This is a genomic window from Erythrobacter sp. QSSC1-22B (genome assembly GCF_001678665.1).
Classification (GTDB): domain Bacteria; phylum Pseudomonadota; class Alphaproteobacteria; order Sphingomonadales; family Sphingomonadaceae; genus Qipengyuania.
The window spans coordinates 1-111,323 of sequence record NZ_LZRP01000003.1 but is presented as its reverse complement, the minus strand read 5'-3'; the positions used below and the strand labels follow the sequence as shown (position 1 = coordinate 111,323).

114 protein-coding genes and 3 tRNA genes (1 of these 117 running past the window's edge) are annotated in these 111,323 nt (G+C 65.8%); 54 read left to right on the top strand and 63 right to left on the bottom strand.

What is annotated here, in order from left to right:
- From A9995_RS06535 to A9995_RS06505, 7 genes are all read right to left on the bottom strand, one after another.
- Positions 1 to 67, bottom strand: the 5' end (the start) of a protein-coding gene (locus tag A9995_RS06535) for a DUF2474 domain-containing protein (protein ID WP_067611008.1). It extends 68 nt beyond the left edge of the window; only the first 67 of its 135 coding nucleotides appear in the window; the start codon lies at positions 65 to 67; its stop codon lies off the left edge, out of view.
- A complete protein-coding gene (gene cydB / locus A9995_RS06530; protein ID WP_067610586.1) occupies positions 67 to 1,074 on the bottom strand; it encodes a cytochrome d ubiquinol oxidase subunit II in 1,008 nt (335 codons plus the stop codon). Before cydB ends, A9995_RS06535 begins: the two co-directional genes overlap by 1 nt.
- Positions 1,074 to 2,519, bottom strand: a complete 1,446-nt coding sequence (locus tag A9995_RS06525) for a cytochrome ubiquinol oxidase subunit I (protein ID WP_067611006.1) — start codon at positions 2,517 to 2,519, stop codon at positions 1,074 to 1,076. The genes cydB and A9995_RS06525 overlap by 1 nt, the downstream gene beginning before the upstream one ends.
- A gap of 155 nt (positions 2,520 to 2,674) precedes the next feature.
- A tRNA-Lys gene (locus tag A9995_RS06520) sits at positions 2,675 to 2,750 on the bottom strand.
- 41 nt (positions 2,751 to 2,791) lie between these two features.
- A complete protein-coding gene (gene folK / locus A9995_RS06515) occupies positions 2,792 to 3,286 on the bottom strand; it encodes a 2-amino-4-hydroxy-6-hydroxymethyldihydropteridine diphosphokinase (RefSeq protein WP_082992531.1) in 495 nt (164 codons plus the stop codon).
- A gap of 14 nt (positions 3,287 to 3,300) precedes the next feature.
- A complete protein-coding gene (aguB, locus tag A9995_RS06510) occupies positions 3,301 to 4,176 on the bottom strand; it encodes an N-carbamoylputrescine amidase (RefSeq protein ID WP_067610584.1) in 876 nt (291 codons plus the stop codon).
- Between the two features lie 48 nt (positions 4,177 to 4,224).
- Positions 4,225 to 5,082: a class I SAM-dependent methyltransferase gene (locus tag A9995_RS06505; protein ID WP_067610582.1), complete on the bottom strand. Its 858-nt coding sequence runs from the start codon at positions 5,080 to 5,082 to the stop codon at positions 4,225 to 4,227.
- 127 nt (positions 5,083 to 5,209) lie between these two features.
- Between A9995_RS06505 and msrA the strand changes: the two genes are divergently transcribed.
- A complete protein-coding gene (gene msrA, locus A9995_RS06500; protein WP_067610580.1) occupies positions 5,210 to 5,749 on the top strand; it encodes a peptide-methionine (S)-S-oxide reductase MsrA in 540 nt (179 codons plus the stop codon).
- Here the strand turns inward: msrA and A9995_RS06495 are convergent.
- The gene (locus A9995_RS06495; protein ID WP_067610578.1) at positions 5,746 to 6,999 is read right to left on the bottom strand and encodes an RsmB/NOP family class I SAM-dependent RNA methyltransferase; all 1,254 of its coding nucleotides are present in this window, start codon (positions 6,997 to 6,999) and stop codon (positions 5,746 to 5,748) included. The genes msrA and A9995_RS06495 overlap by 4 nt on opposite strands.
- Before the next feature lie 55 nt (positions 7,000 to 7,054).
- Here A9995_RS06495 and A9995_RS06490 point away from each other — a divergent pair, with 55 nt between their 5' ends.
- Positions 7,055 to 7,213: a DUF1674 domain-containing protein gene (locus A9995_RS06490; protein ID WP_082992530.1), complete on the top strand. Its 159-nt coding sequence runs from the start codon at positions 7,055 to 7,057 to the stop codon at positions 7,211 to 7,213.
- A gap of 38 nt (positions 7,214 to 7,251) precedes the next feature.
- On the opposite strand, the gene A9995_RS06485 is transcribed toward A9995_RS06490, so the two are convergent.
- Genes A9995_RS06485 through A9995_RS06470 form a run of 4 tightly spaced genes read right to left on the bottom strand, consistent with a single transcriptional unit; the run spans position 7,252 to position 12,948 of the window.
- Complete coding sequence (locus tag A9995_RS06485; RefSeq protein ID WP_067610574.1) at positions 7,252 to 8,637, bottom strand: cytochrome P450; 1,386 nt, start codon at positions 8,635 to 8,637, stop codon at positions 7,252 to 7,254.
- A gap of 44 nt (positions 8,638 to 8,681) precedes the next feature.
- Positions 8,682 to 9,716 carry a ferrochelatase gene (hemH, locus tag A9995_RS06480; RefSeq protein ID WP_067610572.1) on the bottom strand — a complete coding sequence of 345 codons (1,035 nt, stop codon included), beginning with the start codon at positions 9,714 to 9,716 and terminating at the stop codon, positions 8,682 to 8,684.
- Complete coding sequence (locus A9995_RS06475) at positions 9,713 to 12,007, bottom strand: molybdopterin cofactor-binding domain-containing protein (protein ID WP_082992529.1); 2,295 nt, start codon at positions 12,005 to 12,007, stop codon at positions 9,713 to 9,715. Before A9995_RS06475 ends, hemH begins: the two co-directional genes overlap by 4 nt.
- The gene (locus A9995_RS06470; RefSeq protein ID WP_067610570.1) at positions 11,986 to 12,948 is read right to left on the bottom strand and encodes an Mrp/NBP35 family ATP-binding protein; all 963 of its coding nucleotides are present in this window, start codon (positions 12,946 to 12,948) and stop codon (positions 11,986 to 11,988) included. Before A9995_RS06470 ends, A9995_RS06475 begins: the two co-directional genes overlap by 22 nt.
- 74 nt (positions 12,949 to 13,022) lie before the next feature.
- On the opposite strand from A9995_RS06470, the gene hflK reads away from it, so the two are divergent.
- The 3 genes from hflK (at position 13,023) to A9995_RS06455 (ending at position 16,761) form a co-directional block, all read left to right on the top strand.
- Positions 13,023 to 14,249 (top strand): protease modulator HflK, encoded by a 1,227-nt coding sequence (gene hflK, locus A9995_RS06465; protein ID WP_067610568.1) that lies wholly within the window; start codon positions 13,023 to 13,025, stop codon positions 14,247 to 14,249.
- A gap of 2 nt (positions 14,250 to 14,251) precedes the next feature.
- Positions 14,252 to 15,085 (top strand): protease modulator HflC, encoded by an 834-nt coding sequence (gene hflC, locus A9995_RS06460; RefSeq protein WP_067611000.1) that lies wholly within the window; start codon positions 14,252 to 14,254, stop codon positions 15,083 to 15,085.
- A gap of 137 nt (positions 15,086 to 15,222) precedes the next feature.
- The gene (locus tag A9995_RS06455) at positions 15,223 to 16,761 is read left to right on the top strand and encodes a Do family serine endopeptidase (RefSeq protein WP_369815810.1); all 1,539 of its coding nucleotides are present in this window, start codon (positions 15,223 to 15,225) and stop codon (positions 16,759 to 16,761) included.
- A 139-nt stretch (positions 16,762 to 16,900) separates the two neighbouring features.
- Here the strand turns inward: A9995_RS06455 and A9995_RS06450 are convergent, their stop codons facing one another.
- The 5 genes from A9995_RS06450 to A9995_RS06430 form a co-directional block, all read right to left on the bottom strand.
- Positions 16,901 to 19,138 (bottom strand): transglycosylase domain-containing protein, encoded by a 2,238-nt coding sequence (locus tag A9995_RS06450; protein ID WP_067610998.1) that lies wholly within the window; start codon positions 19,136 to 19,138, stop codon positions 16,901 to 16,903.
- 124 nt (positions 19,139 to 19,262) lie between these two features.
- Positions 19,263 to 19,670 carry a peptide-methionine (R)-S-oxide reductase MsrB gene (gene msrB, locus A9995_RS06445; protein ID WP_067610564.1) on the bottom strand — a complete coding sequence of 136 codons (408 nt, stop codon included), beginning with the start codon at positions 19,668 to 19,670 and terminating at the stop codon, positions 19,263 to 19,265.
- Between the two features lie 48 nt (positions 19,671 to 19,718).
- Positions 19,719 to 20,390, bottom strand: coding sequence for a glutathione S-transferase family protein (locus A9995_RS06440; protein WP_067610562.1), 672 nt, complete (start codon positions 20,388 to 20,390; stop codon positions 19,719 to 19,721).
- Positions 20,391 to 20,459: 69 nt separating this feature from the next.
- Positions 20,460 to 20,927 carry a hypothetical protein gene (locus tag A9995_RS06435; RefSeq protein ID WP_067610561.1) on the bottom strand — a complete coding sequence of 156 codons (468 nt, stop codon included), beginning with the start codon at positions 20,925 to 20,927 and terminating at the stop codon, positions 20,460 to 20,462.
- Positions 20,928 to 21,033: 106 nt separating this feature from the next.
- A complete protein-coding gene (locus tag A9995_RS06430) occupies positions 21,034 to 21,405 on the bottom strand; it encodes a hypothetical protein (protein WP_067610559.1) in 372 nt (123 codons plus the stop codon).
- Between the two features lie 117 nt (positions 21,406 to 21,522).
- Between A9995_RS06430 and A9995_RS06425 the strand changes: the two genes are divergently transcribed.
- The 3 genes from A9995_RS06425 to fghA all read left to right on the top strand — a co-directional run bounded on the left by A9995_RS06425 (position 21,523) and on the right by fghA (position 24,122).
- Positions 21,523 to 22,629 (top strand): S-(hydroxymethyl)glutathione dehydrogenase/class III alcohol dehydrogenase, encoded by a 1,107-nt coding sequence (locus tag A9995_RS06425; RefSeq protein WP_067610557.1) that lies wholly within the window; start codon positions 21,523 to 21,525, stop codon positions 22,627 to 22,629.
- A gap of 237 nt (positions 22,630 to 22,866) precedes the next feature.
- The gene (locus A9995_RS06420; protein WP_067610555.1) at positions 22,867 to 23,247 is read left to right on the top strand and encodes a VOC family protein; all 381 of its coding nucleotides are present in this window, start codon (positions 22,867 to 22,869) and stop codon (positions 23,245 to 23,247) included.
- Entirely contained in the window at positions 23,247 to 24,122 is an 876-nt protein-coding gene (fghA, locus tag A9995_RS06415) for an S-formylglutathione hydrolase (RefSeq protein ID WP_067610553.1), read from the top strand. The genes A9995_RS06420 and fghA overlap by 1 nt, the downstream gene beginning before the upstream one ends.
- A gap of 7 nt (positions 24,123 to 24,129) precedes the next feature.
- On the opposite strand, the gene A9995_RS06410 is transcribed toward fghA, so the two are convergent.
- Positions 24,130 to 24,453, bottom strand: a complete 324-nt coding sequence (locus A9995_RS06410; RefSeq protein WP_067610551.1) for a hypothetical protein — start codon at positions 24,451 to 24,453, stop codon at positions 24,130 to 24,132.
- Between the two features lie 240 nt (positions 24,454 to 24,693).
- Here A9995_RS06410 and A9995_RS06405 point away from each other — a divergent pair, with 240 nt between their 5' ends.
- The gene (locus A9995_RS06405) at positions 24,694 to 25,053 is read left to right on the top strand and encodes a hypothetical protein (protein ID WP_067610549.1); all 360 of its coding nucleotides are present in this window, start codon (positions 24,694 to 24,696) and stop codon (positions 25,051 to 25,053) included.
- A 51-nt stretch (positions 25,054 to 25,104) separates the two neighbouring features.
- On the opposite strand, the gene A9995_RS06400 is transcribed toward A9995_RS06405, so the two are convergent.
- Positions 25,105 to 25,818: a spermidine synthase gene (locus tag A9995_RS06400; protein ID WP_067610546.1), complete on the bottom strand. Its 714-nt coding sequence runs from the start codon at positions 25,816 to 25,818 to the stop codon at positions 25,105 to 25,107.
- Between the two features lie 119 nt (positions 25,819 to 25,937).
- Here A9995_RS06400 and A9995_RS06395 point away from each other — a divergent pair, with 119 nt between their 5' ends.
- A complete protein-coding gene (locus tag A9995_RS06395; protein WP_067610544.1) occupies positions 25,938 to 26,297 on the top strand; it encodes a hypothetical protein in 360 nt (119 codons plus the stop codon).
- A gap of 27 nt (positions 26,298 to 26,324) precedes the next feature.
- Here the strand turns inward: A9995_RS06395 and metW are convergent, their stop codons facing one another.
- Both metW and A9995_RS06385 read right to left on the bottom strand, forming a co-directional pair.
- Positions 26,325 to 26,939 carry a methionine biosynthesis protein MetW gene (gene metW, locus A9995_RS06390; protein WP_067610543.1) on the bottom strand — a complete coding sequence of 205 codons (615 nt, stop codon included), beginning with the start codon at positions 26,937 to 26,939 and terminating at the stop codon, positions 26,325 to 26,327.
- On the bottom strand, positions 26,936 to 28,027 hold the full coding sequence (locus A9995_RS06385; protein WP_067610542.1) for a homoserine O-acetyltransferase: 1,092 nt from the start codon (positions 28,025 to 28,027) through the stop codon (positions 26,936 to 26,938). The genes metW and A9995_RS06385 overlap by 4 nt, the downstream gene beginning before the upstream one ends.
- A 68-nt stretch (positions 28,028 to 28,095) precedes the next feature.
- Here A9995_RS06385 and hisC point away from each other — a divergent pair, with 68 nt between their 5' ends.
- Complete coding sequence (gene hisC / locus A9995_RS06380) at positions 28,096 to 29,211, top strand: histidinol-phosphate transaminase (RefSeq protein WP_067610540.1); 1,116 nt, start codon at positions 28,096 to 28,098, stop codon at positions 29,209 to 29,211.
- Here hisC and A9995_RS06375 read toward each other — a convergent pair.
- From A9995_RS06375 to ftsE, 4 genes are read right to left on the bottom strand one after another with little or no spacing between them, the layout of a single operon-like run.
- A complete protein-coding gene (locus A9995_RS06375) occupies positions 29,208 to 29,888 on the bottom strand; it encodes a 1-acyl-sn-glycerol-3-phosphate acyltransferase (protein WP_067610539.1) in 681 nt (226 codons plus the stop codon). The genes hisC and A9995_RS06375 overlap by 4 nt on opposite strands.
- 2 nt (positions 29,889 to 29,890) lie before the next feature.
- Positions 29,891 to 30,421 (bottom strand): YdcF family protein, encoded by a 531-nt coding sequence (locus tag A9995_RS06370; RefSeq protein ID WP_067610537.1) that lies wholly within the window; start codon positions 30,419 to 30,421, stop codon positions 29,891 to 29,893.
- On the bottom strand, positions 30,418 to 31,350 hold the full coding sequence (locus tag A9995_RS06365) for an ABC transporter permease (RefSeq protein WP_067610535.1): 933 nt from the start codon (positions 31,348 to 31,350) through the stop codon (positions 30,418 to 30,420). The genes A9995_RS06370 and A9995_RS06365 overlap by 4 nt, the downstream gene beginning before the upstream one ends.
- On the bottom strand, positions 31,347 to 32,102 hold the full coding sequence (gene ftsE / locus A9995_RS06360; protein WP_067610533.1) for a cell division ATP-binding protein FtsE: 756 nt from the start codon (positions 32,100 to 32,102) through the stop codon (positions 31,347 to 31,349). The genes A9995_RS06365 and ftsE overlap by 4 nt, the downstream gene beginning before the upstream one ends.
- Before the next feature lie 163 nt (positions 32,103 to 32,265).
- Here ftsE and A9995_RS06355 point away from each other — a divergent pair, with 163 nt between their 5' ends.
- Both A9995_RS06355 and A9995_RS06350 read left to right on the top strand, forming a co-directional pair.
- A complete protein-coding gene (locus tag A9995_RS06355) occupies positions 32,266 to 33,162 on the top strand; it encodes an MJ0042-type zinc finger domain-containing protein (protein ID WP_067610530.1) in 897 nt (298 codons plus the stop codon).
- Between the two features lie 134 nt (positions 33,163 to 33,296).
- A tRNA-Leu gene (locus A9995_RS06350) sits at positions 33,297 to 33,383 on the top strand.
- A 138-nt stretch (positions 33,384 to 33,521) separates the two neighbouring features.
- Here A9995_RS06350 and A9995_RS06345 read toward each other — a convergent pair.
- Positions 33,522 to 34,817, bottom strand: a complete 1,296-nt coding sequence (locus tag A9995_RS06345; protein WP_145916835.1) for an Nramp family divalent metal transporter — start codon at positions 34,815 to 34,817, stop codon at positions 33,522 to 33,524.
- A gap of 185 nt (positions 34,818 to 35,002) precedes the next feature.
- On the opposite strand from A9995_RS06345, the gene asd reads away from it, so the two are divergent.
- Entirely contained in the window at positions 35,003 to 35,866 is an 864-nt protein-coding gene (gene asd / locus A9995_RS06340; protein ID WP_233998115.1) for an archaetidylserine decarboxylase, read from the top strand.
- Here the strand turns inward: asd and A9995_RS17345 are convergent.
- Positions 35,799 to 36,827, bottom strand: a complete 1,029-nt coding sequence (locus A9995_RS17345; RefSeq protein WP_233998114.1) for a hypothetical protein — start codon at positions 36,825 to 36,827, stop codon at positions 35,799 to 35,801. The genes asd and A9995_RS17345 overlap by 68 nt on opposite strands.
- Before the next feature lie 97 nt (positions 36,828 to 36,924).
- Here A9995_RS17345 and A9995_RS17210 point away from each other — a divergent pair, with 97 nt between their 5' ends.
- The 5 genes from A9995_RS17210 (at position 36,925) to A9995_RS06315 (ending at position 40,464) form a co-directional block, all read left to right on the top strand.
- On the top strand, positions 36,925 to 37,845 hold the full coding sequence (locus A9995_RS17210) for a bifunctional UDP-sugar hydrolase/5'-nucleotidase (protein ID WP_067610528.1): 921 nt from the start codon (positions 36,925 to 36,927) through the stop codon (positions 37,843 to 37,845).
- An 81-nt stretch (positions 37,846 to 37,926) separates the two neighbouring features.
- Positions 37,927 to 38,418 carry a phosphoglycerate mutase family protein gene (locus A9995_RS06330; RefSeq protein WP_168157342.1) on the top strand — a complete coding sequence of 164 codons (492 nt, stop codon included), beginning with the start codon at positions 37,927 to 37,929 and terminating at the stop codon, positions 38,416 to 38,418.
- Between the two features lie 64 nt (positions 38,419 to 38,482).
- Complete coding sequence (locus A9995_RS06325) at positions 38,483 to 38,944, top strand: bacterioferritin (protein WP_067610526.1); 462 nt, start codon at positions 38,483 to 38,485, stop codon at positions 38,942 to 38,944.
- 97 nt (positions 38,945 to 39,041) lie between these two features.
- On the top strand, positions 39,042 to 39,308 hold the full coding sequence (locus A9995_RS06320; RefSeq protein WP_067610524.1) for a hypothetical protein: 267 nt from the start codon (positions 39,042 to 39,044) through the stop codon (positions 39,306 to 39,308).
- 4 nt (positions 39,309 to 39,312) lie between these two features.
- Entirely contained in the window at positions 39,313 to 40,464 is a 1,152-nt protein-coding gene (locus A9995_RS06315) for a cupin domain-containing protein (protein ID WP_067610522.1), read from the top strand.
- A gap of 47 nt (positions 40,465 to 40,511) precedes the next feature.
- Here A9995_RS06315 and A9995_RS06310 read toward each other — a convergent pair whose 3' ends face one another.
- Positions 40,512 to 41,060, bottom strand: a complete 549-nt coding sequence (locus A9995_RS06310) for a pseudouridine synthase (protein ID WP_067610990.1) — start codon at positions 41,058 to 41,060, stop codon at positions 40,512 to 40,514.
- A 222-nt stretch (positions 41,061 to 41,282) separates the two neighbouring features.
- On the opposite strand from A9995_RS06310, the gene A9995_RS06305 reads away from it, so the two are divergent.
- The 5 genes from A9995_RS06305 to A9995_RS06285 all read left to right on the top strand — a co-directional run bounded on the left by A9995_RS06305 (position 41,283) and on the right by A9995_RS06285 (position 46,290).
- Positions 41,283 to 42,263: a diguanylate cyclase domain-containing protein gene (locus A9995_RS06305; RefSeq protein WP_067610520.1), complete on the top strand. Its 981-nt coding sequence runs from the start codon at positions 41,283 to 41,285 to the stop codon at positions 42,261 to 42,263.
- A 124-nt stretch (positions 42,264 to 42,387) separates the two neighbouring features.
- Positions 42,388 to 43,545 (top strand): PepSY domain-containing protein, encoded by a 1,158-nt coding sequence (locus A9995_RS06300; RefSeq protein WP_067610518.1) that lies wholly within the window; start codon positions 42,388 to 42,390, stop codon positions 43,543 to 43,545.
- A complete protein-coding gene (locus A9995_RS06295; RefSeq protein WP_067610516.1) occupies positions 43,542 to 43,748 on the top strand; it encodes a hypothetical protein in 207 nt (68 codons plus the stop codon). The genes A9995_RS06300 and A9995_RS06295 overlap by 4 nt, the downstream gene beginning before the upstream one ends.
- Positions 43,749 to 43,761: 13 nt before the next feature.
- Positions 43,762 to 45,864, top strand: a complete 2,103-nt coding sequence (locus A9995_RS06290) for a TonB-dependent siderophore receptor (protein WP_067610514.1) — start codon at positions 43,762 to 43,764, stop codon at positions 45,862 to 45,864.
- 129 nt (positions 45,865 to 45,993) lie between these two features.
- Positions 45,994 to 46,290, top strand: coding sequence for a zf-TFIIB domain-containing protein (locus tag A9995_RS06285; RefSeq protein ID WP_067610511.1), 297 nt, complete (start codon positions 45,994 to 45,996; stop codon positions 46,288 to 46,290).
- A gap of 94 nt (positions 46,291 to 46,384) precedes the next feature.
- Here the strand turns inward: A9995_RS06285 and A9995_RS06280 are convergent, their stop codons facing one another.
- The 4 genes from A9995_RS06280 to A9995_RS06265 are packed head-to-tail and all read right to left on the bottom strand — an operon-like array spanning position 46,385 to position 50,716.
- Positions 46,385 to 47,812 (bottom strand): efflux transporter outer membrane subunit, encoded by a 1,428-nt coding sequence (locus A9995_RS06280; RefSeq protein ID WP_233998113.1) that lies wholly within the window; start codon positions 47,810 to 47,812, stop codon positions 46,385 to 46,387.
- The gene (locus A9995_RS06275) at positions 47,809 to 48,864 is read right to left on the bottom strand and encodes an efflux RND transporter periplasmic adaptor subunit (RefSeq protein WP_067610508.1); all 1,056 of its coding nucleotides are present in this window, start codon (positions 48,862 to 48,864) and stop codon (positions 47,809 to 47,811) included. The genes A9995_RS06280 and A9995_RS06275 overlap by 4 nt, the downstream gene beginning before the upstream one ends.
- Positions 48,864 to 49,583, bottom strand: a complete 720-nt coding sequence (locus A9995_RS06270; protein ID WP_067610506.1) for an ABC transporter ATP-binding protein — start codon at positions 49,581 to 49,583, stop codon at positions 48,864 to 48,866. Before A9995_RS06270 ends, A9995_RS06275 begins: the two co-directional genes overlap by 1 nt.
- Positions 49,580 to 50,716: an ABC transporter permease gene (locus A9995_RS06265; RefSeq protein ID WP_067610504.1), complete on the bottom strand. Its 1,137-nt coding sequence runs from the start codon at positions 50,714 to 50,716 to the stop codon at positions 49,580 to 49,582. Before A9995_RS06265 ends, A9995_RS06270 begins: the two co-directional genes overlap by 4 nt.
- Positions 50,717 to 50,813: 97 nt before the next feature.
- On the opposite strand from A9995_RS06265, the gene A9995_RS06260 reads away from it, so the two are divergent.
- The 8 genes from A9995_RS06260 (at position 50,814) to A9995_RS06225 (ending at position 60,282) form a co-directional block, all read left to right on the top strand.
- Entirely contained in the window at positions 50,814 to 51,440 is a 627-nt protein-coding gene (locus A9995_RS06260; RefSeq protein ID WP_067610502.1) for a TetR/AcrR family transcriptional regulator, read from the top strand.
- 176 nt (positions 51,441 to 51,616) lie between these two features.
- Positions 51,617 to 52,132: a hypothetical protein gene (locus A9995_RS06255; protein ID WP_145916834.1), complete on the top strand. Its 516-nt coding sequence runs from the start codon at positions 51,617 to 51,619 to the stop codon at positions 52,130 to 52,132.
- A 79-nt stretch (positions 52,133 to 52,211) separates the two neighbouring features.
- Positions 52,212 to 53,093 (top strand): S-methyl-5'-thioadenosine phosphorylase, encoded by an 882-nt coding sequence (gene mtnP, locus A9995_RS06250; RefSeq protein ID WP_067610498.1) that lies wholly within the window; start codon positions 52,212 to 52,214, stop codon positions 53,091 to 53,093.
- Between the two features lie 2 nt (positions 53,094 to 53,095).
- On the top strand, positions 53,096 to 54,580 hold the full coding sequence (gene glpD / locus A9995_RS06245; RefSeq protein ID WP_067610495.1) for a glycerol-3-phosphate dehydrogenase: 1,485 nt from the start codon (positions 53,096 to 53,098) through the stop codon (positions 54,578 to 54,580).
- Positions 54,581 to 54,657: 77 nt separating this feature from the next.
- Entirely contained in the window at positions 54,658 to 57,804 is a 3,147-nt protein-coding gene (putA, locus tag A9995_RS06240) for a bifunctional proline dehydrogenase/L-glutamate gamma-semialdehyde dehydrogenase PutA (protein ID WP_067610493.1), read from the top strand.
- A 59-nt stretch (positions 57,805 to 57,863) separates the two neighbouring features.
- The gene (locus A9995_RS06235; protein ID WP_067610491.1) at positions 57,864 to 58,391 is read left to right on the top strand and encodes a hypothetical protein; all 528 of its coding nucleotides are present in this window, start codon (positions 57,864 to 57,866) and stop codon (positions 58,389 to 58,391) included.
- Positions 58,392 to 58,447: 56 nt separating this feature from the next.
- Positions 58,448 to 59,002 carry a dCTP deaminase gene (dcd, locus tag A9995_RS06230; RefSeq protein WP_067610489.1) on the top strand — a complete coding sequence of 185 codons (555 nt, stop codon included), beginning with the start codon at positions 58,448 to 58,450 and terminating at the stop codon, positions 59,000 to 59,002.
- Between the two features lie 98 nt (positions 59,003 to 59,100).
- A complete protein-coding gene (locus tag A9995_RS06225) occupies positions 59,101 to 60,282 on the top strand; it encodes a trans-acting enoyl reductase family protein (RefSeq protein WP_067610487.1) in 1,182 nt (393 codons plus the stop codon).
- Between the two features lie 97 nt (positions 60,283 to 60,379).
- Here A9995_RS06225 and A9995_RS06220 read toward each other — a convergent pair.
- Positions 60,380 to 60,454 (bottom strand) — tRNA-Gly (locus A9995_RS06220).
- A gap of 185 nt (positions 60,455 to 60,639) precedes the next feature.
- Here A9995_RS06220 and A9995_RS06215 point away from each other — a divergent pair.
- The gene (locus tag A9995_RS06215) at positions 60,640 to 61,554 is read left to right on the top strand and encodes a tetratricopeptide repeat protein (RefSeq protein ID WP_067610485.1); all 915 of its coding nucleotides are present in this window, start codon (positions 60,640 to 60,642) and stop codon (positions 61,552 to 61,554) included.
- 13 nt (positions 61,555 to 61,567) lie between these two features.
- A complete protein-coding gene (locus tag A9995_RS06210) occupies positions 61,568 to 62,173 on the top strand; it encodes an LON peptidase substrate-binding domain-containing protein (RefSeq protein WP_067610482.1) in 606 nt (201 codons plus the stop codon).
- A 21-nt stretch (positions 62,174 to 62,194) separates the two neighbouring features.
- Here the strand turns inward: A9995_RS06210 and A9995_RS06205 are convergent, their stop codons facing one another.
- The 6 genes from A9995_RS06205 to A9995_RS06180 all read right to left on the bottom strand — a co-directional run bounded on the left by A9995_RS06205 (position 62,195) and on the right by A9995_RS06180 (position 66,087).
- On the bottom strand, positions 62,195 to 62,815 hold the full coding sequence (locus A9995_RS06205) for a MarC family protein (RefSeq protein ID WP_067610481.1): 621 nt from the start codon (positions 62,813 to 62,815) through the stop codon (positions 62,195 to 62,197).
- A complete protein-coding gene (locus A9995_RS06200; protein ID WP_067610479.1) occupies positions 62,812 to 63,585 on the bottom strand; it encodes a hypothetical protein in 774 nt (257 codons plus the stop codon). Before A9995_RS06200 ends, A9995_RS06205 begins: the two co-directional genes overlap by 4 nt.
- Positions 63,582 to 64,478 (bottom strand): bifunctional methylenetetrahydrofolate dehydrogenase/methenyltetrahydrofolate cyclohydrolase FolD, encoded by an 897-nt coding sequence (gene folD / locus A9995_RS06195; protein ID WP_067610477.1) that lies wholly within the window; start codon positions 64,476 to 64,478, stop codon positions 63,582 to 63,584. The genes A9995_RS06200 and folD overlap by 4 nt, the downstream gene beginning before the upstream one ends.
- Before the next feature lie 2 nt (positions 64,479 to 64,480).
- Positions 64,481 to 64,771: a YggT family protein gene (locus A9995_RS06190; RefSeq protein ID WP_067610475.1), complete on the bottom strand. Its 291-nt coding sequence runs from the start codon at positions 64,769 to 64,771 to the stop codon at positions 64,481 to 64,483.
- Positions 64,772 to 64,844: 73 nt separating this feature from the next.
- Positions 64,845 to 65,786, bottom strand: coding sequence for an acetylglutamate kinase (argB, locus tag A9995_RS06185; protein ID WP_067610473.1), 942 nt, complete (start codon positions 65,784 to 65,786; stop codon positions 64,845 to 64,847).
- 79 nt (positions 65,787 to 65,865) lie between these two features.
- Complete coding sequence (locus A9995_RS06180; RefSeq protein ID WP_067610471.1) at positions 65,866 to 66,087, bottom strand: hypothetical protein; 222 nt, start codon at positions 66,085 to 66,087, stop codon at positions 65,866 to 65,868.
- A gap of 107 nt (positions 66,088 to 66,194) precedes the next feature.
- On the opposite strand from A9995_RS06180, the gene A9995_RS06175 reads away from it, so the two are divergent.
- Both A9995_RS06175 and A9995_RS06170 read left to right on the top strand, forming a co-directional pair.
- A complete protein-coding gene (locus A9995_RS06175) occupies positions 66,195 to 66,839 on the top strand; it encodes a hypothetical protein (RefSeq protein WP_067610469.1) in 645 nt (214 codons plus the stop codon).
- 58 nt (positions 66,840 to 66,897) lie between these two features.
- The gene (locus A9995_RS06170) at positions 66,898 to 67,434 is read left to right on the top strand and encodes a thermonuclease family protein (RefSeq protein ID WP_082992526.1); all 537 of its coding nucleotides are present in this window, start codon (positions 66,898 to 66,900) and stop codon (positions 67,432 to 67,434) included.
- Between the two features lie 159 nt (positions 67,435 to 67,593).
- Here the strand turns inward: A9995_RS06170 and A9995_RS06165 are convergent, their stop codons facing one another.
- From A9995_RS06165 to A9995_RS06150, 4 genes are read right to left on the bottom strand one after another with little or no spacing between them, the layout of a single operon-like run.
- Positions 67,594 to 69,297: an ATP-dependent endonuclease gene (locus A9995_RS06165; protein WP_145916832.1), complete on the bottom strand. Its 1,704-nt coding sequence runs from the start codon at positions 69,295 to 69,297 to the stop codon at positions 67,594 to 67,596.
- Positions 69,294 to 69,551, bottom strand: a complete 258-nt coding sequence (locus A9995_RS06160) for a DUF2442 domain-containing protein (protein ID WP_233998112.1) — start codon at positions 69,549 to 69,551, stop codon at positions 69,294 to 69,296. Before A9995_RS06160 ends, A9995_RS06165 begins: the two co-directional genes overlap by 4 nt.
- A 1-nt stretch (position 69,552) precedes the next feature.
- Positions 69,553 to 69,777 (bottom strand): DUF4160 domain-containing protein, encoded by a 225-nt coding sequence (locus tag A9995_RS06155; RefSeq protein WP_067610463.1) that lies wholly within the window; start codon positions 69,775 to 69,777, stop codon positions 69,553 to 69,555.
- Positions 69,778 to 69,785: 8 nt separating this feature from the next.
- Positions 69,786 to 70,850 (bottom strand): ribonucleotide-diphosphate reductase subunit beta, encoded by a 1,065-nt coding sequence (locus A9995_RS06150; RefSeq protein WP_067610461.1) that lies wholly within the window; start codon positions 70,848 to 70,850, stop codon positions 69,786 to 69,788.
- A gap of 237 nt (positions 70,851 to 71,087) precedes the next feature.
- Here A9995_RS06150 and A9995_RS06145 point away from each other — a divergent pair, with 237 nt between their 5' ends.
- Both A9995_RS06145 and A9995_RS06140 read left to right on the top strand, forming a co-directional pair.
- Entirely contained in the window at positions 71,088 to 71,429 is a 342-nt protein-coding gene (locus A9995_RS06145; RefSeq protein WP_067610459.1) for a hypothetical protein, read from the top strand.
- 129 nt (positions 71,430 to 71,558) lie between these two features.
- Positions 71,559 to 71,801 (top strand): DUF2171 domain-containing protein, encoded by a 243-nt coding sequence (locus tag A9995_RS06140; protein WP_067610457.1) that lies wholly within the window; start codon positions 71,559 to 71,561, stop codon positions 71,799 to 71,801.
- A gap of 154 nt (positions 71,802 to 71,955) precedes the next feature.
- Here A9995_RS06140 and A9995_RS06135 read toward each other — a convergent pair whose 3' ends face one another.
- Positions 71,956 to 74,040: a ribonucleoside-diphosphate reductase subunit alpha gene (locus A9995_RS06135; protein ID WP_067610455.1), complete on the bottom strand. Its 2,085-nt coding sequence runs from the start codon at positions 74,038 to 74,040 to the stop codon at positions 71,956 to 71,958.
- A gap of 339 nt (positions 74,041 to 74,379) precedes the next feature.
- Between A9995_RS06135 and A9995_RS17530 the strand changes: the two genes are divergently transcribed.
- Positions 74,380 to 74,514 (top strand): hypothetical protein, encoded by a 135-nt coding sequence (locus tag A9995_RS17530; RefSeq protein WP_255360153.1) that lies wholly within the window; start codon positions 74,380 to 74,382, stop codon positions 74,512 to 74,514.
- A 60-nt stretch (positions 74,515 to 74,574) separates the two neighbouring features.
- Here A9995_RS17530 and A9995_RS16990 read toward each other — a convergent pair whose 3' ends face one another.
- A complete protein-coding gene (locus tag A9995_RS16990; protein WP_168157341.1) occupies positions 74,575 to 74,742 on the bottom strand; it encodes a hypothetical protein in 168 nt (55 codons plus the stop codon).
- A gap of 178 nt (positions 74,743 to 74,920) precedes the next feature.
- A complete protein-coding gene (locus A9995_RS06130) occupies positions 74,921 to 75,805 on the bottom strand; it encodes an alpha/beta fold hydrolase (protein ID WP_369815817.1) in 885 nt (294 codons plus the stop codon).
- A 77-nt stretch (positions 75,806 to 75,882) separates the two neighbouring features.
- Between A9995_RS06130 and A9995_RS06125 the strand changes: the two genes are divergently transcribed.
- Positions 75,883 to 76,161, top strand: a complete 279-nt coding sequence (locus A9995_RS06125) for a GlsB/YeaQ/YmgE family stress response membrane protein (protein WP_067610984.1) — start codon at positions 75,883 to 75,885, stop codon at positions 76,159 to 76,161.
- Between the two features lie 77 nt (positions 76,162 to 76,238).
- Here A9995_RS06125 and A9995_RS06120 read toward each other — a convergent pair whose 3' ends face one another.
- The 3 genes from A9995_RS06120 to A9995_RS06110 form a co-directional block, all read right to left on the bottom strand.
- Positions 76,239 to 76,739, bottom strand: coding sequence for a ferritin-like domain-containing protein (locus A9995_RS06120; protein WP_067610451.1), 501 nt, complete (start codon positions 76,737 to 76,739; stop codon positions 76,239 to 76,241).
- A gap of 140 nt (positions 76,740 to 76,879) precedes the next feature.
- Positions 76,880 to 78,484, bottom strand: a complete 1,605-nt coding sequence (gene nadB / locus A9995_RS06115) for an L-aspartate oxidase (protein ID WP_067610449.1) — start codon at positions 78,482 to 78,484, stop codon at positions 76,880 to 76,882.
- Between the two features lie 55 nt (positions 78,485 to 78,539).
- Complete coding sequence (locus A9995_RS06110) at positions 78,540 to 79,481, bottom strand: ABC transporter ATP-binding protein (protein ID WP_067610447.1); 942 nt, start codon at positions 79,479 to 79,481, stop codon at positions 78,540 to 78,542.
- Positions 79,482 to 79,591: 110 nt separating this feature from the next.
- Between A9995_RS06110 and A9995_RS06105 the strand changes: the two genes are divergently transcribed.
- The 5 genes from A9995_RS06105 to gloA all read left to right on the top strand — a co-directional run bounded on the left by A9995_RS06105 (position 79,592) and on the right by gloA (position 82,988).
- Positions 79,592 to 79,852: a zinc-finger domain-containing protein gene (locus A9995_RS06105; RefSeq protein ID WP_067610445.1), complete on the top strand. Its 261-nt coding sequence runs from the start codon at positions 79,592 to 79,594 to the stop codon at positions 79,850 to 79,852.
- A gap of 55 nt (positions 79,853 to 79,907) precedes the next feature.
- Positions 79,908 to 81,332, top strand: a complete 1,425-nt coding sequence (gene tldD / locus A9995_RS06100; protein WP_067610443.1) for a metalloprotease TldD — start codon at positions 79,908 to 79,910, stop codon at positions 81,330 to 81,332.
- A 97-nt stretch (positions 81,333 to 81,429) separates the two neighbouring features.
- Entirely contained in the window at positions 81,430 to 81,828 is a 399-nt protein-coding gene (locus A9995_RS06095) for a hypothetical protein (protein WP_067610441.1), read from the top strand.
- Between the two features lie 46 nt (positions 81,829 to 81,874).
- A complete protein-coding gene (locus A9995_RS06090) occupies positions 81,875 to 82,426 on the top strand; it encodes a DUF924 family protein (protein WP_067610439.1) in 552 nt (183 codons plus the stop codon).
- A gap of 73 nt (positions 82,427 to 82,499) precedes the next feature.
- The gene (gene gloA, locus A9995_RS06085; RefSeq protein ID WP_067610437.1) at positions 82,500 to 82,988 is read left to right on the top strand and encodes a lactoylglutathione lyase; all 489 of its coding nucleotides are present in this window, start codon (positions 82,500 to 82,502) and stop codon (positions 82,986 to 82,988) included.
- On the opposite strand, the gene nth is transcribed toward gloA, so the two are convergent.
- The 4 genes from nth to A9995_RS06065 all read right to left on the bottom strand — a co-directional run bounded on the left by nth (position 82,985) and on the right by A9995_RS06065 (position 88,779).
- On the bottom strand, positions 82,985 to 83,710 hold the full coding sequence (gene nth, locus A9995_RS06080) for an endonuclease III (protein ID WP_067610435.1): 726 nt from the start codon (positions 83,708 to 83,710) through the stop codon (positions 82,985 to 82,987). The two genes, gloA and nth, sit on opposite strands and share 4 nt — an antisense overlap.
- Positions 83,711 to 83,759: 49 nt before the next feature.
- A complete protein-coding gene (gene guaA, locus A9995_RS06075) occupies positions 83,760 to 85,334 on the bottom strand; it encodes a glutamine-hydrolyzing GMP synthase (RefSeq protein ID WP_067610433.1) in 1,575 nt (524 codons plus the stop codon).
- 448 nt (positions 85,335 to 85,782) lie between these two features.
- Entirely contained in the window at positions 85,783 to 87,342 is a 1,560-nt protein-coding gene (locus A9995_RS06070; protein ID WP_067610431.1) for a class I adenylate-forming enzyme family protein, read from the bottom strand.
- Positions 87,343 to 87,393: 51 nt separating this feature from the next.
- Positions 87,394 to 88,779 carry an L-serine ammonia-lyase gene (locus tag A9995_RS06065; protein ID WP_067610429.1) on the bottom strand — a complete coding sequence of 462 codons (1,386 nt, stop codon included), beginning with the start codon at positions 88,777 to 88,779 and terminating at the stop codon, positions 87,394 to 87,396.
- Between the two features lie 154 nt (positions 88,780 to 88,933).
- On the opposite strand from A9995_RS06065, the gene gyrB reads away from it, so the two are divergent.
- Genes gyrB through A9995_RS06050 form a run of 3 tightly spaced genes read left to right on the top strand, consistent with a single transcriptional unit; the run spans position 88,934 to position 93,474 of the window.
- Positions 88,934 to 91,537: a DNA topoisomerase (ATP-hydrolyzing) subunit B gene (gene gyrB / locus A9995_RS06060; RefSeq protein WP_082992524.1), complete on the top strand. Its 2,604-nt coding sequence runs from the start codon at positions 88,934 to 88,936 to the stop codon at positions 91,535 to 91,537.
- Between the two features lie 6 nt (positions 91,538 to 91,543).
- Positions 91,544 to 92,722 carry an AI-2E family transporter gene (locus tag A9995_RS06055; protein WP_369815808.1) on the top strand — a complete coding sequence of 393 codons (1,179 nt, stop codon included), beginning with the start codon at positions 91,544 to 91,546 and terminating at the stop codon, positions 92,720 to 92,722.
- Positions 92,719 to 93,474 carry a M50 family metallopeptidase gene (locus A9995_RS06050; RefSeq protein WP_067610427.1) on the top strand — a complete coding sequence of 252 codons (756 nt, stop codon included), beginning with the start codon at positions 92,719 to 92,721 and terminating at the stop codon, positions 93,472 to 93,474. The genes A9995_RS06055 and A9995_RS06050 overlap by 4 nt, the downstream gene beginning before the upstream one ends.
- Positions 93,475 to 93,481: 7 nt before the next feature.
- Here A9995_RS06050 and A9995_RS06045 read toward each other — a convergent pair whose 3' ends face one another.
- The 7 genes from A9995_RS06045 to A9995_RS06015 form a co-directional block, all read right to left on the bottom strand.
- The gene (locus A9995_RS06045; protein WP_168157340.1) at positions 93,482 to 94,207 is read right to left on the bottom strand and encodes a hypothetical protein; all 726 of its coding nucleotides are present in this window, start codon (positions 94,205 to 94,207) and stop codon (positions 93,482 to 93,484) included.
- 121 nt (positions 94,208 to 94,328) lie between these two features.
- A complete protein-coding gene (locus A9995_RS06040) occupies positions 94,329 to 94,955 on the bottom strand; it encodes a hypothetical protein (RefSeq protein ID WP_233998111.1) in 627 nt (208 codons plus the stop codon).
- Positions 94,956 to 95,052: 97 nt separating this feature from the next.
- Positions 95,053 to 95,856, bottom strand: a complete 804-nt coding sequence (locus A9995_RS06035) for a DUF1295 domain-containing protein (protein ID WP_145916831.1) — start codon at positions 95,854 to 95,856, stop codon at positions 95,053 to 95,055.
- On the bottom strand, positions 95,856 to 96,473 hold the full coding sequence (locus A9995_RS06030; RefSeq protein WP_067610419.1) for a lysophospholipid acyltransferase family protein: 618 nt from the start codon (positions 96,471 to 96,473) through the stop codon (positions 95,856 to 95,858). Before A9995_RS06030 ends, A9995_RS06035 begins: the two co-directional genes overlap by 1 nt.
- A complete protein-coding gene (locus A9995_RS06025) occupies positions 96,470 to 98,080 on the bottom strand; it encodes a carboxyl transferase domain-containing protein (protein ID WP_067610417.1) in 1,611 nt (536 codons plus the stop codon). Before A9995_RS06025 ends, A9995_RS06030 begins: the two co-directional genes overlap by 4 nt.
- Before the next feature lie 51 nt (positions 98,081 to 98,131).
- Positions 98,132 to 98,437, bottom strand: coding sequence for an alkylphosphonate utilization protein (locus A9995_RS06020; RefSeq protein WP_067610415.1), 306 nt, complete (start codon positions 98,435 to 98,437; stop codon positions 98,132 to 98,134).
- A complete protein-coding gene (locus A9995_RS06015) occupies positions 98,434 to 99,600 on the bottom strand; it encodes an acyl-CoA dehydrogenase family protein (RefSeq protein ID WP_067610413.1) in 1,167 nt (388 codons plus the stop codon). Before A9995_RS06015 ends, A9995_RS06020 begins: the two co-directional genes overlap by 4 nt.
- Before the next feature lie 169 nt (positions 99,601 to 99,769).
- On the opposite strand from A9995_RS06015, the gene A9995_RS06010 reads away from it, so the two are divergent.
- The 4 genes from A9995_RS06010 (at position 99,770) to A9995_RS05995 (ending at position 104,199) form a co-directional block, all read left to right on the top strand.
- The gene (locus A9995_RS06010; protein ID WP_067610977.1) at positions 99,770 to 101,290 is read left to right on the top strand and encodes a sensor histidine kinase; all 1,521 of its coding nucleotides are present in this window, start codon (positions 99,770 to 99,772) and stop codon (positions 101,288 to 101,290) included.
- Positions 101,291 to 101,366: 76 nt separating this feature from the next.
- Positions 101,367 to 101,882, top strand: a complete 516-nt coding sequence (locus A9995_RS06005) for a hypothetical protein (RefSeq protein ID WP_145916830.1) — start codon at positions 101,367 to 101,369, stop codon at positions 101,880 to 101,882.
- Positions 101,879 to 102,655, top strand: coding sequence for an ATP-binding cassette domain-containing protein (locus A9995_RS06000; protein ID WP_067610410.1), 777 nt, complete (start codon positions 101,879 to 101,881; stop codon positions 102,653 to 102,655). Before A9995_RS06005 ends, A9995_RS06000 begins: the two co-directional genes overlap by 4 nt.
- Positions 102,652 to 104,199 carry an ABC transporter permease/substrate-binding protein gene (locus tag A9995_RS05995; protein ID WP_067610408.1) on the top strand — a complete coding sequence of 516 codons (1,548 nt, stop codon included), beginning with the start codon at positions 102,652 to 102,654 and terminating at the stop codon, positions 104,197 to 104,199. The genes A9995_RS06000 and A9995_RS05995 overlap by 4 nt, the downstream gene beginning before the upstream one ends.
- Here A9995_RS05995 and A9995_RS05990 read toward each other — a convergent pair.
- The 3 genes from A9995_RS05990 to lgt all read right to left on the bottom strand — a co-directional run bounded on the left by A9995_RS05990 (position 104,196) and on the right by lgt (position 106,625).
- Entirely contained in the window at positions 104,196 to 104,615 is a 420-nt protein-coding gene (locus A9995_RS05990; RefSeq protein ID WP_067610406.1) for a DUF2147 domain-containing protein, read from the bottom strand. The genes A9995_RS05995 and A9995_RS05990 overlap by 4 nt on opposite strands.
- 58 nt (positions 104,616 to 104,673) lie before the next feature.
- Positions 104,674 to 105,699, bottom strand: coding sequence for a class I SAM-dependent methyltransferase (locus A9995_RS05985; RefSeq protein WP_082992563.1), 1,026 nt, complete (start codon positions 105,697 to 105,699; stop codon positions 104,674 to 104,676).
- Between the two features lie 62 nt (positions 105,700 to 105,761).
- Positions 105,762 to 106,625 (bottom strand): prolipoprotein diacylglyceryl transferase, encoded by an 864-nt coding sequence (lgt, locus tag A9995_RS05980; RefSeq protein ID WP_199797224.1) that lies wholly within the window; start codon positions 106,623 to 106,625, stop codon positions 105,762 to 105,764.
- Between the two features lie 166 nt (positions 106,626 to 106,791).
- Here lgt and A9995_RS05975 point away from each other — a divergent pair, with 166 nt between their 5' ends.
- Positions 106,792 to 108,483, top strand: a complete 1,692-nt coding sequence (locus A9995_RS05975) for a class I adenylate-forming enzyme family protein (RefSeq protein ID WP_067610399.1) — start codon at positions 106,792 to 106,794, stop codon at positions 108,481 to 108,483.
- Positions 108,480 to 111,239 (top strand): [protein-PII] uridylyltransferase, encoded by a 2,760-nt coding sequence (locus A9995_RS05970; protein ID WP_067610396.1) that lies wholly within the window; start codon positions 108,480 to 108,482, stop codon positions 111,237 to 111,239. The genes A9995_RS05975 and A9995_RS05970 overlap by 4 nt, the downstream gene beginning before the upstream one ends.
- The last annotated feature ends 84 nt before the right edge of the window (positions 111,240 to 111,323 follow it).

The following is a 111,323-nucleotide window of genomic DNA, read 5'->3' as shown; positions in this document are numbered from 1 at the left end:
TCGCCGCCATCCAGCTCAGCCTTTGCCACAGCGGGCTCTCTTGGGGCCGTTCTTCGGGGGCCGCCATCAATGGTAGCCTTCGTGGCCGACCTTGCCGCGGAACACCCAATAGGCCCAGGCAGTGTAGCCGATGATCAGCGGCATGGTGATCGCCACCCCGATCAGCATGAAGATCTGGCTGCGCTCGGGCGCGGCGGCATCCCAGATCGTGATCCCCGGCGGCACGACATAGGGCCACATGGTCACGCCGAGCCCCGCCATCCCGAGGAAGAACAGCGCCAGCGCCAGCCAGAACGGCTTGCTATGGCGTTCGACGCTAAGCGCGCGCAGCAGCATCACCGCGAAGATTGCCGTCAGGATCGGGATCGGCGCAGCGTAATAGATCTCCGGCGCGCTCAGCCACCGCTCGGCATACTCGACATTGAGCAGCAGATTGTAGAGCGAGACCGCGCCCATCAGTATGAAGGTGGCCCAGGCGGCGCGCTTCGCCAGCCTGCGACTGTGCTCCTGGCTCGGCCCGTCGAGCTTCCAGACCAGCCACGCCGCGCCCAGCAGCGCATAGCCCGCCACGGTGCCGACGCCGGTCAGCAGCGTGTAGGGCGTCAGCCAGTCGAGCCAGCTGCCGGCATAGCCACGGTCGACCACCTCGATCCCCTGCAGCAGCGCACCCAGCGTCATCCCCTGCGCCATCGCCGCGACGATGCTGCCACCGGTGAAGGCGGCGTCCCAGTATCGCCGGTGGCCCGGATCGCGCCAGCGCGCTTCGAACGCCACGCCGCGGAACACCAGCCCCAGCAGCATCGCGATGATCAGCGGATAGGTCGCCGGCAGGATCACCGCATAGGCCAGCGGAAAGGCCGCGAACAACCCGCCGCCACCCAGCACCAGCCAAGTCTCGTTGCCATCCCAGACCGGCGCGATCGAGTTCATCGCCCGGTCGCGTTCGGGACCGACCTCGAAAGTCGGAAACAGGATCCCGATGCCCAGGTCGAACCCGTCCATCACCACATAGGCGAAGACCGCGAAGGCGATGATGAAGGCCCAGACGGTGGTAAGATCGACATTCACCGCCATCACTCGGTCTCCCCGCGATTGCGCGGCAGCGTCTCGGCATGGCCGGGGTTCTGCGTCGGACCGGGAGTGATGCCCGCCGTGCGGATCGGCCCGGTGTCGCCGCGCTTGACCCCCTTCTCGCCGGTGTGGGGCGTCTGGTTCATCAGCCGCAGGATATACCACGTGCCAGCGCCGAAGACGCTGAAATAGACCAGTACGAAAGCCACCAGCGAAGCGCCGACCGCGGGCGCATCGAGCGGGCTGGCGGCATCGGCGGTGCGCATCAGATTGTAGATTACCCATGGCTGGCGGCCGACCTCGGTGGTGATCCAGCCCGCGAGCACCGCGACAAAGCCCGACGGCGCCATCACCAGCGCGGCGCGGTGCAGCAGCGGCCAGTCATAGAGCTTGCCGCGCCAGCGCGCGAACAGGCTCCACATCCCCATGCCGAGCATGGCGAAGCCGATGCCCACCATGATCCGGAAGGACCAGAACACGATCCCGACCGGGGGTTCCTCGTCGTCAGGAATGGTGTCGAGCCCGGCGAGCGGGGCGTTCAGATCGTGCTTGAGGATCAGCGAGGAAAGCTTGGGAATCTCGACCGCATATTTGACCCGCTTCTCCTCGCTGTCGGGAATGCCGAACAGGATCAGCGGCGCACCCTGGGGGTGGCTGTCGTAATGCCCCTCCATCGCCATGACCTTTTGCGGCTGGTGCTCGAGCGTGTTGATCCCGTGCAGGTCGCCGGCGAAGATCTGGATCGGGGCGACGATCGCCGCCATCCACAGCGCCATCGAGAACATCTTGCGCGCGTGGAGATTGGTCTTGTCGCGCAGCAGGTGCCAGGCGCCCACACCGCCGACCACGAAGGCGGTGGTGAGATAGGTCGCGAGCAGCGTGTGCGCGAGCCGGTAGGGGAAGCTGGGGTTGAAGACGATCGTCCACCAGCTGTCGCCGGGGAGGAACTGCCCGTTGGCGCCCATCTCGAAGCCGACCGGAGTCTGCATCCAGCTGTTGACCGAAAGGATCCAGAAGGCGGAGATGAAGGTGCCGACCGCAACCATCAGTGTGGCGGCGAAATGCAGCTTCCTGCCGACCTTGTTCATCCCGAACAGCATGACGCCGAGGAACCCGGCCTCGAGGAAGAAGGCGGTCAGCACCTCATAGGCCATCAGCGGACCGATGACGGGCCCGGCGCGGTCGGAGAAGACCGACCAGTTGGTCCCGAACTGGTAGCTCATCACGATGCCCGAGACGACGCCCATGGCAAAGGTAATCGCGAAGATCTTGAGCCAGAATTTGAACAGATCGAGATAGATCGGCTTGCCGGTCTTCAGCCACAGCCCCTCGAGCACCGCGAGATAGCTCGCCAGCCCGATCGAGAACGCCGGAAATATGAAGTGGAAGCTCACCGTGAAGGCGAACTGGATGCGAGCCAAAAGAAGGGCGTCGAAGGCATCGAACATGACGAACCCATAGGCCCAAGTCATTTTCGAACCTAACTGAAACCGCGCCGTCTGAGTTGCACAAAGCGCAAGCCAAGCGTTGGGGCCGCTGGCGCCGTTCCTGCGCCATTGAGCGCAAGACCACGAAGTCCGAGGACAACAGCCGCGGGAAAAAGTGGTGAGCCCTGCTGGGTTCGAACCAGCGACCTACTGATTAAAAGTCAGTTGCTCTACCGACTGAGCTAAGGGCCCGCACGCACGCGTTGGTGGCCGGTGTGTCCGGCACGGGCGCGTCACCTAGGCAGCGGGCGGGGCCGGGTCAAGCGCGCATCGAGTTGGCGAAGGCTCGCGCCGGTCAGCGGGTCGATCCATTCGGGCGCCACGCTGCGCGCCGGGCCAAGCACGAAGGCGCGCTCGCGAAAGCGCGGATGAGGGATGGTGAGATCGCGGGAAAGCCACAGCCCGCCGCTCCACAGCACGATGTCGATGTCGAGCGTTCGTGCGCGCCAGCGCTGGCCCGAGCGGCGGCGGGCGAAGGCGTGTTCGACCTCGGCGATCAGGGCGAGCATGGCCGGCGGCTCGCGGGTCGTTTCGACCAGCATCGCGGCGTTGGCGTAACGGCGCAGCGCCGGGCCGAGCGGGCCGCTGTCGATGATCGGCGAGCGCCGCAGCAGCGCAACCTTCCGCTCCGCCAGCGCCTCCATCGCCGCCCGCAGCACCGCCCGCGGCGGCCCCACGCCCGACACCCGCATGTTCGATCCCAGCGCCAGCAGATAGCGATGGCTCACCCCGGCGCGCGCGATCAGATATCCTCGCAGATGCGGGTGTAAAGCTGCGGTCGGCGGTCGCGGAAGAAGCCCATCCCGGCACGGTGGGTCGCCGCGCGGTCGAGATCGAGCGTGGCCACCAGCACACCGGTTTCGCTGGCGCCGTAATCGGCGACCAGATCGCCCCATTCGTCGCAAATGAAGCTGTGTCCGTAGAAGCGCTGCGCGCGATCTGCGGGCCCTTCGGCGCCGATGCGGTTGGCTGAGGCCACCGGCATGCAGTTCGACACCGCATGGCCTACCATCGCGCGGCGCCACATCCGGCTGGTGTCGAGCTCGGAATCATAGGGTTCGGAGCCGATGGCGGTGGGGTAGAACAGCACCTCGGCGCCCTTCAGGGCCATCACCCGCGCGCATTCGGGATACCACTGGTCCCAGCACACGCCGACGCCGATGGTGGCGGTCCCGCCGGTGCAAGGCACGTCCCAGACCTTGAAACCATCGTTGCCGGGGCGGAAATAGTATTTTTCCTCATAGCCCGGCCCGTCGGGGATATGGCTCTTGCGATAGGTCCCCATGATGGCGCCATCGGGGCCGATCATCGCCAGCGTGTTGTAATAGTGGTGGCCGTCGCGCTCGAAGAAGCTGGTCGGGATGACGACGCGATGCTTCGCGGCGAGCTCCTGCATGGCGAGCACCGAGGGGTGCGTGGCAGTCGGGCGGGCGCGGGCGAACAGCGCCTCGTCCTCCTCGCGGCAGAAATACTCGCCCGCGAAAAGCTCGGGCGGCAGGATCACCTGCGCGCCCTTGCCCGCCGCCTCCTCCACCAGCGCGGCAACCGCGGCGATGTTGCGCGCCTCGTCGGGATCGGCGAGCGGCAATTGGAGGATTGCGATGGTGAGCGTGCGCATGGCCTGCGCTTATTTCGCGCAAGCGCCGAAGTCTACCGGTAGCGCGCCCTAGCGCTTGCGGAACAGCAGCGTCATCCGGTCGCTCTCGCCGATATTTTCCAGCTCGGGCTTCTTGCCGCTCCACGACGGGGGCAATTGCCACACGCCGCCTTCGTGATCGGCAGTGTCGGTGGGGTTGGCGTTGATCTCGCTGGTGTCGACCAGTTCGAAGCCATGCGCCTCGACCAGCGCGATCACGTCGTCCTGGCGCAGATAGCCATTGGCACCCAGCGTGTAGTCGCCGGGAGCGTCGGCCTTGGCGCGGTGCTGGACGATGCCGAGCATGCCATCATCGGCGAGCAGGTCGCGGATCCGCGTGAGTTCGGTGTACATCACCCCGGAGCGCAGCAGATTGTGCATCTCGCGGAACACCAGTACCCGGTCGGCGGTGCCCTTGAGCTCCTCGGGAATATCCTGCGAGCCATGGATCGCGACCGGTGCGCCCGACAGGTTCCAGCCCGGAGCGGCCTCGGCGAAATTGCCCGCCAGACCGCCGAAATATTTGGCAAACCGCTCGCTGTCGGCGGCGGCGGGATCGGGTGTGAGCCCGACATAATTGCCCTGCGCCCCCAGATAGGGGACCAGCACGCGGGTGTACCAGCCGCCCGCGGGCATATAGTCGACCACGGTCATGCCCGGTTCGACCTGGAAGAAGGCGAGCGTTTCGGCCGGATGGCGCCAGGCATCGCGCGCCATGTCTTCGGTGCGGTTGGGACTGGCCAGCGCGGTCATCATCGCGTGCTGCGAGGCCCCGTGTGCAGCGTGTTGTGCGTCGCCAGCACCGTGCTGGTGCTGCGCGATCGCGGGGGTGGCCATCGCGGCCGTGGTCATTGCAGCGGTGGCGCAGGCGGCAAGCAGATAACGCATCGAATCTCTCCCAGAATTTTTCTGTCCGCGACCCTGCCCGCGTGGCCCACCGATGACAAGCGACCGATTACAAGCGCCGATGACAAGAGCGGGGCGGCTTCCTATCTGGCTGGCAAAGGAGATTACAATGGCTATCCAACAGGCAATCATCGCAGGCGGCTGCTTCTGGTGCACCGAGGCAGTGATGAACGACGTCATCGGCGTGACCAAGGTCGAGAGCGGCTATATCGGCGGCGACCGGCCCGATCCGACCTATAAGGAGGTCTGCAGCGGGACCACCGGCCATGCCGAGGCGGTCCGGGTCGGCTTCGATCCCGAGGTGATTTCGCTCGCCGACCTGCTCGACGTCTTCATGGGGACGCACGACCCCAGCCAGCTCAACCGCCAGGGCAACGACGTCGGCACGCAGTATCGCAGCGCGATCTTCCCGCTCGACGATGCCCAGCGCGAAGCGGCAGAGGCCGCGATCGCGCGCTGGAACGAGGAGCATTCGGGCACGGCGGTCACGACCATTGAAGGTCCCGCTGAATGGTACCCGGCCGAGGACTACCACCAGGAATACTGGGGCGGCGAAGGACAGCGCAATCCCTATTGCCAGGCCACCATTCCGCCCAAGCTGATGAAGCTGCGCAAGAGCTTCCAGAAGTATCTGAAAGCCGACGCCTAGACGGGTTCCTCGCCGGCGGGAGCCTGCCAGCGGGCGACGAAGAAGCCGTCGAGCCCGCCGAGTTCGGGCAGCATGCCGGGATCGGTGCGCAGCCAGCCCTCGCCGGTGGGCGTGAGGCCTGCGGGCAGTTCGTCGGCGGAGATGGGTACAGGCGTCAGATCGACCTTGGCCGCCTGTTCCTCGCCTTCCTCGCGCTCGAGCGAACATACCGCATAGACCAGAGTCCCGCCCGGCTTGAGCCAGGCGACGGCGCGCTCCAGCAGCGCGGCCTGCAGCTCGACCATTTCCTCAATCTGGCGCGAGCCGATCCGGTGGAGCACGTCGGGATGGCGGCGCGCGGTGCCGGTGCTGGTGCAGGGCGCGTCCAGCAGGATCGCGTCGAAGCTGTGCTTGGGCTCCCATGTCAAAACATCGGCGCGGACGATGCCCGCTTTCAGCCCGGTGCGCTTGAGGTTGTCGCGCAACAGCTCGAGCCGGCGCTTGGAAATGTCGAGCGCGGTCACCTGCCAGCCGGCGGCGGCGAGCTGGAGCGTCTTGCCACCGGGTGCAGCGCACAGATCGAGCGCGTGGCGCCCCTCCCCTGACCCGAGCAGCCGCGCGGGCAGCGAGGCGGCGAGATCCTGGACCCACCATTCGCCCTCGGCAAAGCCGGGCAGCTTCTCGACGCTGGCGCCGCGCGGCAGGCGCAGCTGGCCGGGCATCAGGCTGTCGGCGGCGAGCTGATTGGCAAGATCGGCGGTGCGCGCAGGATCGCGCAGGGACAGGTCGAGCGGGGGCGGATTGGCCAGCCCCGCCGCGATCGGCTCGGCGCGGTCGCCCCAGCGCTCCGCGACCGAGGTCGGCAATGTCGGTCTGTCGGGCAGCAACAGCTCGCGCTTTTCGAGCGTCGAGAATACACCATGTGCCAGCCGCCGCGGGCCGCCCGCGAGCAGCGGCAGCCCGGTGGCGAGCACGGCATGCGGCGGGGTGTCGAGCCGCAGCCATTGCGCCAGCATCATGCGCAGCACCATCCGCGCCTTGGCATCGGGGGGCAGGTTCTGCTTGGTGGCGCTGTCGATCAGCGCATCGAAATCGCCCAGCCAGCGCAGCACTTCGCTGGCGATGGCGCGGGTGAGCGCCTTGTCCTCGAAGCGGCGGACGTCGCCGGTCGCCGAACCGAAGGCGATATCGAGCGTCTCGCCGCGACGAAGCACAGCATCGAGCAGGCGCAGCGCGGAGCGGCGCGCGGGGAAACCGGGGGGCATGGCCATGGCGGGTCCCCTACCCGCCCTTGAAACCGCGCGCCAGCCTGCGCATTTGATAGGGATGGACAAACGCGCAACCAAGCGGCCCGAGAGCTTCGAGAAGCCCCCTCACTGGACCAATGAGCCTCCACCCGAGCCCAAGGGACCGGAAATGGACGAGGAATTGAGCCCGACGCGCTATGGCGACTGGGTCAAGGACGGCATCGCGATCGATTTCTGACCGGGCGGCACGATCCAGCGGCTCGCCCGCTGCAGATTTCAGAGCTTCCGAAGCGTGATCTTGAGGCCGTCCTTGGGCTGCGGGATCGGCCATGCCTGCCAGTCGGGATCGTAGCCGGGCTCGACCTCGATCCGGTAGCGGGTCAGCATATGCGCCATCAGCACCTTGATCTGCATGTACGCGAAATGCAGCCCGAGGCACATATGCGCGCCCCCGCCGAACGGGACCCAGGCGTATTTGTGCCTCGCCTTGACCAGTTCGGGGGTGAAGCGCTCGGGGTCGAAGCGCTCGGGGTCGGGCCAATGCTCCGCCATGTGGTGGACGAGGTGCGGGTTGATCCCGACCCGCGCACCCGCCGGGATGGTGTAGCCGCCATGTTCGAAACTGCGCAGCGCGCGGCGCGGGATCGACGGCACCGGCGCGATCATCCGCAGCGATTCCTTGAACGCCATCTCGGTCAGCGTGGGCTTGCCGAGGTCGTCATAGGCGAGATCGCGCCCCTCGCCGCCGGTGATCGCGGTCAGTTCGTCGCGCAAGCGGTCCTGCCATTGGGGGTTCTTCGCCAGCAGATAGACCAGCGAGGTCGCGGAAGAGGTGATGGTGTCGTGCGCGGCCATCATCAGGAAATTCATGTGATCGACCACCGCCTCGACATCCATCAGGCTGCCGTCCTCGAATTCGGCGGTGGCGAACTGGCTGAACATGTCCTGCCCGCCCCCTTCGGCGCGGCGGCGCAGCGTCTCGCGGGTGAAATAGTCGACCAGGAAAGCCCGCCCGTCGACGCCCTTCTTCATCTTGGTGAAGGGCAGCGGGCGGCGCACCGGGGCGATCGAGGCCTGGACCATGTCGACGAAGGCCTGGTTGATCCGGTCGGCTTCCTCGCCGAAGGGCAGGCCGATGAAGCTGTCGGCGGCGAGATCGAGCGTGAGCTGCTTGATCGCGGGGTAGAATTGCATCGGCCCCGTACCCCAGTCCTCCATCCGCGCGGCGATGCCGCGGTTGAGGCTGTCGGCATAATGCCGCATCGGACCGGGCTTGAAGGCGATCGACAGCGCGCGGCGATCGGCGCGGTGATGGTCGAAATCGAGCAGCATCAGCCCGCCGGGGAACAGGCGGTGCAGGACCGGGCTCCAGCCCTGATCGCTGGAGAAGATCTTGCCGCGGTCGAACAGCATCAGCTCGTTGGCCTCGGGGCCGATCAGCGCGACATGCCAGCCACCCATCGAGTGGACCTTGTAGACCGGGCCGTAGGTCTCGAACATCCGCTTGGCAAAGGCGTGCGGATCGGAGAGCTGGGTGAAGGTGTGGCCGACCAGCGGGTAGCCCTTCTCGCCGGGGATATGGTCGAGCGCTCCCGCGGGCAGTTTGACGCGCCAGTCCTTCGGGGTGAATTCATCGGAAGGGTGAGACGCGAGGCTGGCCATAGGTTGCTCCTTGATACTTACCTCTGTGTAAGTAACTCGCGCGCTTAAATCCACCCAGACAATTCGCGCCGCAGGATCGTCTCGAGCATATCGAGCCCGGCGGCGGAGGTGTTGAGGCATGACAGAGCGGCGAAATCCTCGCCCCCGGCCTCGAGGAACTGCTCCTTGCCCTCCATCGCCAGCTCCTCGAGCGTCTCGAGGCAGTCGGCGGAGAAGCCCGGCGCGGCAATCGCGATGCGCTTCGTGCCGGCGTGCGCCTCTTCCTCGAGCGTGGTGTCGGTGGCGGGTTCGAGCCATTTGGCGCGGCCGAAGCGCGACTGGAAGGTGGTCCGCAGCCGTAGGTCGGGCCGGTTCAGCTTCGCTCCGAGCAGCCGCGCGGTCTTCTGGCAGTGGCAGTGATAGGGATCGCCCAGATGCAGCGTGCGCTCGGGCATGCCGTGGAAGCTCAGCAGCAGCAGTTCGGGCTCGAAGGCAAGAGCGTCGATCTGGCGCCCGATATCGAGCGCCAGCGCATCGATATAGGCGGGATCGTCGTGATAGGGCGGCAGCGTGCGCAGGCTCGGCTGCCAGCGCATCGCTTTGAGCGCATCGCTGGCCTTGTCGACCACCGTCGCCGTCGTCGCGCCCGAATATTGCGGATAGAGCGGCGCCAGCAGCACCCGCTCGCAGCCCGCCGCCATCATCGCATCGAGCCGGTCCGGAATAGACGGCGCGCCGTAGCGCATCGCCCAGTCGACCCGCACGCCCCCGTCCGTCCCGGCACCCATCCGCGCCTGCATCGCTTCCGCCTGCTGGCGAGTGATGACCGCCAGCGGCGAACCTGCCTCGGTCCAGACCTTGGCATAGGCCGCGGCGCTCTTTTTCGGGCGGGTGGTGAGGATCAGCCCGCGCAGGATCGGCTGCCACAGCAGCGTGGGGATCTCGACCACGCGTTTGTCGGAGAGGAATTCGGCCAGATAGCGCTTTACCGATTCGGGATCGGGCGCTTCGGGCGTGCCGAGATTGACCAGCAGCACGCCGACCCCGCCCGAGCGGACGGGGGGATGGTCGTGCGGCAAGGTCTGGGGCTGCCAGGTCATAATCCCTCCGATAGCAGCGGCAGGCGGCGAAAGCGCACCCCCGTTGCAGCGAACAGTGCATTGGCGATGGCGGGTGGCGCGACCGCCACACCAAGCTCGCCCGGATCGAACGGCTCGGCATCGCTTTCGACCAGGTCGAGCACGATTTCCGGCGCATCCGCAAGCGTCGGCAGGCCGAGATCGCTAAGCCGCGCGCTGACGGGCAGGCCGCCGCGGTAGCTCACGCTCGAACCCGTCGCCAGCGAGAGGCCGAACAGCAGCCCGCCCTCGATCTGCTGGCGGGCGATGTCGATATTCACGATCCGGCCGATATCCGCCACCGCGGACAGCCGCGCGACGCGCACGCCGCCTTCGCCCATCTGCGCCTGCGCGACGCAGGCGATCGATCCGCTGGCCGCGCCGAACTCCATCCGGATCAGCGCCAGCCCCTGCCGGCTGCCCTCGCCCCCGCCATCCCACTCGCCCAGCTCGGTGGCGCGGCGCAACACTTCGGCCGAGCGTTCGTCATGGCCGAGCATGGTCATCCGGTAGAGATAGGGGTCGCGCATGGCCTCGCGCGCCAGCTCGTCGACGAAGCTCTCGGTCGCAAAGCCCGTGTAGACCGCCGAATTGCCGCGCAGCAGCCCCGTGGGCAGCTCGATCGGGACGGGGACATGATCGACGGCGATATTGGCGATGGCATAGGGCGGCACCGCCCCTTCGCAGGCCAGCGCATCGGACTTGTCCGCAACGCGTCCCATCGCCGCTTCCGGCGTGGCGTTGGCGAACAGCCGCTCGCCGAACTCGCGCATCGTCGCCGGCATCGCCAGCCGCGCCCGCCAGGCGATCGGCGTCCGCTCCTCGCCCGGGGAAAGCCTTGCCGTCAGCACCAGCGCGACCGGGGTGCGCGGTGGCAGCGCCTTGAATTCCTCCGCCCGGGGCCAGGTCAGCTGGACCGGCCTGCCGACCTCCTTCGCGATCTGCGCGATCTCGATCGCATGCTGCTTTTCCAGCCGGGCATCGAAGCTGCCACCTGCGCCGAGCAGATAAAGGACCACATCGCTGGTCGACAGGCCCGCGGCCTTCGCCGCGGCTTCGCGGGTCGCTTCGGGTGCCTGCGAGGCGATCCACAATTCTAGCCGGCCATCGGCATAATGCGCCGTCGCGCTGGCGGTCTCGATCGCGGCGTGAACCGCGGGCGCAATATCGTAGCGCTGGACCTGGTCGAGCCCGGTCAGGATGGCGTCCGGATCCCCGATGCTTGCGATTCGCAAGGCAGCGCCGGTCCGCACACCCTGATCCAGCGCTTGCTCGATCGCCTCGCTTTCGACTCCGCCCGGGCCGCCGAAACGCAGCGCCAGCCGGTCGAGCCCCCGCTCGGCGCGCCACCAGCTGTCCGCCACCGCCGCGATCCAGCGCTTCGACTTGACCAGCGCGACCAGACCCAATCCCGCTGCTTCCGCCTCGTCGAAACCGACGAGCTCGGGCAGGCCAACCGGCCCGTGCCGGATCGACGCATAGACCATGCCCGGCAGGCGGATGTCGGCGGCAAACAGATAGGTGCCATCGACCTTAGCGGGCAGGTCGAGCCGCGGGAATTCGCCGGGACCCGGAAACCCGCCTGCCAGCGGCCGTTCCCCCGGGGGCTGGGGCCGCAGCGGCGGAGGGTCGGGCGGGGTCATCAGCGCGGCCTCTTGCGCCAGTTCGCCGAACCGCAGGCGTCTTTCGCCATGGAGAATGAAGCCGTCCTCCGCCTCGCACTCTTCCCACGAGACGCCCCAGCGTTCGGCGGCGGCCATCGCGAGCATGGCACGCGCCGCTGCACCCGCTGCCCGGCAATCCGCCTCATAGGCGGCCAGAGTCGATCCCTCTGCGGTCGCGGCGAAATTTCCCGCGCGCGCGAAACGCTCGGCAAGAAAGCTATCGGGCTCGTCAGCGAGATCGGGCAGCACCGACCACAATGGTGCCCATTCGGCGGCGAGCGGGACGTTGGCCTGCGCGCCGCTGGGCGGAACCGTCGCAACGGCGATCTGCCGCCACGACGCACCCATTTCCTGCGCGACGATCTGGGGGAGCAGGGTCGTGACCCCCTGCCCCATCTCGAGCTGCGGCACCGCGACCGTCACCACCCCATCGGCGGCCACCGTCAGCCAGGCGCCGAACAGATGTTCGTCCGCGCCGGTCTGCAGCGCGGGCGAATAACTGCGCGGCCAGGCCCACCACGCCACCACCAGGCCCCCGCCAACCGCTGCCCCGGCAAGCAGCTGGCGGCGCGAGAGCGAGACGTGGTTCAGGCGGTCTTTGATAGCCAAGTGGCGAGCTTTGTGGCGATGGCGCGGAACGGTTCGGCGATCGCATCATCGCCCGCTGCGGGGGGCTTGCCGGCATCGCTGCCTTGCCGGATCGCGAGATCGAGCGGGATCCGCCCGAGGAAGGGCAGTTCGAGCCGCCCGGCCGCATCCTCGACCCCGCCGGCACCGAAGGGATCGGAGACCTCGCCGCAATGCGGACAGGCATAGCCTGACATGTTCTCGACCAGCCCGATCACCGGCACCCCGGCCTGATCGAACAATTGCCCGGCGCGTGCGGCATCGATCAGCGCGAGGTCCTGCGGGGTCGAGACCAGCACCGCGCCCGCGGGCTTGAACTTCTGGAGCATGGTCAGCTGCACGTCGCCGGTACCCGGCGGCAGATCGACCAGCAGCAATTCGGCATCGCCCCAATGCGCGTCGATCAACTGGCTCAGCGCATTGCCCACCATCGGCCCGCGCCAGGCGATCGCCTGCCCCTGCTTGACCAGATGGCCCATCGACAGCACCGGCACGCCGAACGTGCTTTCCACGGGGATCAGCTTGTTCTCGCGCGCTTCGGGACGCGCCGCCTGATTGCCTAGGATCATCGGCTGCGAGGGACCGTAGATATCGGCGTCGACCACCCCCACCTTGTGGCCCATGCGGTGAAGCGCGATCGCGAGATTGGCGGTCAGCGTGGACTTGCCCACCCCGCCCTTGCCCGAACCGACCGCGACGATCCGCCGGGCCTTGCGCTCAGCGGTGAGGATGACGCGGACATCCTCCACCTCGCCGCTCGCACCGACGCTCTCGCGCACCGCGGCTTCCATCTCATCGCGTTCTGCGGGGGCGAGACCGGCGACATCGAGCACGACAGTCGCGCGGCCATCCTTCAGCGTGGCCGAGGAGACGCGCGCGCCAATCGAGGCGGGGAGCGCAGCGGTTAATGCATTATCGACCATGCCGCGCGCCGTGTAGCATCAAAAAGCGCGCGACAACCCCTGTTTTTCCTGCGGATCGACCCTATAGATACTGCATGCGAATATTGGACGGGTTTGGAAAACGTATCGGGCTGGCCATGGCTGGCGGCCGCAATCCCTGGGGCAAAGGCCCCGGCAAGGGTTCCGGCGATGGTGGCGATGGCTCCGGGGGCGAGAGCCCCGGCGAGGGTGGCGACACCCCCCCGACAGGAGATTCGGACAACAAGCCCGGCAACAAACCCAAGGGTCCCAAGAACCCCTGGCTCCCGCCCGGCGTAACCGGCGCCGGCCCGCGTCGCTCGGCCAATATCGAAGATATCTTCAAGAACCGCGGGCCCGAAGGTCCGCGCCGCACCGGCGGGCCGGGCGGACCAAACTTCCGCTTTCCGCAGCGTCCCGGCGGCGGCAGCTGGCTGCCTTTTGCCGTCATTGGCCTGGTCGCGATCGGCTTGCTGACGACCAGCGTTCATCTGATCGAGGCGCAGGAAAAGGCGGTGGTCAAGACGCTCGGCAATTACACTCGCACACTGGATCCCGGGCTCAACTTCTCCGCCCCCTTCCCCATCGAGACCGTCGATGTCGAGGACGTCCAGGGTGTGCGCGCCCTGCGCATCCCGGGTTCGAGCGAAAGCGCCAAGCTGATCCTGACCGGCGACCAGAACCTGGTCGATCTGAGTTATATCGTGCGCTGGAACATCAAGAGCCTGGAGAATTTCAAATTCTCGCTCGTCGAACCGATCGAGACGGTCGCCGAAGTCGCCGAGGCCGCGATGCGCGCCGAAGTCGCCGAGAAGACACTCGACGAGACCTTTTCCGGTCAGGGCCGTGCCGAAATCGAGCTGGATGTGCGCCAGCGCATGCAACTCGCGCTCGATGCGTATAATTCGGGCATCCAGGTAATCGGTGTCGAAATCGACAAGGCCGATCCGCCCGCCGAAGTCGTCGATGCATTCCGCGATGTCTCGGTCGCGGAACAGAACGCCGATGCCTCGCGCAACCAGGCGCGCGGTTATGCCCAGCAGGTCCTCGCGCAGGCGCAGGGCGAGGCTGAGGCCTTCGACGAAGTCTATGAAGAGTATCGCCTTGCGCCCGAAGTTACCCGCCGCCGTCTCTATTACGAAACCATGGAGCGGGTGTTGAGCCAGACCGATACGACCGTGGTCGAGAACGAAGGCGTCACCACCTATCTGCCGCTTCCGGAAGTGCGTCGCCGCAGCAATACGGCTGCGCCCGCCGCAACCCCACCCGCGCAGCCCGCCCAGCCGCAGGGAGAGAGCCAGTGACCATGAGCAATATCTGGGAAAATTATCGCGTCGCGGTGATCGCCCTCGCGGTTCTGATCGTGCTGTTCTTCACCAGCGTTTATATCGTCCCCGAGGAAGAGCAGGCGGTGGTGATCCGCACCGGCGAGCCCGTGGGTGTGGTCAACACGCCCGGCGGCGACACCAACGCGGGGCTCTATTTCAAGGTGCCCTTTATCGATTCGGTTCGCCGGATCGAGAAGCGCGTCCTCGATCTCGAGATGTCCGACGAGGAAGTGCTGTCGAACGATCAGCAGCGCCTGCTGGTCAATGCCTATGCGCGATTCCGGATTTTCGATCCGGTGCGCATGGTCGAACGGGCCGGCACCACCGAAGGCGTGCGCCTCGCGCTCGAGCCGATCCTCAACTCGGTGCTGCGTCAGGAACTGGGCCGCCGCACCTTCCAGAACATGCTGACCGCCGAACGCGGAACTGCCCTCGCGAATGTGCGCGCCAATCTCGACCGCCAGGCCCGGCAATACGGAGCCGAGGTGATCGACGTGAAGATCAAGCGCACCGATCTGCCCGGTGGTGCGCCGCTCAATTCGGCGTTCCGCCGGATGGAATCGGATCGCGAGCGCGAAGCGCGCACGATCCGCTCGCAGGGCGATCGGGATGCGCGCATCATCCGTGCCGAAGCGGATGCGGATTCGGCGCGGATATATGCCGACAGTTTCGGCAAGGACCCGTCGTTCTATGATTTCTACCGCGCGATGCAGAGCTACGACACGACGTTTGCCGGCCAGAACGCCAGCGAAAAGAGCATTATCCTGTCGCCCGACAACGAGTATCTCCGGCAGTTCCGCGGACAGAATTGACCGTTCGTCGAGTGGAACCTTCGGCGTTCAATGGCTGTTCAGCGGATACCGGTTGAAACGCGACCAAGCCCTATGATGGCGCATGCCAAACCGGATTATCCGGCGCAGGCGCGCCCCGCTACAAGGAACGAGAGGACGTGAAACCAGTGCGATATGCCTATGGATTGACGAGTGTGTTGTTGGTCGGCGGTGCTGCCGTGTCGCTGGCGACGGGTTACCCCGCCGGTGCGCAGGTGGCGCAGAACGACGACATGCAGGTCTCGCGAGCCGTGCCCCGCGCGGGCGCCCCCGAAAGCTTTGCCGATCTGACCGCGCAATTGCAGCCAGCGGTGGTCAACATTTCCACCCGCCAGCGGGTCGAGGTGCGCAGTTCCAACCCGTTCACTGGAACGCCCTTCGAGGGCCTGTTCAACCGCCGCCAGGGCCAGCAGGAAGCCGAACCGGAATTCCGCGAAGGCCAGTCGCTCGGATCCGGCTTCTTCATCTCGGCCGATGGCTATGTGGTGACCAACAACCATGTCGTCAGCCCGACAGGCCGGGGCACGGTGGAAGAGATCACCGTCACCATGCCCGATGGCACCGAATACGCAGCCGAACTGGTCGGCAATGATGTCGAATCAGATCTCGCAGTGCTCAAGGTCGACCGCAGCGAGGACTTCCCCTTCGTGCGCTTCGGCGATTCCAGACAGGCGCGTCCGGGCGACTGGGTGGTTGCGATCGGCAATCCCTTCGGTCTGGGCGGCACGGTCACCAGCGGCATCGTCTCGGCGGTGCTGCGCAACACCGGCATGGGCGGCGCCTACGATCGCTACATCCAGACCGATGCCGCCATCAACCGCGGCAATTCGGGCGGCCCGCTGTTCGACATGCAGGGCAATGTGATCGGCATCAACAATGCCATCTTCTCGCCCACCGGCGGCAGCGTCGGGATCGGCTTTGCCATTCCCGCAGAAATCGCTGCGCCGATCGTCGAGCAATTGCGCCGCGGCGAGGCGATCGAACGCGGCTATCTCGGGATCAGCATCCAGCCGGTCACCGACGATCTCGCCAGCTCGCTCGGCATCGAGCGCAACCGCGGCGAAATCGTCCAGTCGGTCCAGGCCGGCGAAGGTGCCGAGCGCGCCGGGATCCGCGCCGGCGACATCGTGATCAGCGTCAATGGCGAGCCGGTTACCCCCGAACAGTCGCTGTCCTTCCTCGTTGCCAATATCGCGCCGGGCGAAACGATCCCGATCGAGTTCATCCGCAATGGTGAACGCAGCCGCGCGAATGTGACCGTCGGCGCCCGCCCCAGCGCGGAAGAGCTGGCACGCCAGCAGATGTTCGACCCCGAAGCCGACGAGGAAGAAATGCTTGAGAGCACCGATGACGGGCTGATCGAGCAGCGGCTCGGCCTGCAGGTCGTCCCGCTCAACCCGCAGATCGCCAGCCAGCTTGGCGCTTCCGCAGGGACCACCGGCCTCGCGGTCGGCGCGGTCGATCCCAATTCGGACGCGGCGCGCAAGGGTATCCAGCGCGGCGATATCATCCTCAGCGCCAACTACCGCGAAGTGCCCGATATTGCCGGGCTCGAAGCGGTCATCGCGCAGGCCGATACCGAGGATCGCGACGCGGTGTTGCTGCGCGTTCAACGGCGCGGTCGCCCGCCGGCCTATCTGCCCATTCGCCTGCGCTGATCGGCGACTGATCTCACCGGAGACCGGTTGAAATCCTCCCATGCGGAGGCTGCCAGAAGAGCTGAAAAGGGGAGCTCCACCGCAAGGTGGCGCTCCCCTTTCTCGTTGTCGTCCTCGTTGTCGTCGCAATTCGTGGCGATCAATACTCGACCGGCGGCAAGCCCTGCTGGCGCGGGGGACGCTGTTGCTGGCGCGGCGGCGGCGGCGGCTCAGCCGCGCCCTCCCCGGTCGCTCGACGGAGGAACTCGTCGCCCGCCGCCGCAGGAGCGTTGGGCGCGGGATCGCTCGGGGGCAATTGCTCACCCGGGCGGCGCGGCGGTTGTCCGGGCTGGCGCCGCCGGTCGCCCTCGCCGGTTCCGGGAACGCTCCCCGGCTGGCCGGGAGCTGGGAAATAGTCTTCGCCCTCGCCCTGCGGTCGGCCCGGCTCGATCAGATTGCCCTGTTCGTCGATGAAATAGTAATCGTCGGGATCGCCGAACATCTGCTCGTCGTCGGGTTCGAGCTGCCATTCGGGCAATTGGAGGTCGGTGTCGAACTCCTCGATCGGCCGATCCTTGACCGCGTAGCGCATATAGGCGGCGAAGGCCTGCGCCGGGGCGCGCCCGCCCTGCAGGCTGGCAACGCGGGCGTTGTCGTCGCGGCCCATCCACACCCCGGTGGTGATGCCACTGGAAAAACCGACGAAATAGCCGTCCTTGTTGGAATTGGTGGTCCCGGTCTTGCCCGCCACGGGCCGCCCGATCTGCGCTGCACGACCGGTGCCGGTGTTGACCGCGGTCTGCAGCAGGTCGGTGATCCCGGCGGCGACATGGTCGGGCACCAGCTGCACCGTGCGCGCGCGCTCGTGCTGGTAGAGCAGTTCGCCGTCGCCCGTGGTCACCTTGAGGATACCATAGGGTTCAACCGACTGACCCTGCGCTGCCACTCCGGCGAAGGCTCGGGTCATGTCGATCAGCCGCACCTCGGACGATCCCAGGACCATCGAAGGATAGGTCGAGACGGGCGTCGTGATGCCGAAGCGCCGCGCCATGCTTGCAACGGTACCGAACCCGACCTCGTTGCCCAGTTGCGCTGCGACGGTGTTGGTTGAATAGGCAAAGGCCGTGCGCAAATTGATCGCACCGCTGTAGCTGCCGCTCGAATTGCGCGGGCTCCAGCCGTCGATCGTCACCGGCCCGTCGACCACGCGGTCTTCGGGGGTGTATCCCGCCTCGAGCGCGGCGAGATAGACGAACAGCTTCCACGAGGAGCCGGGCTGGCGCATCGCGTCAGTGGCGCGGTTGTAGTTGGTCTGGACATAATCGGTCCCGCCGATCAGCGCGAGCACCGCACCGTCGCGGTCGAGGCTGACCAGCGCTCCTTGGGCACCCTCGGGGGTATTGGCGGTGATCGAGGCGGTGGCGGCGCGCTGCATCCCGGTGTCGAGCGTGGTCCAGACCTCGATCGGTTCGAAGGTTTCGGGCAACAGCAGATCGAGCTGGGGCAGCGCCCAGTCGGTGAAATAGCGCACCGAATTCTGCCCGGTTTCCTCCTTCAGATTGACCGCCGAGACATCGACCGAAGCCTGGCTGGCGCTGATCCGGCCCTGTTCGCGCATCAGCCGCAGCACCACGCTGGCGCGATCGACCGCAGCGTTGACGTCGGCGGTCGGGGAATAACGGCTGGGCGCCTTGACCAGCCCGGCGATGATCGCCGCCTCGGCGGTCGATAGCTCGGTCGCGGGATGGCTGAAGAATTTGCGCGAGGCCGAATCCACGCCATAGGCGCCGCCGCCGAAATAGACCTTGTTGAGATAGAGCTCGAGGATCTGTTCCTTGGTGAATTTGGTCTCCATCGCCACCGCGAGCACCGCCTCACGCAGCTTGCGGTCGATGGTGCGGTTGGAATTGAGGAACACGTTGCGCGCGAGCTGCTGGGTGATGGTCGAGGTCGCCGCGACGCGGGTGTCGTCGGTCACCGCAACATAGAGCGCGCGCGCCAGGCCGATCGGATCGATCCCGAAATGAGAACGGAACCGCCGGTCCTCGACCGAAATCATCGCATCCTTCATGACCTGCGGAATCTCTTCCGAGCTCAGCCACTGGCCATAGCTGGGGCCAAGCTCGACGATTTCGCTGCCATCGCGCGCACGCACCACGATGGTCTGCCCGACCTGGGTGGCCTGGAGCTGGTAGAATGACGGCAACGAGCGCGCGGCAAAGGCCACCGCCAGCCCGACGAACAGCAGGCCCAGCAGCGCCAGCGCCAGACCCCAGAGGATCAGCCGACGCAGCCACAACCGCCAGCCGCGGCGCGGGGGCCGTTTGCCGCCGCTACCGCCGCTGCGCTTGGCAGCCGGGGCTTTGGCCGCACTGCGGCGGTTGCCCCGCTGGTTGATATCGTTCTGTTTGCGTCCCGCCAATTCACGTCACCCGATCAATGGTTCGGGCGTTGCATAGGGCAGTTGTAACGATGCGTGAACGGGGAACCCGCGTGCCATCCACCGGCGGCCTTGAAGACCGTCAGGCGGCACCATCTTCGGGTTCGAAATCGAGCGCCGCGCTGTTGATGCAATAGCGCAGGCCGGTCTCGCCCGGTCCATCCGGGAAGACATGGCCCAGATGCCCTGCGCATTTCGAACAGACCACTTCGGTGCGGACCATGCCCATGCTGACATCGCGGTTCTGCTCGACGACGTCCTCATCGGCGGGCGCGGTAAAGCTGGGCCAGCCCGATCCGCTGTCGTATTTGCGAGCGCTGTCGAACACACGCTGGCCACAGGCGGCGCAGAGATATTCGCCAGCCTGCTTGTTCTGATCGTATTTGCCGGTGAAGGCCCGCTCGGTACCGCCTTCGCGCAGTACGTGATATTGTTCGGGGGACAGCTTCTCGCGCCACTGGCTATCGTCGAGTTCGAGCTTGTCGGTCATACTTGTCTCCTTCCCTAAGGATATGGTGAGGAAACCGGCGAGTTCCACTCAAACATCGACCAGCGCGTAATGCGCCGGGGGATGGATGCCTTCCATCTTCTCGTTGAGCAGCGGCCGGAAGCTCGGGCGGCTCTTGACCACCGAGTACCAGCCGCGCGTCTGTTCGTGGCCCGACCAGTCGATCCCGCCCAGATAATCCGCCACCGAAAGCTGCGCCGCGGCGGCCAGATCGGCGAGGCTCATCGTCGAACCCGCGATCCAGCTGCGGCTGTCGACCAGCCAGTCGATATAGTCGAGATGGCCATGCGCCAGCTTCATCGCCTCGCGCAGCACCCGCCCGTCGGGAGGCTGGCGCAGCACCAGCCGCTTGTGGACCTTTTCGTGGAACAGCGGCGCGATCACATCGCCGAAAAAATTCTCGTCCATCAGCGCGATCAGCCGACGGATCTCGGCGCGGTAGATCGCGGTCCCGGCCAGCAGCGGGCTGCGTTCCACCGTTTCGTCGAGATATTCGCAGATCGCACGGCTGTCGCTGATCGCGAGATTGCGCGCCGGATCGTGGAGCACCGGAACGCGGCCGGCAGCGTTGAGCGCAATCAGCTCGTCGCTGGCCTCCCAAGGCAGCTGGCGGACGAGCTCGTAGGCGACGCTTTTCTCCCCCAGCACGAGGCGAACCTTGCGGCTGAAAGGACAAAGAGGGAATTGGTGCAATTGCCACATAGTGGGGAGCGTCCATGAAGCATGGGGCAGGCGATTGCCAGCCTTGCCGACGCAAGTTTACGCAGCGGATCAGCGCGTTGGGGGACTTTCTGCGGGAGGCAGCGCAACTTCCAGCTGATCCGCCATGTCGCGCAGCGCCGGAACCAGCGCGGCGAGGCTGCCCGAGAGGCCCGCCATCCGGTCCATCACCTGCGGCAGGCGGTCCTGGATGGTGCGCGAAAGATCGTCGCTGCGCGGTGCCATCCGGCGCAAGGTCAGATCGGGATCGATGCGAGGCGAAGGCTCGCCGGCCATCTCACCCGCCGCCTCGGCGAGCGGCTCGACGATCGGAGCGAGCGGGATATCGAGCACGATCTCGGTGAGCGCGGCCAGCGTGGCGGCAAGCTGCGCCTGGCGCACCGGATCCGACATGCCCTGCGCCATGCGATCGAGCGCTTCGGCCTCGGCGACCGGCGTCTGATCAATGTCCTGCGCCAGCGCGGGTACAGCGAGGCAGGCAAGCGGAACGGCGGTGGCGGCGAAGATGAGGCGGCGCATGCGAATCACTACTCTTTCAGACCAATGCAGACTGCGCTCTGGCGTCCGGGCCCTGAACCGGTCCTGACGGGGCAGGCCGGGGGCGGGGGCGGGATGCGCCGACGCGCTAGAGGCCCGAGGCTTGGAGCAGCAACAGGCAGGCGGGCATGGTCCGATCCAGCGCGCCTTCATCCTGCGTCAACCGAGCGGCCTCGGCCGACAGCAATTGCCCCACGCCGTTGCGGTCGAGCCCGGTCTCGTCGATCAGCCGGGCGGCGGTCCGCACGAAGAACTCGCGCCCGCGTTCGCCCAGCGCCGGATAGGTCAGCGCCTCGGCATCGCCTGCAGCCTGGGCCTGCGCGACCAGCGCGAAGGCGGCGGCGCAGCGCACCCCGCTCTGCTGTTCAAGCGAGAGCGCGGGAGCGGGGGTCGGAACCGGCGCCGGTGCCGCGGTGGATTGCATGGCGAGCAGGAGCGTTGCGGAAAGAAAAGCTGTCATGCGAGCGGTGGTAGCCGCAGCAGCCTGAACCGCAAGCTACCGGCTTGCGAGCGGGGCGCCCCTCGCCTACGCCCCACCCCGACCGAACCCCCGAACGAACCTTGGAGACACTCCCCGATGAAGACCCGTGCCGCCGTCGCATTCGAAGCCAAGCAGCCGCTCGAAGTGGTCGAACTCGACCTCGATGGTCCGAAAGCGGGCGAAGTGCTGGTCGAGATCAAGGCCAGCGGGATCTGCCATACCGATGCCTACACGCTCGACGGGCTGGATTCCGAAGGGCTGTTCCCTTCGATCCTGGGCCATGAAGGCGCAGGGATCGTGCGCGAGGTTGGGCCCGGGGTCACCAGCGTCAAGGAAGGCGATCATGTCATCCCGCTCTACACCCCCGAGTGCCGCCAGTGCAAAATGTGCCTCTCGGGCAAGACCAATCTGTGCAGCGCGATCCGCGAAACGCAAGGGAAAGGGCTGATGCCCGACGGGACCAGCCGCTTCTCCTACAAGGGGCAGACCATCCATCACTACATGGGCTGCTCGACCTTCTCGAACTTCACCGTGCTGCCAGAAATCGCGGTCGCCAAGATCCGCGACGACGCGCCGTTCCACACCGCCTGCTACATCGGCTGCGGGGTCACCACCGGGGTCGGTGCGGTGATCAACACGGCCGATGTCCGTCCTGGCGACAATGTCGTGGTGTTCGGACTGGGCGGGATCGGGCTCAACGTGATCCAGGGCGCACGGATGGCGGGTGCCGACCGGATCGTCGGGGTCGACATCAACCCAGACAAGAAGCCCTATGGCGAGCATTTCGGAATGACCGATTTCGTGAATCCCAAGGAAGTCGGCGATGTCGTCGCCCATCTGGTGGAAATGCTCGATGGCGGCGCGGATTACAGCTTCGACTGCACCGGCAACACCGATGTGATGCGCCAGGCGCTGGAATGCTGCCACAAGGGCTGGGGTACCAGCATCGTGATCGGCGTGGCCGAAGCGGGCAAGACCATCGAGACGCGGCCGTTCCAGCTCGTCACCGGGCGCAATTGGCGCGGCAGCGCGTTCGGCGGCGCGCGCGGGCGCACTGATGTGCCCAAGATCGTCGACTGGTACATGGACGGCAAGATCCAGATCGATCCGATGATCACCCACGTCCTCAAGCTCGACGAGATCAACAAGGGTTTCGACCTCATGCATGCGGGCGAAAGCATCCGCAGCGTTGTTGTGTATTAATGTACTGGCTCAAGTTCCTTCCAACCAGCGTAGGATCCGGTTGGACGGGCGCATATAGCGGCATCGACCGAAGAATTCAGCCGCCCTCACTCGATGGAACCAATGAGTGGTGCCTTTCACACGATTGCCAGGATGCGGATGAATTCGAACGAGAGTGCGATGTGCTTATTGCGGAGCTGCAAGAACTGAAGAAAGTTGCTCGACGGAAATTTAAAAAAACGATCAAAGGAAACAAGTATGTTCAGCCACATCATGCTCGGCGCCGACGATATCGACGCTTCGAAGAAATTCTACGACGCCTGCTTCGCCGCATTGGGCGGCAACGAGGGCAAGCTCGATCCCAAGGGTCGGGTGATGTATTTCCACAATGGCGGAATCCTCCTGCTCTCCAAGCCGATCGACGGCGGCAAGGCCTGCGGCGCCAACGGCGGCACCATCGGCTTCGCGGTCGAGAGCGAAGAGCAGGGCAATGCCTGGCACGCCGCCGGCGTCGCCAATGGCGGCACCGCGATCGAGGATCCGCCCGGCATCCGTGAAAGCGAGATCGGCAATTTGTATCTGGCCTATCTGCGCGACCCGGCTGGCAACAAGGTCTGCGTCATGAAGCGCATGGGCTGATGACGGTGCCAACCGACAACACGGTTTTGGAGACGGTCTCCGAGGCCAAGGCTTTCGGCGGGGTGCAGGGGGTTTATTCCCATGCCTCCGCCGAGACCGGCACCGAGATGACCTTCGCGGTCTATCTCCCCCCGCAGGCCGAGAGCCTGGCGGAAGGGGAGACGCTGCCAGTGCTGTATTACCTTTCGGGGCTGACCTGCACCCACGCGAATGTCACCGAGAAGGGCGAATTTCGCGCGGCGTGTGCCGAGCACGGCATTATCTTCGTCGCCCCCGACACCTCGCCGCGCGGCGACGAGGTGCCCGACGCCGATGGCGAATATGATTTCGGCCTTGGCGCCGGCTTCTACGTCGATGCGACGCAGGCGCCCTATGACGAGCACTACCGGATGCGCGCCTATATCGAGCGCGAACTGCCCGCAGCTGTCGAGGCGAATTTCCCCGTCGACCCGGCGCGGCAATCGATCATGGGCCATTCGATGGGCGGCCACGGCGCGCTGACCGTGGGCTTGCGCACCCCCGACCGCTTCCGCTCGATCAGCGCCTTCAGCCCGATCGTCGCGCCCAGCCAGGTGCCATGGGGCGAGAAGGCATTAGGCCGCTATCTCGGCGAGGACCGCAAGGCCTGGCGTGAATACGACGCGGTCGCGCTGGTCGAGGACGGCGCGCGCGCCGATCATGTGCTGGTCGATCAGGGCATGGCCGACGATTTCCTCGTCGAACAGCTCCAGACCCATCGGCTGGCCGAAGCCTGCAAGGCGGCGGGAATGGAGCTCGAGATCCGGCTACAGGAGGGCTACGACCACTCGTATTTCTTCATCTCCAGCTTCATGGCCGACCATATCCGCTGGCATGCGGAGCGGCTGAAGGCCTGACCGGCGCCTAGCTGAAAGCGCAGCGGGCGGCGGAGCCGGTCACCACCGCCATCGCCTCGGGATCGTTCCATTCGCGGACGTGGGTGACGAGGCGACGGACGGTCAACCGGCTGTCCCTGTCGCGCACCGAATTGGCAAATTGCGAAATCCGGCGAATCTGCTGGATCGACAATTCTTCGGCCCAGATGTCGGCCATGCAGGTGGCGATCCCGAGCGGTACGCCCGCTTCCGCAAGCCCGGCCTCGACCCGCTGCTCCGCCACGGTCGCGCAGGCTGAGGCCAGCGGCAGGAGCGCACAACAGGCGATCAGGGCACGGGTTGTGGGGCGCATCGAAAAATTCCTTCACTGCTGGCTGGTGATCGTCAACGCTGCGAAACCACGATTGGTTCACCGGCGCGAGGCGAACCTGTTGCGCAAGCTCTCGAATCCCGGCCTCGCGAACTGCCACAGTTCCCGTTTTCGAATAGCACGGCAATTATAGCCTGCAGCAAGTATCATCACATTTCCCTTGCAATCGCTCCGTCTGTGTTCATTCCCGGTTTCTTGGGGTCGAAACAAGGGGGTGGAACAGTGAACGCATTGCTCAAGATAGCGGCGCCTGCCGCATTGCTGTTTGTCGGCGCACCGGCGCTCTCGGCAGGCAAGCAGGACTTCGATCTGGTCAATGCGACCGGCTATACGATCTTGGAAGTCTATGTCGCGCCCACCACCAGCAATGAGTGGGAAGAGGATGTCATGGGCCTCGATATCCTCGACGACGGCGAGACCGTGACGATCCAATTCGCCCCGCGGCAGAAGGCCTGCAATTACGACATCAAGGTCGTCTGGGACGATGGCGACGAGGCTTTCTGGCGCGGCTTCGACCTGTGCACCGTTTCGCAGGTCACGCTGTACTGGGACAATGGCCGCGCCTGGGCGGAATACGAGTAATCGCGCTCGGTCTCGGGGCGCCAGTGGGGAAACGCCCGCCGGCGCCCGACCTCAGGCCTTGCGCCCCAGATAGATCAGATTGAAGGCCGGCTTGTCGCGATAGGGGGTGTCGAAATCGACCCGCTCGACCCGCACCTCGGTGAAGCACTCGCGCATCGCCTCGAGGAAAACCGGATCCTCCGCATCGGTCGACCACAGCGCGAAGATTCCCGCAGGTGCGAGCCGGCGGCTGACCGCCCGGAGCGCCTCGACGCTGTAGAAATCGACGCTGGCCGGATCGATGAAATGCGTGGTCGAATGGTCGATATCGATCAGGATCGCGTCATGCAGCCGTTCGGGTTGATCGAAGAAGAAGCCTGCCGGTGACCGCGCGAGTTCGAAGAAATCGCCCTGCACCAGTTCGCAGCGCGGATCGCCGGCGACCTTTTCGCCCAGCGGGAGCAGGTGCTCGCGGTGCCATTCGATCACTTCGGGGATAAGCTCGACCACGGTTAGCGCGCCAACGCGCGGGTCGCGCAGAGCCGCTTGGGCGGTATAGCCCAGCCCCAGACCGCCCACCACGACATCGAGCTTCTCGCCCCGCGCCATTGGCAAGGCAAGATCGGCCAGCGCGATCTCGCCGTCCACGAAACGGCTCGACATCAGATAGCCGTCGTTAAGCTTGATCTCCCAGATATCCTCGCCCTCGGCGCTCAACCGGCGTCGGCGCAGCGACAGCTCCCCGATCGCGGTTTCACGAAAGGCAATTTCCTCGAACAACAGCATTGTCAGGCGTTAGAAGAGAACTTTCGCAGGCACCAGTTTCTTGCGGGTGAATTGCGCGGGCCTCGAAATTGCCAATGGACCTTTCCTGGCCTGGCCAGAGAGACTAGGAGCTTGCGCGCATGCCGACCCGCCTTTTCCAACTCGCCTTCTGGGGAGCCGCCGCCTTCGCCGCGGTGATGGCCCTGCTTCCCCTGCCTCCGGATTTGCCGGTCGTGGTCGGAGACAAGGTGCAGCACATGGTCGCGTTCTTCACGCTCACGGTGCTCGCGGCCGGAGGCTATCCGCGCGTCTCCTTGATTCGAATCGGCATCGCCCTGTCGCTGTTCGGCGCCGCAATCGAGATCGCGCAGCTGGTCCCCGCTCTCAATCGCACTGGCGACGTCATGGATTGGCTTGCCGATATGGTAGCGGTTGCCGCGGCGCTGGTCCTGGTCGGCTTGTGGCGCAGGTATTCGGGCAAGAGGGCCGACCACACTTGAGCCGCGCCTGCCCGGCATCTCACTCGCTCAGCGCCTCGCGCTTACCTCGAACACCGCATACTCAGCCCGCCAGTTGGCACCGCTTGCGGTCAGCTCGCGCGCATCGGTGAAAAACCAGCGGCGTTCGATCGCCAAGCCCAGCTCCTGAGCCAGCGCCTCGAAATCATGCACCGTGACATGATGGATGTTCTGCGTGGCGTACCAGCTCACCGGCAGGTGGCGGGTGACCGGCATCCGGCCGTGGCGCAGCAGCGCCCAGCGCATCCGCCAATAGGCGAAATTGGGGAAACTGACGAAGGCCCGGCGGCCCGCGCGGACCAGTTCGGTGAGCATCAGATCGGGCCGTTCGGCGGTCTGCAACGTCTGGCTGAGCACGGCATAGTCGAAGCCGTGGTCGGGATAGTCGACCAGATCGCGATCGGCATCGCCCTGCACCACGCTGAGCCCGCGCGCGACGCAGGTCTCGACCAAGGCGCCGTCGATCTCGATCCCGCGGACATCGCAGCCCTTGCCCAGCAGCGCCGCCATCAGCGCGCCATCGCCGCAGCCGACATCGAGCACGCGGGTACCGGGTTCGATATGCGCGGCGATGACCGCAAGGTCGGCGCGCAGCTCGGACGCGGAACCGGGAGCGGTGCTCATTCGAGAAAGCCCTTCGCCACCCGGTCAAGCGCGGGGATGTCGAGCAGGAAGCTGTCGTGCCCAAAGGGCGCCGACAGTTCGACGAAGCTGACCGGCGCCCCCGCGGCGTTGAGCGCGTGGACGACATGGCGGCTCTCCGCGGTGGGATAGAGCCAGTCGCTGTCGAAGCTGACCAGGCAGAAGCGCGCATCGGTGCCTGCGAAAGCCTGGGCGAGCTTGCCGCCATGCTCCTCCGCGAGGTCGAAGTAATCCATCGCCCGGGTGATATAGAGATAGCTGTTGGCGTCGAACCGCTTGGTGAAGCCGCTGCCCTGATAGCGCAGATAGCTCTCGACCTGGAAATCGGCGTCGAAACCGAAGGTCTTCTCGCTGCGGTCCTGCAGCCGGCGACCGAATTTCTCGGTCAGCCCGTCCTCGGAGAGATAGGTGATATGCGCCGCCATCCGCGCCACAGCGAGGCCCGCGCCGGGCCGTTCCTCGTCGCCGTAGTAATTCCCGTCGCGCCAGTTGGGATCGGCCATGATCGCCTGCCGCCCGACTTCGTGGAAAGCGATGTTCTGCGCCGAATGCCGCGCAGTGGTGGCGATGGCGAGCACGCGCGCGGCGCGCTCGGGCCAGTTGGCGGCAAGGCTGAGCGCCTGCATCCCGCCCATCGAACCGCCGACCACCGCGTGCAACCGCTCGATCCCCAGCGTGTCGAGCAGGCCGACCAGCCCGCGCACCATGTCGCGGATGGTGATGACCGGGAAGCGCATGGCATAGGGCTCGCCATCGGGCGCCAGGCTGGAAGGGCCGGTCGAGCCCATGCAGCTGCCGATCACATTGGCGCAGACGACGTGATAGCGATCGGTATCGATCGGCTTGCCCGGCCCGACCATCCGCGCCCACCAGCCCGGCTTGCCGGTGACCGGATGCGCACTGGCGACGAACTGGTCGCCGGTGAGCGCATGGCACAGCAGGATGGCGTTCCCGCGATCGGGCGCGAGCGTGCCATAGGTCTCGTAGGCGACGGCGACATCCGTCAGCGCGCCGCCGCCATCGAGAGCGAGCGGCCCGGGCAGCTTCTGGGGGTGATAGTTTTCGGACACCGACCTCCCTTATCGCCGGGAGTCGCGCTTGTCGAAGCCGCGAAAAGCTTTATTGCGCCCAAGCTGACATGACCGAAGCAAAACCCGCCTCCAGACCCGCAGCGAAACCCTGGATCGAAGCGATCCACGCCTATGTCCCCGGCCGTGCGACCGGGTCGGACGGGCGCGAACTGATCAAGCTTTCGGCCAATGAGAACCCGCTGGGCTGCAGCCCGGCAGCGGCAGAGGCGCTGGCCGGGGTGAGCGCCGGGGCGCGCTATCCCGATCCCGACGCCGCCGAACTGCGTCGCGCCATCGGCGAATTGCACGGCATCGATCCAGCGCGCATCGTCTGCGGCACCGGGTCGGATGAGCTGCTCAATCTTGCCGCGCAAGGCTATTGCGGCCCCGGCGACGAGGTGCTGTTCTCGCGTTACAGCTTCTCGGTCTACGACATCGCTGCGCGGCGCTGCGGTGCCACGCCGGTCGAGGCACCCGACCGCGATTACGGCACCGATGTCGATGCGCTGCTGGCCGCGGTGACGCCCGCTACCCGCGTGGTCTTCCTCGCCAATCCCAACAATCCCACCGGCACTTGCCTGCCCGCCAGCGAAGTGGCGCGGTTGCACGCCGGCCTGCCGCGCGATGTGCTGTTCGTACTCGACCAGGCCTATGGCGAATATCTGCAAGCCGAAGAGGATGACGGCGGGCTCGCGCTCGCAGCGGCGCACGACAATGTGCTGGTTACCCGGACCTTCTCGAAGATCTACGGACTTGCCGGCGAACGGATCGGCTGGGCGACCGGAGCGCCGGGGTTGATCGCCACACTCAACCGGATTCGCGGGCCGTTCAACGTCACCGTCAGCGGGCAGGTCGCGGCGCGTGCTGCGGTCGGCGACCAGCAATTCGTCGAGCACTCGCGCGCGCACAATTCCGCGGGGCTGGCACGCTTTACCGAGGCCGTCGAAGCGCTGGGCAATCGCGGCCTGCGCGCGGTGCCGAGCAAGGCCAATTTCCTGCTGGTGCTGTTCGAGGGCGCGCTCAGCGCCGAGCGCGCCCTGGCGGCGCTGGCCGAGGCCGGCTACGCGGTGCGCCACCTGCCGGGACAAGGCCTGGCCCACGCGCTGCGGATCACCATCGGCAGCGACGAGGACATGGACCGGATTGCCGCGGTATTGCGCCGCGAGGCCGAAACCGCCGCCTAGGAATTGAGCGCGTTGATCGCGTCGAGCACGCGCGCTTCGACGTCCTGACGATCCAGCCCCGGCGGGATCGCCTCGCCGAAGCGATAGGTGATCCGCCCGGGCAGTTTGAGGCCGCGATGATAGAGCGGTCCGCTGTCCACCGCGACCGGCACCACCGCCAGGCCCAGCGCCTTGTAAAGCCCCGCGAAACCGGCCTGGAGCGGCATCTGCTCGCCATGCGGAACCCGCGTTCCTTCGGGAAAGATCACCAGTGGCCGTCCGCTCGCCGCCATCCGTCTGGCCTCGCGAATCATCCCGATCAGAGCGCGCGCGCCGGCACCGCGGGCGACCGGAATGAGCCCGTAGGCGCGCCCCGCCCGGCCCCAGCCGATGATCTTGAACAGTTCCTCCTTGGCGAACACCGCGGGCAGCGGAAACAGCCTGAGAGTGTCGATCGCCTCGAAGAAGCTCTCGTGCTTGACCGCATAGAGCACCGGCTCGGTCGGCGGCTCGCCCTCGATCACCACCTCGCAACCCAGCAGATGGACCACGCACCAGCGGTGCCATGCGCTCCAGGCGTGAACCAGCTTGCGGAACAGTTCGCGGCTGAACGGCAGCGCGAGCAGCGTGCCGGTCGTCACCACGACCGAGCCGAGGTAGAAGGCCAGGTAGAAGGCGATGTTGCGCAGCACCAACATGGTCAGGCCGGCATGCCCTGCGAGACCGACGAGGCGAGCAGCTTGTTGTATTCGAGGAACAATTGCTGGAGATCGGGGCTCGAAGGCGTCGCGTCCTCGTAGATCACGACGGTGTCGGGGATCGCGCCGCGAATTTCGCCCGCAGCGCGGCGCATATGCCAGTCGGTGGTGACCAGACGCAGGCTCTCGATATCGTTCTCGGTCACCCATTGCGCGACTTCGCCGGCGTTCGAGCGGGTGTCCACCGCCAGAAAGCCCAGCGTGACGCAGCAAGCCATTTCTTGTCCGCTGACCTCGAACTGATCGGCGAATTCCTGCGGCTTCACTTCGGGATCGACGCCCGAAACGAACATCTGCCGCGCCTTGCCTGCACGCACCACCTCGAGCCCGCGCGCGATCCGGCCAGATCCGCCGGTAGGTACCACCACTGCATCGGTTTCGACATCGCCCAGCGGCTGCGGCAGCGTCACCGCGAAACCGACGAAGCCCAGTGCGTAAATGAGCAGAAAAAAGGCAGCAAAGCGCAGGATCACAACATTTTCCTCAGCGAGGCCAATACCGTCATCCGCGCGGTGAGCAAGGCGATTGCGACCGCGGCGAAGGGGACCAGCCCCATCAGCAGCCAGTCAAAGCCGCCCAGCCCCCCGCCCTGAACCAGCCCGGCGTCGAGCGCGGCGAACTGCGCCCCGAGCACGGTCAGCGCGACCGCGCCCAGCACCAGCCCGACAGCCCCGCCGAGCGCGGCGTCGATCAGCACCGAGCGCTGGAATATCCGCGCGATCTGGCCATCGGTTCCGCCGAGCAGATGGACCACTTCGATGGTCGAGCGGTTGGCGTTGAGTGCATTGCGCGCCGCCAACCAGACCGCCGCGGCGCTGGTGAAAGCGAGCAGCGCGATCAGCCCGATCGCCAGCCAGCGCAGCGCGGCAATGGCGCTGAACACCGGACCGAGCCAGTCGGACTGGGCATCGATCCGCGCATCGGGCGCGACTTCGGCGAGCGCGCTGCGCAGACCGTCGAGCGTCGCATCGCCGACCTCGCCATCAAGCCGGACGTCGATCAGCGCGGGCAGCGGCACGACCTCGCTGCGCACCCCGCCGCCGAGCCAGGGTTCGATCAGCGCCTCCAGTTCGGCCTGAGGCACGCGGCGCAGGGTGCCGACACCGGGGAGGTCTCGCAGCGTCGCCATCGCGCGATCCGCCTGCGCGGCGCGCAGCACCGGATCCGCCTCGACGATCTGGACCGTCACGCCGCCCGCCAGATCCGCGCGCGCGCGGTCGACCAGATTGGTGAGCGCCAGCGCGCCCCCGGCGGCCAGCACGGTCAGCGCGACCATGATCGCGATCACCCAGGGCATCGGCCCGCCCAACCGCGCGCGCGGCAGCAGATGCGATGCGCGCCGCCCCTTGAGCGGCGCGAGCCCGCGTTCGATCGCGCGCGTCATGACCGGCGGCTTGCTCATCGCCCGCTGTCTCGCGGTGCATTGGGCGTCGATGCGGGCATCGGATTGCGCGGCGGGTAGCGCAACGACCCGGTGGGGTCGGAGAGCTGCCCCTTGTCGAGCCGCATGATCAGCGAATCCGGGACCTTGCGCAGCAGATGGACATCGTGGGTCGCGACCACCACCGTGGTCCCCAGCCGATTGAGCGCCTCGAACAGGCGGATCAGCTTGAGCGCCATCTCCGTATCGACGTTGCCGGTCGGCTCGTCGGCGACCAGCAGATCGGGGCGGGCGATCACCGCGCGGGCGATAGCGACGCGTTGCTGCTCGCCGCCCGAGAGCGTCGCCGGGCGGGCGTCTGCGCGGTTCCCAAGCCCGACCCAGTCGAGCATATCCGCCACCGGTTTCTGCACATCCGCTTCGCGCACGCCGGATACGCGCAAGGGGAGCGCGATGTTGTCGAAGGCGGAGAGGTGAGCGACCAGGCGAAAATCCTGGAACACGACCCCCAGACGCCGCCGGAACGAGGGCAGGTTTTCGCGCGGCTGGGTGATGACGTCGCGCCCGAACATGCGGATCGCGCCGCGCGAGGGGCGCTGAGCGAGGTAGAGAAGCCGCAGCAACGAGGTCTTGCCCGCCCCGCTCGCTCCGGTGAGAAAATAGAAGCGTCCGGGATAGAGGCTGAAGGCAATGTTGCTCAGCACTTCCTTGTCGGTGCCGTAGCGCAGGCCCACATTGTCGAAACGGACGATTTCCTCTTCGGACCTGCTCACACGGAGGGCTCGGCACAAAAGTGCCCCAACGCCGAGAAAATGTCGGATATGCCCATCGCAGACGGATATAGCCCCGCACCGGTGTGGAAAAAAGCCCGGGTCGACGGTTGCCGACAGATGTCGCACTTGTTGCGATTCGTGCACCGGCCTAAGACCTGATGGAATGATTATCGCCTGCCCCGCCTGTTCTACCCGTTATGTCGTGCCCGATAGCGCGATAGGCGTGGACGGTCGCACTGTCCGTTGTGCCAAATGCAAGCACAGCTGGTACCAGGATGGGCCGACGATCGAGAGGCCGGTTGAAGGCCCCGAGACGCTGGCCGCAACGCCTGCCCCGGCGCCTCCCGCAGCCGCGGCACGGCCGCATACCGACGAAGAAGCGCCGGTTGCCTCCGCACCCGCGCCGCCGCCACCCCCTCGTCGAAGCCCGCCACCGCATGAGGCGCCCGCCGCGCGACCGCGGGTCTACGACGATCTGGAGGGCCCCCGCGATCCGGTCGACGATCCCGCCGCCGGACCGAGCTTCGACGAGGGCGATCCCCCCTATGACGATCTGCGCGCCACGCGGCGCTCCACCCCGGTGTTCGACGAAGGTGCTTCGCAATTCGATTCCGAACCGCCGTTCAAGCCGCGCCGCAATTATGTGAAGCTGTGGACTTGGGCCGCAGGGGTCTTCGCTGCCCTGGCGCTGGGGGCGGTGGTTGCGGTGAGCTATTTCGGCGCGCCAAACTGGTTCCCCGTCAACAAGCCGCTTTACGGCGTGGGCGCTCCCGATCTGCAGATCGAATTCCCGGAGGCGGAGCAGGAGCGCCGCACCCTCGCCAATGGCACCGAATATTTCGGTGCCCGGATCATCGTCACCAACACTGCGCGCGAGACGCGAGCGGTGCCGCCGATCCTTATCGTGCTGCGCGATGCACGCGACCGGATCGTCTACAGCTGGGAAATCATGCCGCCGCAGGACAGCCTGGCGCCCGGCGAATCGATGACCATCAACGAGGCGACCACCGACGTACCCAAACCCGCGGTTTACGCCGATATCGGCTGGGCCCCGCGCTAGGCCGGCAGGTCCGCGCTGCGGGCCTCGAAACGAGCGGCAGTCGGGCGAGGCAAAACGCTTGCGGCCCTGCAAGCCCCCTGCTAGTGGCGCGCTCCTACCGACGCGGGAGCCACAATGTGCTCCTTCGATCATGTGCGGTCGTGGCGGAACTGGTAGACGCGCAACGTTGAGGTCGTTGTGGCCGTAAGGCCGTGGAAGTTCGAGTCTTCTCGACCGCACCAAACAGTCCTGATCGGTCCTTCGAGGACCCGAGAGGTCGTGGAGCACTCGCCCGAAATGGCGCAGGCCTGCGGCCTTTTCCAATTGCCGACTGAAGGGCTGCAGCCTGAGGCAGCGGTTTACGGCGCCCTCATTGCCGCTCAACCGGAGAAAAACGACCAGATCTGCTGGACAGACAGCACCACGAACAGCAGCGCAGCCGCGCTCAGGACCGTATTCGACAACCAGCCGTTGCGATCGGCGGCTGGGACGCGGTTGGAGTTCAGCAGCAGCAGCAAGGTGACGGCCAGGAACGGCATGAAGAACGCGCCCACCACACCGTAGATGATCACGAGGAGGAAGGGCTCCTCGAAGAACAGCAGCGTCATCGGCGGGAACGTGAGCCACAGCAGGAAAGCGCGGAACGGCCATTGGCGTTCGGGACGCTCGCTGCGCTCGCCCCGGCCACGAACATGGTCCACGAAATCGGAAAAGAGCAGGCTGACGCCATGCCAGACCCCGAACAGCGACGACATTGCGGTTGCTGCGAACCCGAGCAGAAACGCGACCGCTACCGGACGCCCGAACCGCGCCTCCAGCACATCGGTGAGGTTGAGCAATCCGCGGTCACCGCCCGCCAGAGCGATCTGCGCGCTGTGCAGGAGCTCGGCTCCGACGATCAGCATCGCAACGACGAAAACCCCCGTCATCGTGTAGGCGGTGTAATTGTCCAGCCGCATCATCGGGATCCACGACGGACCGTGCCAGCCCTTGGTATTGACCCAATAGCCATAAGCGGCGGTCGTGATCGTCCCGCCAACGCCGCCGATCAGCCCGAGCGTGAAGAAGATCGAGCCTTCGGGCAGCGATGGGACGAGCCCGCCGACCACATCGTCGAGGCCGGGTGCGACGAGGATGGCGAGCCCCGTCATCACCACGAACATGATTGCGACCAGCACCTTCATCACCCGCTCGAAGGTTTCGTATCGGTTGAGTGCAACGAAAAGAAAGCTCGTGATCCCGGCAAGGACGGCCCATGCGGGAAGCGGCAGGATGGGAAAAAGGGCAGCGAGCGGCAGTGCGGTCGCGCTCATCGCTGTCGCGCCGTAGATGAAGCCCCATACGAGGATGTAGATGCCGAAGTACCAGCTCGTCCATCCTCCGAGGGAGCGCCACCCCTCGAAGATCGTCGTTTCGGTCGAGAGGTGATAGCGCGCGGCGCCTTCGGACAGGGCGATCTTTACCAGGCATCCGAGCACGGCCGCCCAGAGCAAGGCATAGCCGAAGCGCGAGCCTGCGATGAGTGTGGCAACCAGATCGCCCGCCCCGACTCCGGTTGCCGCGGCGACAATGCCAGGACCGATGAGCTTCCAGCGCGCAGAGCTCGGCGGTGGGGCGGATTCCGCCCGATCCGAATGGTCGTCGCCAGCCTGCTCTTCCACAGTCGATTGCCCCATTTGCTCCGACACCTCCTGACCTCCCAATGCGACTGGGCCATTTTTGTCAGGCGCGGCCTCAGACCGCCTGCTCTCGCCCGTGCAGTCGCAGATCGCAACCCTCGCCCGGCGGTTTGCGACAAGGCCGTGGTGGTCGCCCTTGCGAAGGTTTGCCGCTATCGTCACGACAATGCCGTTGCCAATACGTGAGGTTTGCTATTTTCGAACGACTCAAAGTCCTGCCGCAATATCTGCTGCCAAAGCAGGCGCTGACGACCCTGGCCGGGCGCATCGCAGGAGCACGGGCAGGCGCGAAGACGACGCGGCTGATCCGCTGGTTCGCGGGCAAATACGGCGTCGATATGAGCGAGGCCGAGAATCCGGACATCGCAAGTTATCGATCGTTCAACGAGTTCTTCACGCGCCCGTTGCGGGCCGGAGTGCGTCCGATCGCCGACGCCGATTTCGTCTGTCCGGTCGATGGCGCGATCAGTCAGTTCGGCGCCATCGACGATCATCACGTTGTGCAGGCCAAGGGGCACCGGTTCACCACGACGCAGCTGGTCGGCGGCGACGCCGCATTGGCGGCCCAATTCCGCCATGGCAGCTTTGCCAATCTTTACCTCTCGCCCAAGGACTATCATCGCCTGCATATGCCCTGCGAGGGCAAACTCACGCGCATGATCTACGTCCCTGGCGCGCTGTTCTCGGTAAACCCTGTAACCGCACGCGGGGTGCCCAACCTGTTCGCTCGCAACGAGCGCGTGGTGTGCGTGTTCGAATCTCCCCGACACGGTCCGTTCGTGATGGTGCTGGTCGGCGCGACCATCGTCGGCAGTATGGCGACCGTGTGGCACGGAGTGGTCAACCCGAAACGAACCGGGAAGCTCGCCGAGTGGAGTTACGCCGATCAGGACATCGTTCTGGCGCAGGGCGAGGAAATGGGCAGGTTCCTGCTCGGATCGACGATCGTCATGCTGTTTGGCCGCGACGTGGTAGCCTTCAATCGCGAATGGAAACCCGAAGGGTCGGTTCGGCTGGGCGAACGGATGGGCGATACTCCAACCTGAGCCAGCCCGATCGGGAAGGGTGCATCCTTAGCTGGCTCGTGAGCGGGCCCGGGGCGGGGGTCGGAGTTTTCCTGCGAACCCGCCCCATCGCAACGCATCGTAAGCACGCGCCTGGCCATGGGCGGAAAGGTGACAGAATCGATGCGCTATGGCACCAGCCGCTATCGTATTTACCCTTGGGAGTGTGCTGATGCGTCGCATGGCTGTGCCGTTGCTGTTGGTTCTGGGTGGGCTGACCGGTTGCGCCCAGAGTGCGATCCCGGTCGGGAGTCCATCCACAGCCGAGGCGCCGCGGGCTGCGGGCACGGTCGAGGTGGCGCTGATCGCGTTCAACGATTTCCACGGCAATCTGCAGCCGCCGCGCCGGGCGATCACCCATACCAGCGCTGCGGGTGATGAGGTGCAGGTTCCCGCGGGCGGCGCCGCCTATTTCAGATCGGCGATCGAGGCCGCACGGGCGCGCAATCCCAACAGCCTGGTGGTGTCGGCCGGAGACCTGATCGGGGCCTCGCCGCTGATTTCCAGCCTGTTTCTGGATGAACCGACCATCCACGCGATGAATCTCATCGGGCTGGACTTCAACGCCGTCGGCAATCACGAGTTCGACCGGGGCCGCGCCGAACTGCAGCGCCTGGACCAGGGCGGCTGCGAACAAAACACCACGCTCGAGCCGTGCGCCGTGGACGCGGATTTCGGTGGTGCCGACTTCGCCTTCCTCGCGGCCAACGTCGCTACCGAGAGCGGCGACACGCTGTTCCCCTCCCACGCGATCCGCAGCTTCGGCAGCGGGGCCAGCCAGGTCCAGGTGGCCGTGATCGGCATGACGCTGGAAGGAACGCCCGTTATCGTGACGCCCGACGCGATTGCCGGCCTCGCGTTTCGCGACGAGGCCGATACGGTGAACGCGCTGGTGCCGCGGTTGAAGGCCGAAGGCGCCGACGCGATCGTGGTGCTGGTCCACGAAGGACTGAACTCGAGCGGCAGCTATAACGAAAAGACCTGTAAGGGGCTCAGCGGAGACCTTATGCCCGTGCTGGAGCGGCTCTCGCCCGGTCGACGTGGTCATCTCGGGCCACACCCACAACGCCTATATCTGCGATTTTGCCGAACTCGACCCGCAGCGTTCCTTCCTGGTGACCAGCGGCGGCCAATACGGCACGCTGCTGACGGAGATCGTGCTGACCGTGGATCCGGTCCATGGCGTGGTGTCGCGCAGTGCTCGCAACCACATCGTCCAGGGCGAGGGCTTTACCAACTCGGCTGGCGCGATCGCGGTCACAGACGCCGTGCCCGGCTATCTGGCAGATCCAGAGGTCGCCGCGCTGGTGGAACGGTACCGGACCGCGGCGGAGCCGCGTGCCGCGCGCGTCGTCGGAAGGCTGGGCGGTCCCGCCCTGACCAGCCGCACCCCCTCCGGCGAGCCCGCGCTCGGCAATCTGATCGCGGATGCCCAGCTTGCGGCCACCAGCGATCCCGGTCGGGGCGGTGCCCAGATCGCCTTCATGAATTCGGGCGGTGTGCGCGCCGAGATCGTCCCTGCCGCGGACGGCTCGGTCAGCTATGGGCAGCTTTTCGGCGCCCAGCCGTTCGGAAACACGCTGGTCGTAAAGAGTTTCACAGGCCGCCAGATCCGCGAACTGCTGGAGCAGCAGTTCGCGAGCGGATCCAATTCGGTGACGGAGCCCAACGTCCTGCTGCCCTCATCCGGCTTCACCTACGGCTTCGATCTCAGCCGTTCGCGGGGTCAGCGGATCATCGCTCCTCGCCTCGATGGGGAGCCGCTGCAGGACGACCAGCTCTACCGCGTCACGACCAACAATTTTCTTGCCGGTGGCGGTGACAATTTCACGATCTTGCGCGATGGCGCGGACCAGCTTGGCGGACCACAGGATGTGGACGCGCTGGAAGCCTATATCCGCGACAATCCCGGCCTGGTCCCACCCGTCGCCAGGCGATTCCAGAACCTCACCCCGCGCTGAGCCCTTCATTCGACTGGTCGATGAGCACCAGCTTCTCTGCGCTACCGTATCGGAACCGAGAATATGCAAAAATGGCTGGCTATGGTGCTGCTCGCGGCATTCACGCTCGGGGCATGCGCGACAGCGTCGACAAACCCCGCGACCAAATCGGCGGTCCATGCTGAAGGGAAAACGATCTTCGTCGCCAGGCATCTGCAGAAGGCGGAAGGTGACGACCCGCCGCTCAGCGACGAGGGAACCGCGGCAGCGAAGCGGCTTGCCGAAATGCTTCGAAGCGAGGGTATTTCGGCGATCTTCGCCACGCCGACGCGCCGGGCAATGGAAACCGCCGCGCCGCTCTCAAGGCTGGCCGGCGTTCCGATCACCCAATATGATCCCCGGAACCCGCAGCCACTGGCTGCCCGCATCGCCGGCGGCGAAGGATCGGTTCTGGTGATCGGTCACAGCAACACCGTTCATCACCTGATTGCCCTGTTCGGCGGGCAAGCCCCGCCCCCGCTGACGGAGCAGGATTACGGCACGGTTTTCATGATCGATGCTAAAGGTGGCGTCCGGACTGTCGAGGTCGACTAAGCGATTGGTCCCTTACCCACAGATGCCCATTCCATATGGGCGCAGCTATACAAAGGGTTATCTAATGAATGATATCGACAAAACCCACGTGGTAAAAATACTGAATAGGATTCTGGAACAAGAACTGGCGGGAGTGGTCCGCTATACGCACTACTCTTTTCTTGTTTTCGGTTTCAACAGAATTCCGATAGTTTCCTGGCTTCGAAGCCAGGCCGACGAATCGCTTCTGCATGCGCAGGAAGCGGGCGAGATGATCACCCTCCTCGGAGAACATCCCTCACTTACCATCGGGCCTCTGCTCGAAACGCACAATCACGACATCGCCGCCATCCTGCGCGAGTCGCTTCAGGCGGAAAGTGCAGCACTCGACCTCTACCGCGAGCTGCTCGATGCAACGAGCGGGAAGTCGGTCACCCTGGAGGAATACGCCCGCAAGATGATCTACGCCGAAGAAGTCCATGCCAGCGAAGTCGACAAGATGCTGCGGATGCCCGGCGAAATCGCGACCTTCGCCGGCAAGGCCTAGGTCGAGGATGGACAGGCACGGCATCTCTGGTTTCCGGACGGCGGCACGGCTGCTCGCAATGGCTTGCACTTGGCCGGCAGAGGTCTAGCGACGCGGGATGGACTTCGACGACCTCCTCGACCGGTACTTCGGCTCCTCCGCCATCGCCGAGATCCAGCCCGGTGCGCTGGAGGCGGGGATCGAGCGGATGCAGGTGGATTTCGGGCTCGAGCAGGATCGCGGCAAGCGCTTTGCCCTGTGGTCGCTGCTCCACCTGCTCGGTGCCGCGCCCGATCTCGAGGCATCTTTCGAACGAGAAGCCGACCGCGAGGCGGCGCGCAATCTGATGGATATGCTGGCGGCGACGGAGCAGGCGGATGGCTGAAACAATGCGCCTGTCCGGCTTCGACAGCGACGGTTTCCTGCGCGACAACTGGCAACAGCGCCCGCTGCTGATCCGGAACCCCTGGAATGCCTGGCGCAATCCGCTCGAGCCAGACGAACTGGCGGGGCTGGCCTGCGAAAGCGAGGTCGAATCGCGGCTGGTGATCCAGACCGGGGACAGCTGGGAACTCGAACACGGCCCCTTGCCCGCCGAGCGCTTCGGGCAGCTGGGCGAAAGTCCCTGGACGCTGCTGGTGCAGGCGGTCGACCACCATGTGCCGCAAGTGGCCGCGCTGCTCGATCGCTTGCGCTTCATCCCCAACTGGCGGGTAGACGATGTGATGGTCAGCTATGCCGAGGATGGCGGCGGGGTGGGCCCGCATTTCGACAATTACGACGTCTTTCTGGTGCAGGGACTGGGCCGGCGGCGCTGGCAGATCGGCGCGAAATGCGATGCTGCCACCGAGCTCCTGCCGCATCCCGAGCTGCGCCTGCTGGCCAAGTTCGAGGCCGAGCAGGAATGGGTCCTCGAGCCCGGCGACATGCTCTACATCCCGCCGGGTATCGCCCATAATGGCGTAGCGGTCGGCGACGATTGCATGACCTATTCGATCGGCTTTCGCGCGCCGGCACGCAGCGAGCTGATTGCTGGCTGGGCCGAGGCCATGCTCGCCGGGCTCGAGGAGGACGACCGCTACCGCGATCCCGGGCTCATCCGGCAGGACAATCCCGGCGAGATCACGCCGCGCGCACTTTCCGATCTGCACGCCATGATCACGGAAGCCTTACGCGACCGTGACACTTTCGCCCGCTGGTTCGGCCAATACGCCACCGCTCCCAAGAACCCTGCGATCGATTGGGAGCCCGAACTCCCGCTCGACATCGAGGAATTGCGGAACCGGCTAGAGGGAGGACTGTCGCTGCTGCGCAACCCGGCCATCCGTTTTTCCTTCATTCGCGGGCGCGAGGACACGCTGGGGCTATTTGTCGATGGCCAACATTTCGCATGCCAGGGTGCGACCGCCGCTCTCGCCGAACGTCTTTGTGCCGACGACCGCCTCGCGGTGGATGCGGCGCTGGCCGGATCGGACGAGGTTTTGGAATTGCTCCTCGAACTGTTGGAACAGGGCAGCGTGGCCTTCGACACCGGGGGCTAATGCGCCAGGCCGGCCCGGGGGGCCCGGGCCCTCGGCCTGCAACCGTGTCAGACCGCGAGTTCGCGCCATTGGCCCGGAGCGAGACCCTCCAGGTTCCACTCTCCGATCGACCAGCGCACCAGCCGCAAGGTTGGGTGGCCGATCGCTGCGGTCATCCGGCGCAATTGGCGATTGCGACCTTCGCGCAAGGTCACCTGTATCCAGCTGTCGGGCACGCTCTTTCTCACCCGGATCGGTGGATCGCGCGGCCAGAGATCGGGCGCTGGAATGGGTTCGATCCCGGCGGGCCGCGTCAGTCCGTCTTTCAGCCGCACACCGCTTCTCAGCGCGTCGAGACTGGACGCCTCCGGCTCGCCCTCGATCTGGACGAGATAGGTCTTGGCCAGCTTGTAGCGCGGGTCGGCGATGCGGGCCTGAAGGCGGCCATCGTCGCACAGCAAGAGCAAGCCCTCGCTGTCCCGATCGAGCCGGCCCGCCGGATAGACCCCGGGCATGTTGATGAATTCGGACAGCGTCTGCCTCGCTGTCTCCGACCCGCGATCGGTGAATTGCGACAGCACCCCATAGGGCTTGTTGAAGATAACCAGCCGCGTCATGCGATTCCCCTCGCCCAGCGAACACCGGGTGGCGCAAGCGATCCCATTCTGCGCCATGTCGCGCAAGCTGCTGACGGCAAAAAGCCGGGTGATGCGGATGCCGGACCTGTACAATCCAATCGCCCCGCCTGCTGCTAAACGCGCCGTTTACTCATCGTCACTATGGCGTCTAAGTGACTCTAACGGGGTCGCGCCTGAAACCTGGGGTCAAAAGCGGAACCGATGAACCAACTTGCCGCACATCGAGATTTCGAAATCGGACTGGCCCATCCCGACAATGATGGTCCCCAGGCGACGGAGCTTTACGACCTGGCTGAATCGCTTGTCCCGATGGGTGCATGGTCGTGCGATCTCGCCAGCGAACGGCTCACCTGGACCAACGGGGTATTCGACATTTTCGGCCTGTCGGCCGATCGCGCCCCCGAACGCCGCGAAACCGTCGAACTCTTCGACGAGGAATCGCGCGAACTGCTCGAGCGCAAGCGGTCGAAGGCGATCGAGACCTGCTCGGGCTTCACGCTCGATGCCGGTATCATTCGTCCCGACGGCGCGCGGCGCTGGCTCCGGATCACCGCAGCGACACGCGGCGCCAACGGGCGCGCCGATACGCTCTATGGCATGAAGCAGGACATCACCGAGGATCGCGCCCGGTGGGAAGCCCTGCGCGCGCAGGCCGAATGCGATCCGCTGACCGGGGTTGCGAACCGCGTCCGGTTCCAGCGCTTTCTGGAGCGGACCGAAGACGAAGCGCCAGGCACCCCCATGGGAACGCTGATCCTGTTCGACATGGACAATTTCAAGCGGCTCAACGACCAATGGGGCCACGCGGCGGGCGATGCCTGCCTCGTTGCCTTCGGAGCACGGCTGCGCCAGGCATTTCCCCAGGCGCGGCTGGTTTCCCGAATTGGCGGCGACGAATTTGCGGTCCTGCTTCAGCAATCCAGAACGCCCAGCGAAATGGAAGACGCCGTGCGCTCGCTGATGGGAAATCTTCTGCGCCCCGTGCCGTGGCAAGGGGATTTCCTGCCGCTCAACGTATCCGTCGGCCTCGCCGTCACTACCGCAGAAGACGAGTTCGATCCGCAGCAATTGTACATCGCGGCGGATGAAGCGCTCTACAACGCCAAGGCGACCGGTTCGACCGTCATCGCCCAGGCCCGGACGATCGGCAGGCCGGCCACTCTTCGGGTGCTACGACGCTAGAATTTCGAGGTGTGAGTGGAAAGGAAGAAGCGAGCGCCAGCACACCGACATTCCCGTGGCGACTGAATGCTATTGCGAGTTATTCTCATTGACGAGATAGGCTGGCCCATCTAGCTGCGCGGCTGTGACTCGCAGCACCATCCGCACCTGGTATCTGATTCACAAATGGAGCAGCCTGATTTGCACGGCGTTCCTGCTGATGCTGTGCGTCACCGGCCTGCCGCTGATCTTCCATGATGAAATCGACACCGCGATGGGCGGCGATGCCGAAACCGCGCTGGCTGGCGCGCCCTCTGCCGAAACCGGGCTCCCGCTCGACACGATGCTTGCCGGCGCACTGGCGGAACGCCCCGGCGAAGTCCCGCTGTTCATGGCCTTCAGCCAGGACAGTCCGCTGCTGACGGTCACCACCGGGCCTGCCCCCGATGCACCCGGCTCCGACATGACGCTGTTGTTCTTCGACCGCGCCAGCGGGGTCTCGCTCGGCCCCGCGCCGGGCAATCCGCTGATGGACTTCCTGCTCCAGCTGCACACCGACATGTTCCTCGGCCAGCCGGGAATGTGGGTGCTGGGCGCGATGGGCCTGTTGTTCGTGCTCGCGCTGGCCTCGGGGACCGTACTCTATGCGCCCTTCATGCGGCGGCTGTCGTTCGGGACCGTGCGCCAGAACCGCAGCGAGCGGGTGAAGCGGCTCGACCAGCACAATCTGCTGGGCGTGGTCGCGCTGGCCTGGATGCTGGTGATCGGGCTGACCGGGGCGATCAACGCCTTTGCCGATCCGCTGATCGAGGGATGGCGCGATGGCGAGGTCGCCGCGATGACCGCCGCCTATGCCGGTGACGCGCCGCTGCCACCCGAGCGTTATGGCTCGCTCGACACCGCGATGGCCGCAGCGCAGGCGGCGCTGCCGGGCAAGAGCCCGCAATTCATCGGCTTCCCCGGCGGTGAATGGTCCTCGGGCCATCACTACGCGATTTTCTTCCAGGGCGACCGCCCGGTCACTCAGCACCTGCTGACCCCGGCGCTGGTCGACGCTGCCAGTGGCGAACTTACCGATGCGCGCAGCATGCCCGCGCTCAACCAGGCGTTGATGATCTCCAAGCCGCTGCATTTCGGCGATTACGGCGGGCTGCCGTTCAAGCTGGTGTGGACTCTGCTGACGCTGGCGACGATCTGGGTGCTGTGGACCGGGCTGCTGCTGTGGTTCCGGCGCAGCCCCGGCGCGATCGAGCGTCGCATCGAGGAAATCCGCACCGGTGCGCGCTCCAGGGCGTCGGCATGAGCCGCGTCTCGCGCCAGACAACCCGCACCATCTTCGCCTGGCCGCTGGCGCTGGGCGTCGCGACGCTCGCCGGGCTGGTGCTGGGCCTCACCGGCGATGGCGTCCGCGATGTGGCGGCGTGGTCGCTGCTCGGCCTCGCCCCGCTCGTCATTTTCGGCGCGCTGCTGCGCCGCCAATCCGATTCACCCTCTTCCCTTCGTTAGAAAGCAAAGACCCATGTCCCCTCTGCCGCGCGTTTCCGCACTCGCCATTGCCACCACGCTTGCCGCGCTGTCCCAGCCTGCACTGGCGCAGGAGGCCGCCGAAATCGTCGTCACCGCGCAGGCCGAAAACGCCACCGAGGTCGTCAATGGCGGCGACGCCGGCGTACTGGGCAACAAGCCTGCCGAAGACCTGCCGTTCTCGATCCGCTCCTACGACGAGAGCCTGATCCTCAACCAGCAGCCGCAGACGCTCGGCGATGTGCTCGACAACGACCCGACGATCCGCACCACCTACGGCTTCGGCAATGCCGCCGAGCAATTCGTGATCCGCGGCTTCGCGCTGTTCGGCGACGATATCGGACTGAACGGCCTTTACGGTATTGCCCCGCGCCAGCTGGTTGCGCCCGAGTTGTTCGGCAGCGTCCAGGTGTTGAACGGGGCGAGCGCCTTCCTCAATGGCGCGGCTCCGGGCGGATCGGGGCTCGGCGGTAATGTGAACCTGATATTGAAACGCGCGGGTCCGCGCGACTTCGTGCGCGCTACGGCCAGTGCGGAGGAGACTGCCCGCTTCGGGGGCGCGGTCGATGTGTCGCGTCGCTTCGGCGCAGGCGGGGAATGGGGCATCCGCATCAATGGCGCCTATCGCGACGGCGAGACTTCGATCGACGAGGAATATCGCCGAACCGCGGTGATCGGCGGGGCGCTGGACTATGATTCCGGCCCCTTCCGGGCAGTTCTCGACCTCGCGTTCCAAGACGTCCGGATCGACAATCTACGCCCGAAGGTGACACTCGCCACCGCCACCATTCCCGAAGTGCCGGAAGCCGACGCCAACTACGCGCAGGATTTCACCTACAGCGAATTGCGCGACCTGTTCGGGACGGTGAACCTGGAATACGACCTTGCCGACAACGCGTTGGTCTACGCTCGCGCCGGTGCGCGCGACGGCAGCGAGGACGGTATATACGGCGGGGTTACCGTGAACGATAGCACGACCGGGGCGGCTACCGGATCGGCACTGTTCGTCCCCGCCACGACCAACAATGAGGCGATCGAGGCGGGTTTGCGCGTCAAGCTCGGCAACGCAATCACGCAGGAGCTCAATTTCGGAGGAGACGCCAATTGGCAGGTGTTCCGCACCGCCTTCGACTTCCTCCCCGGCTACGCGACCAACCTCTACGCGACGCCGCAAATTGCCCAGCCGCAGAGCACCGGCTTCGTGGGCGGCGATCTCGTCGACCCGAACCCGATCACCAACATCCGGCTGTGGAGTGCCTTCGCCAGCGATACCATCGGGCTGTGGGACGATCGCATCCTGATCACCGGCGGCCTGCGCCTGCAGGATATCCGCCAGAAGAACATCAACTACGACGGCACTCCGGGGCCGCTCTACAATGAAAGCGCAGTGACCCCGGTGGCCGGGCTGGTGGTCAAGCCGCTCGAAGGCCTCACGCTCTATGCCAACCGGATCGAGGCCTTGCAGATCGGGGCAACCGTGCCGCTCGACCCCGCCCAACCGGTCAGCAACGCGGGCCAGACGCTGGCGCCGCGCAAGTCCGTCCAGTACGAGATCGGCGGCAAGCTCGACATCGGCGGCATGTTCCTCACCCTCGGCGCTTATCGTATCGAGCGCCCCGGCGAAGGCGCACTGGCCGACGGTAGCTTCGGCTATCTAGGCGACCAGCGCCACGAGGGGCTGGAATTCACCGCCAATGGCGAGATCGCACCGGGCCTGCGGCTGATCGGCGGCGCGGCGCTGACCAATGCCGAGCTGATCGGCGGTAACGAGGTGGCGGGCGTTCCGGAATACACTGCCAACGCCAATGTCGAATGGGACCTCGCATTCGTCCCCGGCTTCACCCTGACCGGGCGTGTCATTCATACCGGCGAACAATGGGTCGATGCTGCCAATACGCTCGAGCTCGACAGCTGGACCCGCTTCGATCTCGGCGCGCGCTACGTCTTCGCCGCCGGGGACACCCCGGTCACGCTGCGGCTTTCGGTCGATAACGTCGCGAATGAGCGCTATTGGTCATCGGCTTTCGACGCCTTCTCGGCGGCGCTGCTGCAGGGTTCGCCGCGGACGGTCAAGGCCTCGATCTCGGCGGATTTCTGAACCGCCAGGAAGACCAGGAAGACTGCGACCTCGGCACTATCCGGAGCGGGTCTATGCGGCCCGCTCCGATTGTCTTTCTACCAAAACACCCTATTTTGGTGGCAGAACAATCGATGGAGAGAGATCGCAATGAGTGACAAGGTCATAGCAATGTCGTGCCCGGTCGATGGCACGGCGCTGGTGATGAGCGAACGCTCGGGGATAGAAATCGATTATTGCCCGGCGTGCCGCGGCGTCTGGCTCGATCGCGGCGAACTCGACAAGATCATCGAGCGCAACACGCAATCCGTCGCGCCGCAGCAGCCCGCCCCGGCGCCGATGCATGATCCGCGCAGCTATGGGCAGGATCAGGGTCGCGGCTACGGCAATACCGGCTATCGCCAGCCCAAACGCAAGAAATCCTTCTTGGAAGAGCTGTTCGACTAGCAGCTGTCGGTCACCAACCGCAGCGAGCAATCCGGGGGCGGTACAGGAGCATCTGCTGGCAGCGGCGCCCTACTTCCTGAAAAACTGCAGCGGATCAGTCCGCTACAGCTTCTCTGGACGCCGGGGGCTCGCCGCCGAGCGCCTGCCACAACAGCACTCGCGCGCGCAACGCCCTGCCCAGTGCCGCAGCCGCACGCTCGCCGCTGGCGTCGGCCGAGCGGCGCGCTTCGAGGACGGTCAGGAAATCCGAAAGTCCGGCGCGAAAGCGCGTGTCCGCCAGCCGTGCAGCGCGCTCGACACTGGCCCGCTCCGCTTGCGCGGCGTTCAGCTCGCGATCGGCGGCGGCGACCAGGCCATACCCCGTTTCGGCTTCACCCAGCGCCGTGAACACCGCGTCGCGATAAGCAGCGAAGGCAAGCCGCTTGCCCGCTGCCGCAGCATCGATATCGGCCTGGATGCGCCCGAAATCGAGCAGCGGGGCCAGCAGACTTCCGCCAGCCGAGCCGACGATGGCATCCTCGTCGAACAATCCGCCCAGATCGAACGACAGCAGCCCCAGCGCGGCTGAGAGCGTGAGCTGCGGAAACCGCCGCGCCGCCGCAGCGGCAAGTTCGGCGTCCTCGGCTGCCAGATTGGCGGCTGCCGCCCGCACATCGGCTCGATTGGCCAGCAATTGGCTCGGAAGGGCCATGGGTGGTGCCGGCTCGGCCAAAGCTGCCGAGGGCGCTCCCAGCGCTTCCAGAACATTCTGCCCCGACTGACCCGTCAGACCGACCAGTCGCCCGACGATCCGGGCGCGTTCGCTCGACAGTGCGGCGATCCGGCTGCGGCTCGCCGCCGCCGCGCCTTCTGCCCGCACCCGGTCGAAACCCGGCGCGATCCCGGCGCGTTCGCGCACGGCGGCAAGCCGCATCAAATCGTCGGCAGCGGCGAGGTCCTGTTCGAGCGCCGACTGGCGGGCGCCCAGCGTGCGCAAGTCGATCACCGCGGCGGCGATCTCCGCCAGCAGCGCGTTGCGCACTGCGGTCGCTTCGAAGCCCGCGGCGTCCAGTCGGGCCCGCGCCGCATCTTCCCGGGCGCGCAGCCGCCCGAACAGGTCCGGATCCCAGCTCGCGGTGAGATTGGCGCCGTAGCGGACGCGCTCGGTATCGATCGCAGCACCGGGCGGCAGGGTGGTGCCGAACTGGTCCGGGTTGGTCCGCACCCCGGTGACCGAGGCATCGGCGCCGATGGCTGGCAGGCGCTCGGCACCGGTGCGCGCGACGCCCGCACGAGCGATCTCGATCCGTGCCACGGCCTGGGCCAGCGACGGTGCTTCGGCCAGCGCCAGCGCGACCAGACCCGCATAGGCCGGATCCTCCGAAGGCAGCAGCGCGGCCAGCGACCCGCCGGTCGCCGTATCGGGCGCGAAGGCAAAGCTCTCGGGAAGCGGCGGCGGCGCGGTATCGATTTCGGGCGCGGGGCCCGCAACGCAGGCGCCCAATGCCAGCAATGGTGCCATCATCAGCAGGCGAGCGCTCATCGCGGTGCGCTTTCAGCCTCGGCCCGCCGTGCTGCGGGCTCCCGCGCGGGGATGAAGGCATCGACCTGCTGTCCCACCCGGAACAACCCATTGGTATCGGGCAGTTCGTAGATGATCTGCAGCACGCGGACATCGACCCGTTCCGCGGCGCTGTTGGTGAGCGAGCGCTTGGGCACGACGCGCGGTTCGGCGCGGACGAAGCGCGCCTTCACCTGCCGCTCCGCCGCTCCGCGCGGCGACACTGTTGCCGGTTCGCCAAGCGCGACACGCGGAGCCTGTTCCTCGTCGATATCGATGCGGATATGCAGCGGCCGGGTCTCGCCCATTTCGATGAAGGCCTGCGACCCGCCGCCCCCCATGGTCGAGAGATATTCGCCCGGCCGGATGTTGACCGCGAGAATCTCGCCCGCGATCGGCGCGCGCACCGTGGCGCGGCCGAGCTCGGTCTGGGCGCTGCCGACCTGCGCCTGCGCGCTGGCGAGCCTGGCCTGCGCCTGCGCGAGCCGCGCTTCGGCGAGTTGCCGGCGTTCGCGCGCCGCATTGGCCTCGCCCTCGGCGCGGATGACCTCGGCGCGGCTGACCGCGGCGGGATCCTCGACCTCGCGATAGAGCCCGAGCTGGCGGCCGGCGGTCGCTTCCGCGCTGCGCGCTTCGGCGATGGCGGCGCGTGCCTCGGCGATGGCGGCGCGCGCCTCGCCGACCGCGGCGCCGGTTTCCGCGATCCGCGACCGGAGCGCGCGGGTGTCGACCACGAACAGCGGCTGCCCTTTGGAAACATAGACGCCCGGCTGGACGAGCAGGTCGGTCACGAGACCCGACAGCGCGGTGCCGACTTGGATCGTCTCGCTCGAAGGCTCGACCACGCCCGCGCCTGCAACCCGCGGCGACCCGGCGAGCTCGCCGGTTGCGCGGGGCGGTTCGCGGTCCGGCTCCTCAAGCTGGCGATCGGGCAGCCCAGCGCCGACGAAGATCGCCGCCCCGACCAGCCCGATCACCGCGATGATCGGCAGGCCTTGGCGCGAAAAGCTGAAATTCTCGGGTAGTATCGCCATCAGTGGTCCTCCGGCATGGATGTGCCATCATGGGTGATCCGCCCGTCCTCGAGCACCAGGATACGGTCGGCGAGATCGAAGATGCGGTTGTCGTGGGTGACGATGATGCAGGCGCGGTCTTCCGCCACCGCAACTTCGCGCAGCAGGTCCATCACCTTTCGGCCCGAGCGGGCGTCGAGCGCGGCGGTGGGCTCGTCGCAGACCACCAGCCGCGGTTCGTGGACCAGCGCGCGGGCGATCGCAACGCGTTGCTGCTGGCCGCCCGAAAGCTGGTTGGGCAGCTTGTCGACCTGATCGCCGATGGCGAGCTTTTCCATCATCGCGACCGCGCGCTGGCGGGCTTCGAGCCGGTCCATGCCCTGCGCGATCAGCGGCACGGCCGCGTTCGACGCCGCATCGATCGAGGGGATGAGATTGTACTGCTGGAAGATGAAACCGATGTTGTTGAGGCGAAACTCGACCAGCTGGGTGTCGGTGAGGTTGTAGATGTCGGTGCCGAACACCTCGACCTCGCCGAGCGTCGGCCAAAGGATCCCGCACATGATCGAGATCAGCGTGGTTTTGCCCGAACCGCTTTCGCCCACCAGATAGGTCAGCTCGCCCGCTTTCACCTCGAGGTCTATCCCGTGCAGAACCGTGATGGTCTGCTGACCCGCCTTGAAATCGCGGGTCACGGCGCGCGTGCTGATCGCGGCGCCTGTCGCGGCAGCACCGGTCACCGGAACACCGAGGCGGGTTCGGTCTTGAGGACGTTGCGCAGCGCCAGCCAGCCGGTCAGCGCGAGAATCAGCGCAACTGCCGCGAGGCTGACCAGCGGCACCTGCCAGGGAATGTAGAACCCCTTGAAGGTGGGATTCGCGGAAAAGCCCCAGATGAAGGCCACGGTGCCGAGCACCCCGAGACCATAGCCGACCAGCCCGACCAGCGCTGCCTGGCTCGCGACCATCCCGCGGATCTTGGCGTTGGTGACCCCGATCGCCTTGAGCGCGCCGAACTGCTTGATGTTGTCGCGAATGAACAGGCTGAAGGTCAGCCCGACGATCGCGACCCCGACGATGAAGCCGAGCATCACGGTAATCCCGAAATTGAGCGGGATGCCGGTGTTCTGGATGATGAAATCGACGCCATCCTGCGCGAACTGATCCCGCGTACGGGCGCGCAGGCCGGTAAGTTCGGTGATGCGGGCGGTCAGTTCGGCGGGCGCGACGCCGTCCGATGCGCCGACCAGCACGAAGCTCATCCGGTTGCGCGTTCCGGGCACATAGTTCAGCGCGCGGCTGTATTTGGTGTAGAGCGTGACCTGGCTGGTGAAGCTGGGGATGGCATCGGCGATCCCCATGATGACCGCGCGCTGATCGTTGAGTTCGAGCCGCTGGCCGATCGGGCTCTGGCCGGCTTCGTACATCCTCGTGGTGCCGACATCGTCGATGATCACGCTGTCGGGGCTCGACAGCACGTCGGCACTGGCTTGCGCCATGCGCTTGGGCAGACCGATCAGCGTCGCATCGTCGACCCCGATCACGCTCACGCCTTCCAGATCGCCATCGCCGCTTCGCACCGAGGCATTGGCGCGCAGGTGCGGCACTGCCCATTCGACCCCAGGCACGCTGCGGACCTTGTCGAGCGCGGTCGAGGGCATGGGGAAATTGACGTCGGTGGTGCGGCTGACCTCGTCCATCACCCAGACATCGGCGGTGGGGACGTTGTAGACCCCGCTCGCCCCGCGCTCGACGAGATTGACGAAGATCGTCAGCTGCTGGGTGATCAGCAGGGTCGAGAACGCGATCCCGAACACCAGCCCATAGAATTTCTGCTTGTCGCCGGTCAGCATGCGGATCGCGATCCAAAGCATGTTTCGGATTACCCCCGGTTTGATGGGAGGGCTTGCCGGAACGACATGCACCCGCCATTACTGAACGACAGCGTTTAAATGAACGGAGCCGTTCACTTTGTCAAGCAGCCAAGACGTCAAGCCGGGGCGACCCACCGATCTCGCCAAGCTCGAGGCGATCCTGCGGACCGCCGGACGCAGTTTTTTCGATGTCGGGTTCGCAGCGACTTCGATCGAACAGGTCGCCGCTGACGCCAACGTGTCCAAGGTCACGGTCTACAATCACTTCGGCGACAAGCGTGGACTGTTTACCGCCGCAGTCGAGGCCGAATGCGAGCGGTTGCGCGACCACTTCTCCATCGCTCCCGCCGAGGGCGCAGATTTGCGCGCCCGGTTGACCGCGATTGGCGAGGCGATGTCGGCTTTCCTCTCGCGCCCCGAGATGGTCCAGTTCGAGCGCCGCATCGCCGCCGAGACCGAACAGGAACCGGCGATCGGAGAAGCCTTCCTCGCCGCCGGGCCGCACCGGATGAAGGCGGGGTTCGCCGCACTGCTTGCGGCGATGAACGCCGCGGGCGAAGTGGCGATCGACGATCCCGATCTGGCCGCGGAACAGTTCGCCGCGATGTGCAAGGGAATGGGCGATCTCGACCGCCGCTTCGGCAGGCCCAGGGACGAGGCGCGCGACCGCGAGCGGATCGACGGCGCGGTCGAAGTCTTCTGCCGGGCCTATGCAACCGGCTGACCGGACTGAAATATTATCTCCATTCCCGAGGTAATTGAAAGGCGGCGCCGGACCGGCATGAGGGACGCGAAACCTTCTGCAAGGGTCCCGACAAAGGCTCCATTCCCCACACCGCAGCATTTGCGCCGAGCAATTGCGCCGGGTCATACCGGCGTTAGGGCGTGGATGGGAGGCATGTGGCATTCACCAGGGAGAGCTTCGGCGAGCGCCTCTTTGAAAGCGTGGGGCGGTCCTATCGCGATCTGCCCTCCACGCTCGAGGCTTTGGGCTGCGCGCTGGTATCGCAAGGACGGTTGTGCTCGCTGACCATGTATTACACCGATCGCGCGACCGATCCGGCGGTGGCGATCGAGCTGATCAAGCCGCTGCTCGCCGGGTTCGTCGACCCGCAGCCCGGCGCGCTGTTCCAGATGGACTACAGCCATCCCGGGCGGCTGTTGCTGTTTGCGGCCAATGTCGAGATCATCGAACCCTTCGGTCCCTATCAGCCGCTGGTGATCGAGATCGTGGCGAAGCGGGTCCGCGTGCGGCCGCTGATCAGCTTCATCTGGGGTTTCCCGGTGCTCAGCCTGCGCGATCTGATCATTGAATATCAGATCAGGGCCGCGCATGTGGTGGAATTCGCGATGCGCGGCGTTCTCCGCAAGACCGCCCGCTCGCTCACCGATATGCTGATGAAGGTCCGGCAATAGGCGCAGGAGCGCCCCCTATGCTTGCAGCAGCGCGATAAGCCGCTAACCCCCACCGGTGCCATCAACGACGGGGATTGCAGTGAGCGAAGAGTGGGTCATCGGCATTATCGGCGGATCGGGTCTCTACGAAATCGAGGCGCTCGAGGACGAGCAGTGGATCGCGGTCCAGTCGCCCTGGGGCGAGCCGTCCGATGAAATCCTTTGCGGGCGGATCGGCCATGTCCAGGTCCGCTTCCTGCCGCGCCACGGCCGCGGGCACCGCGTGCTACCCGGACAGCTCAACGCGCGCGCCAACATCGACGCGCTCAAACGCGCGGGCTGCACCGATATCCTCGCGATCTCGGCGGTCGGCTCGCTGAGCGAGGAGCTGCCGCCGGGCAGTTTCGTCATGGTCGACCAGTTCATCGACAACACCAAAACCCGCCCCTCGACCTTCTTCGACAATGGCTTCGTCGCGCATGTCTCGATGGGCGATCCGGTGTGCGAGCGGCTGACCGATCTCACCGCCAGCGCCGTCGAGCAGGCGGGCGGCGAGCCTCACCGCGGCGCCACCTATCTGGCGATGGAAGGTCCGCAATTCTCGACCCGCGCCGAAAGCAAGCTCTACCGCCAATGGGGCGCACAGGTGATCGGCATGACCGGGATGCCCGAAGCCAAGCTCGCGCGCGAAGCCGAGCTGCCTTACGCGCTGCTCGCGATGGTCACCGATTGGGACAGCTGGCGCGACGGCGAAGCGGCGGTCGATGTCGGCGCGATCCTCGCGCAGATGGCGGCCAATGGTGAGCTGGCGCGCAGGACGGTGGAAGAACTGGTTCGATCGCTGCCGCAGCGACGCGAACCCTCGCCGATCGACCGCACGCTCGATTTCGCGGTCATCACCGCCCCCGAGCAGCGGGACCGCGCGTTGATGACCAAACTCGATGCGGTCGCGGGTCGCTTGTTCGCGCAGGATCGGAGCTGATTTTGCAGGACCTGCTGGTCATAGGCGGCGGGATCAACGGGGTCGGCATCGCCCGCGACGCCGCCGGGCGCGGGCTGTCGGTCACCTTGTGCGAGAAGGACGACCTCGCCTCGCACACCTCCTCGGCCAGTACCAAGCTGGTCCACGGCGGGCTGCGCTACCTCGAACAATATGAGTTCCGGCTGGTCGCCGAGGCGCTGCGCGAACGCGAAGTGCTGCTCAAGGCCGCGCCGCACATCATCTGGCCGCTGCGCTTCGTCCTCCCGCACGACAAGGGTCTGCGACCCGGCTGGATGCTGCGGATCGGACTGGCGCTCTACGACACCATCGGCGGGCGGCGCAGCCTGCCGGGCAGCCGCGGCGTGGACCTGACCAAACCGCCGCATCGCGGAGTGTTGCAGGACCGGCTGACGCGCGGCTTCGAATATTCGGACTGCTGGGTCGAGGATGCGCGGCTGGTGGTGCTGTGCGCGATGGACGCGCGCGATCGCGGCGCACAAATCCTCACGCGGACCGAATGCGTGGCGCTCGAACGGCACCCGTCGCACTGGCGCGCAACCTTGCGCAGCGCGGACGGCACGACGCGAAACGTCGAGGCGCGCGCGCTCGTCAATGCGGCGGGACCGTGGGTCGACGCGGTCGCCCGCAACGCGCTGGGGACAGGCACGCCCGCGCGTCTCCGGCTGGTCAAGGGCAGCCACATCATCGTACCCCGCAAGTTTCCCGGCGAGCACGCCTATATCTTCCAGAACGGCGACGGGCGGGTGGTCTTTGCCATTCCCTACGAGCGCGATTTCACGCTGATCGGTACCACCGACCAACTGTTCGAGGGCGATCTCGACAGCGTGCGCATCTCGCGCGAGGAGCGCGATTATCTGCGCGAAGCCGCTGGCGAGTATTTCAAAAGCGGCATCTCGGACAACGAGATCGTGTCCGCTTACGCCGGCGTGCGCCCGCTCTACGACGACAGTTCTGCCAAGAATTCCACCGTCACGCGCGACTACGTGTTCGAACTCGAGACGCAGGGCGGAGCGCCGATCCTGTCGGTCTATGGCGGCAAGATCACCACCTTTCGCAAGCTCGCCGAGCACGCGCTGGGCAAGCTTGCGCCGCATCTGCCGATGGGGCCGAAATGGACTCGCGATGCGCCGCTGCCCGGCGGCGAGATGGAGGATTTCGCCGATTTCCTGCAGCGCGCGGGCGAACGCTATGCCTGGATCCCGCCCGACATGCTGCTGCGGCTGGCCCGCGCCTATGGCACGAGGATCGACCGGGTCATCGGCACCGCCGACGGGCTCGACCGGCTGGGCGATCACTTCGGTGGCGATCTCTACGAAGCGGAGCTGGGTTACCTTGTAAAAGAGGAGTTTGCGCGGATGCCGGAAGACATTCTCTGGCGGCGCAGCAAGCTTGGCCTGCACCTGCCTGCGGAAACGGAACGCCGCGTCGCGGATTGGTTGGACAAGCAGGGCGGCGACTTCGCTTGATTGCCCGTGCGAGCGGGTCCAAGGGCCGCCCGTTATCGCACCTGTTGTCGCAAATCGAACATTCGAGTTTCCTCTCCATGGCCCGTAACGACCCCACCACGCTTCTCGACCGCCAGTCCATACGCCTCGCCTATCGGCAGGACGAGCAGGAGTGCGTCGCGGAACGTCTGGCGCAGGCCCGTCCGGTCGCGGCCTTGCACGATGAGTCGCAAGCGCTCGCGATCACGCTGGTCGAGGGCGCCCGCCGCCAGAAGGCAAGCGGCATCGATGCCTTCCTTCACCAGTTCGGGCTTGCCACCGAGGAAGGCATCGCGCTGATGTGTCTCGCGGAAGCGCTGCTGCGCGTTCCCGACAGCCGCACCGCCGATGCGCTGATCCGCGACAAGATCGGCGATATCGAGTGGTCGGACCATCTCGGTGAATCGAGTTCGACCTTCGTCAATGCGGCGACCTTCTCGCTGATGCTGACGGGCGAAGTGCTCGAACGGCCCGAAGAGCAGCAGCGCGGACTGGCGCGGACCTTCAAGAGCACCATGAACCGCCTCGGCGAACCGGTGATCCGCAAGGCGACGCTGCAGGCGATGCGCATTCTGGGCGGCCAGTTCGTGTTCGGGCGGACCATGACCGAGGCGCTCAAGCGCGCTGCGCCCGAGCGAGCGCGTGGGCTGACCCACAGCTTCGACATGCTGGGCGAGGCGGCGATGACCCATGCCGATGCCGACCGCTATCGTATCGCCTATGAGGGCGCGATCGAGCGGCTGGCGAAGGAAGCCGGAGCGGGCGTCCACGGCTCGCCGGGGATCTCGGTCAAGCTCTCGGCGCTCTATCCCAAATACGACTTCTTCCACCGCGAGGCCGCGATCGAGGCGCTGGTCCCGATCCTGCGCGATCTGGCGGGCAGGGCGCGCGATGCGGATATCCATTTCACGATCGATGCCGAGGAGGCCGAACGGCTCGAGCTGTCGCTCGACATCCTCGAGGCGCTGGTCGCCGACGACACGCTGTTTGCCAATGGTACCGCCAGTGGCTGGACGGGCTTCGGCCTCGCGATCCAGGCCTATCAGAAGCGGGCCGCGCCGCTGTGCGACTGGGTCGCCAAGCTCGCGCGGCGGCACGGCCGCCAGCTGTTCGTCCGACTGGTCAAGGGCGCCTATTGGGATACCGAGATCAAGCTGAGCCAGGTCGGCGGCTACAAGGATTTCCCGGTCTTCACCCGCAAGGTCGCGACGGATGTCTCCTATCTCGCCTGCGCCGAGCGGATGTTCGCTGCGGGCGATGCGCTCTATCCGGCGTTTGCCACCCACAACGCCTATACCATCGGTGCGATCAAGGCGCTCGCGCAAAGCCATGGGCGCGAGGGGCGGTACGAGTTTCAGCGGCTCCACGGCATGGGCGAGGACGTTTACGGCGCGCTCGCCAAGCATGAGGGCAACGCCCGCACCCCGGTCCGGATCTATGCGCCGGTGGGCAGCCACAAGGATTTGCTCGCCTATCTGGTGCGCCGCCTGCTCGAGAATGGCGCCAATTCCAGCTTCGTCAACCGCATGGCCGATGCCGACGTACCGGCTGCAGATCTCGCGACTGACCCGGTGGCCGAGCTCGCCGCGCTCGAGCCCAAGCGCAATCCCGACATTCCCCTGCCGGGCGACATCTTCCCCGACCGCATCAACAGCGCGGGCATCGATCTGGGCGATCCGCTGGTGCGCGAACCGCTGATCGAGCGACTCGACAAATTGCGCGACCGCCGCTGGCATGCCGAGCCGACCTTCCACTTCGAAGACCAGGAGGGCGAGGTCGCGCCGATCACCAAGCCGCACGACCTGACGGTCGAGGTAGGCACACGGCGTGACACGCTGCCCGAAGAGGTCGAGCAGGCGATCCGGATCGCGCAGGCGGTCCAGCCCGGCTGGAACGCGCTGGGCGGCGAAAAGCGCGCGTTGCTGCTTGAGGAAGCGGCCGATCTCTTCGAAGAACATACCGACGAGTTCATCTCGCTGTGCCAGCGCGAAGCGGGCAAGACGCTGCCCGATGCCGTCCTCGAACTCCGCGAAGCTGTCGATTTCCTGCGTTTTTACGCCGGCGAGGCGAGGCAGATGTTTTCCGGCTCGTTCGCGCTGCCCGGTCCCACCGGCGAAGAGAACCGGCTCACTATGGCCGGGCGCGGCGTCTTCGCCACGATCTCTCCGTGGAACTTCCCGCTCGCAATCTTCATCGGCCCCGCCGCTGCCGCCCTTGCCGCGGGCAATTCCGTGGTCGCCAAGCCCGCCGAGCAAACCCCGCTGATCGCGGCGCTGGCGGTCAATCTGTGTCACCGTGCAGGGATCCCGCGCGAGGTGTTCCAGCTGCTCCCCGGAGCAGGCGAGGTCGGCCAGTTCATCACCTCGGATCCGCGCATCGCGGGCGTATCCTTCACGGGATCGACCGTAACCGCCCAGGCGATCAACCGCTCGCTGGCCGCGCGCGACGGACCAATCGCGACCTTCATCGCCGAAACCGGCGGGCAAAACGCGATGATCGTCGACAGTTCGGCGCTGCCCGAGCAGGTAACGCGCGATGTCGTCGCCTCGGCCTTCCAGAGTGCGGGCCAGCGCTGCTCCGCACTGCGGATGCTCTATATCCAGGACGAAGTGTTCGACGAGATGGTGACCATGATCCGCGGCGCTTTCGAAGCGCTGGTGATCGGCGATCCGGCCGATCTCGCCACCGATGTCGGCCCGGTGATCGATCCCGATGCCAAGGCCGCGCTCGAACGCCACGTTGCGCGTCGGCGCAAGAACGGCCGGACGGTCTGGCGGCGCAAGCTGCCGCGCAGCGTGGCAAACGGCTGTTTCGTTGCCCCGACCATCATCGAGCTGGAATCGATCACCGACCTGCGGCGCGAGAATTTCGGCCCGGTGCTCCACGTCGCGCGCTTCAAGGCGAGCGAGCTCGAGAAGGTGGTCGATGACATCAATTCGACCGGATACGGGCTCACACTCGGCCTCCACAGCCGGATCGAGACGACGCGTGAATTCGTCGAGGCGCGCGCCCGGGTCGGCAATTTCTACGTCAACCGCAACCAGATCGGCGCGGTGGTGGAGAGCCAGCCTTTTGGCGGCGAAGGACTGTCGGGGACCGGACCAAAGGCCGGCGGGCCGCACTACGTCGCGCGCTTCGCCACCGAACGGGTGGTCTGCATCGACACGACGGCGGCGGGCGGCAACGCCACGCTGCTGGCGGGATGATGCAAACAGCCAAGAGTTTTCATTGAAGGTTCAAGTGGCCCCGGGTTAGGGAGCGTCCCATGGGACGCATCCTCCAGCTCGCAGTCGTGCTTACCGCCTTTTTCTGGGCCGCCGCCGCTTCTGCAGAAGTCCGCCTGACCTTCCACAGCTTTAATGGCTCGGTACTGTTCGGCCGCTATCCGCACACTTTCGTGTCGCTCGAAGGTGAGCTCGAGGACGGAACCCCGATCAGCGAGAACTACGGCTTCTCCGCCCGCCGCGCGACCCCGGCGGTTCTCCGCGGCCCGGTCGAGCATGTGATCCTGGTCGAGGACCCGAAGTGGATCGAGCGGACCAACCAGCATTTCACCCTCACCATCGACGACGCGAAATATTGGGCAATCCGCAAGGAGGTCGCGCGCTGGCGCGATGCGCCGGGCAAATATTACGACCTCGCCACCCGCAATTGCATCCATTTCGTCGGGGCGATCGCGCAGATCGTCGGGGTGCGGGTGACCTATCCCGAAGACATGCTGCGTCGCCCCAAGAAATGGCTCAACCATGTCACCGCGAGGAACCCGCGGCTTCGCGCCCCGCAGATCGACTAGGGATAAGCACAGCCCTGAGGCTTGCGCAGCGCAGCCGGGTGAAGGATCGTTGGCGCATGGCGATTCTTTCCGACAAGTGGATCCGCTCCAAGGCGCAGGCCGAGCGCATGATCGAACCCTTTACCGAGGCGCAGCGGCGCGACGGCTGTATATCCTACGGGCTGAGCTCTTACGGCTATGACGCGCGCGTCGCCGACGAGTTCAAGATCTTCACCAATGTCGATTCGACGATCGTCGACCCCAAGCAGTTCGATCCGCGCAGCTTCGTCGACCGTCAGACCGATGTCTGCATCATCCCCCCCAACAGCTTCGCGCTTGCCCGCACGGTGGAGTATTTCCGCGTGCCCGAGGATGTGCTGGTGATCTGCCTTGGCAAATCGACCTATGCGCGCTGCGGGATTATCGTCAACGTGACCCCGCTCGAGCCGGGCTGGGAGGGCCATGTCACGCTGGAATTTTCCAACACCACCCCGCTGCCCGCCAAGATCTACGCCAATGAAGGCGCGTGCCAGTTCCTGTTCCTGCAGGGCAACGAACGCTGCGAGACCAGCTATCGCGACCGCGCGGGCAAATACATGGGCCAGCGCGGGGTCACCCTGCCCCGGCTCTAAACCAAGCTCTGGCACAAGCTCCGGCAAACCCGCGGTGACGCTGCGGTTTTGACACCGCCTCCCGGCGCGCGCATTCTGCGCTGCAACAGGAGAGCACCATGACCAAACAAACCGCCGAGTTCGATATCATTGTCTACGGAGCCACCGGCTACACCGGGCGGCTGGTGGCGGAGCATTTCCTGCGCGAATACGGCGACAGGCCCGGCGCGCCAAAATGGGCGATGGCGGGGCGCAGCCTGAAAAAGCTCGAAGCGGTTCGCGACGAGATCGGCGCCCCGACCAGCACTCCGCTCATCATCGCCGATGCCGACAGCAAGGCGGAGCTGACCGCGATGTGCAACCGCACCAAGGTCGTGCTGACCACGGTCGGCCCCTACCAGCTATACGGCGATGCGCTGGTCGCCGCCTGTGTCGAGACCGGCACCGACTATGCCGATCTGTGCGGCGAACCCGCCTGGATGCGCGAACAGATCGACCTCCATCACGAAGCCGCCAAGGCCAGCGGCGCGCGGATCTGCTTTTCGTCCGGCTTCGATTCGATCCCCTTCGATCTCGGGGTGCTGATGCTGCAGGAGCATGCGCTCGCCACCCGCGGCAAACCCGCCCCGCGCATCCGCGGGCGCGTCCGGTCGATGAACGGAACCTTCTCGGGCGGCACCGCGGCCAGCCTGACCGCAACCATGAAAGCGGCCGCAACCAACCCGAAGATCATCGGCCTGCTGCGTTCGTCCTTCGCGCTGACTCCGGGCTTCGAAGGCCCCGATCAGCCATCGGGCATGCTGCCGCATTACGAAGAGGATCTGGGCAAATGGGCCGCGCCTTTCGTGATGGCGGCGATCAACACCAAGAACGTCCACCGCACCAATTTCTTGCTCGACCACCGCTATGGGGCGGATTTCCGCTATGACGAGATGGTGCTGACCAGCCCGGGCGAGGCGGGCAAGAAGGCCGCCGACGCGATGGTCGCGCTGCTCAAGAACCCGTTCGGCGCGAAGCCGCCCAAGCCCGGCGAAGGACCCACCCCCGAGGAACGCGAGAACGGCTCGTACGATATCCTGCTGGTCGGCGATTTCCCCGACGGAACCTCGATCCACTACGGGGTCAAGGGCCGCTACGATCCGGGCTATGGTTCGACCAGCCGGATGATCGCGGAAACCGGCATGGGGCTCCTGGAAACCCCCGGGAAAGGTGGGGTCGGAACCCCGGGCTCGTTCCTCGGCAAGGCGCTGGTCGAACGGCTCGAAAGCCGCGCTGCGCTCACCTTTGCTGTAGAAAGCTGAACCGGTGGCGGGTTCGGTCCCCGGTTCGATCTCGACCCGGTGCCGGACCCCTCCCGGCCGGACCCTACCCGGAAGGGAAGGGTCGACGGCAAGTCGATGGAGCGGGCGAGGCGATTCGAACGCCCGACCCCAACCTTGGCAAGGTTGTGCTCTACCCCTGAGCTACGCCCGCTCACTGACGCTCCCGAACGGTCGAACCGTCGGTGGGAGGCGCGCGATTAGCAGCGGCACCCCAGCCACGCAAGGCAAAAATCGCCGCCTTGCCCTTCCTGCATCCGGGCTTCACATTGGCGCGCGAGGCCCCACATGGGGCGCTAGAAATTCCCGCTATTCGAAAGGACGTGACAATTGGCGAGCATGGCTCTGAGCATTGACGAACAGAAGGCCGTCGACCGGTTCCGCACCGAGGTGGTCGAACCCTCGATGTCGAAACTCGTCATCCTCGATTTCTGGGCGGAGTGGTGCGGGCCGTGCAAGGCGCTGACCCCGATGCTGGAGAAGATGGCTGCCGAATACGCCGACAAGGGCGTGGTTCTGGCCAAGGTCAATGTCGATGAAGAGCAGTTTATCGCCAGCCAGTTCCAGGTCCGCTCGATCCCCACGGTCTATGCGATGTTCCAGGGCCAGCCGGTTGCCGACCTCACCAGTGCGCGCACCGAGAGCCAGTTCAAGCAGATGCTCGACCAGCTGCTCGAGAAGCTGCCGATCGGCGAAGGCGCTGGCGACCCGGCCGCGAAGCAGCAGCAGGATGTCGCGCAATTCGTGACCATGGGCGAGCAGGTGCTGGCCGAAGGCGACGCCGAGCGCGCTGCGGGCATCTTTGCACAGGTGGTCGAGATGGCGCCGGACAATGGCGCGGCGCAGGCCGGGCTGGTCCGCGCGCTGGTAGAAGGGGGCAAGCTCGACGAGGCGCGCCTTGCGCTGACCGCCGCCGAACAGAACCCCGCGCTGGTCGAGGATGCACAGCTCGTCGCCGCGAAGACCGCGCTCGAACTGGCCGCCAACGCACCCGACGAAGGCGAACTCGCTGCCCTGCACGAGAAGGCTCAGGCCGGGGCACTGGAAGACCGGCTCGCCTATGCCGAGGCTGCGTTTGCCGCCGGCCAGCGCGATGCCGCCGCAGACGAATTGCTCGCCTTGATCGAGGCCGATCGCGAATGGAACGAGGGCGCCGCCAAGGCCAAGCTGCTGCAGATCTTCGAGGCGGTGGGTCTGGAAGACCCCTGGGTGGTCGCCACACGGCGCCGGCTCTCGCGCCTGCTGTTCGGCTGAGCTGGCGGCGCGCGTGCGGCTCTCGATCTTCCCGCTTCCCGGTGCGATCCTCTTCCCCGGAATGCAGCTCCCGCTGCACATCTTCGAGGAGCGCTACCGCGCGATGACCAGCGACGCGCTGGCCCGCGACCGGCGGATCGCGCTAATCCAGCCCTTGCGCGGAGGCGACAAGTCGCCGCTCTATTCGGTTGGCTGCATCGGCAGGATCGGGGAGGTCGAGGCGCTCGAGGACGGACGCTACAACCTCATCCTCGAGGGCGAGAGCCGCTTCCGGCTGATTCGCGAACTGGATGTAACCACCCCGTTCCGCCAGATCGAGGGCGAGCCGATCGTCGATGCCCGCGACGCCTATCTCTCGAGCGTCGAACGCGCCGGTTTCGAGCAGGAGGCCCGCCGCTTTGCCGATATCCAGGGTTACAGCGTCGACTGGGAGTCGGTCGAACGGCTCGACGACGAAGCGCTGGTCAACGGCGTCTCGCAGATCGCGCCCTTCGATGTCGCGGCCAAGCAGGCGCTGCTCGAGGCGGACGACCTATCGACCCGCTGCGAACTGTTGATCCAGCTGATGCAGTTCTTCGCGCTGCGCGATGGCGGCGACGACAAGGTAACGCTGCAGTAGGCCAGCGGTCAGTGGTCCGGACTAAATCCCGAAACTGCCCTTCAACCCGTCGATGACATATTGCATCGCCAGCGCCGACAGCAGTACGCCGAGCAAGCGGGTGACCACCGCCTCGACCCGATCGCCGAACAGCCGCATCAGCGGCCCGGCGGCAACCAGCGCCGCCATGGTTATCGCCAGCACCGTCGCCAGCGCGCCAAGCACCATCAGCTGATCGCTGAGATCGTCGGCCTCGTTCATCAGCAGCATGATCGCCGCGATCGCCCCGGGTCCCGCCAGCATCGGCATCGCCATGGGGAAGACCGAGACATCCTCGACTTCCGAAGCGGCGACCTTCTCCGCTCGCTCCTCGCGCCGCTGGGTGCGCTTTTCGAACACCATCTCGAAGGCGATCCAGAACAGCATCAGCCCGCCCGCGATACGGAAGCTGTCGAGCTGGATATGCAGCGCGCTGAGCAATTGCTCGCCGAACAGCGCGAAGCCAAGCAGGATCGCCAGCGCGATCATGCTGGCGCGGATCGCCATGTTGCGCCGCTCGGGCGCACTCGCATCCTTGGTCAGCCCGGCATAGATCGGCGCGCAACCTGGCGGATCGATCACCACGAACAGCGTGATAAAGGCGGAGACGAAGAGTTCATTCATTGCGGATCGACCCTGCCATCGGGGGTAACGACGAAGTCGAAGGCGCTCTTCCACTGCCCGCCTTGCCAATGCTGCGCGGCGAAGGAGCGGCCCCCGTCGGCGCGCTGCACCCAGCGCCAGGCCAGCGACCCGTCATCCGAAACACCGCCGCCCGAAGCGGTCTCGTCAGCGATCGCGCTCGCTCCGGGGGAGGAGGTGTCGTCGCCCGTGCGGCAATCGGCAACCGCGCCCTGGATCATCGGGATCGCCTGGACGACGATGACGCTTTCGTCCTCTTCCGCGGGCGGCGCGGCGGCGCGGGTCTCGCGCTGCGTCAGCGCGGCATCGGGCGCGCCGGTCGTATAGATCCAGCGATAGCTGCCGTTGCGCTCGCGCTCCCACACGGTGACATAGAAGCCCCATTCGCGGTCGGGACCGACATATTTGCCCTGGCTGATCGCCAGTTGTCCGTCGCAGCTCGACCAGATCGCGAGCGGGGTCCACTGGTGCGGAGCCGGAATCGCGGCCTGCGCGGCGATCCAGCCACCGGCATCGACCACACCGCCGCGATCGTGGATCACGCCCCCGCCGGCAAGATACTGGCGCATCGCCGCCGCCTGCCCATCCTCGCGCGCCGCACGAGCGAAGGCGATTTCCGTGGCGACCACGGTGCTGGGATTGGCGGTCTCGCGCACCTCGCGCATGAAGCCATCGGAATAGCGCACCGACGGGGGGCCACCGGCGCAGCCGACCAGCCCGAACCCCAGGACAATTGCTGCAACCCGCTTCACAGCGCGCCCTCGGGCAGCTCGAGCCCCTGATTGCGATACGCCGCGACCAGCGTGTTCCTGAGCAGCACCGCGATCGTCATCGGTCCGACCCCGCCCGGCACCGGGGTGATCGCGCCCGCCACCTCGCTCGCGGCGCCGTAGTCGACGTCGCCAACAAGCCTGCCCCTCGACTCGCCCTCGACGGGTGGGAGGCGGTTGATCCCGACATCGACCACCGTCGCGCCGGGCTTGAGCCAGTCGGCCTTGACCATCTCGGGCCGCCCCACTGCGGCCACGACGATATCGGCGCGGCGGACCACATCGGGCAGATCCTTGGTCCGGCTGTGCGCGATGGTGACGGTGGCGTTGGCGTCGAGCAGCAGCTGCGCCATCGGCTTGCCGACAATGTTCGAACGGCCGATCACTACTGCCTCGAGCCCCGAGAGGTCACCCAGCCGGTCGGTCAGCAGCATCATGCACCCCAGCGGCGTGCAGGGCACGAAACCCGGCTGTCCGACCGCGAGCCGACCGGCGTTTATGACGTGGAAGCCATCGACATCCTTGTCGGGATGAATCGCCGCGATCACCGCCTGCTCATCGATATGCGACGGCAGCGGGAGCTGGACGAGGATCCCGTCCACCGCAGGATCGCCATTGAGTGTCTCGACCAGCGCCAGCAATTCGTCCTGCCCGACGGCCGCATCGAGCCGGTGCTCGAAGCCGTTCATCTGCGCCTCGAGCGTGGCCTTGCCCTTGCTGCGGACATAGACTTGGCTGGCCGGGTCTTCCCCCACCAGCACCACCGCCAGCCCCGGCTTGCGCCCGGCGGCTCGCGCGAACTCGGTCGCCTGCGCGCCGACCCGATCGCGCAAGCGGGCGGCGAAGGCCTTACCGTCGATCCGTTCGGCCGCCATCGTCAGCCTCTTAGCAACGAACCGAGGACGATGAGGATGATGTTCAGCAGGATGATCAGCACCAGCGGCGAGAAGTCGATCGTCCCGGTGCTGGGGAGCACATTGCGGATCGGCCGCAGCACCGGTTCCAGCAGGCGGTTGATCGAATTGTAGAAGCTGGCGAGGAATTCGTTCGAGCTGTTCACCACGTTGAAGGCGAACAGCAGGCCGATGACGAACTGGATGATGATCAGCATCACCAGCACGTTGGTCAGCATCGCGATGATTTCGTAGATCGTGTTGAGCGCCTGCATGGGTTTCCGTCCGTTTATGGGCCGTTTCTGAGTTGCGACCTGTCTTATAGAGCTAAGACGGCCTGCGCCAGACTCAAGTCCGGCTGTCTTGTGTCGCGCCGCCGCCATTGGCCGCGGTCCTGATCAGCGTGCCCGCGCCGCTGGTGGTGAAGAATTCAAGCAGCATCGCATGCGGCACCCGCCCGTCGAGCACCACCGCCGCCTCGCAGCCCGCCTCGACCGCATCGACGCAGGTTTCCAGCTTGGGGATCATCCCGCCGCTGATGGTGCCATCCGCGCGCAGGCCGGCGATATCCTCGGGGGTGAGGTCGGACAGCAATTGCCCCTGCTTGTCGAGTACCCCGGGCACATCGGTGAGCAGGAGCAGCCGCGCAGCGCCCAGCGCCGAGGCGAGCGCGCCCGCAAAGGTGTCGGCGTTGATGTTGTAGGTGTGCCCGTCCTCGCCCGCGCCGATCGGGGCGACCACCGGGATCATCCCGCTGGCGCTGACGGTATCGATCACCGCGGTGTCGACATGGGTCGGGCTGCCGACGAAGCCGAGATCGATCGCCTGTTCGATCAGGCTGTCGGGATCGCGCGTGGTGCGCTCGAGCTTGGTCGCGGTGACGAGATTGCCGTCTTTGCCCGACAGGCCGATCGCCCGGCCCCCGGCGCGCGCGATCCAGCCGACCAGCTGCTTGTTGATCGCGCCCGACAGCACCATCTCGGCGATCTCGGCGGTGGCCTTGTCGGTCACCCGCAACCCGTCGACGAAGCTGCTCTCGACCCCGAGCTTGGCCAGCATCGCGCCGATCTGCGGACCCCCGCCATGGACCACCACCGGGTTGATCCCGACCGCTTTGAGCAACACGATGTCGCTGGCGAATTCGCGCGCGGCCTTCTCGTCGCCCATGGCGTGACCGCCGTATTTGACCACGAAGGTGCGCCCGGCGTAGCGCTGGAAATAGGGCAGCGCCTCGATCAGCACTGCCGCCTTGGCGTGCAGCTCGGTGGTGTTCGTCTCGCCTTCGCTCATGGAAAACGCCTGCCCTCTGGTCGCTGGAAGGCAGGCGCTTAGCCAATGTCGGCGGAAACCGCAAAGGGCTGCGGCGCAATTACTCGGGAGCAGGCTCGGGCGCTGGCTCTGACGTGTCGATCTCGAGATCGGTGTTGAGTCGTTCCTCGGTGGTGGTGGTCGCGTAGTCGGGAACGGTCTCCAGTTCCTCGTCGCCATCGGCGTCGAAGACGAAGATCACCACCGCGACCGCCAGCAGGACGAGGGCGGCAACCCAGAACCAGCGGGTGAAGGGTTTGGGATCGGGGACGGGGTCGGTCATGGTAGCCTCCTGTTTGTGTCTCCGAATCAATGGACGGCGGCGCTGGCCGTTCCGCAGCGGTCTGGTGCCGCTGGTCAAACTGCGCTTGCCATGGCACCATCTGCGCCATGAAAAACATCGCACTAAGCCTCGCCCTTGCTCCCGCCATGGCGCTCGCCGCCTGCGCTACCGCCCCCTCGCAAACCGCCGCCACTGGCGCCGCGACCCCGCAGGACCAATTCTGGGCCGCGCTGTCGAGCCATTGCGGCAAGGCCTATGCCGGCGGACTGACCAGCAACGAGGCGCCCGACGCCGACATGCGCGGCATGGAAATGGCGATGCATGTCCGCGAATGTTCCGACGAGCGGATCGCGGTCCCGTTCCACATCCGCCAGGCCGACGGCAGCTGGAACCGCAGCCGCACCTGGCTGATCACCCGCACGGCAGATGGCCTGCGGCTCAAGCACGACCACCGCCACGAGGACGGCAGCGAGGACGATGTCACGATGTATGGCGGCGACACCGCCACCCAGGGCACCGCGCGGGTTCAGGACTTCCCGGTCGATGCCGAGAGCGTTGCCATGTTCCGGCGCGAGGGGCTCGACGTCTCGGTCACCAATGTCTGGCGCGTCGCGGTCGACCCGGCGGGCGCCGAGAACCCGGTGTTCGCCTACCGGCTGATGCGCGAGGGCGCCAATGCGCGCGACTTCCGGGTCGAATTCGACCTCTCGCAGCCGATCCCCGCCCCGCCTGCGCCGTGGGGCCACGATTAGGCCGGACCACGCCGCGGGCTTAAGCCTTCGGTGAGAACTGGCGGCGCATGATGCGGCGATGCCGCGTCGTTCCCCCGCTCCCGCCCGCTTCCGCCGCCGCCGCAAGACCCCGCGCTGGGGCAATGCGCTACTGGTGGCGGTGCCGCTGGCAGCGTTTGCGCTGGTGTTTATGTGGGACGGCCCGCCCGCCGGGCTCGCCGCAGTGCTCGAGCTGCCGCGCGGCGAGGCTGCTGGAACGCGAGACAGCGAGAGAGCGCGTTTCGCCATCTGCGGCGGGGGGGCGCGGGTGACCTGCGTGGTCGATGGCGACACCATCTGGTACCGTGGCGAGAAGATCCGCATCGCCGATATCAACACCCCCGAAGTGACCAGCCCCGACTGCGCGCGCGAGGCCGCACTGGGCGGAGCCGCGACCCGGCGGATGCAGGCGCTGCTCAACGAGGGCGCGTTCTCTCTGGAGCCAGTGGACCGCGACCGCGACCGCTACGGCCGCCTGCTGCGCACCGTCACCCGCGACGGCGCGAGCCTTGGCGCGGTGCTGGTCGACGAGGGGCTGGCGGAGGAATGGCAGGGTGTGCGGCGGGGATGGTGTTAATCGATAAAGATAGCTAGCCTTCCGGTTTGCGAAATCGGCTCGGAACCGATCCAAACAACACCCCTCCCACTTGCGGGAGGGGCCGGAGGTGGGCGAGACTACGACCGATGCCGACACGGGCCGTTGCAACACCGAGCGCGCCGAATCGGGAACACCCTGCTATGAGATTCCGTGAGAGATGTCGCTGAGCAATTCTCGCAGTGCAACCTTGTGAGCCTCGTCATCCTCCAAGACTGCGTGAGCCCATCCAGGTCCATGCAATCCTACCTCCGGCACGTAGCTTTCAAGCTCGCCTTTCGGCAGAAGAATAATACCGACATCCGTGAGGCGCTGAAGAAATATCTGCACGTCTTTGCGCTCCTGCCCGTTCCGGAATGCAGCTACACCATATTGCTTTAGGGGTTGCGAACGACGCACCTTTTCGAGAGACCGCTGAATATCTTTTAATAAGACTCTTGCTTCGCCTTCGTCGAGAGACTCACTATTGCTTGCAATACGACCCTTAATTTCCGAGATCACCGCCGCCGTTTCTGGTCTGGCAAGCACTCTCAAGGCGGAAGCTATTCTCCCCCTATAGGGAGCTATATCCAAACCTTTTAGCTCAGAAAGATGGCTAAGCAGATCCCAGTCGGCGATGGCGTCCAAGTCTAGGATGACACGGAAGTCCACGCCGAACGTCGACAATAATCTCGCGATCTTAGGCGTCTGGTGCTTCCCTCCGCTAGCGAACCAGAAGCGATCTTTGGAGGTCATTTTCTCATCGCCTAGCTCTCGAACTGTCCAGTCGAAGAGACCGCAATCCGCATCTCCTTCACAAATCACCGTCTGAGAAAAAAACAGTGAGTCTAGAAGATTGCTATTGGCAACTGAAGGGTGGATCAGGGCAGACAGTAACTGCTCGTTCTCAAGCAGGTTAGCGCTCAGCGAGTCATAGGTCCGGTCGAGTCTCAGAACCTTTATACGATGCGACTTTGAAGAAAGAACGCCCTGTAAAAAGTCGCTACTATGAGTTGCGACAAATGCTTGACGGCTAGGAGATAGCTCCTTCAACAGAAGGCGCCCCAGCTTCTTAGCTTGAGGAGGATGAAGGAAAGCTTCAGGTTCATCTAGCAGTGTTATTGGATGATCCGAGCCAACGATTTCAGCGGCGATACCTGAGTAGCTTCGGATCCCATCACCTTGGGCGTCGATCGGCTCTCCGAGTTGAGGGATCTCCTTGTCTGCCTCCAAGTTATCTTCCGAATTCCTGAACTGAGAGCCCACGTAGCCGCGAAGGGGATTTCCGATCCTTGTTATAGTGAAATCCAGCGAGAAGGCCTCTTTAATCACACCGGCAAATTTTCTTAGAACCTCTCTGTTGAGCATGAAGTTGTGGAAAGGATGAGAGGGTCTTCCGAACTGAATGTCTAAGGTGTCCGTCGGATTTGAGAGCGAAAGTCGCGTCTCCGCATTCAGTGTAGTGGCAAATGCACGAACCGCCTTATCCAATTGGGGATTCTCAACACTCCAATCGTACACACTCACGCTGAAATCGATGTTTTGATCCGCATTAAGTATTAAAAGCTGAAGCTCACTCTCTTGGACGTTGTAGACTTCCCTAATACGCTCCCTTACGATGTCTATCGTTGTTTTCAGCTCAACTTTGACGAGCATCTTTCGTGCGATTCGCGAGTCCCGAAGAAAGTCAGCAATGTTGCGAAGGAAAGTTGACTTTCCCGAATTATTTGGCCCGACAATGAGCAGAACGTCCCCTTCGGTAAAGGTAAGCTCTGATCCTTCTGATAAAGTCACCCCGCCGATGTAAAAGCTAGAAGCTGAGTTTGGCATATCTTCGCGGCTAGGGAAAAGCTCGGCCCACTTCACTCCGCCGCCTCGCGCTCGCTCCGCGACACATCGCCCCGCCCCGCCAGCAACCCGGCAATCGAGATATCCTCGTCGAGCGCCTCCCAATGCAGGCCGGCGCTGCTCAGCTCGACCTTGGCGCGCTCTTCGGGCGATGCGTGCAGCAGGCGCGGGAACCACGCCAGCGGCACGCCCAACGAGCGGCCATCCGCGAGCTCGACCACAAAGCTGTGTTCGTCGAAATGCACCGCCACGGGTTCAGGAGAAGAAATCACGCTAGGCCCTTTCGATCTCGTCGCGACGGTCCTCGATAACATGGCTCAGCCGCGAAAGCATCTGCGGGGTGATCCCTTTGCTATAGGCGGGCACGACGTCGGGCCGCAGCCAGAACTTCGCGTTCGCCATGCCCCTGCGGACATGAACGTGCGGCGGCTCGCGCGGATCGCCTTCGTTGGAATAAAAGTGGAAGCGGTACCCGTTCCAGTCGAAGACCTTGGGCACCGCTCAAATCACTCCGCCGCGACGCTGCTCGAATCCCCAAACAGCCCCGGCCCATCGTCCACGCTGACCTCTTCCTCGTTGGCGGCCTTGGCGCGCGAGCTGGAGCGCTTGTCGAAGTTCGACCAGACGTCCTGCCAATTGCCCGTGGTCGCGCCCTTGGAATATTCGGTGGCGCGGGTTTCGAAGAAGTTCGCGTGCTCGACACCGTTGAGCAGCGGGGCGAGCCAGGGGAGCGGGTGGTCTTCGACCATATAGACCGGCTGGAAGCCGAGCTGCGACAGCCGCCAGTCGGCGATGTAGCGGATGTATTTCTTGATTTCCTTGGCGGTCATGCCGTGGACCGGGCCCTGCTCGAACGCCAGATCGATAAAGGCATCCTCGAGCCGCACCGTCTTCTGACACATGTCGATGATGTCTTCCTTGACCGCCTTGGTCAGGCAGCCGCGCTCCTCGCAGAACGCGTGGAACAGCTTGATGATGCCTTCGCAATGCAGGCTCTCGTCGCGCACCGACCAGCTGACGATCTGGCCCATGCCCTTCATCTTGTTGAAGCGCGGGAAGTTCATCAGCATCGCGAAGCTGGCGAACAATTGCAGCCCTTCGGTGAAGCCGCCGAACATCGCCAGCGTGCGCGCGATATCCTCGTCGGAATCGACCCCGAACTGGTCGAGATAATCGACCTTGGCCTTCATCTCCTCATATTCGAGGAACATGCCGTATTCGCTCTCGGGCATGCCGATGGTGTCGAGCAGATGGCTGTAGGCGGCGATGTGCACCGTCTCCATGTTGGAGAAGGCGGCGAGCATCATCTTGACCTCGGTCGGCTTGAACACCCGGCCGTATTTCTCGTGGTAGCAATCCTGCACCTCGATATCGGCCTGGGTGAAGAAGCGGAAAATCTGGGTGAGCAGGTTGCGCTCGTGATCGGAGAGCTTCTGCGCCCAGTCGCGGCAATCCTCGCCCAGCGGCACTTCCTCGGGCATCCAGTGGATCTGTTGCTGGCGTTTCCAGAAGTCGTAGGCCCACGGGTATTCAAAGGGCTTGTAGGTCTTGCGGGCTTCGAGCAACGACATCTTGTGTGCCTCCGGTTTGGCGTGAACGACTCATATAGGGAATCGCGGCCGGTTTTCGAAGCCAAACCTTGTCGATTCGGCGGGGATAAGCACCGGTCAAGCGAACAAAGCGGGAAAATGGGCGGCGGAGCGGGTCGCAGACAGGCGCGGAAGCAAGGCTGGAAGCGGGGTTTTCCTGCGACGGGCCGCGGAACGCTGCGGTGCCGCGATCCGTTGATGGTGTGAAGGAGACACACCATGGGACAGTATGAACCAAACGACAGCCGCAAGGTAACCCTCTCGAACGACACCGCACCGGGCGAGCCCGATCGCACCGGTCCGCGCGAGGGCGAGACCCGCCAGCAGCAGGGTCAACAACGACAGGGCGAGGCGCCCGGCAAGGCGCAGGCGGGCTATGGCAACAGCCGCGATGCCGATGGCAAGATGGAACAGGACGCCGCGCCCGGCGCGAAGCCGGACAAGCGCTCGGAAGAGCGCCCGAACGAGCGCAAGAACGGCGACGCCGTTGTCGGCGAAACCTCCACCGACCCCGCCCGTCAGGCCCAGGCCGATGCCAAGCGACCACTCGGCAGCGACTGACCGGCGCGCGGGTGGCCGCGCAAAAGACACCGCCTCACGACCCGTTGCTCAGCGACGACGAACCGAGGAACGGAGCCCCTGACCCACCCGTTGATAGGGTATAAGCAAAGCAAAATACTGGAGAACTTTATGTTCGAGAAGATCCGCATCAAAGAGCACATGGAAGTCGCAAACGCCAAGGGCGATCATGTCGGAACCGTCGACGATGTCGAGGGCGACAAGATCAAGCTGACCAAGACGGATGCCGCCGACAGCATGCATCACTTCCTGTCGATGAACGACGTCGACAAGATCGAAGACAACCGAGTCTATCTCAAGGAAGGCGCGAGAATCCCCGCCGGCCTGGGCAACAAGGCGACGCAAACCGTCTGACCCGAACGGAATTTGAAACCACCGGCCCCGCGGGATCGGCAGGTCATGAAAAACCCCGGCGCACCATGCGGTGCCGCCGGGGTTTTCGTGTCTGGTTGGCCAAGACCGCCGGCCAGCGGCATGCCGCTACTGGCAGGCAATCATTGGCAGGCCATCACTGGCAGGACAGGCATTCCTCGTAATCGGTCTGCTCTTCCAGCCCGGCCATCAGCTCGATCTTGGCCGCATCGGCGGTGTTGTCGGCCTCGACGCCGCCCGCGAACCCTGCGCGCTGCACGCTCTTCGAGCGCAGGTAATAGAGCGATTTGATGCCCTTCTCCCAGGCCTGGAAGTGCAGCATCATCAGATCCCATTTGTCGACATCGGCGGGGATGAACAGGTTGAGGCTCTGCGCCTGGTCGATGAAGGGCGCGCGATCGGCGGCGAATTCGAGCAGCCAGCGCTGATCGATCTCGAAGCTGGTCTTGAAGGTCGCCTTTTCCTCGACGCTGAGGAAATCGAGGTGCTGGACCGAGCCGCCCTTCTCGAGGATCGAATTCCAGACATTGTTGGAATTCTTGCTCTTCTTGTCGAGAATCTTCTCGAGATAGGGGTTCTTGACGATGAAGCTGCCCGACAGCGTCTTGTGGGTGTAGATATTGGCGGGGACCGGCTCGATGCAGGCGCTGGTGCCGCCGCAGATGATGCTGATCGACGCGGTCGGCGCGATCGCCATCTTGCACGAAAAGCGCTCCATCGCGCCGGTTTCCTCGGCATCGGGGCACGGCCCGCGTTCCTTGGCCAGCACCATGCTGGCTTCCTCGGCCTTGGCGCTGATGTGCTTGAACATCTTGAGGTTCCACACCTTGGCCATCGGGCTCTCGAAACCGATGCTCTTCTGCTGGAGGAAGGAGTGGTACCCCATCACCCCCATGCCGACGCTGCGCTCGCGCATCGCCGAATATTTGGCCCGCGCCATCTCTTCGGGCGCGCGGTCGATATAGTCCTGCAGGACGTTGTCGAGGAAGCGCATGACATCCTCGATGAACTGCTTGTCGCCCTGCCACTCGTCCCATTTTTCGAGGTTGAGCGAGGACAGGCAGCACACCGCGGTGCGATCGTTGCCGAGATGGTCGCGGCCGGTGGGAAGCGTGATTTCCGAGCACAGGTTCGAGGTCGAGACCTTGAGCCCCAGTTCGCGGTGATGCTTGGGCATCATCCGGTTCACCGTGTCGGAGAAGACTATATAGGGCTCGCCCGTCGCCAGCCGGGTTTCGACCAGCTTCTGGAACAGCGAGCGCGCATCGATGGTCTTGCGCACCGAGCCATCGCGCGGGCTGACCAGATCGAACTCGGCGCCGTCGCGGACCGCTTCCATGAAGGCGTCGGTCAGCAGCACGCCGTGGTGCAGGTTCAATGCCTTGCGGTTGAAGTCGCCCGAAGCCTTGCGGATCTCGAGGAATTCCTCGATCTCGGGGTGGTTGACGTCGAGATAACAGGCCGCCGAGCCGCGCCGCAGCGAGCCCTGCGAAATGGCGAGCGTAAGGCTGTCCATCACCCGCACGAAGGGGATGATGCCGCTGGTCTTGCCGTTGAGGCCGACCGGCTCGCCGATGCCGCGAACATGGCCCCAATAGGTGCCGATCCCGCCGCCCTTGCTCGCCAGCCAGACGTTCTCGTTCCAGGTGTTGACGATGCCTTCGAGGCTGTCGTCGACCGAATTGAGGTAGCAGGAGATCGGCAGCCCGCGATGGGTGCCGCCGTTGGACAGCACCGGGGTGGCGGGCATGAACCACAGCCGCGAGATATAGTCGTAGAGCCGCTGCGCGTGCTCCTGATCGTCGGCATAGGCATCGGCGACGCGCGCGAACAGATCCTGATAGGTCTCGCCGGGCAGCAGATAGCGGTCGTTGAGCGTTTCCTTGCCAAATTCGGTCAGCTCCGAATCGCGCGCCGCATCGGTGACAATCGTGAACCGCCGGTCGAGGATCTTCTTGCTGTCGTGCTCGGCCGCAGCTTCGGCCGCGTTGGCGGCGTTGGCCTTGGCGGCCTGCGCCAGCGCGCTGGCCACGGCGCGGCTGGCACCATCCTCGATCAAGGCTTCGCTACCTGTATCGCTTCGTTCCATTTCGACCGCTTTTCCCGATGCATCGGCATCGCTTGTGTTGGTGGGAGCTTGCGCGTCCTCGATATTCGGCTCGATTTCCTGGGTTTCGCCGTCGAGGTTCATCGCGCCATCGTTCCCGTTTCTGAAATCCATTGCAGTCCCACCATTTCTTGCTGCGGTCGGCCGTAGCCTGTTCCGCATGTGTTCGAGTCGGCGGGAGGCCCCAGCCTAGCAGTTCGGGACCACCGGGATATCAAAACTTATCCCCGTCTTGTCCCCGGAACCGCGCTCCGGCCAGGCATGACCCGATATGGGTGCTGCGCCGTGCCATCGCTAGGTCTTGTGGGTCCCCCCGGTATTCCAACCACTAGATAGTGAATCGGAAGCCACGTCGGCGCAAGAGGGTGAATGTCGATTTAACACCGCTCGCGGCTGTCGAACCCTGCTGTGTTATCAGGCTGCAACGCCGCGACGCGTGGACCAAGCTGGGGTTTGCGCGCGCGCAAGACCCAAAATGAATCCGTGAAAAAATTTTTGCGGGCAGAACGGCTTTTCGAGGCGCTTGAAGCGATCGAATCGGAACCCGCAATTTTCGAATCCCTGGCAGTCGCCGCCTGGCCGGGCTGACCAACTATCCGGTGGGCAATTTCGTGTAGGGGATTGGGCGCGAGATCGTGTCTCGTGCGCCTAATCGCTGTGACGCTTCGCCTGCTGTTCGCGACGCGACGCGTATTGTTGCTTCAGCAGCCGCTTGTGTTTGCGCTTGGGGGTGTTCTGATACGCGAACACCATCGCCGCCACTGTTGCGATAGCCAGAACGACGATCAGCAAATAGGCGATTGTTTCCCGATCCATCAGTAACTCCATCAGCAATGAAGCATTGCCGAGTCGATATTTATCAGATGCTAATTATCCCGGATAGCGTGATCCGTTGCGCACGCCCGTTTTGGGGCGCATCAGATTCGCATCTGGCGACGGACCGCCACCGGGCCTATATTTTTTCGAACCGACGCCAGTAATTCGCCCGTAATTCCTAGGCAGGCACCGCCTGGCCGGCATGGTCCGCGATCTCATCGGCGATCTCGTCGACCAGTTCGAGCGGGAGATCGTGGCCCCAGCCCGGTATGGTCTTGATTCGCGCGCCGCGAATCGTCGCCGCGGTGTCGCGCCCGCCCTCGACCGGGACCAGCGGATCGGCCTCGCCATGCAGGACCAGCGTCGGCAGATCGATTTCCCGCAGCATCTTGCGGCGATCGCCATCGTGGAGGATCGCAGCAAGATGCCGCGTCGGGCCTTCAGGATAGAGGCTGCGCCGGATCGAAGCCTGGGTGCGCTCGTGAAGCCGGTCGTCGGGGGTCGGATAGGCAGGCGAACCGATCGTGCGGGCGAGATATTTGCCGTGCTCCACCAGCACCGCTTCCTCGGTGCTTTCGGGTCGCTTGGTCAGCGCGTCGAGTGCTTCCTTCTTCGCCGATGGCAGTTTGGGATTGCCGGTGGTGGAGAAAATCGAGGTCAGCGACAGGCACCGGTCAGGATGGCGCGCGGCGACATGCTGCGCGATCATCCCGCCCATGCTCGCGCCGACGATATGCGCCTTGGCGATATCGAGCGCATCGAGCAGGCCGGCGGCATCGTCGGCCAGATCGGCGAGCGTATAGGGAACCTTGGGCTTCAGCCCGATCTTGCCCATCAGCACCTGCCGCGCGGGGCCGGGCGGCTTGTGGCCGGTGAATTTCTGGCTCAGCCCGACATCGCGATTGTCATAGCGGATCACGCGAAACCCTCGGTTCGCCAGCCCCTCGACCAGCTCATCGGGCCACAGCGTCAGCTGTGCACCGAACCCCATGATCAGCAGCATCGCCGGGTTTGCCGGATCGCCCTGCTCTTCGTAATGGATTTCGACGCCGTTCGCGGTCACTGTTGGCAAGGCTTGCCTCCCTGTTTCACTGTTATGGTTTTGCGACGCCAATACGGCGCATGAAGGAGACAATGTCCATGCTTAACATTCTCGGCGCGATTATCACCGGGCTGATCGTTGGCGCTCTGGCACGCTTGTTCTACCCCGGCGCGGTCGAAATGGGCTGGATCGCTACGATCCTGCTCGGGGTGGGCGGATCGCTGCTTGCGGGGCTGGTGTTCCATCGCGGACGCGGCGGCTTCAACCGCGCGGGTTGCCTCAGCAGCATCCTCGGCGCGATGGCGCTGATCCTGATTGCCCGGCTGCTGGATTTCCAGGGCCTCGAGAGCCTCGGGATCGAGGGCCTCGGCTTCTGACGAAAAACGGCTTCTGACGAAAAGCGGGCGAAGCGTTTTCACGCCCCGCCCCGCCGGTTCGTCGGACTGTCTGACGATCAGGAGTGCTTGGCCTGCAGATTGACGCTGCGTTCGGCCAGATCGGTCATGTTCTCGTCGGTATCATAGATCTCCGCGGTGATGCGGTCGAGTTCGGAGACATGCTCGCTCTTGCCCAGCGCTTCGGCGAAGGCCTTCGCGGTGCCGAAGCCGCAGATGCCGTAGTGGCACATCCGCTGGAACTGCGAGATGATCAGCACGTCGCGGACGTCGTGATCCTCGATATCGGCTTCGAGAGCGTGCTTCTTCGCCTCTTTCACGAGGCCTTCCATGCCCTTGCAATGCTCTTTTTCGGAGACGCCGCAATCCTTGAGCAGCTTCTTGATCGCCTCGGTGTGCTTGACGATGCCATCGGCTGATTTGCTCAGCCGCTGCTTGAGCTTGCTGTCGCCAGCCGCTTCGGCGAGTTCGCGAACGGCCTTCTCCATCTGGTCGTTGGCGGACCAGCTGTCGGCGAGTTCGTGGGTGTAGCAATCGGCCAGGTTTTTCGGGGCTGACATAGGGGTATCTCCTCGTAGAATTTGCATTGGCCTCGCTGGGCCACTGCCTGATCTACGAGTGGGGGCGGCGTTTTATCCGCGCCGCGAACCCCGATTGCGCCCGGGCGGACCGGATACGCGACGGAGCGCGGGTCTGGCGTCTAGGGGACCAGCACCGTGTCGCGCGCCACCTTGTCGGTCTGCGGGTGGTCGAGGATGAAATGCAAGCCCCGGCTCTCCTCGCGCCTGAGCGCGCTGCGGACGATCAGGTCCGCCGCATCGAGCAGGTTGCGCAATTCAATGAGATCGGTGGTGACGCGGAAGCTGCCGTAATAATCCTCGACCTCCTTACGCAGCAGATCGATGCGGTTGGCGGCGCGTTCGAGCCTTTTGGTGGTGCGCACGATCCCGACGTAATTCCACATGAAGCGGCGGATTTCCGTCCAGTTCTGCTTGATCACCACCTCCTCGTCCGAATCGGTGACCTGGGTGTCGTCCCATTCGCGGATCGCGGGCGGTTCCTTCATCTCGTCCCAGCGGTCGAGGATGTCGCGCGCCGCCGCCTCGCCGAAAACGAAGCATTCGAGCAGCGAATTGGAGGCCAGCCGGTTGGCGCCGTGCAGCCCGCTCTCGGTGCATTCGCCCGCCGCCCACAGGCCCGGCAGATCGGTCCGCGCGGCGAGATCGACCACCACCCCGCCGCAGGTGTAATGCTGCGCCGGGACCACCGGGATCGGCTCGCTGGTCATGTCGATGCCGAGACCCCGAAGCTTCTCGTCGATGGTGGGGAAATGCTCGCGGACGAATTCTGCGGGCTGGTGGCTGATGTCGAGATGGACGTAGTCGAGCCCGAAGCGCTTGATCTCGGAATCGATCGCGCGGGCGACCACGTCGCGCGGGGCCAGCTCCATCCGCTCGGGGTCGTAATCGACCATGAAGCGGTGACCGGTGCGCGGGTTGATCAGCCGCCCGCCCTCGCCGCGGACCGCCTCGGTGATGAGGAAGTTCTTGATCTCGAGATTGTAGAGGCAGGTCGGGTGGAACTGCATCATCTCCATGTTGGAGACCCGTGCCCCGGCGCGCCACGCCATGGCGATGCCATCGCCGGTGGCGCCGCGCGGCGCGGTCGAGAACCGGTAGCAGCGCCCCGCGCCCCCCGCGGCGAGCACCGTGGCGCGCGCGACATGCGCCTCGACCTTGCCGGTGGCCTCGTCGAGCGCATAGGCGCCCCAGATATGGCCATCGCCCGAAAAACGCTCGGCATTGCGTCCGGTGATCAGGTCGATACACGCCCGGCCGGGCAGCATGGTGATGTTGGGATTGGCCGCGGCGGCCTTGAGCAGCGCCTCCTGCACTGCCCAGCCGGTAGCATCGTCGACATGGACGATGCGGCGGTGGCTGTGCCCGCCCTCGCGGGTGAGATGGAGATCGCCGCCCATATCGTCGGAGCCGCGGTTGAAGGGGACGCCCAGCTCGGTGAGCCGGTCGATGCTGCGCGGCGCGCGCTCGATCACGAATTCCACTGTCTCGAGATCGTTGAGCCCCGCGCCCGCCACCATGGTGTCGCGGATGTGGTCCTCGAACGTGTCCCCGGCATCGAGCACCGCGGCGATGCCGCCCTGCGCCCAGGCGGTCGAGCCGCCGTCGAGCGAACCCTTGGCGAGAATCAGCACCTTGCGTTTCTCGGCCAGCGCCAGCGCGGCGGTCAATCCGGCCGCGCCGGAGCCGATGATCAGGACGTCGTGCGAATGTTGGGAAGCGCTCATTCGTATCTCTTGCCCACCCCGGACCGCTGCCGCAAGCGGGAGCTGCGCGACAGCCTCAGCCCCCGCCGGTCAGCTGGACGAAGACATCCTCGAGATCGGCTTCGCGGGTGGTGACGTCCTGGATCGCATAGCCATGGCTCTGGACCAGCGCGAGAACCTGGCCCGCGGTGGTGGCGTCGCGGTCGTAGGTGATGTCGAGCCTGCGGCTTTCGATCACTTCGGCCTTGAGGAAGCTTTCGTGCATCGGCGGGCCGGCGAGATCCTTGTCGACCGTCACCGAGACGATCTTCTCGCGCGCCATCCCGATCAATTCCTGCGTCGGCTTGTTGGCGATCAGCTCGCCATGGTTGATGATCGCGATCCGGTCGCACAATTGCTCGGCTTCCTCGAGGTAATGCGTGGTCAGCACCACCGTCACCCCTTGCGCGTTGAGCCCCGAAACCAGCTCCCACAATTGCCGCCGCAGCTCGACATCGACGCCCGCGGTCGGCTCGTCGAGCACCAGGATCGGCGGGGAATGGACCATCGCCTTGGCGATCAGCAGGCGGCGCTTCATGCCCCCCGAGAGCGTGCGCGCATAGGCGTCGCGCTTGTCCCAGAGATGCACCGCGCGCAGCAGTTCCTCGCTGCGGCGCGCGGATTTGGGGACGCCGTAGAACCCGGCCTGGTTTTCGAGCACCTCGAAGGGAGTGAAGAAAGGATCGAAGACGATTTCCTGCGGCACGATTCCGATCGAGCGCTTGGCGTTGCGGCGGTTGCGATCGATGTCGAACCCCCAGATCTCGGCACTGCCACCGGTCTTGTCGACCAGCCCGGCGAGGATGTTGATCAGCGTCGACTTGCCCGCGCCATTGGGGCCCAGCAGGCCGAAGATGCCGCCCTGAGGGACGTCGAAACTGACCCCCTTGAGCGCCTCCTTGCCTTCGCCCGCCTCGCCCTTGCCGGGGGCGTAGCGCTTGGCCAGATTGTCAATGCGGATCGCGGGGGGTGATACCATGCTGCGGCGGTTAGGTAGCCGCGCGGCACAAGGCAAGCGGCAGGAGCGGCACTGCGTGGGGGCTATTGCGGCGTTGCGCAGGGGCCGTGCAGCCTCTAACGGCTTGGCTCATGAGCATCGCCCCGCCCGAAACCATTACCGTCGACCTGACCCGCGTCTGGTGTGACGGTGCCAGCGACATTCGCGGCGGCGCGAATTTCCGCCCCGCCGCGCTGGGCCATCCCAAGATCTATCTCGAGATCGACGAGCACGGCTATGTCGATTGCGGCTATTGCGATCGCCGCTTCGTCCTGCGCGGCGGCCCGGCGGATGGCGCCGACCAGGCGACCCTTCCCGACATTTCCGAAGGCGGCGACCCCGGACACCGCTAAGCAGCCAAGGCGCCGCGACCTTTCGCAGCGCGCGCCGGACGCCTACATAGGCGGAATGAACCAGACCACCGATCCGCATGCGCTGCTCTACGGCGCTTCGCTCTCCCCCGACGAAGCCAAGGCGCTTACCGCAAAGCTGCTTTCCTCCTGCGACGATGGCGAGCTCTACCTCCAGTTCCTCGCTTCGGAATCCTTCGCCTTCGACGACGGCAGACTGAAGAACGCCGATTACAGCCGCGATTCCGGGTTCGGCCTGCGCGGCGTGTCGGGCGAGATGACCGGCTTCGCGCATGCCAACGAGATCAGCGCCGCCGCGATCGCCCGCGCAGGCGAAACGCTGCAATTGCTCGATGCGACCAAATCTCCGCTCGCCGCGCCGCCGCAGCGCAGCAACCGCCATCTCTACACCGCCGACAGCCCGCTCGACGCGGTGCCCTTTGCCGAGAAGGTCGCGCTGCTCGAGAAGATCGACGCGGTGGCGCGCGCCAAGGACCCGCGCGTCGCGCAGGTCACCGCCAGCCTTTCGGCAAGCTGGAGCACGGTCGAGATCATCCGCCCCGACGGTTTCGTCGCGCGCGACATCCGCCCGCTGGTGCGGCTCAACATCGCCATCGTCGCCGAAGCCAACGGCCGCCGCGAGCGCGGCAGCTTCGGGATGGGCGGACGCTATCTCTACGACCACCTGTTCGACGAAGGCCAATGGATGCGAGGTATCGACGAGGCGGTGCGTCAGGCGCTGGTCAATCTCGACAGCGTCGCCGCACCCGCGGGCGAAACCACCGTGCTGCTCGGCCCCGGCTGGCCGGGTATCCTGCTCCATGAAGCGATCGGCCACGGGCTCGAGGGCGATTTCAACCGCAAGGGCACCAGCGCTTTCTCCGGCCGGATCGGCGAGCGGGTCGCCGCGCCCGGGGTCACCGTGGTCGACGACGGGACGATCGCCGAACGCCGCGGCTCGCTCAGCATCGACGACGAAGGCACCCCGACGCGCGAGACCGTGCTGATCGAGGATGGCGTGCTCAAGGGCTATATGCAGGATCGGCTCAACGCCCGGTTGATGGGCGTCGAGGCGACCGGCAACGGCCGCCGCGAGAACTACCAGCACGCCCCCATGCCGCGGATGACCAACACCTTCATGCGCGCCGGGCACGACGATCCCGCCGAGCTGCTGTCGCGGGTGAAAGACGGGATCTACGCCACCTCCTTCGGCGGCGGACAGGTCGATATCGTCTCGGGCAAGTTCGTCTTCGCCTGCACCGAGGCCTACAAGGTCGAGAATGGCAAGATCGTCGCCCCGATCAAGGGCGCGACGCTGATCGGCGACGGCCCCTCGGTGCTCACGCGGGTGAGCGGGATCGGCAACGACCTCGCGCTCGACGAGGGTGTCGGGGTCTGTGGCAAGGCCGGGCAGAGCGTCCCCGCCGGGGTGGGCCAGCCGACGCTGCTGATCGACGGGCTGACGGTGGGCGGCACCGGCTGACGGCTGGCCACAGGGCGGGCACCGGGCAGCCACTGGGCGGCACTCATCGCGGGTTCAGCGCTGCTCGGATACAGGTAGGTTCCAAAGGAGATTCGCGATGAACAAGCTCTCTGCACTCGCCGCCGCTTCGGCTGCGCTTACGCTCATGGCTGCACCCGCAACCGCCGAGGAGCGCCCCAGGGGCGAGGCCAAGCTGGCGCAGATGCTCGAAGGCCGCGTTGCGGGCGAACCGGAGCGCTGTATCCGACTGATGGGCAGCGACCCGCTCACCATAATCGATGGCGCCGCGCTCGTGGCAAAGCGGGGCGACACCATCTGGGTCAATCGCACCGCCAATCCCGACTCGCTCGACGATGACGACCGGATGACGATCAGAAAAACCAGCGCCTCGCAATTGTGCCGTCTCGACCAGATCACCACCTCGAGCCGCGCGGGCAATTTCTTCACCGGCGTCATTTTCCTCGAGGACTTCGTTCCCTACCGCCGCGAAGGCTGATCCCGCAGCATGACCCCCGGATGATACAGGACCGGATGATACAGGCATGACACTGGCCCACCGGCCCTGGGCTGCGGACCTGCTCTACGTCTGGTTCAACCAACTGGGACCCGAAGACTGGTTCGGCGGCTCTCCAGCGGTCGATCTGCTATTGTACGAACGGTTCGAGCGCTGGCTCCACGCGCTGGGGCGGCGACCTGCCAAAGAATTCTTGGGCGATGCCAAAACCGCGCGCGCCGCCATCCTGCTGTTCGACCAGGTGCCGCGCAATCTCTACCGCGGCGGCGCGCAGGCCTTCGCCTGGGATCCGCTGGCGCTGGAGCTTACCCACGGCATGCTTGCGCGTGGCTGGCACCGGGGGCTGGCGCAGGATGCGAAACAATTCCTGCTGATGCCGCTGATGCACAGCGAGGCGATCGCCGACCAGCGGCTCAGCCTGACAATGTTCGCGCGCCACGCTCCCGCTTCGCTGTCCTTCGCCCGCTCGCACCACACGATGATCGCCCGCTTCGGGCGCTACCCGCATCGCAACGAGGCACTGGGGCGCAGCACGACACCCGCCGAACGGCGCGCCATCGACGCGGGCTTCAGCTGGTAGGCAACCCCTTTGCGCCGCTCGGCCCGACCGTGCATGGGAGCGCACAACACAGGACTCGCAAGGAGAACCCCCGATGACCGCCAATCCGCACGGCTACACGCTCAACCACACCATGCTGCGGGTCAAGGACCCGGAAAAGAGCCTCGAATTCTATTGCGGGGTGCTGGGCATGACCTTGCTGCGCAAGGCCGATATCGAGGCCGGCGAGTTCTCGCTCTATTTCCTCGGTTTCACCTCGAGCGAGGACGAGGTCCCCAAGGGTGAGGCCGATGCGACCGAATACGTCTTCTCGCGCCAGGGCGTGCTCGAACTCACCCACAATTGGGGCACCGAGGAGGAAGACGGCCCGGTCTATCACGATGGCAATGCGGCGCCGCAGGGCTTCGGCCATATCGCGCTCGACGTTCCCGATCTCGCCGTCGCGGTGGCGCATTTCGACAAGCACGGGGTCGAGTTCCAGAAACGCCCCGAGGACGGGATGATGAAGCACATCGCCTTCATCAAGGACCCCGATGGCTATTGGGTCGAAATCCTCAGCGCGCGCAGCATGGCGGGACGCTAGGCACTAGGCTCAGCCGCTTCGTGCCGCGCCTGCCCGGTCCTGCACAGCGCCTGCGCCGGGCAGGCCGGACAATCCATATGGCTCGGACGGCACGTATTCTGCCCGACCTTTTTCATCAGCAGGTGATGCTCGTCGTAATCGGCGGCGCTCCATTCGGGCGGCATCGCGGGCATGATCGCGGCATAGGCGCGCGCGGTGTCGGCCTTTGGCGGCACCAGCCCCATCCGTTGCAGGATGCGGATGTGGTGCCCGTCGAGCACCAGCGCCTTGCGGTCGAGCGAGCTGGCGTTGACCACCCCGGCGGCGATCTTGCGCCCGACCCCGGGGAGCGTTTCGAGCCAGGCCAGCGCTTCGGTCGTGTCGAGCGGTTCGAGATGCCCCAGATCGAACGCGCCGCGCTCCGCCACCACCGCCTGCAGCGCGCGCTTGAGCCGCTCGGCGGCGACATTGGGGTAGGTCTGCGTCGTCAGCAATTCGCGCAACTCGTCGAGCGGAGCCTCGGCGACCGCCTCCCATGTTCTATAGCGCGCCAGCAGCCGGTCGGTCGCGGCGTTGGAGATCGGCGATTTGGTCCGCGCGCCGATCAGCCCCTGTACCAGCACCCATTCGGGCCGCCGCCACTTCGCCGCCGCCCGCTCGATCCGCCCGAAGCGCTGGACCAGCAGCGGCTGGAGCCGCCGCAGCGTCTCGGTGCGCGGATCGGGGCCGAGGGGGAGTTGCATTTCAGGCGCTACAGACGATCGGTGTCATCTCCAAAGCCCGCGCAACCCTCTACTCCCACTCGATCGTGCCCGGCGGCTTGCTGGTGTAGTCGTAGACCACCCGGTTGATGCCGCGCACCTCGTTGACGATACGGGTCGCCACATTGGTCAGGAAACCGGCGTCGAAGGGATAGACATCGGCGGTCATGCCGTCGGTGCTGGTCACTGCGCGAAGCCCGCAGACATTGTCGTAGGTGCGCGCATCGCCCATCACCCCTACGGTCTTCACCGGGAGCAGCACCGCAAAGGCCTGCCAGATCGCATCGTAGAGCCCGGCGTTGCGGATTTCCTCCAGATAGATCGCATCGGCCTTGCGCAGGATGTCGCAGCGCTCCTTGGTCACTTCGCCGGGGATGCGGATCGCGAGGCCGGGACCGGGGAAGGGATGGCGGCCGACGAAGGCTTCGGGCAGCCCCAGCTCGCGGCCCAGCTCGCGCACCTCGTCCTTGAACAATTCGCGCAACGGCTCGACCAGCTGCATGTTCATCCGCTCGGGCAGCCCGCCGACATTGTGGTGGCTCTTGATCGTCACCGATGGCCCGCCGGTGAAGCTGACGCTTTCGATGACATCGGGATAGAGCGTGCCCTGCGCGAGGAAATCGGCGCCGCCGATCGCCTTGGCTTCCTCCTCGAAGACATCGATGAAGGTCTTGCCGATTAACTTGCGCTTGGCCTCGGGGTCGGTGACCCCGGCCAGCCCGGAAAGGAACAGCTCCTCGACATCGCGGTGGACCAGCGGAATGTTGTAGGAGCCCTTGAACAGCGAAACGACCTGCTCGGCCTCGCCCTGCCGCATCAGGCCGTGGTCGACGAAGACGCAGGTCAGCTGCTCGCCGATCGCCTCGTGGATCAGCACCGCGGCGACCGCCGAATCGACCCCGCCCGACAATCCGCAGATCACCTTGCCATCTCCCACCTGCGCGCGAATCTCCGCGATCTTGGTCGCGCGGAATTCGGCCATGGTCCAGTCGCCCGCCAGCCCGCAGACATGACGGGTGAAATTGGCGATCAGCTTCGCGCCATCGGGGGTGTGGACCACTTCGGGGTGGAACTGGATGCCGTAAAAGCGCCGCGCCTCGTCGGCGATCACCGCGACGGGCGCGCCATCGCTGGTGGCGACGATGTCGAAACCGGGCGCGAATTGCGTGACCTTGTCGCCATGGCTCATCCACACCTGGTGGCGCTCGCCGACTTCCCACAAGCCGTCGAACAGCGCGCAAGGCTCGGTCACGGTCAGATACGCGCGGCCGAATTCTCCGCCTTCACCGGTTTCGTGACCCGGACGGACCTCGCCGCCCAGCTGCTGGGTCATCACCTGCTGACCGTAGCAGATGCCGAGGATCGGGATCCCCGCCTCGAACAGCGCGGCGGGCGCGCGCGGGCTGCCCTCGTCGGGGACGCTGGCGGGCGAGCCCGAGAGAATCACCCCCTTGGGCTTCATCCGCGCGAAGGCCTCCTCGGCCATCGTGTAGGGCGCGATTTCGGAATAGACTCCGGCTTCGCGCACGCGGCGCGCGATCAGCTGGGTCACCTGGCTGCCGAAATCGACGATAAGGATGGAATCGGGGAGATGCGCTTGGTCCATGCGCGCCGCGTTAAGGCCTCGACGGGAACCCGTCCAGCGCGGGCAATCATGGCAGCGAAATCAAAGCGATCGCGATCGGAAATGTGGCTCGAACCGGCCATCTCGGGCGGTCTTGCGCGAATCGCAACTGTGCTGGATGTTTTCTCACTTTCGTACGCGAGGCTGTAACATTATTACAGATCGCACAGTCGACCAGTGGATGTCCCCCCTCCCGGTCGACACGTTCGAAACCCGCCGCGATGCACGACATCGTGCTGTGGTTTTCGGCCTTCCTTGCGGTGAGACCGGTCGCAACCAGCGATCCTCTCCCCCGTCGATCGGCGATCGGTCCCGCAAGGCGATATGGCAGCGAGTAGAGACGCGGCCCCCTTCTCCCTCTCCCACCCTCCCGATGGTGGCCGCGTCTCGAAAGCACCCGCCAGGGGTGTTGGAGACTCGGCCAGATCGGTTAGGCAGGCAGCCCGCGGCGGACCGCTTCCTCGCGCAATTCGGTCTTGAGCAGCTTGCCGATATGGCTGCGCGGCATGTCGTCGACCGCGTGCAATTGCGCCAGCCGCTGGGTCTTGCCCAGCCGCGCGTTGACCGCATTGCGGATCGCTTCGGACTCGCGCGCGCCCTCGGCCAGCACCACGAAACCCACCGGGGTCTCGCCCCATTGTTCGGAGGCGACTCCGATCACCGCGGCCTCGACCACGTCGCCTTCGGCCATCAGTGCGTCTTCCAGATCGACCGGATAGATGTTGAACCCGCCCGAGATGATCATGTCCTTGGCGCGCCCGACCAGCTCGAGGAAACCCTCGGCATCAAGCCGTCCGATATCGCCCATCCGCTGGCACACCTGTCCGGTGTCGGGGTGGGTCCAGTGGCCTTCGCGGGTCTTGCCCGGCTGGTTCTTGTACCCCATCATCATCGCCGGACCGATCCCGACCAGATTGCCCGGCGTGCCCGGCGGGACGGGCCGGTCCTCGTCGTCGAGCACCAGCAATTCGCTCCCCGGCGCGGGTCGCCCGACGGTGTGCAGCTTGTCGCGGTGCTCATGCGCCGCCAGCAGGCAGACCACCCCGCCCTCGGTCATCGAATAGATTTCGATCAGCGCGCCCGGCATGCGATCGAGCACCTCGGCCTTGAGCTCGGCCGAGAACGGCGCCGAGGTACAGTATTTGTAGCGCAGCGCCGACAGGTCGAAGCTGTCGAAACGCGGCTCCTGCATCAACCGGCGATATTGCACCGGGACCAGCATGGTGTGGGAGATGGCCTGCGCCTGCGCGATTTCCAGCCAGCGCGAGGCATCGAACTTGGCCATCACGGTCGCCGTCCCGCCCGCCAGCAGCGGCGCGAGGAAGGCGACCATGGTGGTGTTGGAATAAAGCGGGGTCGAGGCGAGCGCGCGCACCGGCTGCTCGCTGGCGCGATAGCTCGCGGCGGTGGTCGCGAATTGCCGCCAGCGCATCAGATGCGAATGGACGATCCCCTTGTGGGTGCCGGTGGTGCCCGAGGAATAGATGATGTTGAAGGGATCGCCGGGTTCGGGCGCGAAGGTAGGCGGCGTGGCTCCTGCGGGCGCCATCCAGTTATCGAGCTCCTCGTCGAGCACGATCCGCTCCATGCCCGGGAAGCAGCCCTCGCCCAGCTCGGTCAGCTTGGCGCGGTCGATGAAGATATGCCGGGCGCCGCTGTCGGCGGCCATGCCCGCGAGCTGCTCGGGACTGGCGCTGGTGGTGAGCGGCGCGGCGACCCCGCCCGCGCGCACCGCGGCGAGAAAGACCAGCGCATAGGCCAGCGAGGAATAGCCCAGGATCGCGACCGACTGTCCGCGTTCCAGCCCGGTCTCGACCAGCCGCGCCGCGATCCGGTCGAGCCGCTGGTCCAGCGCGCCCCAGCTCAGTTCGCCGCTATCGTCGCGCAGCGCGATGGCCTCGGGCTGCACCGCGGCCCAGCGGCGCAGGATGGTGTCGTAAGTGCCGAATTCGGCGGTGAGGTCGGCGGGGGTGGGTGCGGTTTTGGTCATGGCGCGCGAGACTATCCGCCCCGCGCCCCATGTCCAGTCGGCATTATCCGGTCAGCATTCGATGACGTTGACCGCGAGCCCGCCCTGGCTGGTTTCCTTGTATTTGGTCGACATGTCGAGACCGGTCTGGCGCATGGTCTCGATCACCTGGTCGAGGCTGACGCAGCTTTCCGCCGCGGTCCGGTGCAGCGCCAGCCGCGCGGCGTTGACCGCTTTCACAGCGCCGATCGCATTGCGCTCGATGCAGGGCACCTGCACGAGGCCCCCGACCGGATCGCAGGTGAGGCCCAGATTGTGCTCCATCCCGATCTCCGCCGCGCTGGCGACCTGATCGGGGCTCGCGCCCCACAGCGCCGCAAGCCCGCCCGCCGCCATCGAACAGGCGACCCCGACCTCGCCCTGGCAGCCCATCTCGGCCCCCGAAATCGAGGCGCGCTGCTTGTAGAGCAGCCCGATCGCGCCGGCGGTGAGCAGGAAGGTGCGGCGGCTGTCGGTGCAGCGCTCTTCCTCGGCATTCTTGCAATAGAAGCGGATCACCGAAGGGATGATGCCCGCCGCGCCATTGGTTGGTGCGGTGACCACGCGTCCCCCGGCAGCGTTTTCCTCGTTCACCGCCATGGCGAAGCAGTTGAGCCAGTCGAACAGCGCCTCGCGCTCGTTGGACAGCGGCGCGGCGGACAGCTTGTCCCACAGATCGGGCGCGCGGCGGGCGACCTTGAGCCCGCCGGGAAGCACCCCGCGCTGGCTCAGCCCGCGCTCGATGCAGCTGTCCATCGCCTCGGCGACACGGTCGAGCCCGGCGAGCGTCTCGGCACGCGGGCGAAAGCTGTCCTCGTTGGCGAGCGTGAGTTCGGCGATCGAAAGCTCGTTGCCCGCGCATTGCGCCAGCAGTTCCTCGGCGGAACCGAAGGGATGCGCCACCGCGGTCCCCGCCGCCACGCGGTCGTTGGCGGGGCGTTTCTTCAATTGCGCCTCGGAGGCGACGAAACCGCCACCGGTCGAATAATAGGTCCGCTCGAACAGCGTTGCACCCGCGTGGTCGAGCGCTGCCAGCCGCATGCCATTGGGGTGCAGCTTGGGGATGATGTGCCCGGCGAGGTCGATGTCGCCGCGCGGATCGAAACCGATCGCGTGCCCGCCCGCCAGTTCGAGCCGCCCCGTTTCGCGCAAATGCGCCAGGGCCGCGGCTGCCTCGTCGGGGCAGGTGGTTTCGGGGCTGAAACCCATGAGTCCGAGGATCGCCGCATCGGGCGTGCCGTGGCCGATCCCGGTCAGCGCCAGCGAGCCCTGCAGCTCTACCGTGACCCGCGCGGTCTGCGCCAGACCACCGGATTTGGCCAACGCCCGCAGGAACATACCGCCGATCCGCATCGGTCCCACGGTGTGCGAGGAAGAGGGACCGATCCCGATCCGGAAAATGTCGAGCACCGAAAGCATGGCTGCGAGATGGCCCGCTCGGCGTAGCAAAGCAAGTGGTTGCACCCGAAACCATCGCGGCCGCAGCGCGAGCCGTCGATCGACCCCGGCGATCTGTGGGAAAGATCGGCGGTAAAACTTTGGAAATCAGCGGCTTTGCGCCTATATAATCACCATGAACGAAACACCTGAAACCAACCCCGAATCCACCCCCGAAACCCCGGCCGCAGCAGCCCCCGAAACCCGGACCGACGGCCCGCCGGTTCGGGTCCGCCAGGAAGGCGCCTATGGCGCGGATTCGATCAAGGTTCTCAAGGGCCTGGACGCGGTGCGCAAGCGCCCCGGCATGTATATCGGCGACACCGATGACGGCTCGGGCCTGCACCACATGGTGTTCGAGGTCTCGGACAACTCGATCGACGAGTCGCTGGCGGGCCATTGCGATCTGGTGCTGATCGAGCTGAACCCCGATGGCTCGGTCTCGGTCGAGGACAATGGCCGCGGCATCCCGGTCGATATGCACACGGGCGAGGGCGTCTCGGCGGCCGAGGTCATCATGACCCAGCTCCATGCGGGCGGAAAATTCGACAACACCAATGACGACAACGCCTACAAGGTCTCGGGCGGGCTTCACGGGGTCGGCGTCTCGGTGGTCAACGCGCTGAGCGAATGGCTCGAGCTGCAGATCTGGCGCGACGGCATGGAACACCGGATCCGCTTTGAACACGGCAACACGGTCGCTCCGCTTGCGATCACCGGTGATGCCCCGCCGGTCGCCAGTTCGGGCGACGAACGCGGTCTCAAGAAGGGCACCCGCGTGACCTTCATGCCATCGACCGACACCTTCAAGAATGTGCTCGAATTCGACTTCGACAAGCTCGAGCACCGCTATCGCGAGCTCGCCTTCCTCAATTCGGGCGTTCACATCCTGCTGCGCGACAAGCGCCACGAGGAGATGGCCGAGCACGATCTTTATTACGAGGGCGGGATCGCGGCCTTCGTCAAATATCTCGACCGCAACAAGCAGCCGCTGTTCGTCGATCCGATCTCGGTCTCGGCCGAGAAGGACGGGATCGGCATCGATGTCGCGCTCGAATGGAACGACAGCTATTACGAGAACGTCCTCGCCTTCACCAACAACATCCCGCAGCGCGACGGCGGCACGCATCTGGCTGCCTTCCGCGCCGCGCTGACCCGGACGCTCAACAATTACGCCCAGAGCTCGGGGCTGATGAAGAAGGAAAAGGTCACGCTTTCGGGCGAGGACATGCGTGAAGGACTAACTGCGATCGTCTCGGTCAAGCTGCCCGATCCCAAGTTCGGCTCGCAGACCAAGGACAAGCTGGTCAGCTCGGAAGTGCGCCAGCCGCTCGAGGCGCTGATGGGCGAAAAGATGAGCGAATGGCTGGAGGAAAACCCCGCCGACGCCAAATCGATCATCCAGAAGGTGATCGACGCCGCCGCCGCGCGCGAAGCCGCGCGCCGCGCGCGAGAGATGAGCCGCAAGGGCGCGATGAGCATCGCCAGCCTGCCCGGCAAGCTGGCCGATTGCCAGGACCGCAATCCGGAAAATTGCGAACTGTTCCTGGTCGAGGGCGATTCCGCAGGTGGCTCGGCCAAGCAGGGCCGCGATCGCCGCACCCAGGCGATCCTCCCGCTCAAGGGCAAGATCCTCAATGTCGAGCGCGCGCGCTTTGACCGGATCATTTCCTCCAAGGAAGTCGGCACGCTGATCCAGGCGATGGGGACCGGCCTGCGAGACGAGTTCACGCTCGACAAGCTGCGCTATCACAAGATCGTCATCATGACCGACGCCGATGTCGATGGCGCGCATATCCGTACGCTGCTGCTTACCTTCTTCCACCGCCAGATGCCCGAGATCATCCGCGCCGGGCACCTCTTCATCGCCCAGCCCCCGCTCTACAAGATCCAGAAGGGCAAGTCGGAGGTCTATCTCAAGGATCAGCCGGCCTACGACCGCTTCCTGGTCCAGACCGGGCTCCACGGCCGCCTGCTCGAAACCGCGAACGGAACGCGCGGCGGCGCCGAACTGGCCGGACTGGTCGAGCACGCGCTGCGGCTGCGCAACCTGTTCGGCTTCGTCCCGCGCAAATACAATTATGCGCTGATCGAGGCGATGGCGCTGACCGGCGTGCTCGACCCCGAGCTGACCGATCGCAGCGCGGCGCTGACCAGGGCGGCGGCGCATCTCCAGATGGGCGACACCGAAGCGCGCTGGAGCGCCGATATCGGCGAGGATGGCCTGGTCCGCTTCCGCCGCACCTGGCGCGGGGTGACCGATGTCCACGAGATCGAGGCGGCCTTCCTCACCAGCGCCGAAGCGCGCAAGCTCCATCGCGTCGCGGGCGAACACGCCGAGGTTTACGAGCGCCCGGTGCGATTGGTGAAGGGCAGCGAGGACGAGCCCGACGCCGACGATGCCGAGCCCGCGCCCGAGAACAATCCGGACGCCGAGAGCGAGGCGCTGACGGTTATCGACGACAGTTCGATCACGCTGCCCTCGCAGTTGCTCGATGCGGTCATGGTCGCGGGGCGCAAGGGTCAGAAGGTCCAGCGCTACAAGGGTCTGGGCGAAATGAACGCCGAGCAATTGTGGGAGACCACGCTCGATCCCGACAACCGCGCATTGCTCCAGGTCAAGGTCGAGGATGCCGATGTGACCGACGAGATATTCACCCGGCTGATGGGCGATATCGTCGAGCCGCGGCGCGAGTTCATCCAGGACAATGCGCTCAATGTCGCCAATCTCGATGTCTGATCGCGGGTGAGCCAGACCGGCGACCTGCCGCCGCCGAGGGATCGAGCCGATTCGCTGACCGGTGATGCGCTGGAGGCTTCCACTGCCGAGAACCGCATCGAACGCGGCGGTTTCCTCGTGTTCCTGGCGCTGGCGACGCTTGCCTTCCTTGCGATCGCGTGGCCGTTCGCCGCGCCGATCCTGTGGGCGGCGCTGGCGGCGATCATCTTCCAGCCGCTCTATCGCCGCTTTCTAGGCTGGCGCCCGGGCCACGAAAACCAGGCCGCGGTGGCGACGCTGCTGGTGGTCACCTTCGCCGTCGTCCTGCCCGCGGTGATGATCGGCAGTGCGATCGTCGCGCAGGCGATCGAGGTCGTCATTGCCTTTCAGGAAGGCCGGGTCGATGTGGCAGGTTGGTTTGCGCAGATCATGGGTGCGCTGCCGTCCACGACGCAGGCCTGGCTGGCGCAATCGGGCTGGGGCGACCTCGTCGCGGCGCAGAACCGGATCCAGGATTTCGCCGAGCAATCCGCAGGGCTGATCGCCGCGCAGGCGCTGGCCATCGGCGGCGGCGTTGCGGGCTTCCTGCTCTCGCTGGGTGTGGCGCTCTATGTGGGCTATTTCTTCCTGCGCGACGGCAGCGCGATCGGCCATGCGGTGGTCCGTGCGCTGCCGATGGAACGCGCCATCGCCGAAGAGCTGGCCGACCGTTTCCTCACCATCGTGCGCGCCACCATCAAGGGTTCGGGCGTGGTTGGATTGGTACAGGGCGCGCTGGGCGCGATCACCTTCTGGATCGTCGGGATGCCCTCGGTGCTGCTGCTGGGCCTGCTGATGGCATTCGCCTCGCTGCTGCCTGCGGTCGGTCCGGCGCTGATCTGGGTCCCCGTGGCGATCTACCTGCTCGCGATCGGTGCGGTCTGGCAGGGGGTGGTGGTGATTGCCTCAGGCGTCGCGGTGGTGGGGCTGGCGGACAATCTGCTGCGCCCGATCCTGGTGGGCCGCGACACCGGGATTCCCGACTGGATGATCCTGGTGACCACGTTGGGCGGACTCGCGCTGATCGGCCTGTCGGGGATCGTGCTCGGGCCGCTCGCCGCCGGGCTGTTCATCGCCGGCTGGTCGATCCTGAGCAAGCAGCGCGAGGAAGCATCCACGAACGCACCCGAACTCGCGCCCGGCCCCGCGCCCGAAACCGCCGAATGAACTGGCAGCCGCCCTCGTTTCCGCCCCGGCGCCACCAGACCACGCAGCAGCAGCAAGTCGGCCAGCTGATCATCGCGGGCGCGCTGGTGATCTTCCTGCCGCAACTGCCGCTGGGCAATTACCTGCTCTACCCCTTCACCATCCTGACGACCTGGTTCCATGAGATGGGCCATGGAATGGCGGCGCTGGCGCTGGGGTGGGAATTCGAGCGGCTGGTGCTGCTGTCCGACGGCTCGGGCTATGCCGAGAGTTTCTCGCCCGCCAACCCGAGCGCCTTCGCCACTGCCTTGGTAAGCCTCGGCGGGCCGCTGGGACCGACCGTGATCGGCGCCGCGCTGATCGCCGCGACCAGGCGGCAGGAATTTTGGCGTCCCGCGCTCTATGTGCTCGCCGCGATCATCCTCGTCTCGACGCTGATCTGGGTGCGCAGCATGGTCGGCTTCCTGGTCCTGCCGCTGATCGCCGCCGCGCTGGTCGCAATCGCGCTGAAGGCACGCCCCGGGCTGGTGCGGTTTGCGGTGCAGTTCCTCGGGGTGCTCGGCGCGCTGAGCATGCTGCGCGACTGGCATTATCTGTTCTCGCACAGCGCGGTGATCGGCGGACGCCCGATGCTGTCGGACACCGGCGCGCTCGAGGAAGCGCTGTGGCTGCCCTACTGGCTGTGGGCGATCCTGATCATCGCGATATCGGGAGCGATGGTGGGGGCCGCGCTCAAATACGCCCTCGCCGAGGACGGCGGCCCCCACCGCTGATCGCTCTTCAACCGGGACGAATCGGCCGTTCTGCACTGTCGTAGGTGACGGTGGTATCGACGGGCGTATCGACACCAGTGTCGACAGCGGTATCGGTCCCGGTATCGGCCCCGGCATCGCCGATCTCGGTGTGCGCTTCATGGCGGGCGTTGTCGACTTCGCCCGATTGATCGCCAACTCCTTCGCCGGCATCGCGGACCATATCCGCGAACAGCTTCTCGTAATGGTTGAGCGCCCTGCGCATTTCCTCGGTTGTGGCGTCACCGCCCTTGTCCGCGATCTCGTGCCCCTGGCGATAATGATTGGCGACCTCGGCGTGATCGACCGTCAGATCCTCGTAGCGGCGGTCGAAATTCTCCACCGGAAAGCCGCGTGCCTCCATCATCGCGCCCAGCAACCGATCGCCGCGCAGAACGGCTTCCTGCGGGCTGTCGACGAACAGCGTCTTGGTTTCGTGCCATTCGGCGGTGAAGCGGTCGCGCTCGGCGAGAGTCAAAGGACGGATGTGGAAGTCGGAGACTCGCTGCTCGCGCTCCGCCAGATTGCGTTCGGCCTTGCCGCGCCCGCCGACCCGGTCGACTGTGCGGTCGTACTCCTCGCCATAGCGATCGCGCAGCTTGGTGGTCTTGCGCTGGCGTAGGAAAAACCAGATCGCGGCCAGGACGATTACGATCGCCGCGATGATGATCAGGAATGTGGTGGTCTGGTCGGCCTGCATCGAAATTCTCCCCATCGCCCGGATCGCGCGTGCGAATTGGCGGGCCTGCAGGGATAAACCCGCCTCCCGCCGGTGCGTTCCTCAGACGAAGGCTGGCGACCGCTGGCTAAGGCCGTGGATCGCCAACGCGGCTGTGTCAGGCGGCGTGCAGCCCCGCCAGGCCGCGGGCGCCGCGGTCCTTGCCCGACAACCCGGCGAACATGGTCTCGACGATGGCGGCGAGCTTTTCCTCGCTGAGCCGTTCGTCGAGCATCATCAGCACGTCGGGCTGGGTGTAGGCCACCACCATCTGGTTGATCAGCGAGAGCGCCTGATCGATCTCCAGCCCCTCGAAAACGCCATCGACCTGCGCCTGCGCGATCAATTCGCACAGATAGTGATCGGCCAGATCGATATAGGACCGCACCCGCTCGAAGCGGCGCGCGCCCAGCTCGCACAGCAAGGCGAATGCTTCGGGGTCGCGGCGGTATTCCTTGCGATTGTGGAGATAGCGGCGTGCAAAGAATTCGTAGAATTTGCGGATCGTCGGCAGATCGCTCGCCAGCACCTCTTCCATCATGGCGACATGCGGTGCGAACCAGCGCTCGGTGGTTGCGTCGAACAGATCGCTTTCCTGAGGGAACAGCGCATCGATCCGCGCGCGCGACAGGCCGGCTTCGACGGCAAGAATTTCGGGCGTGACCTCGGCTCCGCGCCTGGCGGTCAGCTCGATCGCCATTTGCGCCAGCCGTTCGCGTTCGCGGGCCCTGTCTTCCCTCGTCACTCTCCGCGCCTCCTTGGTCGCCGTCCCATCTAGCCCAAGCTTGCGAAGGTTTAAAGCCAGCGCGGCTCCAATCCGCACCGCCGGTCGAGCGCTGGCGTCAGTCCGACGAACGCGGCGGTCGGGGCACGAAACCCGAGGTGCGGCGCTGGTAGCGCGCATAGGCCTCGCCCTTGCGCTGCATCAGGCCCTTTTCGAGCAATGCGGCGCCCGACCATTTGACCAGCAGGGCGGTGATGACGATCGGCCCGATCACGGTCCACGCGGCGACCCACCAGCCTGCCGATGCCGCCGCGATCCAGATCCCCCACCAGATGCAGGCCTCGCCGAAATAATTGGGATGGCGGGTGTAGCGCCACAGCCCGCTGTCGAGCACCGCCGCTTCGTCCGTGCGCCGCGCCTTGAAGCGCGTGAGCTGCCAGTCGCCGACCCATTCGAACACGATCCCGATGGCGAACAGCGCCAGCCCGAGCAGCGCCAGCCCGCTCATCGGCTGGTCCCAGCTGGCCTCGAGGATACCGTATTGCGCCGGGCTGGAGACCACCAGCATCAGCAGCGCCTGGAGCAGGAACACCTTGACCAGCGCGGCCCATGCGAAGTGCCCTTTTGCACGGTCGGCGCGCAGCATCCGCGCATAGCGCGGGTCTTCCCCCTCGCCGCGCCAGCGCAGCAGCAGGTGCAGCCCCAGCCGCACGCCCCAGACCACCACCATCGCCATCAGCATGGTCGCGAGCGGCCCGGCCTCGGCAAGCTGGAGCCAGCTCAGCAAGGCCAGCAGCGCGATCCCGCCGCCCCAGAAGGCATCGACGAAGGAAACGTCCTCAACCTGCAGCGCCACCACCCACAGGATCAGCGCCAGCCCGAACAGGATCGCCGCATTGGCCAGCAGTGCCTCGATGATCATCATGTGGGTCCTTCCCCTTGCGTGTCGTCCTCGCGCAGCGATTGCGCCAATCGTTCGAACCGCGCGCAATCCGGACGTTTGGAACGGTAGAATTCCGCGATCTTGAGCAGATCGGCGCGATAATCGCCGCTGGGCATGATTGCCTCGCCGATGCCGCCCGTGCGACGCTCCTGATCGACCCAAGCCGGTACGATCGGCACCCCCGCGCTCAGGGCGATGTGGTAGAACCCCGATTTCCACTGCCCTTCCGATCCACGCGACCCCTCGGGCGCGATCACCAGCGCCAGTTCGTCGCTCGCCGCGAACGCCGCGGCGACCTGATCGACGAACTTGGCCCGCTTGCCGCGATCGACTGCGATCCCGCCCATGTCGCGCATGAACCGCGTCATCGGCCATTTGAACAGCGTGTGCTTGCCGATGAAGGCTGGTTTCAGGCCCAGCTGCTCGACCGCCCCAAGCACGAACACGAAATCCCAGTTCGAGGTGTGCGGCGCACCGGTGACGACGCATTTCGAGACCCCGGGATGGCCCCCTTCAAAGCGATAGCCGCGGCGCCGGTAAAGCACGACGAGCAGGCGGTGAACGAGCCGCGAAAGGAGCGTGGGGCGGAGCGTCACATCCGGAACACGCCGAACGCCGGCCGCTCGGGGATCGGCGCCTCGAGCGTCGCGGCGAGCGCGAGGCCGAGCACATCGCGGGTCTGCGCGGGGTCGATCACCCCGTCGTCCCACAATCGCGCGGTGGCGTAATAGGGGTTGCCCTCGTCCTCGTATTTTTGCCGGATCGGAGCCTTGAAGGCCTCGGCCTCGTCATCGCTCCAGCTGTCGGCATCGCGGTGGACGGTGGCGAGCACCGATGCCGCCTGTTCGCCGCCCATCACGCTAATCCGCGCATTGGGCCAGGTGAACAGGAACCGGGGGCCATAGGCGCGCCCGCACATGCCGTAATTGCCCGCACCGAAGCTGCCCCCGATCACCACGGTGAGCTTGGGGACGCTGGCGGTGGCGACCGCGGTCACCAGCTTCGCGCCATGCTTGGCGATGCCCTCGGCCTCGTATTTGCCGCCGACCATGAAGCCGGAGATGTTCTGCAGGAACAGCAGCGGAATCCGGCGCTGGCAGGCGAGCTCGATGAAATGCGCGCCCTTGACCGCGCTTTCGCTGAACAGCACGCCATTGTTGGCGAGGATCGCCACCGGCATCCCCCAGATATGCGCGAAACCGCACACCAGCGTGCTGCCGTAATGCGCCTTGAACTCGTGGAACTCGCTGCCGTCGACCAGCCGCGCGATGACTTCATGGACATCGTAAGGCGCGCGCACATCGTCGGGGACGATGGCGTAAAGATCGTCGGCATCGAACACCGGCGGGCGCGGTTCGCGCAACTCGATTGCCTTCGCTTCCGCCGGGTTCTCGCCAAGATGGCTGACGATATCGCGCACGATGGTGAGCGCGTGCTCGTCGTTCTCCGCCAGATGATCGACCACGCCCGATTTCTTTGCATGGAGATCGCCGCCGCCCAGATCCTCGGCCGAAATTTCCTCGCCCGTCGCGGCCTTCACCAGCGGCGGACCCGCGAGGAAGATCGTGCCCTGGTTGCGGACGATCACGCTCTCGTCGCTCATTGCGGGCACATAGGCGCCGCCCGCGGTGCAGCTGCCCATCACGCAGGCGATCTGCGGGATGCCCAGCGCACTCATATTGGCCTGATTGAAGAAGATCCGCCCGAAATGGTCGCGGTCGGGGAAGACCTCGGCCTGATGCGGCAGATTGGCGCCGCCGCTGTCGACCAGATAAATGCACGGCAGCCGGTTCTCCTGCGCGATTTCCTGCGCACGAAGGTGCTTCTTGACCGTCATCGGATAATAGGTGCCACCCTTTACCGTGGCGTCGTTGCACACGATCATCACCTGCCGACCCGAAACGCGCCCGATCCCGCAGATCAGCCCGGCGCCGGGGATCTCGTCCTTGCCGTACAGACCATTCGCGGCGAGCTGGCCGATCTCGAGGAACGGCGAACCGGGATCGAGCAACCGCTCTACCCGTTCTCTCGGGAGCAGCTTGCCCCGCCCGACATGCCGCTCGCGGCTGCCCTCGGAGCCGCCCAGCGCGGCCGTCGCGACCGTCGCGCGCAAGTCTGCGGCGAGCGCCATGTTGTGCTCGAAGCGCGCCCGGGCATCGGGCGTCTCGCGATCGAGCTGCGAAGTGAGGACGGGTGCGGTCATGCGCGGGCGTCTAGCGACAATCGATGGCGCTGCAAAGTTGTAGGCGCGGAACTAGCGCTTCCTGACGAACTCGGCGCGCAGCACGAGCCCCTTGATGCCGGGATATTTGCAGTCGATTTCCTGATCGTCGCCGGTCAGCCTGATCGATTTGATCAGCGTACCCTGCTTCAGGGTCTGGCCTGCGCCCTTGACCTCGAGGTCCTTGACCAGAGTCACCTGGTCACCATCGGCCAGCAGATTGCCGACCGCGTCGCGTACTTCCGGCCGGTCGGCTGAAGCCTGCTTCTCCGCGAGTTCGGAAGCGGGCATCCATTCGCCGCTTTCCTCGTCGTAAACGTAGTCCTCGTCGGCGCTCACCCCGCTGCCCCGATCAGTTCGCGGCCGATCAGCATGCGGCGAATCTCGTTGGTGCCCGCGCCGATGTCGAGCAGCTTGGCGTCGCGCATGTAGCGTTCCACCGGCCAGTCGAGCGTGTAGCCCGCGCCGCCCAGCGCCTGGATGCTTTCAGCCGCCACGCGAAACGCGCTCTCGCTCGAATACAGGATCACACCCGCAGCATCGAACCGCGTCGTCTGGCCCGCATCGCAGGCCTTGGCCACGGCATAGGTGTAGGCCCGCGCGGTCTGCAGCGCGACATACATGTCCGCCACCTTGGCCTGCATGAGCTGGAAGCTGCCGATCGGCTTTCCGAACTGCTTGCGCTCGCGCAGATAGGGGATGACCGTGTCGAGGCATGCCTGCATGATGCCCAGCTGGATGCCCGACAGGACCACGCGCTCGTAATCGAGCCCGCTCATCAGCACGCCGACCCCGCCGCCGACCGCGCCCATCACGTTTTCCTCGGGCACCTCGCAATCGTCGAACACCAGCTCGGCGGTGGGCGAGCCGCGCATGCCAATCTTCTCGATTTTCTGGCCGATCGAGAAGCCTGGCATGTCCTTCTCGATCAGAAATGCGGTGATCCCGCGCGATCCGGCCGCGGTGTCGGTCTTGGCATAGACCACCAGCGTATCGGCATAGGGCGCGTTGGTGATCCAGAACTTGGTGCCGTTGAGGACGTATCCGCCCTGAACCTGCTCGGCCTTGAGCTTCATCGAGACGACATCCGAACCGGCGCCCGCCTCGCTCATCGCCAGGCTGCCGACATGCTCGCCGGAAACCAGCCCGGGGAGATATCTCGCCTTCTGCGCGTCATTGCCCCAGCGCGCGATCTGGTTGATGCACAGGTTCGAATGCGCGCCATAGGACAGCCCGACCGAGGCGCTGGCGCGGCTGACTTCCTCGACCGCGATGACATGTTCCAGATAGCCCAGCCCGAGCCCGCCATCGGCTTCGGCCACGGTGATGCCATGCAGCCCCAGCGCGCCCATCGGCTCCCACAGTTCGCGCGGGAACCAGTCCTCGCGATCGACCTTCTGCGCCAGCGGCGCGATCTGTTCGTCGGCAAAGCGCTCGACCGTCTCGCGGATCATCTGGGCGCTCTCGCCAAGCTGGAAATCGAAATCGGGGGTCGCGCGCATATCTGCTCCTGTTCGCGGGCCATCGCGGGCCGTTTCCGGCCGGGCACTCGCTTGTCGCCGGGCGCGATAGCGGGGTTGCGGGCGGCGGGCAAACGGCAAGCCGCCGCACCCTCGTCGACAATTTGAAATCCTTGCCTTCTCCGGGTCTTGCGCTATGGCGCTGCGGCCCATGAAATTGGCGAGATTTCCTCTCTGGCCCAGTCGCAAACCCGCCGATCCCGCGCGATCGGAAGAGCACGATCGTGCCCGGGTGATTGCCTCGCATGGCATGGACGCGGTCGAGGACGATCCTGAGCTGACACGGATCGTCGAATTCGCCGCGCAATTGTGCGAAGTCCCCGTCTCGCTGGTCACCGTGGTCGAGGAACAACGGCAGCGTTTTCTGGCGCGTACCGGCATCGAGACGCGCGAGACCCCGCGTCCGACCAGCTTCTGCGCGCATGCCATGCTCGAGCGCGAACCGATGGTGGTGCCCGACGCGACGCAGGATCCGCGCTTTACCGAAAACCCGCTGGTCACCGGAGAAATGGGCATCCGTTTCTACGCCGGCGCGCCGCTGATCTCCAGCGAGGGCACCCCGCTGGGCGCGCTGTGCGTCATCGATTTCGAACCGCGTCCCGAGGGGCTGACCGAGTTCCAGCAGGAAGGGCTGAGCGTGCTCGCCGATGCGGTGATGCGGCGGCTGACCTTCGAACGGCAGGCGCGCGCCGCCGATGCCCACCTCAGCCGCAGCGAACAGCGCGTGCGCCAGCTCGCCGAGCACCTTCCGGTCTACGCCTGGGCGGCCGATGCCGCGGGCGATATCGACTATGCCAACCAGCCGCTACTCGAGTTCTGCGGGACCAGCGATCTCGCCGCTATCGATTTCGCCAAGCTGGTCCATCCCGACAATCTCGAGGAAGTCCAGAATGCGCGCCGGATCTCGCGTGAGACCTCCTCGCGCTGGGAAGCCCGCGCGCAGGTCATGCGCCACGACGGGATCTATCGCTGGATGATCCTGCGCGCCTGGCCGGTGACGATCGGCGACGAACCGCCAGAAGCCTGGTTCGGCGCCGCGGTCGATATCGACGATCTCCACCGCCTCTCCGATTCGCGCGACCTGCTCGCGCGCGAGCTGTCGCACCGGATCAAGAACATCTTCGCGGTGGTTTCCGGGCTGATCTCGGTGCGTTCGCGCGCCTGGCCGCAAGCCAAGGAATTCGCCAACGAATTGCAATCGACGATCCGCGCGCTCGGACGCGCGCATGACTATGTCCGCCCCTTCGAGGGCCGCAAGGGCTCCAGCCTGCACGGATTGCTCGAAGATCTGCTCGAACCCTATCGCGACGCGCAGGGCGGCAAGGTCTCGGTGCTGGGCGACGATTGCACCATCGGCGAGAAGGCGGCGACCCCGCTGGCGCTGATATTCCACGAACTCGCTACCAATTCGGCCAAATACGGCGCGCTGGGCGACGCCGCCGGTTCGGTCTCGATCGCCATCTCGCACAATGGCGACACCATCACTGCCGACTGGCTGGAACAGGGGTTGAGCCCCTCCGATCGCGATAGCACGGAAGAAGGCTTCGGCTCGCGGCTGCTGCGCATGGCGGTCGAGGGTCAGTTGGGCGGCAAGTTCGAGCGCCGCTTTGAGGACGATGCGCTGCATGTCACGCTCACCCTGTCGCGCACAGCGGTCGAAGCGAGCGACTGAAGCAGACCGCCGACCCGGCAAAGGGTCGCGTTTCCCGGGCGGGTTTCCTATGCAGGGCGCGCCCAAGGAGAAACCCATGAAATCCGCCATCGCCATCCTTACCGGTTTCGCCCTGCTGGGAGCGTGCAGCGACGGCTCGGAGCAGAGCGCAGCAGTCGAGACCCCCCAGCAGGCCGCTCTCGACAGCGCTGCCACCGAGGCCGAGCCGGCTCCCGAGCCGCCGCCGCTGCCCAATGAATTCTCGCGTACCGCCTGGCGCGCGCGCGACGGGAGCGGCGCGCTCTTCACCACCTTCCTCGATCCCGGCGGCCGCTATCGCGATATGCGCAATGGCGACCCGTGGCAGCAAGGTGTGTGGGAATACGACGCGCAAGACCGGATCTGCTTCACCCCCGATGCCGAGGATTCGCTGGATCAGTGCTGGCGCCCCGAGCGGATGGACGAGGGAGGCCATATGATCGTCACCAGCGGCAGCGGGCGGCGAGTCCAGCTCGAGAGCGTCGAATATCGCCGGCCCGAACCGCCGGTCGAGAGCGAGACCGACGGCGAAGACGGCGAAGAGACGGCGGACGGGGCGGCCGAGACCTCGTGAACCCCGCCCCGGCGGCGCTCGAGTTCGACCGGGTCGGACGGTTCTATGGCTCTATCCGCGCGGTCGACGAGGTGTCGCTGACCATCGCGCCGGGCGAATTCGTCGCGCTGGTCGGCGCCTCTGGCTCGGGCAAGTCGACGCTGCTCAAGACGGTCAACCGGCTGGTGGTGCCCGCTGCCGGGCGCGTGCTGTTCGAAGGCGAGGACACGGCGTCGCTCCCGCTTGCCGCGCTGCGCCGCAAGCTGGGCTATGTCTTCCAGGGCATCGGGTTGTTCCCGCATATGAGCGTGGGCGAGAACATCGCCATCGGTCCGCGGCTGGCGGGCGAGAGACTGCCCCCTGCACGGATCGCGCAATTGCTCGAACTGGTCGAGCTCGAACCCGACATGGCCGCGCGATTGCCCGAAGCGCTTTCCGGCGGCCAGCGCCAGCGCGTGGGCGTGGCGCGCGCGCTGGCGGGTGAGCCGCATCTGTTGCTGATGGACGAACCCTTCGGCGCGCTCGATCCGATCACCCGCGCCGCGCTGGGGCATAAGGTACGCGAGTTGCACGACGATCTCGCGCTCACCACCGTGATGGTGACGCACGACATGGCCGAGGCGCTGCTGCTCGCCAGCCGGGTGCTGGTGATGGAGGCTGGGCGGATCGTCGCCGACGAGGCCCCGCATGCGCTGCTGGCGGGGCGCGGCGGCGAGGTGGCGCAGGGTCTCGTCGCGGTGCCGCGCGATCAGGCCGGGCGGCTGGCGCAGATGACCAGCGAGGGGGCAGCATGAACGGTTTCTGGCCGATCCTGCTGGGTCTGGGCGACGCGCTTGCCGCGCATGTCCTGCTCTCGGCGGCGGCGATCGGGCTGGGTATCGCCATGGCGCTGCCGCTGGCGGTCTGGGCGAGCCGTTCGGAGACCGTCGCGCGGGTGGCGCTGGGTTTTGCCAGCCTCGTCCAGACTATTCCCGCGCTGGCGCTGCTGGCGCTGTTCTTCCCGATCCTGCTGAGCTTGCGCGCGGTGTTCGGCGAGGGGCTGCCGACGCTGGGATTTCTCCCTGCGCTGCTGGCGCTGGCGCTTTATGCGCTGCTGCCGATCCTGCGCAATGCGGTCACCGCGCAGGCCAATCTCGACCCCGGTGTGATCGAGGCTGCGGATGGCGTCGGGATGAGCCAGTGGCAGAAGCTGCGGCTGGTCGAGGCCCCGCTCGCCGCGCCCTTCGTGATGGCGGGGATCCGCACCGCCGCGGTGTGGACCATCGGTGCTGCGACGCTGTCGACCACCATCGGCCAGCAGAGCCTGGGCGATCCGATCTTCGCCGGTTTGCAAACGCAGAACTGGGCGCTGGTGCTGGCGGGTTGCCTTGCCTCGGCCGGGCTGGCGCTGAGCGCCGACCTGTTGCTGGGGCTGATCGAGCGCGGCTTCGCGCAGCGCCGCCGCGTACTGTGGCTGGGTGGGATGGTCGCGGTGCTGCTGGGGATCGCCGCGGCGCTGGCGGCGCAATTCGCCCCGGCGCTGCGCGGCGACACGCGCGACACGGTGGTGATCGGCGCCAAGTCATTCTCCGAACAATATATCCTCGCCCGGCTGATCGGCCAGCAGCTCGAACAGGCGGGCTACGCGGTCGAATATCGCGACGGGCTGGGCTCGGCGGTGGTCCACAGCGCGGTGACCACCGGGGCGATCGACATCGCGATCGACTACACCGGCACGCTGTGGACCAACCAGATGGGCCGCGAGGACAATCCCGGACGCGAGGCAATGTACGAGGCGATCGTCGCGTGGACGCGCGACACCAGCGAAGCGCGCATTCTCGGCCGGCTCGGCTTCGAGAATGCCTATGCCTTCGCGATGCGCGAGGACCGCGCCGAAGAACTCGGGGTGCGCAGCCTCGCCGATCTCGCGCGCGTCGCCCCGCGCCTGACCGTGGGCGGCGATCCCGAATTCTTCGAGCGCCCCGAATGGGTCGCGGTGCGCGAGGCATATGGGTTGGACTTCGCCCGCCAGCGCAATTTCTCGCCCACCTTCATGTACAATGCGCTGCGCTCCGGCGGCGCCGATGCGATCAGCGCCTATACTTCCGACGGGCGGATCGCGGCGGACCGGCTGGTGGTGCTCGAGGACCCGCTAGAGGCGCTGCCCAGCTACGATGCGCTGATCCTGCTCGGGCCCGAGGCGCAGACCGATGCGAAACTGGTCGCCGCGCTCGACCCGCTGCTGGGCGCGATCGACGTCGAGGCGATGCGCGAGGCCAATCTCGAGGTCGACCGCATGGAGGACAAGCGCTCGCCCGCCGAGGCGGCGCGCGCGCTGGCGGAGCGGATCGGGCTCTAGTTGGCCTTGGTCCAGACCTGCGTCTGACAGAACGGGCCGAGGCAGCCCTTCACCTCGAGCTTGCCGCTCGACAGTCGTCGCACCACCGAGCGGTAATCCTTGCCGCTTTTGGGGTCATAGATCCGCCCGCGCCACAGATCGCCATCCTCGGTGAACGAGGTCAGCACCGGCATGCCGAGAATGCGGCGACTGCGCTTGGCGGGGTCGGGATTGTTGACATCGCGCTGGCCGGCCCCCTCGGGCGGGGGCTTGAGAAAGCGGCTGATCTTGCCGCAATAGCTGCGCCCGCACTGGCCGACCGCGATCACTGCATCCCTTTCCTCGGTCACCCAGCTGCCCGTGATCGGCGCGGCGGCGAGCGCCGGGCCGGCGGTCAGCGCGGCGGTGGCGGCGAGGGCGAGAGCGGCGAATTTCATCGGCGATTCCTTTTTGGATGACTGTCCGAGTGTGGCGGGTTGTCTAATCTTGGGGGTTTCATGCTTGCGGCGCAAATCCGGCGCCCGGCGGCCATCCGCCCCCGGACAGCGCGAACACCTTGAACAGGTCGCCCATGTCGTCGCCATGAACGAGGCGGCGATGCGCGGCCGCGACCTCCTCGGCGCGCTCGGGCGCTCTGGCACTCAGCGCCTGCGCGCGTGCTTCGATCCCGACAGCTCCCAGCCAGGCGCCTTGCGTAGTCCCCGCGATCCACGGCACGCCGGCATTCTGCGCGATCTCGGCGAGCATCGCGAAATCGACATGCGCGGTGAGATCCGCCTCGCCCGGCAGCGCCAGCGGATCGACTTTAGCATGCGCGCGCACTGCCTGCAGCGTCGATCCGGCGCGCGGCGCGAGATGGCCGTAATCGATCAACAGCGCCGCGCCTCCCTGCGTCGTCAGCCGCCGCGCAAGCTCCGCCATCGCCGCCGCGGCGCCGGGGCAGGTCTCGATCAGCGTGCCAACCGGCGCACCGCGCCAGCGCTCGGATACCGCGGCATCCATCGGCTGGGTTCCCGCGGTAAAAACGAAGGCGGCGCCCGGGACGTCAGCGGTATCCTCCGGCGCCAACGCCACCATCCGCTCGCGCCAGCCCGCCTCGGTCCGCACCAGCTGGCGCACCGGGAGCGCATCGAGAAATTCATTGGCTACCAGCAGCAGCGGACGGTCTTCGGGAAGGCTGGCGATATCGTCGTGGAACGCCGCTCCGGGCAGCGCTTCGCCTTGAACCTTGCGCAGCGCGGGCGAACCCTCGACCAGATGCACCTGCGGCTCGAGACCCTGCCCGCGCATCACCCGCAGCGCATCGCGCGCCAGAGTGCCGCGCCCCGGCCCCAGCTCGGCATAGATTGCATCGGCGGGTCGCCCCGCACGGACCCACAGATCCACCAGCCACAGCCCGACCATCTCGCCGAACATCTGGCTGATGTCGGGCGCGGTGACGAAATCGCCCGCCGCGCCGAGCGGGTCTCGCGCCGCATAATAGCGCGCATTGCTCTCGCCCATGAACCGCGCCACCGGCATCGGCCCGTCGCTGCGGATCAGCCGCGCGAAGCTCTCCGCGAGGTCGGTGCGACCGCTCCCGCTCACGCAGACTTGCGCGGCGCGGACAGTTTGTCGTCAGGTTTGCGCGTCAGGCTGTAGGCGATCACCGCCAGCCCCACCGCGATCATCGGCAGCGACAGCCATTGCCCGCGCGACAGCCCCGATTCGAGCACCACATAGGCGAGATGCGCATCGGGCTCGCGGAAGAACTCGTTGACGAAGCGCGCCACCGACACGCCGACGGTGAACACCCCGACCAGCACGCCGGGACGAAAGCGGGCGCGGGTAAGCCAGAACAGCGGCACCAGGATCGCGATCAGCAGCAGGCCTTCGAGCGCGGCCTGATAGAGCTGGCTGGGATGGCGCGCGAGCCCGAGCGGGTCGCTGGGGAACACCATCGCCCAGGGCACATCGGTGGGGCGGCCGTAGAGTTCGCCATTGATGAAATTGGCCAGCCGCCCGAAGAACATGCCGAAGGGCACGTTGACCGCGATATAGTCGCACACCCGCAGCCAGTTGAGCTGGCCGCGCCATGACACGAAGCCGATCGCCGCCAGCACCCCGAGCACCCCGCCGTGGAAGCTCATCCCGCCGCTCCACAGCTGGAACAGCTCGAGGCTGCCGAACAGTTCGGGCCGGTAGAAAGCAGCGTAGCCGAGCCGCCCGCCGAGGATGATCCCGAGCGTGCAATAGAAGAACAGGTCGTCGACATGGCGCTGCGCCATCGGCCCGCCGGGCGCGCGGACCATGCGCGACAGATGCCAGTATCCCAGCAGGATCCCGCCCAGATAGGCGAGCGAATAATAGCGTAGCTGGAAGCCGCCGATCGAGAACAGATAGGGCCTCAGCCCGAGTTCGGCCCACTGGATCGGCTCGGCGCCGGTCGCGGCGAGTAGTGACAACAAATGGATATCCCCTTAGAGACGCGCCCGAGTCCGCGCATGGAACCCCGTGCGGCGCGGCTTGTGGCATAGCGGGCGGTTTCGGGAAAGCCTGCGCATGCTGGGGCCTTGTGCCCCGGGCGGAATGCAATGATGCATTCGTCCTTTACTGGAGAGGATTTGAATACCCATGCCGACCGCGCTCGATACGACACTCGACACGATCATGAACACGCTGACCGCGCCCGGGGCCCCGGCCGAGACGGTGCCCTTCACCCGCAACGGGGTGGAAATGCCCGCGCTCAAGAACGCGCCGCCGAGCATGGTTCATTACATCGCGCATTACTGCAACGAGCATAAGGATGCCGACTTCCTGGTCGATGGCGATCACCGCCTGACCTTCGGCGAGACCTTCACCATGGCGCGCCATGTCGCTGCCGGACTGGTTCAGGAGCACGGCGTCGAAAAGGGCGACCGGATCGCGATCGGCGCACGCAATTCGGCCAACTGGATCATCACCTATCTCGGCGTGCTGATGGCGGGCGGCTGCGCCACGCTGCTCAACGGTTTCTCGACCGGCGAGGAACTGGCCGAACAGGTCGCGCTGGTCGAGGCAAAATTGCTGCTCGCCGATGGCGCCCGCTTCAAGCGGCTCGAGGGCATCGCGCTCGACGCTGAGCTGGTCCGCATCCGCCACGACCAGCCGCCGTCCAAGGGGCTCGCCACTATCTGGGGCGATCCCGCGGAAGTCACGCTGCCCGAGCTTGGCCCCGACGATCTGGCGACCATTCTCTTCACCTCGGGTTCGACCGGCCGCTCCAAGGGCGCCTATTCGGACCATCGCGGCGTGGTCCACGGGGCGATGAGCTATGCGCTGCAATCGCTGATGGCGTTCAGCTATCTCGGTTCCACCGGCAATGCGCCGACCAGCCAGGCCTGCGCCCTGCTCGCGGTGCCGCTGTTCCACGTCACCGGCGAAGTGCCGCTGTTCCTCCAGAGCTTCGCGCTGGGGCGCAAGATCGTGCTGATGCCCAAATGGGATGCGCGCGAGGCCATGCGGCTGATCGAGAAGGAAAAGGTCAGCTATTTCGCCGGGGTCCCGCTGATGACCTACGAGATGGCCAGCCATCCCGAGCGCGACCAGTTCGACATGTCGACCTGCACCAGCCTCGCTGCAGGTGGCGCCCCGCGCCCGGTCGAGCATGTCTCCAAGATCAAGGAAGCCTTCCCGACCGGCTTCCCGCTGCTGGGCTACGGGCTGACCGAGACCAACGGCGTGGGCTGCGGCAATTTCAACGAGAACTACATCGCCAAGCCCAGCAGCACTGGCAAGGCCAGCCGCCCGCTGGTCGATCTCGCGATCCTCGACGATGACGGCAACGCCGTGGCGCAGGGCGATATCGGCGAGGTCTGCATCCGCTCGGTGTGCAATTTCATCGGCTATTGGAACAATGACGAGGCGACCGAGGCGGCCTTCACCAAGGACATGTATTTCCGCACCGGCGATCTCGGCAAGCTCGACGAGGACGACTATCTCTATATCGTCGACCGCAAGAAGGACATCATCATCCGCGGCGGCGAGAACATCACCTGCATCGAGGTGGAGGATGCCATCTACGCGCATCCCGATGTCGCCGAATGCTCGGTGTTCGGCCTGCCCGACGAACGCTATGGCGAAATCCCCGCAGCGGTGTTCCTTGCCAAGCCGGGCAAGTCGCTGAGCGCCGACGAACTGCGCGACTTCCTCAAGGACCGGATCGCCCCGTTCAAGCAGCCGCAGCAGATCTGGGTCGCCGAGGAGACGCTGCCCCGGCTGGGCACGCAGAAGGTCGACAAGCGCATGGTCCGTGCGACCTATGCCAAGGATTTCGTCGACGCGTGAAATCGACCCGGCTTCCCGACCAGCGCGCGATCATCGACCGGCGCAAGCTCGCCGCCAGGATCGCGGTGCTGGCGGAAGCGGGGGTAGCTGAAGCACGCCCGCAGATAGTCGAAACGCTCCGCGAAGCGCTCGACGCAGGGCGCGCCGAACTGGCCCGGCGGCTTGAGGCCCAGCCATCTGCCGGCCATGCCTGCGCCAATGGCCATGCCTTCTTGATGGATCAGCTCGTCCGCGTGCTGTTCGACCATGTCACCACCCATCTCTACCCCGCCGCCAACCGCAGCTCCGCCGAACGGATCGCGATCATGGCGGTGGGCGGCTACGGCCGCGCCGAGATGGCGCCGCATTCCGATCTCGACATTGCCTTCCTGACCCCGCAGCGCAGCGCGCCATGGTGCGAGCAGGTCATCGAGGCGATGCTCTATCTGATGTGGGACCTCGGCCTCAAGGTCGGCCATTCGAGCCGCTCGGTCGACGAGGCGACGCGGCTGGCGCGCGAGGATCTCACCATCCGCACCGCTCTGCTTGAGGCGCGCTATGTGTGGGGCGATGAGGCACTTTACGACGAGGCGGCGCACCGCTTCTGGGCCGAGGTCGCGCGCGGCACCGGGCGCCAGTTCGTGCGCGAAAAGCTGGCCGAACGCGACGCGCGCCACCGCCGGATGGGCGACAGCCGCTATGTCGTCGAACCCAATATCAAGGAGGGCAAGGGGGGCTTGCGCGATCTCCAGACGCTCTACTGGATCGGCAAATACCTCCACCAGGTCCGCAGCGCGTCGGAACTGGTGGATGTCGGCCTGTTCACCAGCGACGAATACCGCAGCTTCCGCCGCGCCGAGCGGTTCCTGCTGGCGGTGCGCTGCCACCTCCACCAGATCACCGGGCGCGCGGAGGACCGGCTGACCTTCGATTTCCAGCGCCAGATCGCCGAGCGGATGAAGTTCGCCGACCGTCCGGGCAAAAGCGCGGTCGAGCGCTTCATGCAGTTCTACTTCCTCCAGGCCAATCGCGTCGGCAGCCTGACCGGCGTGTTCCTGTCGCATATCGACGACCAGCTCGCGCAGAAGAGCCAGCGCAGCGGCTTCTTTGCAGGGTTCCGTGCCCGCCCGCGCGAGGTCAAGGGCTACCGCGTTCACGGCGGCAGGATCGCAGCGCCCTCGGACGACTGGTTCCGCAAGGATCCGGTACGGCTGATCGAGCTGTTCCAGCTCGCCGAAGCCGAACAGCTCGAGATCCATCCCCAGACCATGCGCCAGGCGAGCCGCGACAGCGGGCAGATCGACAATAGCGTGCGCGAGAGCCCGCGCGCCAATGCGCTGTTCCTCGAGCTGCTGGCGGGGCGCAAGGACCCCGAAGCCGTGCTGCGGTGGATGAACGAGGCCGGGGTAATGGGGCGCTTCGTGCCCGATTTCGGCCGCGTCAACGCGCAGATGCAGTTCAACATGTACCACCATTACACGGTGGACGAGCACACCATCCGCGCGATCGGACTGCTCAGCCGGATCGAGAAGGGCGAACTCAAACAGGACCATCCGCGCGCCTCGCACCTCATCCACAAGGTTTCGAGCCGCCGCGTCGCCTATGTCGCGGCGCTGCTCCACGATATCGCCAAGGGACGCGGCGGCGATCATTCGCTGCTCGGCGCCGAGGTGGCGCAGGAATTGTGCCCGCGGTTCGGGCTGACCAGTGCCGAAACCGATCTGGTCGCCTGGCTGGTGCGCGAACACCTGCTGATGAGCGCCACCGCCTTCAAGCGCGACCTGACCGATCCCAAGACGATCGAGGATTTCGTGGCGAAGGTGCAGGGGGTCGAGCGGCTGCGCCATCTCGCCATTCTCACCGCGGTCGATATCCGTGCGGTCGGGCCCGGCGTGTGGAACAGCTGGAAGGGCCAGCTGCTGGGCGAGTTGTTCGACACCGCGCAGGAGCGGCTGCGGCTGGGCCATGCGCGGCACGGGCGCGATGTCCGCGTCGCGGCCAAGCGCGAGGAGGTCGCCGAACTGCTCGGCGAGCGCGCGGAACTGGCCAGTGGCATCGGCACGCGCTTCGACGATTCCTACTGGATCGCCGAGGCGCCCGATATCATCGCGCTCAATCTGGTGCATTTCGAAGCGGCGCGGAACGCCGATCACAAGCTCTCGATCCATTGCGAATATTACGAGGAGCGCGGCGCGACGCTGGTGACCGTGATCGCCGCCGACCATCCCGGGCTGTTCTACCGCATCGCCGGCGGCATCCATCTGGCGGGCGCCAACATCATCGACGCGCGAATCCACACCACCCGTTCGGGCTGGGCGGTCGACAATTTCCTGGTCCAGGACCCGCATGGCCGTCCGTTCTGCGAGGCCAGCCAGCTCGAGCGGATCGAGGGTTCGATCGAGGATGCGCTCGCCAACCGCATCGCGCTCGAGCCGCGGCTGGCGCAGCGCCCGCTGCCGCATCACCGTTCCAAGGCCTTCGACATCGATCCGCGCGTGGTGTTCGACAACAAGGCGTCGAACCGCTTTACCGTGATCGAGGTCAATGCGCGCGATCGCTCGGCGCTGCTCAACCGGCTGGCGCGGACGCTGTTCGAGGAAGGGCTGGTGGTCCATTCGGCGCATATCACCGCCTATGGCGAGCGCGCGGTCGATACCTTCTACATCACCGACGTCACCGGCTCGAAAATCACCGGCGAGGCGCGGTTGACGCGGATCGAGGAAGCGCTGCTCGAAGCCGGAAGTGATGCATTACAGGCACGGTTGGAAGAAGCCTAACTGCTGTTTGTCGGGCGACTCTTGCAACTTCCGTGCGCGCAGCTACGAATGCGCGCCATAAAACATAAAAAAATAAAAGTTAAA

What these genes read in the sequence shown, in the direction of transcription:
- cydB (WP_067610586.1), bottom strand. Translation starts at nt 1,074, where the DNA reads ATGGCGGTGAATGTCGATCTTACCACCGTCTGGGCCTTCATCATCGCC.
- A9995_RS06525 (WP_067611006.1), bottom strand. Translation starts at nt 2,519, where the DNA reads ATGTTCGATGCCTTCGACGCCCTTCTTTTGGCTCGCATCCAGTTCGCC.
- aguB (WP_067610584.1), bottom strand. Translation starts at nt 4,176, where the DNA reads ATGCGCACGCTCACCATCGCAATCCTCCAATTGCCGCTCGCCGATCCC.
- A9995_RS06505 (WP_067610582.1), bottom strand. Translation starts at nt 5,082, where the DNA reads ATGCGTTATCTGCTTGCCGCCTGCGCCACCGCTGCAATGACCACGGCC.
- msrA (WP_067610580.1), top strand. Translation starts at nt 5,210, where the DNA reads ATGGCTATCCAACAGGCAATCATCGCAGGCGGCTGCTTCTGGTGCACC.
- A9995_RS06495 (WP_067610578.1), bottom strand. Translation starts at nt 6,999, where the DNA reads ATGGCCATGCCCCCCGGTTTCCCCGCGCGCCGCTCCGCGCTGCGCCTG.
- A9995_RS06490 (WP_082992530.1), top strand. Translation starts at nt 7,055, where the DNA reads ATGGACAAACGCGCAACCAAGCGGCCCGAGAGCTTCGAGAAGCCCCCT.
- A9995_RS06485 (WP_067610574.1), bottom strand. Translation starts at nt 8,637, where the DNA reads ATGGCCAGCCTCGCGTCTCACCCTTCCGATGAATTCACCCCGAAGGAC.
- hemH (WP_067610572.1), bottom strand. Translation starts at nt 9,716, where the DNA reads ATGACCTGGCAGCCCCAGACCTTGCCGCACGACCATCCCCCCGTCCGC.
- A9995_RS06470 (WP_067610570.1), bottom strand. Translation starts at nt 12,948, where the DNA reads ATGGTCGATAATGCATTAACCGCTGCGCTCCCCGCCTCGATTGGCGCG.
- hflK (WP_067610568.1), top strand. Translation starts at nt 13,023, where the DNA reads ATGCGAATATTGGACGGGTTTGGAAAACGTATCGGGCTGGCCATGGCT.
- hflC (WP_067611000.1), top strand. Translation starts at nt 14,252, where the DNA reads ATGAGCAATATCTGGGAAAATTATCGCGTCGCGGTGATCGCCCTCGCG.
- msrB (WP_067610564.1), bottom strand. Translation starts at nt 19,670, where the DNA reads ATGACCGACAAGCTCGAACTCGACGATAGCCAGTGGCGCGAGAAGCTG.
- A9995_RS06440 (WP_067610562.1), bottom strand. Translation starts at nt 20,390, where the DNA reads ATGTGGCAATTGCACCAATTCCCTCTTTGTCCTTTCAGCCGCAAGGTT.
- A9995_RS06435 (WP_067610561.1), bottom strand. Translation starts at nt 20,927, where the DNA reads ATGCGCCGCCTCATCTTCGCCGCCACCGCCGTTCCGCTTGCCTGCCTC.
- A9995_RS06430 (WP_067610559.1), bottom strand. Translation starts at nt 21,405, where the DNA reads ATGACAGCTTTTCTTTCCGCAACGCTCCTGCTCGCCATGCAATCCACC.
- A9995_RS06425 (WP_067610557.1), top strand. Translation starts at nt 21,523, where the DNA reads ATGAAGACCCGTGCCGCCGTCGCATTCGAAGCCAAGCAGCCGCTCGAA.
- A9995_RS06420 (WP_067610555.1), top strand. Translation starts at nt 22,867, where the DNA reads ATGTTCAGCCACATCATGCTCGGCGCCGACGATATCGACGCTTCGAAG.
- fghA (WP_067610553.1), top strand. Translation starts at nt 23,247, where the DNA reads ATGACGGTGCCAACCGACAACACGGTTTTGGAGACGGTCTCCGAGGCC.
- A9995_RS06410 (WP_067610551.1), bottom strand. Translation starts at nt 24,453, where the DNA reads ATGCGCCCCACAACCCGTGCCCTGATCGCCTGTTGTGCGCTCCTGCCG.
- A9995_RS06400 (WP_067610546.1), bottom strand. Translation starts at nt 25,818, where the DNA reads ATGCTGTTGTTCGAGGAAATTGCCTTTCGTGAAACCGCGATCGGGGAG.
- A9995_RS06395 (WP_067610544.1), top strand. Translation starts at nt 25,938, where the DNA reads ATGCCGACCCGCCTTTTCCAACTCGCCTTCTGGGGAGCCGCCGCCTTC.
- metW (WP_067610543.1), bottom strand. Translation starts at nt 26,939, where the DNA reads ATGAGCACCGCTCCCGGTTCCGCGTCCGAGCTGCGCGCCGACCTTGCG.
- hisC (WP_067610540.1), top strand. Translation starts at nt 28,096, where the DNA reads ATGACCGAAGCAAAACCCGCCTCCAGACCCGCAGCGAAACCCTGGATC.
- A9995_RS06375 (WP_067610539.1), bottom strand. Translation starts at nt 29,888, where the DNA reads ATGTTGGTGCTGCGCAACATCGCCTTCTACCTGGCCTTCTACCTCGGC.
- A9995_RS06365 (WP_067610535.1), bottom strand. Translation starts at nt 31,350, where the DNA reads ATGAGCAAGCCGCCGGTCATGACGCGCGCGATCGAACGCGGGCTCGCG.
- A9995_RS06355 (WP_067610530.1), top strand. Translation starts at nt 32,266, where the DNA reads ATGATTATCGCCTGCCCCGCCTGTTCTACCCGTTATGTCGTGCCCGAT.
- A9995_RS06345 (WP_145916835.1), bottom strand. Translation starts at nt 34,817, where the DNA reads ATGGGGCAATCGACTGTGGAAGAGCAGGCTGGCGACGACCATTCGGAT.
- A9995_RS06330 (WP_168157342.1), top strand. Translation starts at nt 37,927, where the DNA reads ATGGTGCTGCTCGCGGCATTCACGCTCGGGGCATGCGCGACAGCGTCG.
- A9995_RS06325 (WP_067610526.1), top strand. Translation starts at nt 38,483, where the DNA reads ATGAATGATATCGACAAAACCCACGTGGTAAAAATACTGAATAGGATT.
- A9995_RS06320 (WP_067610524.1), top strand. Translation starts at nt 39,042, where the DNA reads ATGGACTTCGACGACCTCCTCGACCGGTACTTCGGCTCCTCCGCCATC.
- A9995_RS06315 (WP_067610522.1), top strand. Translation starts at nt 39,313, where the DNA reads ATGCGCCTGTCCGGCTTCGACAGCGACGGTTTCCTGCGCGACAACTGG.
- A9995_RS06310 (WP_067610990.1), bottom strand. Translation starts at nt 41,060, where the DNA reads ATGACGCGGCTGGTTATCTTCAACAAGCCCTATGGGGTGCTGTCGCAA.
- A9995_RS06305 (WP_067610520.1), top strand. Translation starts at nt 41,283, where the DNA reads ATGAACCAACTTGCCGCACATCGAGATTTCGAAATCGGACTGGCCCAT.
- A9995_RS06295 (WP_067610516.1), top strand. Translation starts at nt 43,542, where the DNA reads ATGAGCCGCGTCTCGCGCCAGACAACCCGCACCATCTTCGCCTGGCCG.
- A9995_RS06290 (WP_067610514.1), top strand. Translation starts at nt 43,762, where the DNA reads ATGTCCCCTCTGCCGCGCGTTTCCGCACTCGCCATTGCCACCACGCTT.
- A9995_RS06285 (WP_067610511.1), top strand. Translation starts at nt 45,994, where the DNA reads ATGAGTGACAAGGTCATAGCAATGTCGTGCCCGGTCGATGGCACGGCG.
- A9995_RS06280 (WP_233998113.1), bottom strand. Translation starts at nt 47,812, where the DNA reads ATGAGCGCTCGCCTGCTGATGATGGCACCATTGCTGGCATTGGGCGCC.
- A9995_RS06275 (WP_067610508.1), bottom strand. Translation starts at nt 48,864, where the DNA reads ATGGCGATACTACCCGAGAATTTCAGCTTTTCGCGCCAAGGCCTGCCG.
- A9995_RS06265 (WP_067610504.1), bottom strand. Translation starts at nt 50,716, where the DNA reads ATGCTTTGGATCGCGATCCGCATGCTGACCGGCGACAAGCAGAAATTC.
- putA (WP_067610493.1), top strand. Translation starts at nt 54,658, where the DNA reads ATGGCCCGTAACGACCCCACCACGCTTCTCGACCGCCAGTCCATACGC.
- A9995_RS06235 (WP_067610491.1), top strand. Translation starts at nt 57,864, where the DNA reads ATGGGACGCATCCTCCAGCTCGCAGTCGTGCTTACCGCCTTTTTCTGG.
- dcd (WP_067610489.1), top strand. Translation starts at nt 58,448, where the DNA reads ATGGCGATTCTTTCCGACAAGTGGATCCGCTCCAAGGCGCAGGCCGAG.
- A9995_RS06225 (WP_067610487.1), top strand. Translation starts at nt 59,101, where the DNA reads ATGACCAAACAAACCGCCGAGTTCGATATCATTGTCTACGGAGCCACC.
- A9995_RS06215 (WP_067610485.1), top strand. Translation starts at nt 60,640, where the DNA reads ATGGCTCTGAGCATTGACGAACAGAAGGCCGTCGACCGGTTCCGCACC.
- A9995_RS06205 (WP_067610481.1), bottom strand. Translation starts at nt 62,815, where the DNA reads ATGAATGAACTCTTCGTCTCCGCCTTTATCACGCTGTTCGTGGTGATC.
- folD (WP_067610477.1), bottom strand. Translation starts at nt 64,478, where the DNA reads ATGGCGGCCGAACGGATCGACGGTAAGGCCTTCGCCGCCCGCTTGCGC.
- A9995_RS06190 (WP_067610475.1), bottom strand. Translation starts at nt 64,771, where the DNA reads ATGCAGGCGCTCAACACGATCTACGAAATCATCGCGATGCTGACCAAC.
- argB (WP_067610473.1), bottom strand. Translation starts at nt 65,786, where the DNA reads ATGAGCGAAGGCGAGACGAACACCACCGAGCTGCACGCCAAGGCGGCA.
- A9995_RS06180 (WP_067610471.1), bottom strand. Translation starts at nt 66,087, where the DNA reads ATGACCGACCCCGTCCCCGATCCCAAACCCTTCACCCGCTGGTTCTGG.
- A9995_RS06175 (WP_067610469.1), top strand. Translation starts at nt 66,195, where the DNA reads ATGAAAAACATCGCACTAAGCCTCGCCCTTGCTCCCGCCATGGCGCTC.
- A9995_RS06170 (WP_082992526.1), top strand. Translation starts at nt 66,898, where the DNA reads ATGCCGCGTCGTTCCCCCGCTCCCGCCCGCTTCCGCCGCCGCCGCAAG.
- A9995_RS06150 (WP_067610461.1), bottom strand. Translation starts at nt 70,850, where the DNA reads ATGTCGTTGCTCGAAGCCCGCAAGACCTACAAGCCCTTTGAATACCCG.
- A9995_RS06145 (WP_067610459.1), top strand. Translation starts at nt 71,088, where the DNA reads ATGGGACAGTATGAACCAAACGACAGCCGCAAGGTAACCCTCTCGAAC.
- A9995_RS06140 (WP_067610457.1), top strand. Translation starts at nt 71,559, where the DNA reads ATGTTCGAGAAGATCCGCATCAAAGAGCACATGGAAGTCGCAAACGCC.
- A9995_RS06135 (WP_067610455.1), bottom strand. Translation starts at nt 74,040, where the DNA reads ATGGATTTCAGAAACGGGAACGATGGCGCGATGAACCTCGACGGCGAA.
- A9995_RS16990 (WP_168157341.1), bottom strand. Translation starts at nt 74,742, where the DNA reads ATGGATCGGGAAACAATCGCCTATTTGCTGATCGTCGTTCTGGCTATC.
- A9995_RS06125 (WP_067610984.1), top strand. Translation starts at nt 75,883, where the DNA reads ATGCTTAACATTCTCGGCGCGATTATCACCGGGCTGATCGTTGGCGCT.
- A9995_RS06120 (WP_067610451.1), bottom strand. Translation starts at nt 76,739, where the DNA reads ATGTCAGCCCCGAAAAACCTGGCCGATTGCTACACCCACGAACTCGCC.
- nadB (WP_067610449.1), bottom strand. Translation starts at nt 78,484, where the DNA reads ATGAGCGCTTCCCAACATTCGCACGACGTCCTGATCATCGGCTCCGGC.
- A9995_RS06110 (WP_067610447.1), bottom strand. Translation starts at nt 79,481, where the DNA reads ATGGTATCACCCCCCGCGATCCGCATTGACAATCTGGCCAAGCGCTAC.
- A9995_RS06105 (WP_067610445.1), top strand. Translation starts at nt 79,592, where the DNA reads ATGAGCATCGCCCCGCCCGAAACCATTACCGTCGACCTGACCCGCGTC.
- tldD (WP_067610443.1), top strand. Translation starts at nt 79,908, where the DNA reads ATGAACCAGACCACCGATCCGCATGCGCTGCTCTACGGCGCTTCGCTC.
- A9995_RS06095 (WP_067610441.1), top strand. Translation starts at nt 81,430, where the DNA reads ATGAACAAGCTCTCTGCACTCGCCGCCGCTTCGGCTGCGCTTACGCTC.
- A9995_RS06090 (WP_067610439.1), top strand. Translation starts at nt 81,875, where the DNA reads ATGACACTGGCCCACCGGCCCTGGGCTGCGGACCTGCTCTACGTCTGG.
- gloA (WP_067610437.1), top strand. Translation starts at nt 82,500, where the DNA reads ATGACCGCCAATCCGCACGGCTACACGCTCAACCACACCATGCTGCGG.
- nth (WP_067610435.1), bottom strand. Translation starts at nt 83,710, where the DNA reads ATGCAACTCCCCCTCGGCCCCGATCCGCGCACCGAGACGCTGCGGCGG.
- guaA (WP_067610433.1), bottom strand. Translation starts at nt 85,334, where the DNA reads ATGGACCAAGCGCATCTCCCCGATTCCATCCTTATCGTCGATTTCGGC.
- A9995_RS06070 (WP_067610431.1), bottom strand. Translation starts at nt 87,342, where the DNA reads ATGACCAAAACCGCACCCACCCCCGCCGACCTCACCGCCGAATTCGGC.
- A9995_RS06065 (WP_067610429.1), bottom strand. Translation starts at nt 88,779, where the DNA reads ATGCTTTCGGTGCTCGACATTTTCCGGATCGGGATCGGTCCCTCTTCC.
- gyrB (WP_082992524.1), top strand. Translation starts at nt 88,934, where the DNA reads ATGAACGAAACACCTGAAACCAACCCCGAATCCACCCCCGAAACCCCG.
- A9995_RS06050 (WP_067610427.1), top strand. Translation starts at nt 92,719, where the DNA reads ATGAACTGGCAGCCGCCCTCGTTTCCGCCCCGGCGCCACCAGACCACG.
- A9995_RS06045 (WP_168157340.1), bottom strand. Translation starts at nt 94,207, where the DNA reads ATGGGGAGAATTTCGATGCAGGCCGACCAGACCACCACATTCCTGATC.
- A9995_RS06035 (WP_145916831.1), bottom strand. Translation starts at nt 95,856, where the DNA reads ATGATCATCGAGGCACTGCTGGCCAATGCGGCGATCCTGTTCGGGCTG.
- A9995_RS06025 (WP_067610417.1), bottom strand. Translation starts at nt 98,080, where the DNA reads ATGACCGCACCCGTCCTCACTTCGCAGCTCGATCGCGAGACGCCCGAT.
- A9995_RS06015 (WP_067610413.1), bottom strand. Translation starts at nt 99,600, where the DNA reads ATGCGCGCGACCCCCGATTTCGATTTCCAGCTTGGCGAGAGCGCCCAG.
- A9995_RS06010 (WP_067610977.1), top strand. Translation starts at nt 99,770, where the DNA reads ATGAAATTGGCGAGATTTCCTCTCTGGCCCAGTCGCAAACCCGCCGAT.
- A9995_RS06005 (WP_145916830.1), top strand. Translation starts at nt 101,367, where the DNA reads ATGAAATCCGCCATCGCCATCCTTACCGGTTTCGCCCTGCTGGGAGCG.
- A9995_RS05995 (WP_067610408.1), top strand. Translation starts at nt 102,652, where the DNA reads ATGAACGGTTTCTGGCCGATCCTGCTGGGTCTGGGCGACGCGCTTGCC.
- A9995_RS05990 (WP_067610406.1), bottom strand. Translation starts at nt 104,615, where the DNA reads ATGAAATTCGCCGCTCTCGCCCTCGCCGCCACCGCCGCGCTGACCGCC.
- A9995_RS05985 (WP_082992563.1), bottom strand. Translation starts at nt 105,699, where the DNA reads ATGCCGGTGGCGCGGTTCATGGGCGAGAGCAATGCGCGCTATTATGCG.
- A9995_RS05975 (WP_067610399.1), top strand. Translation starts at nt 106,792, where the DNA reads ATGCCGACCGCGCTCGATACGACACTCGACACGATCATGAACACGCTG.